This is a genomic window from Prauserella shujinwangii, assembly GCF_003001955.1.
Lineage (GTDB): Bacteria > Actinomycetota > Actinomycetes > Mycobacteriales > Pseudonocardiaceae > Qaidamihabitans > Qaidamihabitans shujinwangii.
Genome location: NZ_PVNH01000004.1, coordinates 1 through 113,128 on the forward strand (window position 1 = coordinate 1; position 113,128 = coordinate 113,128).

The 113,128-nt window shown below is 73.6% G+C and carries 103 protein-coding genes, 1 pseudogene and 1 riboswitch (1 of these 105 cut by a window edge); of the genes and pseudogenes, 52 read left to right on the top strand and 52 right to left on the bottom strand.

From position 1 onward, the window contains the following. A partial coding sequence (locus B0I33_RS09780; RefSeq protein WP_146147478.1) for a DUF222 domain-containing protein occupies positions 1-529 on the bottom strand: 529 nt, incomplete at its 3' end. A gap of 433 nt (positions 530-962) precedes the next feature. Here B0I33_RS09780 and B0I33_RS09785 point away from each other — a divergent pair. Genes B0I33_RS09785 through B0I33_RS09795 form a run of 3 tightly spaced genes read left to right on the top strand, consistent with a single transcriptional unit; the run spans position 963 to position 2,748 of the window. Continuing rightward, positions 963-1,142, top strand: a complete 180-nt coding sequence (locus B0I33_RS09785) for a hypothetical protein (RefSeq protein WP_106178304.1) — start codon at positions 963-965, stop codon at positions 1,140-1,142. A gap of 47 nt (positions 1,143-1,189) precedes the next feature. Next, positions 1,190-1,597 carry a YciI family protein gene (locus B0I33_RS09790; RefSeq protein WP_106178838.1) on the top strand — a complete coding sequence of 136 codons (408 nt, stop codon included), beginning with the start codon at positions 1,190-1,192 and terminating at the stop codon, positions 1,595-1,597. Further along, positions 1,594-2,748, top strand: coding sequence for an RNA polymerase sigma factor (locus B0I33_RS09795; RefSeq protein ID WP_181193239.1), 1,155 nt, complete (start codon positions 1,594-1,596; stop codon positions 2,746-2,748). Before B0I33_RS09790 ends, B0I33_RS09795 begins: the two co-directional genes overlap by 4 nt. 13 nt (positions 2,749-2,761) lie before the next feature. Here B0I33_RS09795 and B0I33_RS09800 read toward each other — a convergent pair whose 3' ends face one another. From B0I33_RS09800 to B0I33_RS09810, 3 genes are read right to left on the bottom strand one after another with little or no spacing between them, the layout of a single operon-like run. After that, a complete protein-coding gene (locus B0I33_RS09800) occupies positions 2,762-4,021 on the bottom strand; it encodes an SAM-dependent methyltransferase (RefSeq protein WP_106178305.1) in 1,260 nt (419 codons plus the stop codon). A 6-nt stretch (positions 4,022-4,027) separates the two neighbouring features. Then, positions 4,028-5,416 (bottom strand): FAD-binding oxidoreductase, encoded by a 1,389-nt coding sequence (locus tag B0I33_RS09805; protein ID WP_106178306.1) that lies wholly within the window; start codon positions 5,414-5,416, stop codon positions 4,028-4,030. Positions 5,417-5,458: 42 nt separating this feature from the next. Continuing rightward, on the bottom strand, positions 5,459-5,788 hold the full coding sequence (locus B0I33_RS09810) for a MerR family transcriptional regulator (RefSeq protein ID WP_106178307.1): 330 nt from the start codon (positions 5,786-5,788) through the stop codon (positions 5,459-5,461). A gap of 147 nt (positions 5,789-5,935) precedes the next feature. Between B0I33_RS09810 and B0I33_RS09815 the strand changes: the two genes are divergently transcribed. Beyond that, entirely contained in the window at positions 5,936-6,403 is a 468-nt protein-coding gene (locus tag B0I33_RS09815; RefSeq protein WP_146147479.1) for a hypothetical protein, read from the top strand. A gap of 8 nt (positions 6,404-6,411) precedes the next feature. Here the strand turns inward: B0I33_RS09815 and B0I33_RS09820 are convergent, their stop codons facing one another. From B0I33_RS09820 to B0I33_RS09835, 4 genes are all read right to left on the bottom strand, one after another. Further along, entirely contained in the window at positions 6,412-7,776 is a 1,365-nt protein-coding gene (locus B0I33_RS09820; RefSeq protein WP_106178309.1) for an FAD-binding protein, read from the bottom strand. Between the two features lie 68 nt (positions 7,777-7,844). Next, positions 7,845-8,666 (bottom strand): ATP-binding cassette domain-containing protein, encoded by an 822-nt coding sequence (locus tag B0I33_RS09825; RefSeq protein WP_106178841.1) that lies wholly within the window; start codon positions 8,664-8,666, stop codon positions 7,845-7,847. A gap of 5 nt (positions 8,667-8,671) precedes the next feature. Next, positions 8,672-9,730: an ABC transporter permease gene (locus B0I33_RS09830; RefSeq protein ID WP_106178310.1), complete on the bottom strand. Its 1,059-nt coding sequence runs from the start codon at positions 9,728-9,730 to the stop codon at positions 8,672-8,674. Between the two features lie 18 nt (positions 9,731-9,748). Next, the gene (locus B0I33_RS09835; RefSeq protein ID WP_106178311.1) at positions 9,749-10,750 is read right to left on the bottom strand and encodes a sugar ABC transporter substrate-binding protein; all 1,002 of its coding nucleotides are present in this window, start codon (positions 10,748-10,750) and stop codon (positions 9,749-9,751) included. Positions 10,751-10,896: 146 nt separating this feature from the next. On the opposite strand from B0I33_RS09835, the gene B0I33_RS09840 reads away from it, so the two are divergent. The 3 genes from B0I33_RS09840 (at position 10,897) to B0I33_RS29905 (ending at position 12,475) form a co-directional block, all read left to right on the top strand. Further along, a complete protein-coding gene (locus B0I33_RS09840; protein ID WP_245900567.1) occupies positions 10,897-11,943 on the top strand; it encodes a LacI family DNA-binding transcriptional regulator in 1,047 nt (348 codons plus the stop codon). Between the two features lie 112 nt (positions 11,944-12,055). After that, on the top strand, positions 12,056-12,217 hold the full coding sequence (locus B0I33_RS29900; protein WP_181193240.1) for a hypothetical protein: 162 nt from the start codon (positions 12,056-12,058) through the stop codon (positions 12,215-12,217). A 111-nt stretch (positions 12,218-12,328) separates the two neighbouring features. Then, positions 12,329-12,475 (top strand): hypothetical protein, encoded by a 147-nt coding sequence (locus B0I33_RS29905; protein WP_181193241.1) that lies wholly within the window; start codon positions 12,329-12,331, stop codon positions 12,473-12,475. 63 nt (positions 12,476-12,538) lie between these two features. Here the strand turns inward: B0I33_RS29905 and B0I33_RS09845 are convergent, their stop codons facing one another. Continuing rightward, positions 12,539-12,943: a hypothetical protein gene (locus B0I33_RS09845; protein WP_106178313.1), complete on the bottom strand. Its 405-nt coding sequence runs from the start codon at positions 12,941-12,943 to the stop codon at positions 12,539-12,541. Positions 12,944-13,076: 133 nt separating this feature from the next. On the opposite strand from B0I33_RS09845, the gene B0I33_RS09850 reads away from it, so the two are divergent. After that, a complete protein-coding gene (locus B0I33_RS09850; protein WP_106178314.1) occupies positions 13,077-13,322 on the top strand; it encodes a hypothetical protein in 246 nt (81 codons plus the stop codon). A gap of 102 nt (positions 13,323-13,424) precedes the next feature. Continuing rightward, a complete protein-coding gene (locus tag B0I33_RS09855) occupies positions 13,425-14,720 on the top strand; it encodes a 3-hydroxyacyl-CoA dehydrogenase (RefSeq protein ID WP_106178315.1) in 1,296 nt (431 codons plus the stop codon). Positions 14,721-14,753: 33 nt separating this feature from the next. On the opposite strand, the gene B0I33_RS09860 is transcribed toward B0I33_RS09855, so the two are convergent. Then, positions 14,754-14,939: a hypothetical protein gene (locus B0I33_RS09860; RefSeq protein ID WP_106178316.1), complete on the bottom strand. Its 186-nt coding sequence runs from the start codon at positions 14,937-14,939 to the stop codon at positions 14,754-14,756. Between the two features lie 170 nt (positions 14,940-15,109). Here B0I33_RS09860 and B0I33_RS09865 point away from each other — a divergent pair, with 170 nt between their 5' ends. Both B0I33_RS09865 and B0I33_RS09870 read left to right on the top strand, forming a co-directional pair. After that, a complete protein-coding gene (locus B0I33_RS09865; RefSeq protein WP_106178317.1) occupies positions 15,110-15,343 on the top strand; it encodes a DUF6480 family protein in 234 nt (77 codons plus the stop codon). Positions 15,344-15,368: 25 nt separating this feature from the next. Then, positions 15,369-16,661 (top strand): NAD(P)/FAD-dependent oxidoreductase, encoded by a 1,293-nt coding sequence (locus B0I33_RS09870; RefSeq protein ID WP_106178318.1) that lies wholly within the window; start codon positions 15,369-15,371, stop codon positions 16,659-16,661. Positions 16,662-16,720: 59 nt separating this feature from the next. On the opposite strand, the gene B0I33_RS09875 is transcribed toward B0I33_RS09870, so the two are convergent. Further along, positions 16,721-19,573: an AfsR/SARP family transcriptional regulator gene (locus B0I33_RS09875; RefSeq protein WP_106178843.1), complete on the bottom strand. Its 2,853-nt coding sequence runs from the start codon at positions 19,571-19,573 to the stop codon at positions 16,721-16,723. 137 nt (positions 19,574-19,710) lie between these two features. Between B0I33_RS09875 and boxC the strand changes: the two genes are divergently transcribed. From boxC to B0I33_RS09890, 3 genes are all read left to right on the top strand, one after another. Beyond that, complete coding sequence (boxC, locus tag B0I33_RS09880) at positions 19,711-21,408, top strand: 2,3-epoxybenzoyl-CoA dihydrolase (protein WP_106178319.1); 1,698 nt, start codon at positions 19,711-19,713, stop codon at positions 21,406-21,408. Positions 21,409-21,411: 3 nt separating this feature from the next. Beyond that, the gene (boxB, locus tag B0I33_RS09885) at positions 21,412-22,833 is read left to right on the top strand and encodes a benzoyl-CoA 2,3-epoxidase subunit BoxB (RefSeq protein ID WP_106178320.1); all 1,422 of its coding nucleotides are present in this window, start codon (positions 21,412-21,414) and stop codon (positions 22,831-22,833) included. An 89-nt stretch (positions 22,834-22,922) separates the two neighbouring features. Beyond that, the gene (locus tag B0I33_RS09890) at positions 22,923-24,452 is read left to right on the top strand and encodes a benzoate-CoA ligase family protein (RefSeq protein WP_106178321.1); all 1,530 of its coding nucleotides are present in this window, start codon (positions 22,923-22,925) and stop codon (positions 24,450-24,452) included. A 137-nt stretch (positions 24,453-24,589) separates the two neighbouring features. On the opposite strand, the gene B0I33_RS09895 is transcribed toward B0I33_RS09890, so the two are convergent. The 5 genes from B0I33_RS09895 to B0I33_RS09915 all read right to left on the bottom strand — a co-directional run bounded on the left by B0I33_RS09895 (position 24,590) and on the right by B0I33_RS09915 (position 28,702). After that, positions 24,590-25,453, bottom strand: coding sequence for a PaaX family transcriptional regulator (locus tag B0I33_RS09895; protein ID WP_106178322.1), 864 nt, complete (start codon positions 25,451-25,453; stop codon positions 24,590-24,592). A gap of 64 nt (positions 25,454-25,517) precedes the next feature. Further along, the gene (locus B0I33_RS09900) at positions 25,518-25,898 is read right to left on the bottom strand and encodes a VOC family protein (protein ID WP_106178323.1); all 381 of its coding nucleotides are present in this window, start codon (positions 25,896-25,898) and stop codon (positions 25,518-25,520) included. Positions 25,899-25,920: 22 nt separating this feature from the next. After that, positions 25,921-26,592: a mycofactocin biosynthesis peptidyl-dipeptidase MftE gene (gene mftE / locus B0I33_RS09905; protein WP_106178324.1), complete on the bottom strand. Its 672-nt coding sequence runs from the start codon at positions 26,590-26,592 to the stop codon at positions 25,921-25,923. Further along, a complete protein-coding gene (gene mftF / locus B0I33_RS09910) occupies positions 26,589-27,914 on the bottom strand; it encodes a mycofactocin biosynthesis glycosyltransferase MftF (RefSeq protein ID WP_106178325.1) in 1,326 nt (441 codons plus the stop codon). Before mftF ends, mftE begins: the two co-directional genes overlap by 4 nt. Next, positions 27,911-28,702 (bottom strand): mycofactocin-coupled SDR family oxidoreductase, encoded by a 792-nt coding sequence (locus B0I33_RS09915; RefSeq protein WP_106178326.1) that lies wholly within the window; start codon positions 28,700-28,702, stop codon positions 27,911-27,913. The genes mftF and B0I33_RS09915 overlap by 4 nt, the downstream gene beginning before the upstream one ends. Positions 28,703-28,820: 118 nt before the next feature. Here B0I33_RS09915 and mftR point away from each other — a divergent pair, with 118 nt between their 5' ends. Beyond that, the gene (gene mftR, locus B0I33_RS09920; RefSeq protein ID WP_106178327.1) at positions 28,821-29,423 is read left to right on the top strand and encodes a mycofactocin system transcriptional regulator; all 603 of its coding nucleotides are present in this window, start codon (positions 28,821-28,823) and stop codon (positions 29,421-29,423) included. A 156-nt stretch (positions 29,424-29,579) separates the two neighbouring features. On the opposite strand, the gene B0I33_RS09925 is transcribed toward mftR, so the two are convergent. Next, positions 29,580-30,044, bottom strand: coding sequence for a GreA/GreB family elongation factor (locus B0I33_RS09925; protein WP_106178328.1), 465 nt, complete (start codon positions 30,042-30,044; stop codon positions 29,580-29,582). 54 nt (positions 30,045-30,098) lie between these two features. Then, positions 30,099-32,486, bottom strand: coding sequence for a Tex family protein (locus B0I33_RS09930; RefSeq protein WP_106178329.1), 2,388 nt, complete (start codon positions 32,484-32,486; stop codon positions 30,099-30,101). Positions 32,487-32,676: 190 nt separating this feature from the next. Here B0I33_RS09930 and ilvD (B0I33_RS09935) point away from each other — a divergent pair, with 190 nt between their 5' ends. Both ilvD (B0I33_RS09935) and B0I33_RS09940 read left to right on the top strand, forming a co-directional pair. Then, complete coding sequence (ilvD, locus tag B0I33_RS09935; protein WP_106178330.1) at positions 32,677-34,350, top strand: dihydroxy-acid dehydratase; 1,674 nt, start codon at positions 32,677-32,679, stop codon at positions 34,348-34,350. After that, on the top strand, positions 34,347-35,039 hold the full coding sequence (locus tag B0I33_RS09940) for an SDR family NAD(P)-dependent oxidoreductase (RefSeq protein ID WP_106178331.1): 693 nt from the start codon (positions 34,347-34,349) through the stop codon (positions 35,037-35,039). The genes ilvD (B0I33_RS09935) and B0I33_RS09940 overlap by 4 nt, the downstream gene beginning before the upstream one ends. On the opposite strand, the gene B0I33_RS09945 is transcribed toward B0I33_RS09940, so the two are convergent. Then, a complete protein-coding gene (locus B0I33_RS09945; protein WP_245900569.1) occupies positions 35,024-35,602 on the bottom strand; it encodes a pyridoxamine 5'-phosphate oxidase family protein in 579 nt (192 codons plus the stop codon). The two genes, B0I33_RS09940 and B0I33_RS09945, sit on opposite strands and share 16 nt — an antisense overlap. Positions 35,603-35,607: 5 nt before the next feature. Continuing rightward, a complete protein-coding gene (gene cobN / locus B0I33_RS09950) occupies positions 35,608-39,249 on the bottom strand; it encodes a cobaltochelatase subunit CobN (RefSeq protein WP_106178332.1) in 3,642 nt (1,213 codons plus the stop codon). Positions 39,250-39,373: 124 nt separating this feature from the next. On the opposite strand from cobN, the gene cobG reads away from it, so the two are divergent. The 3 genes from cobG to B0I33_RS09965 are packed head-to-tail and all read left to right on the top strand — an operon-like array spanning position 39,374 to position 42,653. Continuing rightward, on the top strand, positions 39,374-40,510 hold the full coding sequence (gene cobG, locus B0I33_RS09955) for a precorrin-3B synthase (RefSeq protein ID WP_146147480.1): 1,137 nt from the start codon (positions 39,374-39,376) through the stop codon (positions 40,508-40,510). Continuing rightward, complete coding sequence (locus tag B0I33_RS09960) at positions 40,507-41,136, top strand: precorrin-8X methylmutase (RefSeq protein ID WP_106178334.1); 630 nt, start codon at positions 40,507-40,509, stop codon at positions 41,134-41,136. The genes cobG and B0I33_RS09960 overlap by 4 nt, the downstream gene beginning before the upstream one ends. 50 nt (positions 41,137-41,186) lie before the next feature. Next, complete coding sequence (locus tag B0I33_RS09965; protein WP_245900627.1) at positions 41,187-42,653, top strand: precorrin-2 C(20)-methyltransferase; 1,467 nt, start codon at positions 41,187-41,189, stop codon at positions 42,651-42,653. Between the two features lie 77 nt (positions 42,654-42,730). Here B0I33_RS09965 and B0I33_RS09970 read toward each other — a convergent pair whose 3' ends face one another. After that, the gene (locus tag B0I33_RS09970) at positions 42,731-45,898 is read right to left on the bottom strand and encodes an arabinosyltransferase domain-containing protein (RefSeq protein WP_106178336.1); all 3,168 of its coding nucleotides are present in this window, start codon (positions 45,896-45,898) and stop codon (positions 42,731-42,733) included. 42 nt (positions 45,899-45,940) lie between these two features. Further along, positions 45,941-46,711, bottom strand: a complete 771-nt coding sequence (locus B0I33_RS09975; RefSeq protein WP_181193242.1) for a cobalt-precorrin-6A reductase — start codon at positions 46,709-46,711, stop codon at positions 45,941-45,943. A 66-nt stretch (positions 46,712-46,777) separates the two neighbouring features. Between B0I33_RS09975 and B0I33_RS09980 the strand changes: the two genes are divergently transcribed. The 3 genes from B0I33_RS09980 to B0I33_RS09990 are packed head-to-tail and all read left to right on the top strand — an operon-like array spanning position 46,778 to position 48,442. Continuing rightward, positions 46,778-47,017 carry a YlcI/YnfO family protein gene (locus tag B0I33_RS09980; RefSeq protein ID WP_106178337.1) on the top strand — a complete coding sequence of 80 codons (240 nt, stop codon included), beginning with the start codon at positions 46,778-46,780 and terminating at the stop codon, positions 47,015-47,017. Then, entirely contained in the window at positions 47,017-47,325 is a 309-nt protein-coding gene (locus tag B0I33_RS09985; protein WP_106178338.1) for a type II toxin-antitoxin system PemK/MazF family toxin, read from the top strand. Before B0I33_RS09980 ends, B0I33_RS09985 begins: the two co-directional genes overlap by 1 nt. Positions 47,326-47,341: 16 nt before the next feature. After that, positions 47,342-48,442 carry a cobalt-precorrin-5B (C(1))-methyltransferase gene (locus tag B0I33_RS09990; RefSeq protein ID WP_106178339.1) on the top strand — a complete coding sequence of 367 codons (1,101 nt, stop codon included), beginning with the start codon at positions 47,342-47,344 and terminating at the stop codon, positions 48,440-48,442. Positions 48,443-48,466: 24 nt separating this feature from the next. On the opposite strand, the gene cobM is transcribed toward B0I33_RS09990, so the two are convergent. Beyond that, the gene (cobM, locus tag B0I33_RS09995; RefSeq protein ID WP_106178849.1) at positions 48,467-49,219 is read right to left on the bottom strand and encodes a precorrin-4 C(11)-methyltransferase; all 753 of its coding nucleotides are present in this window, start codon (positions 49,217-49,219) and stop codon (positions 48,467-48,469) included. Then, entirely contained in the window at positions 49,216-50,457 is a 1,242-nt protein-coding gene (gene cbiE, locus B0I33_RS10000) for a precorrin-6y C5,15-methyltransferase (decarboxylating) subunit CbiE (RefSeq protein ID WP_106178340.1), read from the bottom strand. Before cbiE ends, cobM begins: the two co-directional genes overlap by 4 nt. Before the next feature lie 42 nt (positions 50,458-50,499). Next, a riboswitch (adenosylcobalamin (AdoCbl) riboswitch) is annotated at positions 50,500-50,591 on the top strand. Between the two features lie 64 nt (positions 50,592-50,655). Between cbiE and B0I33_RS10005 the strand changes: the two genes are divergently transcribed. From B0I33_RS10005 to cobC, 4 genes are all read left to right on the top strand, one after another. Further along, positions 50,656-52,701, top strand: coding sequence for a putative cobaltochelatase (locus B0I33_RS10005; protein ID WP_106178850.1), 2,046 nt, complete (start codon positions 50,656-50,658; stop codon positions 52,699-52,701). Positions 52,702-52,850: 149 nt separating this feature from the next. Further along, positions 52,851-53,465: a cob(I)yrinic acid a,c-diamide adenosyltransferase gene (cobO, locus tag B0I33_RS10010; RefSeq protein ID WP_106178341.1), complete on the top strand. Its 615-nt coding sequence runs from the start codon at positions 52,851-52,853 to the stop codon at positions 53,463-53,465. Between the two features lie 4 nt (positions 53,466-53,469). Next, positions 53,470-54,825, top strand: coding sequence for a cobyrinic acid a,c-diamide synthase CobB (locus B0I33_RS10015; protein ID WP_106178342.1), 1,356 nt, complete (start codon positions 53,470-53,472; stop codon positions 54,823-54,825). Positions 54,826-54,827: 2 nt separating this feature from the next. Next, complete coding sequence (gene cobC, locus B0I33_RS10020) at positions 54,828-55,853, top strand: Rv2231c family histidinol phosphate aminotransferase CobC (protein WP_106178343.1); 1,026 nt, start codon at positions 54,828-54,830, stop codon at positions 55,851-55,853. Between the two features lie 12 nt (positions 55,854-55,865). Here cobC and B0I33_RS10025 read toward each other — a convergent pair whose 3' ends face one another. Further along, positions 55,866-56,507 (bottom strand): helix-turn-helix domain-containing protein, encoded by a 642-nt coding sequence (locus B0I33_RS10025; protein ID WP_106178344.1) that lies wholly within the window; start codon positions 56,505-56,507, stop codon positions 55,866-55,868. A 50-nt stretch (positions 56,508-56,557) separates the two neighbouring features. Here B0I33_RS10025 and B0I33_RS30875 point away from each other — a divergent pair, with 50 nt between their 5' ends. Both B0I33_RS30875 and B0I33_RS30190 read left to right on the top strand, forming a co-directional pair. Further along, on the top strand, positions 56,558-56,851 hold the full coding sequence (locus B0I33_RS30875) for a VOC family protein (protein ID WP_219927173.1): 294 nt from the start codon (positions 56,558-56,560) through the stop codon (positions 56,849-56,851). Beyond that, a complete protein-coding gene (locus tag B0I33_RS30190) occupies positions 56,809-57,060 on the top strand; it encodes a hypothetical protein (protein WP_219927174.1) in 252 nt (83 codons plus the stop codon). Before B0I33_RS30875 ends, B0I33_RS30190 begins: the two co-directional genes overlap by 43 nt. Here the strand turns inward: B0I33_RS30190 and B0I33_RS10035 are convergent. Genes B0I33_RS10035 through B0I33_RS10045 form a run of 3 tightly spaced genes read right to left on the bottom strand, consistent with a single transcriptional unit; the run spans position 57,057 to position 59,479 of the window. Then, a complete protein-coding gene (locus B0I33_RS10035; protein ID WP_106178852.1) occupies positions 57,057-57,788 on the bottom strand; it encodes an adenosylcobinamide-GDP ribazoletransferase in 732 nt (243 codons plus the stop codon). The genes B0I33_RS30190 and B0I33_RS10035 overlap by 4 nt on opposite strands. A 28-nt stretch (positions 57,789-57,816) precedes the next feature. Further along, positions 57,817-58,842, bottom strand: a complete 1,026-nt coding sequence (gene cobT / locus B0I33_RS10040; RefSeq protein WP_106178345.1) for a nicotinate-nucleotide--dimethylbenzimidazole phosphoribosyltransferase — start codon at positions 58,840-58,842, stop codon at positions 57,817-57,819. A gap of 10 nt (positions 58,843-58,852) precedes the next feature. After that, positions 58,853-59,479, bottom strand: coding sequence for a bifunctional adenosylcobinamide kinase/adenosylcobinamide-phosphate guanylyltransferase (locus B0I33_RS10045; RefSeq protein WP_106178346.1), 627 nt, complete (start codon positions 59,477-59,479; stop codon positions 58,853-58,855). A 36-nt stretch (positions 59,480-59,515) separates the two neighbouring features. Between B0I33_RS10045 and B0I33_RS10050 the strand changes: the two genes are divergently transcribed. Continuing rightward, complete coding sequence (locus B0I33_RS10050; protein WP_245900573.1) at positions 59,516-60,454, top strand: cobalamin biosynthesis protein; 939 nt, start codon at positions 59,516-59,518, stop codon at positions 60,452-60,454. On the opposite strand, the gene B0I33_RS10055 is transcribed toward B0I33_RS10050, so the two are convergent. The 5 genes from B0I33_RS10055 to gltB all read right to left on the bottom strand — a co-directional run bounded on the left by B0I33_RS10055 (position 60,445) and on the right by gltB (position 69,752). Then, positions 60,445-61,230, bottom strand: coding sequence for a CbtA family protein (locus B0I33_RS10055; RefSeq protein ID WP_106178348.1), 786 nt, complete (start codon positions 61,228-61,230; stop codon positions 60,445-60,447). The two genes, B0I33_RS10050 and B0I33_RS10055, sit on opposite strands and share 10 nt — an antisense overlap. 12 nt (positions 61,231-61,242) lie before the next feature. Continuing rightward, a complete protein-coding gene (locus tag B0I33_RS10060; protein WP_106178349.1) occupies positions 61,243-61,458 on the bottom strand; it encodes a CbtB domain-containing protein in 216 nt (71 codons plus the stop codon). A 256-nt stretch (positions 61,459-61,714) separates the two neighbouring features. After that, the gene (locus B0I33_RS10065; RefSeq protein ID WP_106178350.1) at positions 61,715-63,583 is read right to left on the bottom strand and encodes a LamG-like jellyroll fold domain-containing protein; all 1,869 of its coding nucleotides are present in this window, start codon (positions 63,581-63,583) and stop codon (positions 61,715-61,717) included. Between the two features lie 186 nt (positions 63,584-63,769). Continuing rightward, positions 63,770-65,221, bottom strand: a complete 1,452-nt coding sequence (locus tag B0I33_RS10070) for a glutamate synthase subunit beta (protein ID WP_106178351.1) — start codon at positions 65,219-65,221, stop codon at positions 63,770-63,772. After that, a complete protein-coding gene (gltB, locus tag B0I33_RS10075; protein WP_106178352.1) occupies positions 65,214-69,752 on the bottom strand; it encodes a glutamate synthase large subunit in 4,539 nt (1,512 codons plus the stop codon). Before gltB ends, B0I33_RS10070 begins: the two co-directional genes overlap by 8 nt. Before the next feature lie 514 nt (positions 69,753-70,266). Here gltB and B0I33_RS10080 point away from each other — a divergent pair. Then, on the top strand, positions 70,267-71,445 hold the full coding sequence (locus B0I33_RS10080) for an acyl-CoA dehydrogenase family protein (protein WP_106178353.1): 1,179 nt from the start codon (positions 70,267-70,269) through the stop codon (positions 71,443-71,445). Positions 71,446-71,515: 70 nt separating this feature from the next. Here the strand turns inward: B0I33_RS10080 and B0I33_RS10085 are convergent, their stop codons facing one another. The 5 genes from B0I33_RS10085 to B0I33_RS10105 form a co-directional block, all read right to left on the bottom strand. Then, positions 71,516-71,782: a hypothetical protein gene (locus B0I33_RS10085; RefSeq protein WP_181193266.1), complete on the bottom strand. Its 267-nt coding sequence runs from the start codon at positions 71,780-71,782 to the stop codon at positions 71,516-71,518. Positions 71,783-71,915: 133 nt separating this feature from the next. Then, on the bottom strand, positions 71,916-72,704 hold the full coding sequence (locus B0I33_RS10090) for a 2-keto-4-pentenoate hydratase (protein WP_106178355.1): 789 nt from the start codon (positions 72,702-72,704) through the stop codon (positions 71,916-71,918). A 49-nt stretch (positions 72,705-72,753) separates the two neighbouring features. Further along, positions 72,754-75,573 carry an FAD-binding and (Fe-S)-binding domain-containing protein gene (locus B0I33_RS10095; RefSeq protein ID WP_106178356.1) on the bottom strand — a complete coding sequence of 940 codons (2,820 nt, stop codon included), beginning with the start codon at positions 75,571-75,573 and terminating at the stop codon, positions 72,754-72,756. 9 nt (positions 75,574-75,582) lie between these two features. Continuing rightward, the gene (locus B0I33_RS10100; RefSeq protein ID WP_106178357.1) at positions 75,583-76,854 is read right to left on the bottom strand and encodes a hydroxyacid-oxoacid transhydrogenase; all 1,272 of its coding nucleotides are present in this window, start codon (positions 76,852-76,854) and stop codon (positions 75,583-75,585) included. A 70-nt stretch (positions 76,855-76,924) separates the two neighbouring features. Then, positions 76,925-77,632 (bottom strand): GntR family transcriptional regulator, encoded by a 708-nt coding sequence (locus tag B0I33_RS10105; RefSeq protein ID WP_106178358.1) that lies wholly within the window; start codon positions 77,630-77,632, stop codon positions 76,925-76,927. 71 nt (positions 77,633-77,703) lie between these two features. Here B0I33_RS10105 and B0I33_RS10110 point away from each other — a divergent pair, with 71 nt between their 5' ends. Both B0I33_RS10110 and B0I33_RS10115 read left to right on the top strand, forming a co-directional pair. Further along, the gene (locus tag B0I33_RS10110; protein WP_181193243.1) at positions 77,704-79,347 is read left to right on the top strand and encodes a beta-propeller domain-containing protein; all 1,644 of its coding nucleotides are present in this window, start codon (positions 77,704-77,706) and stop codon (positions 79,345-79,347) included. A 56-nt stretch (positions 79,348-79,403) separates the two neighbouring features. Then, a complete protein-coding gene (locus tag B0I33_RS10115; RefSeq protein ID WP_146147481.1) occupies positions 79,404-80,282 on the top strand; it encodes an isocitrate lyase/phosphoenolpyruvate mutase family protein in 879 nt (292 codons plus the stop codon). Here the strand turns inward: B0I33_RS10115 and B0I33_RS30880 are convergent. Together B0I33_RS30880 and B0I33_RS30885 are read right to left on the bottom strand one after the other, a co-directional pair. After that, a complete protein-coding gene (locus tag B0I33_RS30880; RefSeq protein WP_425440468.1) occupies positions 80,165-80,932 on the bottom strand; it encodes an MFS transporter in 768 nt (255 codons plus the stop codon). The two genes, B0I33_RS10115 and B0I33_RS30880, sit on opposite strands and share 118 nt — an antisense overlap. After that, a pseudogene (locus B0I33_RS30885) lies at positions 80,933-81,562 on the bottom strand (MFS transporter); the annotation flags it as partial. It lies immediately after the preceding gene. A gap of 140 nt (positions 81,563-81,702) precedes the next feature. Between B0I33_RS30885 and B0I33_RS10125 the strand changes: the two are divergent. Continuing rightward, positions 81,703-82,065, top strand: coding sequence for a YciI family protein (locus B0I33_RS10125; protein WP_106178361.1), 363 nt, complete (start codon positions 81,703-81,705; stop codon positions 82,063-82,065). Next, the gene (locus B0I33_RS10130; protein ID WP_106178362.1) at positions 82,062-83,345 is read left to right on the top strand and encodes an RNA polymerase sigma factor; all 1,284 of its coding nucleotides are present in this window, start codon (positions 82,062-82,064) and stop codon (positions 83,343-83,345) included. Before B0I33_RS10125 ends, B0I33_RS10130 begins: the two co-directional genes overlap by 4 nt. Here B0I33_RS10130 and B0I33_RS10135 read toward each other — a convergent pair. Both B0I33_RS10135 and mtnA read right to left on the bottom strand, forming a co-directional pair. Then, the gene (locus tag B0I33_RS10135) at positions 83,270-84,148 is read right to left on the bottom strand and encodes a phosphotransferase family protein (protein ID WP_106178363.1); all 879 of its coding nucleotides are present in this window, start codon (positions 84,146-84,148) and stop codon (positions 83,270-83,272) included. The genes B0I33_RS10130 and B0I33_RS10135 overlap by 76 nt on opposite strands. Further along, on the bottom strand, positions 84,145-85,128 hold the full coding sequence (gene mtnA, locus B0I33_RS10140) for an S-methyl-5-thioribose-1-phosphate isomerase (protein WP_106178364.1): 984 nt from the start codon (positions 85,126-85,128) through the stop codon (positions 84,145-84,147). The genes B0I33_RS10135 and mtnA overlap by 4 nt, the downstream gene beginning before the upstream one ends. A 129-nt stretch (positions 85,129-85,257) precedes the next feature. Here mtnA and B0I33_RS10145 point away from each other — a divergent pair, with 129 nt between their 5' ends. The 4 genes from B0I33_RS10145 to mnmA all read left to right on the top strand — a co-directional run bounded on the left by B0I33_RS10145 (position 85,258) and on the right by mnmA (position 90,489). Beyond that, the gene (locus B0I33_RS10145; protein ID WP_106178365.1) at positions 85,258-86,616 is read left to right on the top strand and encodes a TrpB-like pyridoxal phosphate-dependent enzyme; all 1,359 of its coding nucleotides are present in this window, start codon (positions 85,258-85,260) and stop codon (positions 86,614-86,616) included. A 151-nt stretch (positions 86,617-86,767) separates the two neighbouring features. Beyond that, positions 86,768-88,129 (top strand): MFS transporter, encoded by a 1,362-nt coding sequence (locus tag B0I33_RS10150; RefSeq protein WP_106178366.1) that lies wholly within the window; start codon positions 86,768-86,770, stop codon positions 88,127-88,129. Positions 88,130-88,177: 48 nt separating this feature from the next. Further along, positions 88,178-89,398, top strand: a complete 1,221-nt coding sequence (locus B0I33_RS10155) for a cysteine desulfurase family protein (RefSeq protein ID WP_106178367.1) — start codon at positions 88,178-88,180, stop codon at positions 89,396-89,398. A 2-nt stretch (positions 89,399-89,400) separates the two neighbouring features. Further along, entirely contained in the window at positions 89,401-90,489 is a 1,089-nt protein-coding gene (gene mnmA / locus B0I33_RS10160; protein ID WP_106178368.1) for a tRNA 2-thiouridine(34) synthase MnmA, read from the top strand. Positions 90,490-90,579: 90 nt separating this feature from the next. On the opposite strand, the gene B0I33_RS10165 is transcribed toward mnmA, so the two are convergent. Further along, positions 90,580-91,086 (bottom strand): hypothetical protein, encoded by a 507-nt coding sequence (locus B0I33_RS10165; protein WP_106178369.1) that lies wholly within the window; start codon positions 91,084-91,086, stop codon positions 90,580-90,582. A 171-nt stretch (positions 91,087-91,257) separates the two neighbouring features. Here B0I33_RS10165 and B0I33_RS10170 point away from each other — a divergent pair, with 171 nt between their 5' ends. After that, positions 91,258-92,766, top strand: coding sequence for an acyl-CoA synthetase (locus B0I33_RS10170; RefSeq protein WP_106178370.1), 1,509 nt, complete (start codon positions 91,258-91,260; stop codon positions 92,764-92,766). Here B0I33_RS10170 and B0I33_RS10175 read toward each other — a convergent pair. From B0I33_RS10175 to B0I33_RS10190, 4 genes are all read right to left on the bottom strand, one after another. Continuing rightward, on the bottom strand, positions 92,763-93,200 hold the full coding sequence (locus tag B0I33_RS10175) for a TA system VapC family ribonuclease toxin (protein WP_106178371.1): 438 nt from the start codon (positions 93,198-93,200) through the stop codon (positions 92,763-92,765). The genes B0I33_RS10170 and B0I33_RS10175 overlap by 4 nt on opposite strands. After that, complete coding sequence (locus tag B0I33_RS10180; protein WP_106178372.1) at positions 93,200-93,457, bottom strand: hypothetical protein; 258 nt, start codon at positions 93,455-93,457, stop codon at positions 93,200-93,202. The genes B0I33_RS10175 and B0I33_RS10180 overlap by 1 nt, the downstream gene beginning before the upstream one ends. Before the next feature lie 87 nt (positions 93,458-93,544). Continuing rightward, positions 93,545-94,591, bottom strand: coding sequence for an MBL fold metallo-hydrolase (locus B0I33_RS10185; RefSeq protein ID WP_106178373.1), 1,047 nt, complete (start codon positions 94,589-94,591; stop codon positions 93,545-93,547). Positions 94,592-94,718: 127 nt separating this feature from the next. Then, positions 94,719-95,552, bottom strand: coding sequence for a nitrilase-related carbon-nitrogen hydrolase (locus tag B0I33_RS10190; protein WP_106178374.1), 834 nt, complete (start codon positions 95,550-95,552; stop codon positions 94,719-94,721). Between the two features lie 136 nt (positions 95,553-95,688). On the opposite strand from B0I33_RS10190, the gene B0I33_RS10195 reads away from it, so the two are divergent. Genes B0I33_RS10195 through B0I33_RS10210 form a run of 4 tightly spaced genes read left to right on the top strand, consistent with a single transcriptional unit; the run spans position 95,689 to position 100,106 of the window. Then, complete coding sequence (locus tag B0I33_RS10195; protein ID WP_106178375.1) at positions 95,689-96,726, top strand: methionine synthase; 1,038 nt, start codon at positions 95,689-95,691, stop codon at positions 96,724-96,726. A gap of 8 nt (positions 96,727-96,734) precedes the next feature. Then, the gene (locus B0I33_RS10200) at positions 96,735-97,445 is read left to right on the top strand and encodes a hypothetical protein (RefSeq protein ID WP_245900628.1); all 711 of its coding nucleotides are present in this window, start codon (positions 96,735-96,737) and stop codon (positions 97,443-97,445) included. 11 nt (positions 97,446-97,456) lie between these two features. Beyond that, the gene (ligA, locus tag B0I33_RS10205; RefSeq protein ID WP_106178376.1) at positions 97,457-99,607 is read left to right on the top strand and encodes an NAD-dependent DNA ligase LigA; all 2,151 of its coding nucleotides are present in this window, start codon (positions 97,457-97,459) and stop codon (positions 99,605-99,607) included. Continuing rightward, positions 99,600-100,106 carry a GNAT family N-acetyltransferase gene (locus tag B0I33_RS10210; RefSeq protein WP_106178377.1) on the top strand — a complete coding sequence of 169 codons (507 nt, stop codon included), beginning with the start codon at positions 99,600-99,602 and terminating at the stop codon, positions 100,104-100,106. The genes ligA and B0I33_RS10210 overlap by 8 nt, the downstream gene beginning before the upstream one ends. On the opposite strand, the gene B0I33_RS10215 is transcribed toward B0I33_RS10210, so the two are convergent. Further along, complete coding sequence (locus B0I33_RS10215; RefSeq protein ID WP_106178378.1) at positions 100,088-100,681, bottom strand: hypothetical protein; 594 nt, start codon at positions 100,679-100,681, stop codon at positions 100,088-100,090. The genes B0I33_RS10210 and B0I33_RS10215 overlap by 19 nt on opposite strands. A gap of 57 nt (positions 100,682-100,738) precedes the next feature. Next, positions 100,739-101,392: an ACT domain-containing protein gene (locus tag B0I33_RS10220; RefSeq protein WP_181193245.1), complete on the bottom strand. Its 654-nt coding sequence runs from the start codon at positions 101,390-101,392 to the stop codon at positions 100,739-100,741. A 256-nt stretch (positions 101,393-101,648) separates the two neighbouring features. Between B0I33_RS10220 and gatC the strand changes: the two genes are divergently transcribed. Genes gatC through B0I33_RS10240 form a run of 4 tightly spaced genes read left to right on the top strand, consistent with a single transcriptional unit; the run spans position 101,649 to position 105,480 of the window. After that, complete coding sequence (gene gatC, locus B0I33_RS10225) at positions 101,649-101,948, top strand: Asp-tRNA(Asn)/Glu-tRNA(Gln) amidotransferase subunit GatC (protein ID WP_106178380.1); 300 nt, start codon at positions 101,649-101,651, stop codon at positions 101,946-101,948. Next, complete coding sequence (gene gatA, locus B0I33_RS10230; protein WP_106178381.1) at positions 101,945-103,450, top strand: Asp-tRNA(Asn)/Glu-tRNA(Gln) amidotransferase subunit GatA; 1,506 nt, start codon at positions 101,945-101,947, stop codon at positions 103,448-103,450. The genes gatC and gatA overlap by 4 nt, the downstream gene beginning before the upstream one ends. After that, positions 103,447-104,952 (top strand): Asp-tRNA(Asn)/Glu-tRNA(Gln) amidotransferase subunit GatB, encoded by a 1,506-nt coding sequence (gatB, locus tag B0I33_RS10235; protein WP_106178382.1) that lies wholly within the window; start codon positions 103,447-103,449, stop codon positions 104,950-104,952. The genes gatA and gatB overlap by 4 nt, the downstream gene beginning before the upstream one ends. Before the next feature lie 21 nt (positions 104,953-104,973). After that, entirely contained in the window at positions 104,974-105,480 is a 507-nt protein-coding gene (locus tag B0I33_RS10240; RefSeq protein WP_106178856.1) for a hypothetical protein, read from the top strand. Positions 105,481-105,566: 86 nt separating this feature from the next. Here the strand turns inward: B0I33_RS10240 and B0I33_RS10245 are convergent, their stop codons facing one another. Then, entirely contained in the window at positions 105,567-106,763 is a 1,197-nt protein-coding gene (locus tag B0I33_RS10245; protein ID WP_106178383.1) for a PQQ-dependent sugar dehydrogenase, read from the bottom strand. 93 nt (positions 106,764-106,856) lie between these two features. On the opposite strand from B0I33_RS10245, the gene B0I33_RS10250 reads away from it, so the two are divergent. Together B0I33_RS10250 and B0I33_RS10255 are read left to right on the top strand one after the other, a co-directional pair. Continuing rightward, positions 106,857-107,771: a 2-hydroxyacid dehydrogenase gene (locus tag B0I33_RS10250; protein WP_106178857.1), complete on the top strand. Its 915-nt coding sequence runs from the start codon at positions 106,857-106,859 to the stop codon at positions 107,769-107,771. A gap of 56 nt (positions 107,772-107,827) precedes the next feature. After that, positions 107,828-108,418 (top strand): DoxX family protein, encoded by a 591-nt coding sequence (locus B0I33_RS10255; protein ID WP_106178384.1) that lies wholly within the window; start codon positions 107,828-107,830, stop codon positions 108,416-108,418. A gap of 111 nt (positions 108,419-108,529) precedes the next feature. Here the strand turns inward: B0I33_RS10255 and ilvD (B0I33_RS10260) are convergent, their stop codons facing one another. Together ilvD (B0I33_RS10260) and B0I33_RS10265 are read right to left on the bottom strand one after the other, a co-directional pair. Further along, the gene (ilvD, locus tag B0I33_RS10260) at positions 108,530-110,374 is read right to left on the bottom strand and encodes a dihydroxy-acid dehydratase (RefSeq protein ID WP_106178385.1); all 1,845 of its coding nucleotides are present in this window, start codon (positions 110,372-110,374) and stop codon (positions 108,530-108,532) included. A gap of 23 nt (positions 110,375-110,397) precedes the next feature. Next, on the bottom strand, positions 110,398-110,937 hold the full coding sequence (locus tag B0I33_RS10265; RefSeq protein ID WP_106178386.1) for a PH domain-containing protein: 540 nt from the start codon (positions 110,935-110,937) through the stop codon (positions 110,398-110,400). Positions 110,938-111,244: 307 nt separating this feature from the next. Here B0I33_RS10265 and B0I33_RS10270 point away from each other — a divergent pair, with 307 nt between their 5' ends. After that, the gene (locus B0I33_RS10270) at positions 111,245-113,098 is read left to right on the top strand and encodes an acetolactate synthase large subunit (protein WP_106178387.1); all 1,854 of its coding nucleotides are present in this window, start codon (positions 111,245-111,247) and stop codon (positions 113,096-113,098) included. Then, a protein-coding gene (gene ilvN / locus B0I33_RS10275) for an acetolactate synthase small subunit (protein WP_106178388.1) crosses the window boundary here: on the top strand, positions 113,095-113,128 show its 5' end (the start). 473 nt of this gene lie beyond the right edge of the window; only the first 34 of its 507 coding nucleotides appear in the window; the start codon lies at positions 113,095-113,097; the stop codon falls past the right edge of the window. Before B0I33_RS10270 ends, ilvN begins: the two co-directional genes overlap by 4 nt.

Genomic DNA, 113,128 nt, shown 5'->3' on the forward strand with positions numbered 1-113,128 from the left:
GCAGATCCGCCACCAGCGTCGCCATCCCGTCCTCACCGTGCACCAGCTCCACCCGCCGCTCAGCCCGCCGACGCCGGGCCCGCACCGCAGCACCCTCGGGATCGACCCGGTGCACCTGCCGCTGCACGGCGGCGCGCAGGTTCGGCGGGTTCTTGCCCACCAGCCTGGCAGCCATCCGGGCATCCACCTCCCTCGCTTGTTCGTCGGTCAGGCAGGCGGTGGGCTCGTGCACCTTCGACGCCTTGTATGCGTCGATCTCGCCCCGGGCCAGAGCAGCGAAGGTCTGCGGCAGGCGGGTCACCAGCGCGTCGGCGAGGTCGAGCTGCCGGGCGGCGGCCCGCTCGGTCACCGCCAGCACCAGCGCCACCTCCTGCGGCACATCCCGCGCCCGGCCCCGCAACCGGTGATACTCCGCCAGCGTCTCCAGCAACAAAGCCTGATAGCGCGCCACCCGTGCGGCGAACTCCTCAGCCCGGCGCAGCAAAGTCTGGCCCTGTTCGGCGACACCGGGAACCAACGTCTCGATCATGTGACCCCCCTCGGCTCACCCACGACACTACCCAGGTAGCGCGCTAGTTTCATCGCTCAACCGGGTGGAAGCGGGGGTCACACACAGTGCATGATCCTCCACTGAGGACAGTGAAAGCTCCTTTCGCGTCAAAGAAGCGCACTCTTCTCTCGGGAGGGTCCAGGGTTGCGGGCCGCGATCGCCGGGACCGGCGCGCGGTGTTCGCGCGGGCGGTTACCGGCCCGTGGCGCGGTGGGGTGGCGGCGAACGGGTGCCTGTGGTCACCGTGCGCCTCGTCCGGATCCCACCCGCGACGACAAGGCAGCACTGTGTCGTATGTCACATTCAATGATGTCGAAGTGCCCCGCCCGGCTCCGTCCCCGCGATGTCCGCCACGGAACGCCGCCCCACGGGGCAGCTGGGCCGCGCGGCCGGATCGGGAAAGGAGAGCGACATGGACGACGACACCGACCAGGCGGTGCCCTCGCCCGGAGACGGACGGTCCGGCGGAGGGATCACGTCGGCCTCGTCGTCGAGGACCTCGCGGCCGCCGTGGCTTCGTCGCCGAGCCCGGCTCGCGCGGGAAGGCGAGACCACGGACGGCGGAGCCGATCGCGTGAACGCCCCGCGGTGACCGCGATCAGAGACCAGAATGACCACACCAGCACCGAGGAGAAAACGATGGCCAAGTACCTGCTGCTCAAGCACTATCGCGGCGCTCCGTCCGCGGTCAACGACGTCCCCATGGACCAGTGGACGCCGGAGGAGATCTCGGCGCACGTGCAGTACATGCGCGACTTCGCGGCCAGGCTCGAGGAGACCGGCGAGTTCGTCGACAGCCAGGCGCTCGCGCCCGAGGGGACGTTCGTCCGATATGACGGTGAGGGGCGCCCTCCGGTCACCGACGGCCCGTTCGCCGAGACCAAGGACGTCATCGCCGGCTGGATGGTGATCGACGTCGACAGCTACGAACGCGCCGTCGAGCTGGCCGGCGAGCTGTCGGCAGCTCCCGGTGCGGGCGGCAAACCGATCCACGAGTGGCTCGAGCTGCGCCCCTTCCTGACCTCGCCGCCCACCATCACGGAATGACCGCCCAGCTGGACGAGGCCCTGCTCCGGAGCCTCACGCCGGGCGTGCTCGGGATCCTCGTCCGCCGCGGAGCCGACTTCGCGGCGGCCGAGGACGCCGTGCAGGACGCGCTGATCGAGGCGATCCGCGTCTGGCCTGCCGACCCGCCCCGGGACCCGAAGGGCTGGCTGGTCACCGTGGCCTGGCGCAAGTTCCTCGACGCGACCCGGGCGGAGGCCGCCCGCCGCAGGCGGGAGGACGTCCTCGACGAGGAACCGGAGCCGGGGCAGGCGGCTGCGGTGGACGACACGCTCCAGCTCTATTTCCTGTGCGCCCACCCGTCGCTGTCGTCGTCGTCCGCGGTCGCGCTCACGCTGCGCGCCGTCGGCGGGCTGACCACTCGCCAGATCGCCCAGGCCTACCTGGTGCCCGAGGCGACGATGGCGCAGCGCATCAGCCGCGCCAAGCGGACCGTCTCCGGCGTGCGGTTCGACCAGCCCGGCGACGTCGCCACCGTGCTGCGCGTGCTCTACCTGGTGTTCAACGAGGGCTACTCCGGAGACGTCGACCTCGCCGCCGAGGCGATCCGGCTCACCCGGCAGCTCGCGGCGGCGATCGACCACCCCGAGGTCGCGGGGCTGCTCGCCCTCATGCTCCTGCACCACGCCCGGCGCGCCACCCGGACCGCGCCCGACGGCGGGCTGGTGCCGCTCGCCGAGCAGGACCGCGGCCGGTGGGACACCGCGCTGATCGCCGAGGGTGTCGAGATCCTGCAGGCGGCGCTGGCCCGCGACCGGCTGGGCGAGTACCAGGCACAGGCCGCCATCGCGGCGCTCCACGCGGACGCGCCCACCGCCGGGGAGACCGACTGGGTGCAGATCGTCGCGTGGTACGACGAGCTGGTGCGCCTGACCGGCAGCCCCATCGTCCGGCTCAACCGCGCGGTGGCGGTCGGCGAGGCCGACGGACCGCGCGCCGGGCTGGCGGCGCTCGCGGAGCTGGACGACTCGCTGCCCCGCCACACCGCGGTGGCGGCCTACCTGCACGAGCGCGACGGCGACCTGGCGACGGCGGCCCGGCTCTACGCCGAGGCGGCCCACCAGGCGCCCCACCTGGCCGAACGCGACTACCTGACCCGCCAGGCCGCCCGGCTCAACACCCGTCGGCACTGACCGGAAGGGGCCGTCACACGCCCCAGTCCGGTCGCAGGGGCATCCCGGACGCGCCGGACGGGCTGGTCTTGACGCCGAGCACCTGGTGCAGTTCGATGCCCCGCCGCTCGAACGCGAGCCGGGACGCGGTCATGTAGAGCGCCCACACGCGGGCCCTCCGCTCGCCGGCCTCACGGGCGGCTTCGGCCCAGTGGGCGTCGAGGTTGGCGCACCACGCCGCGAGCGTACGGCCGTAGTGCTCCCGCAGGTTCTCCTCGTGCCGCACCTCGAAGCCGTTGTCGTGCATGGCGGACACGATCGTCCCCACGCCCTCCAGCTCGCCGTCGGGGAAGACGTACCGGTCGATGAACGGGCCGACCCGGTGCGGTTCGCGATCGTTCGGGCGGGTGATGGAGTGGTTCAGCAGCCGCCCGCCCTCCCGCAGCCGCGCGGCGAGGAACCGGAAGTACCCCGGCAGGTTACGTGCGCCGACGTGCTCGGTGAGGCCGATCGACGACACCGCGTCGAACCCGTCCTCGGTCACGTCGCGGTAGTCGAGGTGCCGGATCTCCGCCCGGTCGGCGAGGCCGCGCGCGACGATGTCCTTCTGCCCCCACTGCGCCTGCTGCCGCGACAGTGTGACGCCCAGCGCGTGCACGCCGTAGTGCTCCGTCGCGTGCGCCACCATGCCGCCCCAGCCGCAGCCGACGTCGAGCAGGCGCATGCCCGGCCGCAGCCCGAGCTTGCGGCAGACGAGGTCGAACTTGTGTGCCTGCGCCTCCTCCAGCGTCGCGTCCCCGGCCGGGTAGCACGCGCACGTGTACGCCATCGACGGACCGAGCACGAGCTCGTAGAAGCGGTTGGACACGTCGTAGTGCTGTGAGATCGCGCTGCTGTCGCGGCCGCGCGAGTGCCGCAGCCCGCGCAACCCGCGGCGCAGCAGCCCTGGAGCCTCCTCGGGAGGCGGCGCCACCCGGCGCAGGTATCGGGGACCGAGCGTGCGCAGCAGCGCGGTGTGGTCCCGGAAGCCGAGTGCGTCGACCCGCTCGGTGAGCGCGCGCAGGGCGAGGTAGAGCTCGCCGTGCACCCGCAGCTCCCCGGTGACGTACGCGCGGGCGAGCCCCAGCTCGCCGGGGGAGGAGAGGATGTAGCTCAGCGCCAGCGGTGAGCGCAGCTCCATCGTCACCGGTGCGTCACCGCTGCCCGCCACGCTGCCGTCGAACACCTCGATCCGCAGCGGCGCCTCCGGTCCCAGCAGCCGCTCCAGAGCGCCCGCGAGTCCCCGTGCCGTCATCACACCTCACCTCGCTTCGACACACTTGGCGTACAGGTCCAGTAGCCGGTCGCCGGGGTCGTACCGCCGCTTGAGCCCGCGGTAGGCGCTCCCGTTGTAGAGCCGCCAGAACTCCGCCTCGTCGTAGAAGCTCTCGGAGTACAGCGACTTGCGACCGCCGAGTTCGGTGACGGTGCGTTCGACGAGCCGGTTGAGTGTGCCCGGCGGATCGCCCTCCGGCACGGGAACGGTGCCCCAGAACCCGAAGTTGACGTAGAGCGTCTCCGGGTCCAGCTGGTACAGCGGCCAGCGGGTGCCCGCGTGGCGCTGCCGGACCGGGCAGATCCAGACCGGGCTGATGCCGACGTCCCGCTGCAGCACGTCGAGGAACTCGGCGGCCCGGTCGACGGGGATCTCGACGTCCTGCACGACGGGTTCGGCCGGCGGCCTGCCGAACCCGCGCTCGAGCCGGGACACGATCCGGTGCCGCCGCTCGAACGCGACCACCTTCCAGTACACGTCGGACCGCAGCAGGCGCCGTCCCAGCAGCAGGCGGACGGGCTTGTGCTGCACGCCGAGCGCGCGGGAGCACCAGAACCAGTCCGTGTCCCAGCGCCACAGGTAGTCGCGCACGGTGAGGTGGTCCTCGGCGCGGTCGCGGATCGAGCGGTAGTAGATGTTCAGCCAGGTGTAGTCGCTGGTCGCCGGGGCGTGGTCGGTGAACGTGCCGAGGGTGAGGTACAGCTCGTCGGGGCCGAACACGGTGCCGTCCACGAAGTCGGCCGCGCCGTCCCGGCAGGCGGCCGCCAGCGCCGCGAAGTACTCGTCGGGGTCCCGGTGGCGGACGTGCCGCAGCCGCACGTACGGCCGCACCGGCTCCAGCTCGATGCGCAGCCGCAGCGCGTAGCCGAGGGTGCCGTAGGAGTTGGGGAACCCGTGGAACAGCGCGGCGTGCTCGCCCTCGGGTCGTGCGACGACGATCTCCCCCGAGCCGGTCAGGATCTCCATCTCCCGCACCGACTCGTGCGGCATGCCGTTGCGGAACGACGACGACTCGATGCCGAGCCCCGTCACGGCGCCGCCGAGGGTGATCGTCTTCAGCTGGGGCACCACGAGCGGCATGAGTCCGTGCGGGAGCGTCGCGTCCACCAGCCGCTCGTAGGTGACCATGCCCTCGACTTCGGCGGTGCGGCTGGCGGGGTCCACGTCGAGCACGTGGGTGAACCCGGAGACGTCGAGGGCGCCGAGGCCGTCGCCCGCGGTGCGGGGCCGGAAGAGGTTGGAGGTGCGCTTGGCCAGCCGCACGGGCGCACCGGGCGGCAGGGTGCCCAGCTGCTGTCGCAACCGGGCGACCCGCGCGTCGTGCTCCGCGAGGGACGAGCGGTGGTTCACGGCATTCCGGCTGCTCCGCGCCATCTCCCTATGATCGCCGCGGACGGCCGAGCGGGCCAGTACCGATCACTCGGGCGGCGGGCCGCCGTTGCGGCGGGCGAGCTCGGCCCGCAGCCGCTCGACCTCCTCGCGTGCCTCGCTGAGCTGGTTCTCCAGGTCGAGGATGCGGTGCGCGGAGGCGAGCGTGTGCCCCTCGTCGAACAGCGCCCGCAGGCGTCCGGCCACCCCGAGCTGGTGCCGGGAGTACCGGCGGTGCCCGCCGCTGGAGCGCTCAGGCGACACCACACCCGCGTTGTCGAGACTGCGCAGGAACGGCTGTTCCACACCGAGCAGCTCGGCGGCCTGCCCGGTGGTGTACGCCGGGTAGTGCTCGTCGTCGAGGTTGCGCAGGTTCATGGCGACATGCTCTCCACCGACCGGAACGGCCATTGCGAAACCCAGCCTATCTCTACTGGTTGGTTGACACAATTTGTAGTGCGCGATATAAGAATTACGTCTTGATCACGAGAACATCGTGCCGAAGCCGAAGAGGTGAACCCCGCCGTGCACGACCACTCGCCCGACCAGCGTCCCCACCCCGTCGCCGATGCCGTGGCCGAAGCCGAACGCGCCCTCGCCCGCCTGCAGCGCGAGCTGGACTCGCAGGACGGCGACGTGGCCGCTCTCAGGGAGGGCATCGGCGGCACCGTCCGGCTGACGCGGGCCCTCGCCGCCACGGTGGACCGGCTCGCGCTCTACGCGCCCACCACGATGGCGGACGCCGAGGTGGTCCCCGACGTGGTCGCCGACCTGCGTTCGCTGCGCGGATGCCTGACCACCGGTGCCGCCCTCGTCGACCCGGCGCTCGAGGACGTGAACGTGCTCAGCGAGCGGCCGCAGGCCCGCCCCGAACAGCCGGCGCGCGCCGCGCATCTCGACCGCCGGACCCCGCTGGACCCCGCCGAGGACTTCGCGGCGCGGTGGGAGGAGTGGGCCGCGCTGCCCGCGCCGCGCGACCCCGGCCCGGTGTAGGTGGGCACTCAGGGGAACACGCGCTGCCCCGGCGTGAGGATGCCGCGCGGGTCGAAGCGGCGCTTGGCCGCCGCCAGCTCCGGCCACGCGGCACCGAAATGGGTCTCCCAGTCCTTCGCCGACATCGGCAGCATGTTGACCGGGTAGACGGTGCCTCCTCGGTCCCGTACGCGCTCGAAGATCTCGCGGTTGCGCGCGACCATCCTGGCGCAGCCCTCGACGTCGTACGGGTCACCGGTGCGCAGCAGCGCGAACAGCCAGGCGAGCTCGCCGAAGGGGGTGCGCAGCAGTGGCGTGCCGAGCCGGCCGGTGCGCACCGGGTACAGCATCACGAGCCCGGTGTCCCCGAGGTCGGCGCCGTCCGTCGCGGCGAGCGTCTCCGGCACCAGCTCGGTCACCGCGTCGTCGGGTACGAGGACGTTCAGCCACGGGTGCGGGTGGTACCAGCTGCCCTCGGCGCGCAGGATCGTCTCGCCCTCGGCCATGCGATCCAGAAACGCCAGGTACGTGGTGTCGTCCCGCTCCACCGACTCCGCATCGAACGCCAGGTCCCCGAGCAGCGCGGCCTCGTCCGGCTCGTCCGGAAGGGAGTAGAAGACGGCGGCCTCCAGCAGGTACCGCCACGACCCCGTCTCGTCGTCGAGCTGCGCCTGCCCCTCGAGGTAGCCGAACCGGCCGTCCCGCACGGCGGTGCGCTGGTCGGCGACGAACGCCGCCGCGGAGTCGTAGTACAGCCGCCACCGGCGCGCTCGCTGCCGGGCCGGGCGCAGCCGGATCGCGGCCCTGGTCACCACCCCGCACTGGCCGAGCCCGGCCCGCACCGCGTCGAACAGGTCGGGGTCCTCGTCGGCGGAGCAGTGCCGCAGCTCGCCGGTCCCGGTGACGACCTGCAGCCCGGCGACGGTGTCGGTCTGCGCGCCGTGGTGGTGGCTCGCCCCGCCGAGCCCGCCGACCGCCAGCGTGCCGCCGACGGTGAGGTCCAGGTAGTCGGTCAGCACCGGGGGTGTGAGCCCGCGGGGCAGCGACGCGGCGAGCACCTCCCGCCAGGTCGCACCGGCGTCGACGAGCAGCGCCTCGCCGGTGCCCGCGTGCACCCGGGACAGGCTCCGCATGTCCAGCACGATGCCGCCCTCCGCCTGGCCCTGCCCGAACGGCGAGTGCCCCGCCCCGCGCGCCGCGACGGGCACGCCGCGCTCGGCGGCGAACCGGACGACGGCGGCCACGTCCTCGGGGCGGCCGGGCCGCACCACGGCCGCCGGTCTGGCCTGCACGACACGGCCCCAGTCCTGCGCCGCGGCGGCGAGGCTCGCGTCGTCCGCATGCGCCCGGCCGGTCAGCGCGGGCAGGTCGGCGAGGGTGAACGGGTCCGGCACGGGGCGACTCTAGCGACCCGGCGAGCCGCCGTGCCGACCGCTCGGCGCGGCCGGCACGGCGGGCCGCGTCAGGTACCGCTGAGCTGCGGCTGCGGCCCCGGCCCTCCGGCCCGGTCGAGCTCGTGCCGGAGGGTGTCGAGCTCGGCACCTCCCGCCATGTGGTGGGTGAGGTCGTCGAGGGTGAGGTCCGCGCGGGCCGCGTCGAGCTCGATGCGGCCGTGCTGCAGCACGGTGAAGTGGTCACCGACGAGGAAGGCGTGGTGCGGGTTGTGGGTGATGAAGATGACCGCCAGCCCCGCGTCGCGCGCGGCGGCGATGTACTTGAGCACCACACCGGACTGCTTGACGCCGAGCGCTGCCGTGGGTTCGTCCAGGATCAGCACCCGGGCGCCGAAGTGGATGGCGCGGGCGATGGCCACGCACTGCCGTTGCCCACCGGAGAGGGTCCCGATGGGCTGCTCGACGTCGGGCAGGTCGATGCCCATCTTCTTCAGCTCGGTGTCGGTGGTGGCGCGCATGGTCCCGACGTCGAGCCTGCGCAGCGGCCACGTTCCCGTGGTGATCTCGGAGCCGAGGAAGAAGTTGCGCCACACCGGCATCAGCGGGACCACGGCCAGGTCCTGGTACACGGTGGCGATGCCGCGGTCGAGCGCGTCCCGGGGCGAGGTGAACCGCACCGGGACGCCGTCGACCCGGTAGCTGCCCTCGTCGTAGCCGTGCAGTCCGGACACGATCTTGATGAGGGTGGACTTGCCCGCGCCGTTGTCGCCGAGGATGCAGGTCACCTGGTTCTCGTGCACGGCGAGGGAGACCTGGTCCAGTGCGCGGATGTTGCCGTAGCTCTTGCCCACGCCGTCCAGCTCGACCACGGGGGTGTGGTTGTCGGTCATGGTCGTCACCTCCGTGCCGCCCGGTTGCGCACCCACAGGTTGAGCAGGGTCGCCACCAGCAGGGTGATCCCGACGAAGAACATGTACCAGTCGGGGTTCCAGTTCGCGAACACGATGCCCTGGCCGGTCATGCCGAAGATGAACGCGCCGATCGCGGCACCGATCGCCGAGCCGTAGCCGCCGGTGAGCAGGCAACCGCCCACCACCGCGGCCGCGATGAAGATGAGCTCCTGGCCGACGCCTTCACCGGACTGCACGGTGTTGAACGCGAACAGCTTGTGCATGCCCGCGAACCAGGCCGTGAACCCGACCGTCATGAACAGGCCGATCTTGGTCCGGTTGACCGGCACGCCGACCGCGCGGGCGGAGTCGGCCTTGCCGCCCACGGCGAAGATCCAGTTGCCCACCTTGGTACGCAGCAGGACCCACGTCGCGACGGCCACGAACAGCAGCCACCAGAACACGGTGATCTTCACCGAGACCGATCCGATCTGCACGGACGAGGCGAAGATCGCCTTGGCGGAGTCGAAACCGTCCATGTCGGAGATCGAGTTGGTCGCGACGTTGCCGGTGACCAGTTTGGTCATCGCGAGGTTGAGGCCCTGCAACATCAGGAACGTCGCCAGGGTCACCAGGAAGCTGGGCAACTTCGTGCGGGTGAGCACGAACCCGTTGAACAAGCCGATCCCCAGCGAGACCAGCAGGGCGAAGACCACCCCGACCCAGACGTTCAGACTGAGCTGGAAGGCGAACATGCTGGCCGCGAGGGCCGAGGTGGTCACGCCGACGCCGGCGGAGAGGTCGAACTCGCCGCCTATCATGAGCAGGCACACCCCGACCGTGACGATCCCGATCGTCGACGACGCGTACAGCACAGTGGACTGTGCTCCAGGGGTGCGGAACGGGTCGGCGATCGCGTAGAACATCACGAAGATCGCCACCGCTCCCATCAGCGACCCGACCTCGGGCCTGCCGAAGAACCGCTTGCTCCACGACTTGCGGCTCACCTGGGTGTGTTCCCGCCTGGGTGTCGGCGGCGCTGGCGCGGGATGTACCTGAGTCATCTGCTTCCGCCTCCCCGGCTACCGGGTGCCGTTCGCGGCGAACTCGGCGATCTGGTCGATGTTGTCCTTGGTGATGAACGCGGGACCGGTCAGTACGGGCTCTTCCCGGCCGCCCATGTAGTTGCCGTTGTGCTGGTAGAGCCAGATGGCGTCGACCGCGAGGTAGCCCTGCAGGTACGGCTGCTGGTCGACCGCGAACTGCACGTCGCCGTCCTTGATGGCCTGCACGAGATCCTTGTTGGTGTCGAAGGTCGCGATCTTGGCCGCACTGCCCGCGTCGGACGCCGACTGCACGGCCGCCAGCGCGAACGGCGCGCCCAGCGTGGCGATGTAGTCGATGCCGGCGTCCTGCTGCAGCTTCGCCTGGATGGTCGACTGCACCGAGGGCATGTCGGCGCCGTTGACGTAGAGGATCTCCGCCTTGCCCTGGAAGGCCTTCTTCACCCCCGCGCACCGGGCCTCCAGGGCCACGTGTCCCTGCTCCTGGATGACGCAGAGCACGTGCTTGGCGCCCTCCTCGTTGAGGCGGCGGCCGAAGGCCTCGCCCGCGACGGTCTCGTCCTGGCCGAAGTACCCGAGCAGGCCGGCTTCCTTCCACTCGTTGAGTCCCGAGTTGAACCCCACCACGGGAATCCCCGCGTCCTGTGCCTTCCGCACGACGTCGGTGAGCGCGTCCGGCTTGGCCAGGGTGACCGCGATGCCGTCCACGTTCTGGTCGATCGCGTTCTGGACGAGGTTCGCCTGCTTGCCCGCGTCCGGGTTGGCGGAGTAGACGAGTTCGATGTTGTCCTTTGCCGCGGCGGCCTGCGCGCCCTTGCGCAGGATGTCCCAGAACGTGTCGCCGGGCACGGCGTGGGTGATCATCGCGACCTTCAGCCGCGGCGTGTCGGCGGTACCCGCGCCGGCCCCGGCGGCGTCCTCCTCGGCCTGCTTGCCGCCGCTGCTGCTGCAGCCGGCCAGCGCGAGCAGCCCGGCCATGACCAGGGCCAGCGGGCCCAGTAGACGGTTCCTTGTCTTCATTCTCGTGGCACCTCTTCGTGCATCCGGTGGGGAGCTAGTGCGCTCTACTAGCGCGCTCTAGTAGTCGCGTACTATGCTTCGGGTCACACTCGGATGTCAATACTTGGGGCTGAACGGTTACCGGGGGAGGGGGCAGGATCGGCGGCATGAGCGAGGACGGATCTCGAGCGGGCGAACGGCGTCCGCGGCGCGCGCGACCGACCATGGCGGACGTCGCGGCGAAGGTCGGGGTGTCCCGCGCGCTGGTGTCGCTGGTGTTCCGCAACGAGCCGGGCGCGAGCAAGGAGACCAGGGACCGGGTGTTCCAGGCCGCGGAGGAGCTCGGGTACCGCCCGGACAGCGCGGCGCAGATGCTCGCGCGCAGCCGCAGCAAGGTGCTCGGCGTGATGCTGACCGTCCGCAACCCGTTCCACGCCGACCTGGTCGAGGGCATCTACCCGGTGGCGGAAGAGCTCGGCTACGACATCCTGCTCTCGGCCGCCGCCCCGACCAGGGACGAGCGCAAGGCGGTCGAGGCGCTGCTGAGCCACCGTTGTGAGGCGCTGATGCTGCTCGGCCCGAAGCTGGAGTCCCGCGACCTCGCGCAGCTCGCCGAGCGCATCCCCGTGGTCGTGCTGGGCAGGCGGTTTCCCGGGGTTGAGGTGGACTCCGTGCACACCGCGGAGGCGAAGGGCGTCCGGCAGGTCATCGACCACCTCGTCGAGCTCGGGCACGCCGACATCCTGCACATCGACGGCGGACGGGGCGCGGGCTCGGTCGAGCGCCGCAGGGCCTACCGCGCCGCCATGCGCAGGCACGGGCTCGCCGACCGGATCCGGGTGCTGCCCGGCGACCACACGGAGGAGTCCGGTGCGCAGGCGGCCGCGACGCTGCTCGCCGACCGGGAGAACCTGCCGACCGCCGTGTTCGCGAGCAACGACCGGTGCGCGCTCGGCTTCCTCGACTTCGTCTGGCGCGCCGGGCTCCAGGTCCCGGACGACCTGTCCGTGGTGGGCTTCGACGACAGCCACCTCGCCCACCTCTCGCACATCGACCTGACGACGGTGCGGCAGGACCCCGACCGGCAGGCGGAGCTCGCGGTGCGGGTCGTCGTGGAGCGGCTGTCCGGCGAGCGGTCCGAGGCGCGGGAGCTGGTGCTGGACCCCAAGTTCGTCGCGCGCGGCACCACCGGGCCGCCGCCCGGGCGCGGCTGACACCGGCGAATCCCACCCTGCCGCGCGACCCGGCCGGGGTTTTTCCGGTGTGTGCCCGGGTATGTCCGCGACATCACGGATTCACCGGAGTCGCTGGAGGAAGGAGCCAGCCATGCCACCGCACGTCGAGACCGACTCGGCCCCAGCCGACCCGCCGCCGGTGATCGAGCCGGGGCGGCACGGCGCGGGGGGTGACTCGGCGGGTAACCAGCGGGTGCCCGCTCCGCGTGAGGAGGAGGACCTGGAGCCGACGATCGTCCTCGGCCGCGAGTGAGCCCGGCCGGTGGCCGCTGTGTGGGCGGCCTGGGTGGTTGGCCTGTGTGGGCGGCCTGGGTGGACGGCCCGGTGGGTCACCGGTTCGTGTGGGGCTCCCGGGTTCTGGTTGTTGTCGGTGTTGGTTGCGGCGGGCCCGCGGCCGGTGATCGAGCCGGGGCGGCACGGCGCGGGGGGTGACTCGGCGGGTAACCAGCGGGTGCCCGCTCCGCGTGAGGAGGAGGACCTGGAGCCGACGATCGTCCTCGGCCGCGAGTGAGCCCGGCCGGTGGCCGCTGTGTGGGCGGCCTGGGTGGTTGGCTTGTGTGGACGGCCCGGTGGGTCACCAGTCCTTGCAGGCGACCCCCAGGTTCTGGTTGTTGTCGGTGCGGTAGATCGAGCCGCAGCTGCGGATGCCGATCCCGCCCGCGTAGGTCGCGTTGATGTCGAAGTCCTGGTAGCAGCTGCCGCCGGTGCCCGAACCGCCGCAGATCTTCGACGCCGCCTTGGTCGGCCCCGTCGTGGCGTAGTAGGTGAACCGGTACTCGGCGGGACCCTGTGGCTCGGTGATGGTGTGGATCGCCACCCAGTCGACGTGGTAGCCGCTGCCGAAAACGACCATCTGCACCATCCCGTCGTTCACCGCGAAGTCCATGGTGTGCAGTTCCTGGCTCATCGCGGGTGTGGTGAGCGCCGCCGCGAGGGCGACACCCGCGGCGGCGGCGACGAGCCGCCTGAGCTTCAGCATTGATCCCCCAGTTGCACAGCGTGGTTGGAATTTTTCGCACGGTAAGTCCGGCCGGGAAAAGTTGTCAATGGATCTGTCCGTGCGACCGCGGCACTGTGCGCCCTGCCGCGGTGTAGCGTGCTACATTGGTCGCATGATTCGCAGGGACCGGGAACTGCTCGCCCGCCTGTCGGCGCTGAACACCTACCTCGGTGAGGTCGTGGTGGAGCTGCTGCACCGGCAGGACGGCGGCGAGCTGCCCGCGGACGGTCTCCGGCGGCTCGGCGGGCATCTCCAGCAGCTCACCGCGGACGTGCTCGCCCGCGCCGACGAGCTCGACGCCGTGGTCATCGACGTGCCCGTCGCCGACCGGCCCGCGCGGCTCACCACTCGTGAGTGAGAAACGTCGTTCTAACAACGTTCCTCACTCACGAGTGGTGAGCGGGTCCGGCACCGGTACGGTCCTCGGTGGCTGTCGCACGCCGGATGCGAAGGAGACCCGATGCCCGCCGAACCGTCCCCCCGCGCCGCCGAACCGGACCGGGAAGCCGCCCGCGCGCACCTCGCGGCCGCCGAGACCGCGGCGGCACAGGGCCCCGCCGCCGCGCCGCGCACGGTGGAGCGGGTCGGCGTGGTCGGTGCGGGCACGATGGGCTCGGGTATCGCCACCGCGTTCCTGCAGGCCGGCTTTCCGGTCACGGTCGTGGAACAGGCACAGGAGGCCCTCGACCGCGGCGTCGCCCGCATCCGCGACATCCAGGACAAGGCCGTCGCCAAGGGCAAGGCCGAACGCGCGGAGGCCGATCGCAGGCTCGCCGCGCTGACCGCCACCACCGACCGCGCCGGGCTGGCAGGTTGCGACCTCGTGGTCGAAGCCGTGTTCGAGGACATGGCGGTCAAACGGGACCTGCTCGCCGAGCTCGGCGGCCTGGTCAAGGCGGGTGCGATCCTCGCCTCCAACACGTCCTACCTCGACCTCGACCAGCTCGCCGCGGCCACCGGGCGGCCGGGCGACGTCGTGGGCCTGCACTTCTTCAGCCCCGCGCACATCATGCGCCTGCTGGAGGTGGTGCGGGGCGAGCACACCGCCGACGACACGCTGGCCACCGCGCTCGACCTCGGCCGCGGGCTCGGGAAGCTGCCGGTGGTGGCGCGGGTGTGCGACGGGTTCATCGGCAACCGGATCTACAACGCCTACCGGACCCAGTGTGAGTTCATGCTGGAGGAGGGTGCGCTGCCCGAGCAGGTCGACGCGGCACTGGAGGAGTTCGGCTTCGCGATGGGCCCGTTCGCCGTCGGTGACCTGTCCGGTTTGGACATCGCGTGGGCGAACCGCAAGCGGCTCGCCGCGACCCGCGACCCGCGCGAGCGGGTGCCGGGAGTGCTCGACCGGCTGTGCGAGCGGGGGAGATTCGGCCGCAAGTCGGGTGCTGGCTACTACCGCTACCCCGACGGTTCCCGGCGCGGTGAGGTCGACGAGACCGTGCACGAGATCATCCGCGAGGTCTCGGCCGAGCGGGGCTTTTCGCGGCGGGAGTTCGCGGCCGAGGAGATCCGGCGGCGCGCGCTCGGTGCGATCGTGAACGAGGCGGGTCTCGTACTGGCGGACGGGATCGCGGAGCGGCCCTCGGACATCGACGTGGTGCTCGTCCACGGCTACGGCTTCCCCGCCGACCGGGGTGGCCCGCTGTACTGGGCGGCCCGGCACCGCGCCGACGTCGAGGCCGGTATCGCCGCCGCCGAGCGGGCCACCGGCTTCGGCTTCCGCCGCGCCGACCTCGCCCGGTTGCTGAGCTAGAAGTCCCCCAAGGTGGCCTTGGGGGACTTCACGTCAGCCCTTCTCGGATTCGTCCTGGTGCTCGTCGATCGGCGGGACCGCCGGGTCGTCGTCGGCGGGCGGCTCCGGATCGCGCCACTCCTCGGCCCGGCTGGGGCGGTTGCCCTTCAGCATGCCCTGCAGTTCCGACTTGAGCTCGTCGTCCTCGCGGGGGCTGTGCCGGTCGCTCTCGCGGTGCATGTGAGCCTCCTTTCCCGTGGCCAGCGGCCTACCCGAGCGCCGACGGGGCGAAACGCGGCCGGGTTTGCGCGCGCCGCGGTGGGTACCCGTGGGACAGGACCGTGACCGAGGCGGTGCCGGACGAGCCGGGACGAGCCAGGTCGAGGCAGCACTGGAACGGGAGGCAGGCCATGACCGCCCCACCGCCCGATCCGGACCCGCGCGAGACGCCGGGGCTGGAGGAGGGCGGCGGCGTCGCCCCCGGCGACACGCCGCCCGACTCCGCGCAGACGTCGGGGCTGTCGCACCGCGAGCCCCGGCAGTCGAAGGGCATGTCGCTGGCGTGGGTGCTCACCATCGCGATCGTGGTCGTCCTCGTCGCCGGTTTCTTCATCGCCTACCTGGTCACCGTGCTCGCCGAGTAGCGAGAAACCCCGAGGAGGTCGTCGAGTGTCCCAACGGATCGTGATCGCCGGTGGCGGCTATGTGGGCCTGTACACCGCGCTGAAACTGCAGCACCGGCTGCGGCGTGGCGAGGCCGAGGTCACCGTGGTCAACCCGGAGAACTTCATGGTCTACCGGCCACTGCTGCCGGAGGTCGCCTCCGGGACCCTCGAACCACGGCACGCGGTCGTCCCGCTGAGGGCGGTCCTGAAGGGCACCCGGTTCGTGGCGGGCAGGCTCACCGGGGTGGACGCCGAGCGGAACGTGGCCACGGTCGCCCCCTACGCGGGGCCGGAGCTGAACCTGGAGTACGACGAGCTGGTGCTCGGCCTCGGCGCGATGGCGAAACTCATGCCCGTGCCCGGGCTCGCCGAGTGCGGTATCGGCTTCAACTCGCTGGCCGAGGCCGTGTACCTGCGGGACCACGTGTTGCGCAGGCTGGAGATCGCCTCGGCCACCGCCGACCCCGAGCTGCGCCGCCGCGCGCTCACCTTCGTCTTCGTCGGCGGCGGCTACACGGGCGTCGAGGCGCTCGCGGAGCTGCAGGACATGGCCGTCGACGTGCTGGCCGGCTACCCGGAGATCGACCCGGCCGAGATGCGCTGGGTGCTGGTCGAGGCGCTCGACCGCATCCTCACCACGGTGAGCGAGGACCTCGCCGAGCGGGCCATGACCGAGCTCGGCGGCCGCGGCATCGACATCCGGCTCGGCACGCAGCTGGAGTCCGCGGAGGGCGGTGAGCTGCACCTGTCCGACGGCACCAAGTTCCAGGCCGACACGCTCGTCTGGGTCGCGGGCACCCGCCCGCAGGCGCTCATCGGCGAACTGGGCCTGCCCACCGACGAGCGCGGCAGGCTGGCCGTCGATCCGACCATGCGCGTGCACGGCACCCGCAACATCTGGGCCGCGGGCGACTGCGCGGCCGTCCCCGACGAGGGCGGCGGGGTCAGCCCGCCCACCGCGCAGCACGCCGTGCGCCAGGCCGAGCAGCTCGGCGAGAACCTGGTCGCCGACCTCCGGGGGCGGCAGGCACTGCCGTTCCGGTACCGCGGCCGGGGCGAGTTCGTCACGCTCGGCAAGAACAAGGCGGTCGGCGAGGTGTTCGGCCGCAAGCTGGACGGCTCGCTGGCCTGGGCCGCCCGCCGGGCCTACTACGCCACGCAGATCCCGACGTGGAACCGGACGATCCGGGTGCTGGGCGACTGGCTGGTCGGCATGCCGTACGGGCACGACGTGGTCGACCTCGGCTCCCGGGAGCAGCCACGTGGCGCCTTCGAGGAGGCCGCGGGCCACCGCTGACCCGAGGCGGCCGGCAGTGAAGGCCACCCTGAGTGCGGTCGACGCACTCAGGGTGGCCTTCACTGCACGGCGGGGGCGGACAGCTCGTGCCAGAGCTCCCCGGCGCGGGCGGCGAACCGGTGCGCGCGGCCGGGCTGGCCCAGCCGGTGGTGCAGCTGCCCGAGCAGCTCCGCCACCTCGGCTTCCGAGCGCCGGTCCCCGGTCCGCCGGTGCACGGTCAGCGAGTTCGACAGCAGCAGCCGCGCGTGGGCGAGGTCGCCGCTGCGCAGGCACAGCTCGCCGAGGTGCTGGTTGGCGTAGCCGATGCAGTGGTGGTCGCCGAGCTCGGTGAAGATGCCGATCGCGCGGTCGACGTGCTCGCGGGCGGCGGCGAGGTTGCCGCGCCGCTGGTGCAGCAGCCCGAGCCGGTTCAGGGCGTGGGCCTCCCGGTGCCGGTCACCGATGGCGGCGGCCAGCGCGCGGGCGTCGGTGAACCAGCGCTCCGCCTCCGCGGTCCGGCCCAGGCCGAGCCAGGCCGCGCCGATCGCGATCAGCGCCACCGCCTCGCCGTGCCGGGCCCCGGCCCGGCGGAACAGCTCCAGCGCCTCCTCGCACGTCTCCAGCGCGCGTCGCGGTTGGCCGAGGATCCGCAGCACCGTGCCGATGCCCGCGAGCGCGGTCGCGATGCCGCGCTCGTCGGCCACCTCGGTGAACAGGGTCCGGGACTCGGTGAAACCGGCCAGCGCGTCGGAGTAGCGGTCCTGGTAGAGCAGGTTCTGCGCGAGGTCACGCAGGACGATGGCCTGCGCCCTGCGGTCCCCGGTGCGGCGCGCCGCCGCCAGCGCGACGCCGTGGGTGTGCTGCCAGTCCTCCAGGTGCGCCCGCAGGTCGAAGTACGGGGTGAGCGCCGCGGCCAGGCGCCACGCCAGGTCATCGAACCCGTGCCGGACAGCGAGGTCGACGGCCGCCACCGCCGTGCGGTGCTCGGCCTCGAACCACGCCGCCGGATCGGCGAGCAGCCGGTCGGCCCCGGCGGGCAGCGGGGGCGGCTCCCCGGCGGGCACGCCGAAGAAGTCGATCGGCATCCGCTCACCCGCCCCGGTGGCCAGCGCGACGTACCGCTCCAGCACCCGGCGCACGCCGGCCCGCGGGTCCTCGGGCCCCGCCCGCTCGGCGGCGTAGCAGCGCAGCAGGTCGTGCAGGCGGTACCGGGGCAGGCCGGTGGTGTCGGTGCCGACGAGGCCCACGAGGTTCGCGTCGACCAGCGTGTCGAGCACGTCGTCGGCCTCGGGCCGGTCCAGCAGCGCCGCGACCACCCAGCCGGGGAACCGCACCGGCCCGAGCCGGCCGAGCCCGCGGAACGCGCGCGCCGCGGTGGGGGACAGCTGCGCGTAGCTCAGCGACACGCTCGCGCGGACCTCGGTCTCCCCGGCGCGCAGCTCGTCCAGCCTGCGGTGCTCGTCGGCCAGCCGCTCGGCCAGCGTTCCGAGTGTCCAACCAGGACGGTGGGCCAGCCGCGCTCCCGCGACGCGGATGGCGAGCGGCAGGTGGCCGCAGGAACGCAGGATGGCCGCCGCCGCGCCGGGTTCCGCGCCCGCCCTGCGCTCGCCGACGATCGCCGCCAGCAGCCGCGCCGCGTCGTCCTCGGGCAGCACGTCCAGTGCCACCGCGTGCGCGCCGGGCACGTCGGGGATCCGGGTGCGGGTCGTGACGAGAACGGCCGACGTGCCGGTGCCGGGCAGCAGGGGCCGCACCTGGGCCGCGTCCCGCGCGTCCTCCAGCACCACGCACAGCCGCCTGCGCGCGAGGCGGGACCGCAGCAGCGCGGCGCGTTCGGGCACCGTGTGCGGGAGGGCGGCGTCGGCGACCCCGAGCGCCCTGAGCAGCTCGCCGAGCACGTCCCTCGGCTCGCGCGGGCGGTCCGCCGTGCCTGCCAGGTCGACGTGCAGCTGGCCGTCGGGGAACAGCGCGCGCACCGCGTGGGCCACGTGTACGGCCACCGCGGACTTGCCGACCCCCGGCGCGCCGGAGAGCACCGCCACCGCGGGGACCCCCTGGGCGTGCCGCTCGCGCAGCAGCGTCACCAGCTCGGCGACGATCCGGCCCCGGCCGGTGAAGTCGGGCAGGTCGAGCGGCAGCTGGCACACCGGCAACGCCCGCTCACCGGGTTCGGGCGCGCCGTCGTCGCCGGTGAGCGCCGAGTGCAGCCTGCGCAGCCGGGGCCCCGGGGCGGCGTCGAGCTCGGCGCGCAGCACCTGCTCCGCCTCGGCGAAGGCACGCAGCGCCTCGGCCCGGCGGCCACCGGCGTCCAGGGCGAGCATGAGCCGTTCCCACAGTTCCTCGCACAGCGGGTGGTCGGCGAGCAACCCGCGCAGCTCGATCACCGCCTCGTCGCAGTGGCCGAGGGCGATCCTGGTCTCCAGCCTCCGTTGCCGGGCGGACAGGCGCAGCTCGCCGAGCCGGGCGACGGTGGCGCTCCAGCGATGGCTGTGCGGCAGGTCCTGCAGCACCTCGCCCCGCCACAGCTCCTCGGCGGCGTCCAGCAGCGCGAGCCCCCGCTCGGCGTTCTCCTCGGCGAGGGTGCGCTGGGCCCGCACGGTCAGCTCCTCGAACCGGCTCGCGTCCAGCTCGCCCGGCTCGGTGTGCACGAGATAGCCCGCCGTCCGGCTGCCGAGCCGGTCGCCGAGGCCGGGGGCGGCCGCGTCGAGCCGCCGCCGCAGGTTGTGCACGTACGTGCGGAGGTTGGCGTGCGCCGAGCGGGGCGGGGTCTCCGGCCACAGCACGTCGACGAGGGTCTCGGCGGACACGGCGGTGTCCGGGCGCAGGAGCAGGGTGGCCAGCAGCAGCCGGGGTTTCGTGCCGCCGAGAGGTACGGCGCGACCGGCGACCTCGACGTCGAGGGGCCCCAGGATCCGGAACGAAATCGCGTTCACGTTCACCGCCCACCGGGGGAGGACACGTCCACCGCGGATCGTAGGGACGCCCGCGGGTCGTGGCTAGGTACTTCGGTAGGAACGGATCTTCTACAGAACCTTGACGTGACCTTAAGCACACGTAGAAACTGAGTGGTATGACCGCCACCGAAGCCGGGCCGCTCACCGATTCTCCCGCGGTGTCGTTCGACCGGCATCCGGAGAACTACCGGCACTGGAGGTTGCGGGTCGAGGGCCCGGTGGCCTGGCTCGAACTCGACGTCGACGCGCACGGCGGGCTCGTGCCCGGCTACGAGCTCAAGCTCAACTCCTACGACCTCGGCGTGGACATCGAGCTGTACGACGCCACCCAGCGGCTGCGGTTCGAGCACCCCGGCGTGCGGACGGTCGTGGTGACCAGCGCGAAGGACGGGGTGTTCTGCGCGGGCGCCAACATCCGCATGCTGGCCGGCTCGCCGCACGAGTGGAAGGTCAACTTCTGCAAGTTCACCAACGAGACCCGCAACGGGATGGAGGACGCCACCGCCCACTCGGGACAGACGTATCTGGCCGCGGTGAACGGCGCCTGCGCGGGCGGCGGCTACGAGCTCGCACTGGCGTGCGAGCACATCGTGCTGGTGGACGACAACTCCTCGACCGTCGCGTTGCCCGAGGTGCCACTGCTCGGCGTGCTCCCCGGCACCGGTGGGCTGACCCGGCTGGTGGACAAGCGGCGTGTGCGCAGGGACCGGGCCGACGTCTTCGCCACCCGCAGCGACGGCCTGCGCGGCCGCACCGCCGTGGACTGGGGCCTGGTGGACGAGCTCGCCCCGCGCCGCGAGTTCGCCGAGACCGTCGCGCGCCGCGCCGCCGAGCTCGCCCGCCGCAGCGACCGGCCCGCGGGCGCCGAGGGAGTCGCGCTGACCCCCCTGCGCCGTGCCGAGACCCCCGACGGGCTCACCTACCCGCACCTGACGGCCCGCTACGACCGCGCGGCGGGCACCGTCGAGCTCACCGTGCACGGACCGGACACCGACCCGCCGCCGGACGCCGCCGCGTTGCGCGCCCAGGGCGCGGAGTCCTGGCTGCTCGCGGTGACCCGCGAACTGGACGACGCGATCCTGCGGCTGCGCACCAACGAGACCGAGCTCGGCACCTGGGTGCTGCGCACCTCCGGTGACCCGCGACGGGTGCTCGCGCACGAGCGCACCGTCCTGGCGGGTGCCGCGGACGACTGGCTGTGCAACGAGATCCTGCACTACTACAAGCGCACGCTGAAGCGGCTCGACGTCACCAGCCGCAGCCTCGTCGCGCTCGTCGAACCGGGCGGCTGCTTCGCCGGGGCGCTGGCCGAGCTCGCCCTCGCCTGCGACCGGCAGTACATGCTGGACGGCCCGCCGCTCGACGACGAGGACAGCGACGAGCGCGCCACGTTCACGTTGAGCGAGGCCAACTTCGGCGCCTTCCCGATGGGCAACGGGCTGTCCCGGCTGGAGTCCCGCTTCTACGGCGCCGAGGAGCACCTCGGCTGGCTGCGCCGGGAATCGGGCAGGCCGCTGCCGCCCGCCGAGGCGCTGGAGCTGGGCCTGGTCACCGACGCTCCCGACGACATCGACTGGCCCGACGAGATCCGGCTGGTGCTCGAGGGGCGCGCCGCGCTGTCGCCGGACGCGCTGACCGGCATGGAGGCCAACCACCGGTTCGTCGGCCCCGAGACGATCGAGACGAAGATCTTCGGCCGGCTGTCCGCGTGGCAGAACTGGGTCTTCCACCGGCCGAACGCGTCGGGGCCGGAGGGGGCGCTGCGCCGCTACGGCACCGGACTGAAGGCCGTGTTCGACAGGAAGCGAGTCTGAGCCATGCCGGAGACGATCGACTACGACGCCAGGATCCCGAACAACGTCGACCTGTCGGCCAACCGGCGCCTGCAGCGCGCCCTGGAGGGCTGGCAGCCCAAGTTCATGAACTGGTGGGGCGAGATGGGTCCCACGCTGGAGACCCAGGGCGTGTACCTGCGCACGGCCGTCAGCGTCGGCCGCGAGGGGTGGGCGCATTTCGACCACGTCGTCCCCGAGGAGTACCGCTGGGGCATCTTTCTCGCCGAGCGCGAACCGGACCGGCGCATCGCGTTCGGCGAGCACCGGGGCGAGCCGGTGTGGCAGCAGGTGCCCGGCGAGTACCGCGCCGAGCTGCAGCGGCTGATCGTGATCCAGGGCGACACCGAACCGGCCTCGGTGGAGCAGCAGCGGCTGCTCGGGCTCACCGCGCCGTCGCTGTACGACCTGCGCAACCTCTTCCAGGTCAACGTGGAGGAGGGCAGGCACCTGTGGGCGATGGTGTACCTGCTGCACGCCTACTTCGGCCGCGAGGGCAGGGAGGAGGCCGAGGCCCTGCTGTACCGCAACTCCGGCAGCCCCGACACCCCGCGCATCCTGGGCGCGTTCAACGAGGAGACCGCCGACTGGCTGGCCTTCTACATGTTCACCTACTTCACCGACCGCGACGGCAAGTACCAGCTCGGCACGCTCAAGGAGAGCGCGTTCGACCCGCTGTCGCGCACCTGCGAGTTCATGCTCAAGGAAGAGGCGCACCACATGTTCGTCGGCACCACCGGCGTCGACCGCGTGGTGACCCGCAGCGCCGAGCTGATCCGCGAGCACGACACGGACGACATCGCCTCGCACGGCGGCATCCCGCTCGGCATCATCCAGAAGTACATCAACTTCCACTACAGCGTCTCGCTCGACCTGTTCGGCAGCGAGACCTCCACCAACGCCGCGAACTACTACACGGCCGGGCTGAAGGGTCGCTGGCTGGAGACCCGCCGCAAGGACGACCACAAGCTCACCGACGACAGCGGCTTCCTGGACCGCCCCGGCGACGACGGCACGTGGGTCCAGGAGGAGGTCCAGAAGATCCTGCTGCTCAACCTCGACCTGCGCACGGAGTACATCGCCGACTGCCAGAGCGGCGTCAAGCGCTGGAACAGGATCCTCGAGAACAACGGCATCGACTTCCGGTTCCGGCTCCCGCACCCCGGCTTCAACCGCGACGTCGGGATCAACGCCGGCCACCACGTGACCCCCGACGGCACGATCGTCGACGAGCCCACCTGGCAGCGGGGCCGGAAGCACTGGCTGCCCACCGATGAGGACCTCACGTTCGTCCGCTCGCTGATGATCCCCGTCCACGAGCGGGGCAAGATCGCCGGCTGGGTCGCACCCCCGGCGGGCGGCATCAACGGCAAGCCGTTCGACTACGAGTACGTGTACTTGACTTGAGGCGGCGCCCCCTCGACGCTGAGCAGCAGCCGCGAGGTGGGTGTGGCAACGGGCGCGACGGGGCGCCGGAGCGCGGGAGATGAGGCCAGATGATCCAGTCAGTGCCCGCTTTCAACGCGGCGGAGTACCTGGTCGACCGCAACGTCGCCGAGGGCGGTGGCGCGCGCACCGCCGTGGTCACCCCCGACCGGACGCTGAGCTACGCCGAACTGGCCGACGAGGTGCGGCGCGTCGCGGGCGGCCTCCGGGCACTGGGCGTCCGGCCCGAGGAGCGCGTGCTGCTGTGCATGGCCGACGACGTCGAGCTGTTCACCGGCATCCTCGCGACCCTGTACCTGGGCGCGGTGGCCGTGCCGTGCTCCACCATGCTCACCGGCGGGGAGCTCGGCACGCTGGTCGCCGACTCGCGGGCCCGCATCGTGCTCGGCTCCACCGCGTTCGCCGGCACCGTGCGGGCCGCCGTGGAGCGGGCCCCGGACGTCGAACGGGTGCTGTTCACCGACGAGTGGGACCGGTTGCGCGAGGCCGGTTCCGTCACCGCCCCCTACCCGGCCTGGCCGGACTCGCCCGCGCTGTGGCTGTACACCTCCGGCACCACCGGGCTGCCGAAGGCCGCGATGCACCGGCACGCCGACATCCGGTTCGTCGCGGAGAACTACGGGCAGGGGGTGCTCGGCATCACCGCGGCCGACCGCTTCCTGTCCGTCGCCAAGCTGTTCTTCGCCTACGGCATCGGGAACTCGATGTTCTTCCCGCTGTCGGTCGGCGGCACGGCACTGCTGGAGCCCGCGCGGCCCGCACCGGGGCTGATCGCGGACCGTGCCGCCGAGCACGGCGCCACGCTGCTGTTCGGCACGCCGAGCTTCTGGGGGCCGCTGCTCGCGGCGGACGTGCCGAGGGAGTGCTTCGGCAGCGTCCGGCTCGCGGTGTCGGCGGGGGAGGCGCTGCCCGCGCGGCTGTACCACGGCATGCGGGAACGCTTCGGCATCGAGGTGCTGGACGGCATCGGCTCCACCGAGATGCTGCACATCTTCCTGTCCAACCGGCCGGGCCGGGTGCGGCCCGCGTCGTCCGGCACGCCGGTGCCCGGCTACGAGGTGGAGATCCGGGACGAGTCCGGCGCCGTGATCGACGTGCCGGACGTGCCGGGCGAGCTGTACGTGCGGGGCGACAGCGCCGCCACGGGGTACTGGTGCCGGGCGGAGGTGTCGCGGCGGGTGTTCCTCGGCGAGTGGACCCGCACCGGCGACAGCTACGTCCGCAACACCGACGGCACCTACACGTGCCTCGGGCGGTTCAACGACATGCTCAAGGCGGGCGGCATCTGGGTGACGCCGAGCGAGGTGGAGGAGCGGCTGCTGGAGCATCCGGACGTCGCCGAGGCCGTGGTGGTGGGCGTGCCCGACTCCGACGAGCTGGACAAGCCGGTCGCGTGCGTGGTGCCGATGCCCGGCAGGCACGTCGACGCGGCGGAGCTGATCGCGTGGTGCAGGCAGACGCTGGCCGGGTTCAAACGGCCCAGGGCCGTGGTGGAGCTGGCCGAGCTGCCGAAGACGGCCACCGGCAAGATCCGCCGCAACGTGCTGCGCGAGCTGGTCGCCGCCGCCCCCACCCCCTGACCCCGTGTCCGCCGTCTATGCACGCGTGTCCGCGGTCTGTGTACGCGTGTCCGCGGTCTGTGCCGGGCCGGTGTCCCTGGATGGCAGACGCGTGTGCACAACTGGCGGACACGTGTCCCTGGATGGCGGACACGGCGTCAGGCGGCTTCCTCCTCGGTGAGCAGCTCGTCCCAGCGGCGCTGGGCGGCGGGGCGCCACTCGACGTGCCGGGCGTGGAACAGCTCCGCGGCCCTGGCGCCGCTCCACTGCTCCGGCAGCAGGGACGGCGGCAGCTGCGGGTCCAGGAACGGGAACCGCCGCCACTCGTGCACCAGGCGGGTCTGCGCGTGCAGTACCGCGTCGCCGTCGGCGGGGGCCAGCCCGGCGAACTCGTCGACGAAGTCCTCGTACCGGGTCTTCAGCGTGCTGAGGTCCCACGCGCGCGCCACCATGTCGCCCTCCTCGCCGACGGCGCCGTACGTCCCGACGAACGAGGTCGCGTCCGCCAGTTCCAGCTTCCGCAGGATGTCGAGCGCCTCCGCCTCGCGGGAGACGTGCGGGCTGATCCACACGCCCGGCTCGGGCGAGCCGAACCCCGCCCAGGTCAGCTTGGTGCGCAACTGGTGCCGCAGCTCGCGTTTCGGCTCCGGCACCGAGACGAGCAGGATGACCCACCGGCCGTCCCACTCCCACCCGGTGCTGCCGAAGTCGTAGATCCGCCGCGCGCCCTCCGTGAGCAGCGCGCGCCCCGGCGGCGTCAGCGACCAGCGCACCCGCCTGCCGACCCGCTCCGACTCCAGCCAGCCCTCGGCCGCGGTGCGGGCCAGTGCCTGCCGCGCCGACTTCTCCTCCACGTCGAAGGTGGCGAGCGCGTCGACGAGTACCGACGTCCACACCGGACTGTCCCGCGGCAGCACGAACTCCCCGAGCAGCGTCATGAGCAGCGATCGGGCGCTCGTGTGGCTGACCTCGCGGCGCCTGCTGACCACCGGCCGGGCGCCTTTGCCTGCGGCGGATGCCATCTCGTCACCTTCTCGTCGCTGACCGGTTCGACAGACGAGGGTAGCGAGCGCCGCCGGGAGCCGGTCAGCCGCCGCTGCCGTACGGCCGGGTCAGGATCTCCAGGTTGTGCCCGTCCGGGTCGGTGAAGTACACGCCGCGGCCGCCGTCGTTGGTGTTGATCTCGCCGGGCCGCCGGTGCAGCGGGTCGGCCCAGTACGGCACGCCGCGCTCGGTGATCCGGCCGAAGATCTCGTCGAACTCCGCCTCGCTGACGAGGAACGCCAGGTGCAGCGAGGGCACCTCCGCCGCGTCCAGGTAGTCGAGGGTCACGTCGTTGCTGGTGCGCACACCGAGGAACGGCCCGAACGGCTCGGGCTCGGGCAGCCCCAGGATGCCGGCCAGGAACGTCGCGCCTGCCTTCTTATCCCTGCTCGGAACGATGGTGTGGTTGAGCTGGATCGTCATGTCACGAACCTAAGACTTCGAGTTAGGTCGAGGTCAACCACGCGTCGACCGCCGTGGCCAGCGCGTCCGTCCAGCGCACCAGCACGGCCTCGCCCTCCGCCGCCGTGGCCCCCACCGGATCGCCGAGCACCCCGTTGGGGCTCACGGCGCGCACGCCCTCGCGCACCAGCCGGCCGAGCAGTTCGGGCAGCGGTTCCGTGCGCCCCCGCTCGGCCCGCTCCACCCGGACGTCCGCGGGCCGCAGCCGGAGCAGCACCGACGTCTCGGCCCGCCCGGCGTGCGTGTCGTCGGCGCGGCCACCGGGGAACCACGCCAGCACGTGCCTGCCCTCGCCGCGCAGCAGCCGCACCGCCCGCCGCACCGGTTCCAGGTTCCCGCCGTGCCCGCTCACCAGCACCACCCCGGCGAACCGGTCCGCCGAGCGCACCAGCTCCACGAGCACCAGCTCCAGCGCCCGCCCGCCGATCGACAGCGTGCCCGGGAAGTCGGCGTGCTCGCCGCTGGAGCCGTACGGCAGCGCCGGGGCCACCAGCACGTCCGGCCGCCGCGCGGCCAGCCTGCGGCACAGTTCGGTGGCGACCGCCGTGTCGGTGTCCAGCGGCAGGTGCGGTCCGTGCTGTTCGGTGGCGCCGAGCGGGACGGCCAGCACCCCCGCGCCGACCTCGGGCCAGCGCAGCCCGGCCAGCCTCGTCACGGCCGGGGCCTGCCGACCTCGGTGAACGACGGCAGCAGCGGCACGGCCGTCCGGTGCCGCAGGCAGCCCGCCCACACGCCCGTGCCGTAGGCGAGGTCGTCGGCGATCCGCAGCGCCGCCCACACCGGGCCGTGCCGCACCGACTCGGCCAGGCACGGCAGCAGGCTCGCTAGCAGCACCCGCCTGCCCCGCGGGCTCGGCAGCGCGAGCGGCCACCACGCCCGGCGGACGGCGTCCGCGAGCAGCCGTCCCGCGCCGAGGTGGCCGGACGCGGCCAGCCGGACCGCCTCGGCCCCGGGCACCCCGCTGGGCCGCAGCTTGCGCGGCAGCAGCGCGGTGGTGACCGCCGCGACCGCCAGCGCGGCACCCGGCCGTCCCGCCGCGAGCAGTCCCCACGCCGCCGCGCTCCACCCCGACAGCCGCGCGCAGCTCAGGTCGCGGCCGTGCCTGCGGGCCAGCGGGGCCGCCGACGTGCCGTAGTCGAACCGCTGCCGCAGCCACCCCCGCAGCCGTGGCCGCGGATCGTGCCGGACCACCGCGGCGGGCTGGTAGCGGACGTAGCCGGACTCCAGCAGCCGCCACACCAGGTCGACGTCCTCGCCGAACCGCAGGCCGGGATCGAAGCCGTCCACAGCGGACAGTGCCGACCGGCGCACCAGCAGCGCGGCGCTCGGCACGTAGCTCACCCTGCTCAGCGGGCGCACCGGCGCCGGCGCGGGACCGAGGTCCAGGCTCGACCGGACCGCCTCGTAGCGGGCCAGCGCGCCGGGGCCGGGCGCGCTGCGGACGCGGGGCGCCACCGCGAGCACGCGCGGGTCGGTGAACTGGGGCAGCGCCGAGGCCAGCCAGCCCGGCTCCGGCACCGCGTCGGAGTCGAGGAACGCGACGACCTCGGTGCGCGCCAGCCGCCAGCCCGCGTTGCGCGCGGCCGCGGGGCCCTCCGGGCGCGCGTGCCGGACCCGCGCCCCCGGCAGCGGCGCGGCGGAGCCGTCGTCGACCACGATCCGGTCGGCCACCTCACCGGTCGCGGCCAGCACCCGGGCGACCCCCTCGGGGTTGTCCTTCACGGGCACCACCACCGTGACGTCGGCGGGGGTGAGCTCCGGCGGCGGCTCGGGGTGCAGCAGGCCCGCGTCCACCAGCCGCCGGGCGAGGGCCTGCTCGCGCGAGTCGGAGCCGAGCGGAGTCCCCGCGAGCCACCCGTCGAGCAGCCGCGCGCCCCCGGCCCGCAGCCGGATCAGCCGCAGCGGCGAGCCGCCGACGAGCAGTCCGCCCCGGCGGCGCGCCGAACCGTCCAGCAGGAGCCGGGTGCCGGGTCTCATGCCGTGAACCCGCCGTCGGCGTGCACCACCGTGCCGGTGACGGCCGACGCCTCGGGCGAGCACAGGAAGCACACGGCGGCCGCCACCTCGTCCGGGTCGAGCAATCGCTCGACGAGCTGGTGCTCCGCGAACTCCTCCGGGCCTGCCAGGCCGTACAGCGCCGCGGTCGCGGCGAGCAGGTCGGTGCGCGTGGAGCCGGGGGAGACGGCGGCGGCGCACACCCCGGTGCCGCGCAGGTCGGTCGCCAGCCCCCGGATCAGGCCGACCACCGCGTGCTTCGCGGCGTTGTACCCGGTCAGGTGCCGCAGCCCGCGGTGGGCGGCGGCGGAGGCCAGCGCCACGAAACGCCCCGTGCGCGGTGCGGGCCTGCGCAGCAGCGCGGGCACGGCGGCCCGGGCGAGGTTGGCCACCCCGCGTACGCCGACGTCGAACTGCGCGTCCCACTGGGTGGCCCACTCCGCGTCGCCGCCCTCCCACAGCGGCCGCCCGCCCGCCAGCAGCGCCGCACCCGCGACGGCGGCGTCGAGCCCGCCGAAGCGTTCCTCCGCCGTGGCCACCGCGTCCCGCAGCGCGGGCAGCTCCTGCACGTCCGCCACGACGTCGACCACCGAGCCGGGGTGCTCGGCGGCGAGCGCGGCGAGCTGTTCCCTGGTGGCGAGGGGATAGGGGACGCGCGGATCGTCGGCGCAGCGGTCGACGGCCACCACCTGCCAGCCGGACCGGGCCAGCCGGCGTACGACCGCCGCCCCGATGCCCCGCCCGGCGCCCGTGACGAGCGCGGTGCTCATCGGCCCCGGTCAGGCGCGGCCGCGTGCATGGGATCCTGACTCCTCGTCGAGTGTCACGGTGTGCGACGGTGATCGTGCACCCGACGGTAATGACACCGGGTGCCAGAGGGAAGGGCTCATGGCCAACCAGACTCCGGAACTACCCGTTCGGCCGGGCCGGCGCCGCTCGACCAGCCAGCACGAGCTGGAGCGGGTGGCCTTCGAGCTGTTCGCCAGGCAGGGGTTCGACGCCACCACCGTGGACGAGATCGCCCGCGGCGCCGGCATCGGCAGGCGCACGTTCTTCCGGTACTTCGACTCGAAGAACGACGTCGTGTGGGGCAGCTTCGGCGAACACCTGGAGCGGATGCGCGAGCACTTCCGCCGGTGCCCGCCGGGGCAGCCGCTCCTGGACGCCCTGCGCACCGTGGTGGTCGAGTTCAACCGGGTCGACCCCGAGGACGTGCCGTGGCACCGCAGGCGGATGGAGCTGATCCTGCGCGTGCCCGCGCTGCAGGCGCACTCGACGTTGCGGTACGCCGACTGGCGCGCCGTCGTGGCCGAGTTCGCCGCCGGGCGGCTCGGCGTGCCGCCGGACGCGCTGAAGCCGCAGGCGCTGGCGTACGCGGCGCTCGGGGTCGCGCTGGCGGCCTACGAGCACTGGCTGGCCGACCCGGGTTCGGACCTGTGCGCCGTCCTCGACGCCGCGATGACCGACCTGGCGCGCGGCTTCGGCTCCTGACGTGTCCGCAGGTTGTGCACGCGTGTCCGCGGGTTGTGTACGCGTGTCCGCGTTCCCCGCGCCCGGTGGCGTCGCCGTCCGCGGACACGTGTCCCCAGACGGCGGACACGTGTCCCTGGACGGCGGACACGGGTGCGCCGATGGCGGACACGGTGCTCAGGAGGGCGGGGTGAGCTTCACGATCTCCGCGGTGGCCTCGCCCTGCGGGGTGCGGTAGGTGATCGTGTCCCCCTCCTCGTGCTCGGCGATGGCACGGCCGAGCGGGCTGTCCGCCGTCAGGGTGGAGATGTCCTCGTCCTCGGCCTCCTCGGCGATGCCGATGACGAGCATCTCCTCGACGTCGCCCTCGCCGAACTTGAGCGTCACCCGCGTCCCCGGCCGCAGCGCCGACGGCGACTCCGTGGCGGGGCCGCCGGTCAGCAGGTCCTGGATCTCGGCGATCCTGCGGTCCAGCCAGGAGGTGTTCTCCGCGCGTTCGAGCAGGTCGGCCTGGTCCGCGCTGTCACCCAACGGGTCTTCACCGAGCCGTGGCGCGAGCGCGGCCCGCTGCTCGCGTAACTGTTCGAGCTCACGCTCCAGCCGCGCGCGGGCGGCCGGGCTCAGGCCTGGTGTCGACGTCATCGTTCCATTGTCAGCGCTGATGCCCGGCCTCGCCACGTTTCCGGAGTGGATCACTCAGCGGCTGTAACCCGCCTTGCGCAGCGCCTCGGCCATCGCACCGCCGGCGGGGGCGCCCCGGTCGGACCGCTGCCCGCCCCGGCGCTGCCCGCCGCCCTGCCGACGTCCGGCACGGCCACCCCGTTCGCCCCGGCCCGGGGCCCGCTCGCCGCCGGATCCCGCGGCCGTACCGCCCTTTCCGGGCTCGTCGTCGAGCCGCAGGGTCAGCGAGATGCGCTTGCGGGCCTCGTCGACGTCGAGCACCTTCACGTGCACCACGTCACCCGGCTTGACCACCTCGCGCGGGTCCTTGACGTAGTGGTGCGACATCGCCGACACGTGCACCAGGCCGTCCTGGTGCACGCCGATGTCCACGAAGGCGCCGAACGCGGCGACGTTGGTGACCACGCCCTCCAGCCGCATCCCCGGCTTGAGGTCGGCGATCTTCTCGACGCCCTCGGCGAACGTCGCCGTCCGGAACTCGGGCCGGGGGTCGCGGCCCGGCTTCTCCAGCTCGGCCAGGATGTCGGTGACCGTGGGCAGCCCGAACGTGTCGTCGACGAACCGCTCCGGCTTCAGCGTGCGCAGGGTGCGGCTGTCCCCGATGAGCTCCCGCAGGCCGGTACCGGTCGCGTCGAGGATGCGCCGCACCACCGGGTAGGCCTCGGGGTGCACGCTGGAGGAGTCCAGCGGGTCGTCGCCGTCGCGGATGCGCAGGAAGCCCGCGCACTGCTCGAACGCCTTCGGGCCCAGCCGCGCGACCTCCTTCAGCGCGGTCCGCGTGCGGAACGGGCCGTGCTGGTCGCGGTGCTGCACGATGTTCTCCGCGAGCCCGGACCCGATGCCCGACACGCGCGTCAGCAGCGGCGCCGAGGCGGTGTTGACGTCCACGCCGACCGCGTTCACGCAGTCCTCCACCACCGCGTCCAGCGACCGGGACAGCTTCGACTCGGCCAGATCGTGCTGGTACTGGCCGACGCCGATCGACTTGGGGTCGATCTTGACCAGCTCGGCGAGCGGGTCCTGCAGCCTGCGCGCGATCGAGACGGCGCCCCGCAGCGACACGTCGAGGCCGGGCAGCTCCTGCCCGGCGTATGCGGACGCCGAGTACACCGAGGCGCCCGCCTCCGACACCACGACCTTCGTCAGCTTCAGCTCCGGGCGCAGCTTCACCAGCTCGCCGGCCAGCTTGTCGGTCTCCCGCGAGGCGGTGCCGTTGCCGATGGCGATGAGCTCGACGGAGTGCTCGCGTGCCAGCTTCTCCAGCGTGACCAGCGCCTCGTTCCACCGCGCCTGCGGCTTGTGCGGGTAGATCGTGTCGGTGGCGACCACCTTGCCGGTGCCGTCCACGACGGCGACCTTGACGCCGGTGCGGTAGCCGGGGTCGAGGCCCATCGTCGCGCGGGTGCCCGCGGGCGCGGCCAGCAGCAGGTCGCGGAGGTTGGCGGCGAACACGCGCACCGCCTCGTCCTCGGCGGCCTGGCGCAGCCGCATCCGCAGGTCGATGCCGAGGTGCAGCAGGATCTTCGTGCGCCACGCCCAGCGGACGGTGTCGGTGAGCCACTTGTCGGCGGGCCTGCCCTCGTCGGCGATGCCGAAGCGCTCGGCGATGCGCAGCTCGTAGTCGCTCGGCCCGGTGCGCGGCTCGGCGTCGGGGGCGGCGGGTTCGGCCGGTTCGGTGGTGAGGTCGAGCACCTCCTCCTTCTCACCGCGGAACATCGCGAGGATCCGGTGGGAGGGCAGCTTGGTGAACGGTTCGGCGAAGTCGAAGTAGTCGGAGAACTTGGCGCCCTCGGTCTCCTTGCCAGGCCGGACTTTCGCCGACAGCCACCCCTGCGACCACATGCGCTCGCGCAGCTCGCCGATCAGGTCGGCGTCCTCCGCGAACCGCTCCACGAGGATGGCCCTGGCGCCGTCGAGCGCGGCCGCCGCGTCGGCGACGCCCTTGTCCGGGTCCACGAACAGCGCGGCCGCCGCCCGCGGGTCCTTGGCCGGGTCGCCGAGCAGGCCGTCGGCCAGCGGCTCCAGCCCCGCCTCCCGCGCGATCTGCGCCTTGGTACGCCGCTTGGGCTTGTACGGCAGGTAGATGTCCTCCAGCCGGGCCTTCGTCTCGGCCGCCCGGATGCGGGCCTCCAGCGCGTCGTCGAGCTTGCCCTGCTCGCGGATCGAGTCGAGGATCGCAGTGCGCCGTTCCTCCAGCTCCCGCAGGTAGCGCAGGCGCTCCTCGAGGGTGCGCAGCTGGGCGTCGTCGAGCGCGCCCGTCACCTCCTTGCGGTACCGCGCGATGAACGGCACGGTCGAGCCGCTGTCGAGCAACTCGACCGCGGCCCGCACCTGGCGCTGCTGGACGCCGAGCTCGTCGGCGATCTTCTGGTCAATGGACACCGTCTCAGCCACGACGGGCATTGTGCCTGTTCCGCTCCGCGCCGTCGCCGCGGATCCGGGTTCGCGCCGGTGCCGTGCGCGGTCACCTCTCGTGAGTGTTTTCCGTGGTTCTCACCACGTTTCTCACTCACGAGTGGTGAGCTGCGCAAACGGCACGCCGGGCACCCGCCACGGTGTTCGCCGGGCACCCGGTGAGGCATGATCTGGGGTCATGGCCGAACACGATCTGAAACCCCGCAGCAGGGAAGTGACCGACGGGATCGAGCGGGCCGCGGCGCGGGGCATGCTGCGCGCGGTGGGCATGGGCGACGACGACTTCGCCAAACCGCAGATCGGGATCGCCTCGTCGTGGAACGAGATCACGCCGTGCAACCTGTCGCTGCAGCGGCTGGCCGACGCCAGCAAGCAGGGCGTGCACGCCGCCAGCGGGTTCCCGATGGAGTTCGGCACGATCTCGGTGTCCGACGGCATCTCGATGGGGCACGAGGGCATGCACTTCTCCCTCGTGTCGCGCGAGGTGATCGCGGACTCGGTGGAGACCGTGATGGAGGCCGAGCGGCTCGACGGTGCGGTGCTGCTCGCCGGCTGCGACAAGAGCCTGCCCGGCATGCTGATGGCGGCGGCCCGGCTGGACGTCGCGGCCGTGTTCCTCTACGCGGGCTCGATCCTTCCGGGCACCGTCGACGGCCGCGAGGTGACGATCATCGACGCGTTCGAGGCCGTGGGGGCGTGCGCGCGCGGGCTCATCTCCCGCGAGGAGGTCGACCGGATCGAGCGTGCCATCTGCCCGGGTGAGGGCGCCTGCGGCGGGATGTACACGGCCAACACGATGGCGTGCGCCGCCGAAGCGCTCGGCATGTCGCTGCCCGGTTCGGCGAGCCCGCCCTCGGTGGACCGGCGGCGGGACCGGTTCGCCCGCGCCAGCGGCGAGGCCGTGGTCGGCATGCTGGCGCGCGGGATCACCGCCCGCGACATCCTCACCAAGGAGGCGTTCGAGAACGCCATCGCGGTGGTCATGGCGCTCGGCGGCTCCACGAACGCCGTGCTGCACCTGCTCGCGATCGCGCACGAGGCCGAGGTGGAGCTCACCCTCGACGACTTCTCCCGGATCGGCGCGCGGGTGCCGCACCTGGCCGACGTCAAGCCGTTCGGCAAGCACGTGATGACCGCCGTGGACCGGGTCGGCGGCGTGCCCGTGGTGATGAAGGCGCTGCTCGACGCGGGGCTGCTGCACGGCGACTGCCGCACGGTCACCGGGCGGACGCTCGCCGAGAACCTCGCCGAGCTGGCGCCGCCGGAGCTGGACGGGGACGTGATCCACAAGCTCACCGAGCCCCTTCACCCCACCGGCGGGCTGACCATCCTGCACGGCACCCTGGCACCCGAGGGTGCCGTGGTGAAGAGCGCGGGCTTCGACACCGCCCGGTTCGAGGGCACGGCCCGGGTGTTCGACGGCGAGCAGGCCGCGATGGACGCGCTCGGCGAGCTCAAGGCGGGTGACGTCGTGGTGATCCGCTACGAGGGGCCGCGCGGCGGTCCCGGCATGCGGGAGATGCTGGCCGTCACCGGTGCGATCAAGGGCGCGGGCCTCGGCAAGGACGTGCTGCTGCTCACCGACGGCCGGTTCTCCGGCGGCACCACGGGGCTGTGCATCGGGCACGTCGCGCCGGAGGCGGCGCACGGCGGGCCGATCGCGTTCGTCCGCGACGGCGACCCGATCGTGCTGGACATGGAGAAGCAGACGCTGGACCTGCTCGTCGACCCCGGCGAGCTGGCCAGGCGGAAGGAGGGCTGGCAGTTGCCGGAGGTACCGCGGCGCACCGGGGTCCTGGCCAAGTATGCGAAGCTCGTCGGCTCGGCGGCGAAGGGGGCGGTCTGCTCGTGAAGGGCACGGCACTGGTCACCGGAGGCACCGGAGGGCTCGGCGCCGCCGTGACCCGCAGGCTGCTCGACGAGGGCTGGCGGGTCGTCGTGCCGTGGATCGACGAGGACGAGCGCGAGCGGCTCGCGCCCCTGGAAGGCCTGGAACTCGTGCGGGCCGACCTGTTCGACCCCGCGGAGGTGGCCCACTGCGCCGAGCGCGCCGCGGCCGACGAGGCCGCGCCGCTGCGGGCGGTGGTCAACCTCGTCGGCGGGTTCGGGATGGGGCCGAGAGTGCACGAGGCCCCGGTCGACGAGTTCGAGCGCCAGCTGCGGCTGAACCTGCGGCCCACCTACCTCACGTCGCAGGCCGCGATCCCGCACCTGATCGCCGCGGGCGGCGGGGCGATCGTGTGCATGTCCAGCCGGGCCGCGGTGTACCCGTTCCCCGGGGCGTCCGGGTACGTCACGTCGAAGTCGGCGGTGCTGGGGTTCGTCGGCGCGCTCGCGGCCGAGTACAAGGCGGACGGGATCCGCGTGAACGCCGTGCTGCCGAGCATCATCGACACGCCGGGCAACCGCGCCAGCATGCCGGACTCCGACCGCAAGGGCTGGGTGTCGCCGGAGGAGATCGCCAAGGTCATCGCCTATCTCTGCGGCGAAGACTCGGGCGTGATCAGCGGCGCCCACGTGCCGGTCTACGGCGTCGGCTGAGCCGGCCCCTGAGCCGGGGGCAGTGCGGGCAGGTCGTCGATGCTGGCGGCGTTCTTCTTCGCGCGGTAGGCGCGCAGTTGCTCGTCGCTCTTGCGCTCGGTCCAGCGGTCCAGCAGGTCCCGGTCGCCCGCGTACTCCAGCAGTGGGACGGCGAAGCCGCACGAGTCGCTGACCCGCTCCACCGCGATGTCGACGATCGCCCGCACGCCCCGGCCCGGCTCGGCGGGAAAGTACGCCGCGAGCTCGGCGAACGTCGGTTCGCCCGGCAGCACCGGCGTGCCGCGCCCGTGCAGCCGCACGATGTTCGGCGGGCCGGTGAACGCGCAGAACATCAGCACGATCCGGCCGTTCTCCCGCAGGTGCGCGATGGTCTCCGCACCGCTGCCGGTGTGGTCGAAGTAGGCCACGCGGTGCTCGCCGAGCACCGCGAACGTGCCCCGCAGGCCCTTCGGTGAGACGTTCACGTGCCCTTCCGCCGACAGCGGGGCGGTGCCCACGAAGAACATCGGCGCGTCGAGCAGGAAGGCGCGCATCCGCGCGTCGATACCCTCGTGCAGCTTCACCGGTTTCAGTCTCCTTCGAGATCACCCTCGACGCGCAGGTACACCTCGCGCATCCGCTCCAGCAGCTCGGGATCCGGCTCGGCCCACAGCCCGCGGTCGGCGGCCTCGTCGAGCCGTTCGATGATGCCGCGCAGTGCCCACGGGTTGGCGTCGGCGAGGAAGTCCTGGTTCTCCTTGTCCAGCACGTAGGACTGCGCCAGCTTCTCGTACATCCAGTCCGCCACCACCCCGGCCGTGGCGTCGAAGCCGAACAGGTAGTCCACGGTCGCCGCGAGCTCGAACGCGCCCTTGTAGCCGTGCCTGCGCATCGCGGCCAGCCAGCGCGGGTTCACCACGCGGGCCCGGAACACCCTGGCGGTCTCCTCGTGCAGCGAGCGCGTGCGCACGGCGTCCGGGGTGGTGCTGTCGCCCACGTACGAGGCGGGCGCGCTGCCGGTGAGCGCGCGCACCGTGGCGATCATGCCGCCGTGGTACTGGAAGTAGTCGTCGGAGTCGGCGATGTCGTGCTCACGGGTGTCGGTGTTCTTCGCCGCCACCACGATCCGCCGGTAGGAGCTCTCCATGTCCTCCCGCGCGGGCGCGCCGTCCAGGTCGCGGCCGTAGGCGTAGCCGCCCCACACCGCGTACACCTCGGCGAGGTCGGAGTCGTCCCGCCAGTTGCCGGAGTCCATCAGCGGCAGCAGGCCCGCGCCGTAGGTGCCCGGCTTGGAGCCGAAGATGCGCGTGGTGGCCCTCCGCTCGTCGCCGTGCCGCCGCAGGTCGGCCCGGGCGTGCGCGCGGACGAAGTTCTCCGACTCGGGCTCGTCGAGGTTCGCGACCAGCCGCACCGCGTCGTCCATCAGGTCGATCACGTGCGGGAACGCGTCGCGGAAGAAGCCGCTGATCCGCACGGTCACGTCGATGCGCGGCCTGCCCAGCTCGGCGAGCGGGATCGCCTCGATCCCGGTGACGCGGCGGGACGCCTCGTCCCACACCGGCTGCACGCCCAGCAGGGCGAGCACCTCGGCGGCGTCGTCGCCGGAGGTGCGCATCGCGGACGTGCCCCACACCGAGAGGCCGACGGAACGGGGCCAGTCGCCCGTGTCCTCGCGGTAGCGGCGCAGCAGGGAGTCGGCCAGCGCCTGCCCGGTCTCCCAGGCGAGCCTGCTCGGGATGGCCTTCGGGTCGACGGTGTAGAAGTTGCGGCCGGTGGGCAGCACGTTCACCAGCCCGCGCAGCGGCGACCCGCTCGGCCCCGCGGGCACGTAGCCGCCGTCGAGCGCGTGCAGCACCGCGTCGATCTCCGCCTCGGTGCCCGCCAGCCGCGGCACCACCTCCGTGGCCGCGAACCGCAGCACCTCCGCGGCGCGGCAGTGAAGGCCACCTTCACTGCGTTCAACGCACGCAGGGTGGCCTTCACTGCCCGCGGCACCCACGAGCAGGTCGGCGCAGACCTCGTCGGCGGCTTCCGGGGCCCAGCCGCGGGCCTCCATGGCCTCCACCAGCCCGCGTGCCTGGGCCTCGATGCGGTCCACTTCGGACTTCGGCGCGTCCTCGGTGAGCCCGAGCGCGCTGCGCAGGCCGGGCACCGCACCCGCCGTGCCGCCCCACATCTGCTGCGCGCGCAGGATCGCGAGCACGAGGTTCACCCGCGCCTCGCCCGCCGGTGCCTCGCCGAGCACGTGCAGGCCGTCGCGGATCTGCGCGTCCTTCACCTCGCACAGCCAGCCGTCGACGTGCAGCAGGAAGTCGTCGAACTCCGCGTCGTGCGGCCGCTCGGCGATGCCGAGGTCGTGGTCGAGCCGCGCGGCCTGGATCAGTGTCCAGATCTGCTGCCGGATCGCGGGCAGCTTCGCCGGATCCATCGCGGCGATGTTGGCGTGCTCGTCGAGCAGCTGCTCCAGCTTGGCGATGTCGCCGTAGCTCTCCGCGCGGGCCATCGGCGGGATGAGGTGGTCGACGATCGTCGCGTGCGCGCGCCGCTTCGCCTGCGCCCCCTCGCCGGGGTCGTTGATGAGGAACGGGTAGATCAGCGGCAGGTTGCCGAGCACCGCGTCCGGGGCGCACCCGGGCGAGAGCCCCGCGTTCTTGCCGGGCAGCCACTCCAGCGAGCCGTGCTTGCCCAGGTGCACCACGGCGTGCGCGCCGAACTCCTCCTCCAGCCAGCGGTAGGCGGCCAGGTAGTGGTGGCTCGGCGGCAGGTCCGGGTTGTGGTAGATGGCCACCGGGTTCTCGCCGAACCCGCGCGGCGGCTGGATCATCAGCAGCACGTTGCCCGCCCGCAGCGACGCGAGCACGATCTCGTCCCCGTCGACGAACAGCTCGCCTGGCGGCTCGCCCCAGTGCTCGACCATGTCGGCCCGCAGCCGCTCGGGCAGCGCGCCGAACCACTCCCGGGAGCGGGCGGCGGGGATGCGGATGGGGTTGCCCGCGAGCTGCTCCTCGGTCAGCCACTCCGGGTCCTGCCCGCCCGCGGCGATCAGGGCGTGGATGAGGGCGTCGCCGTCCGGCTGGTCGGTGCCGGTGGACTCGACGCCGGGGAACGGTTCGGGGCCCAGGTCGTAGCCCTGCTCGCGCATGCGGCGCAGCAGCCGGACGGCCGAGGCGGGGGTGTCGAGGCCGACGGCGTTGCCGACGCGGGAGTGCTTCGTCGGGTACGCCGAGAGGACCAGCGCGATCCGGCGTTCCTCCGGCGGGGTGTGCCGCAGCCGGGCGTGCGCGAGGGCGATCCGCGCGACCCGCGCCGCGCGCTCGGCGTCCGGCACGTACCGCGGCAGCCCGTCCGCGTCGGTTTCCTTGAACGAGAACGGCACCGTGATGAGCCTGCCGTCGAACTCGGGCACCGCCATCTGGTTGCCCGCGTCGAGCGGCGAGAGCCCCTCGTCGTTGGCCAGCCACGCCTCCCGGTCGCTGGTCAGGCACAGTGCCTGCAGCATCGGCACGTCCAGCGCGGCCAGCTCGGCCACGTCCCACGCCTCGTCGTCGCCGCCCGCACCGGCCTCCGACGGCCGTGTCCCGCCCGCGGCGAGCACGGTGACCAGCAACGCGTCGGCCTTGCGCAGCTCTGCCAGCAGATCCGGCTCCCGGTTGCGCAGGGACGCGCAGTAGACCGGCAGCGCGCGGCCGCCCGCGGCCTCCACCTGCCCGGCGAGCGTCTCGACGAACGCGGTGTTCCCGGCCAGGTGGTGGGCCCGGTAGTAGAGGATCGCGACGACCGGGCCGTCCGGGCAGGCCGCGGTGCTCTCCCGCTCCAGCACGCCCCACGAGGGCAGTTCGACGGGCGGGGCGAAGCCGTCGCCGGTGAGCAGCAGCGTGTCGGAGAGGAACCGGTGCAGCTCGGTGAGGTTGGCGGGCCCGCCCTGGGCCAGGTAGGCGTGCGCCTCGGTGGCGATCCCGGCCGGCACCGTGGACAGCGCCATCAGCTCGGCGTCCGGCGTCTGCTCCCCGCCGAGGACGACGACGTGCCTGCCGCTCTCGCGCACCTGGCGCAGGCCCTCGGGCCAGGTACGTTCGGTGCCGAGGATGCGCACGACGACGATCTCGGCGCCCTCCAGCAGGCCGGGCAGTTCGGCCAGGTCGAGCCGGGCGGGGTTGGCGAGCCGGTAGTCGGCTCCGGACGCCCTGGCACTGAGCAGATCGGTGTCCGACGTGGACAGCAGCAAGATCACGGATAGTCCTCCCTCGGGACCTCACTCTCGTGGCCGGGCCACGACCGCGTCAAGGTGATCTCCGCCCGGGTGCCTGGTGAGGCGGGCACCGGGAGTGCGGCGGGTGGGGCCTTACCCTGTCGGGGTGCCTGTGCCGCCCCGGACCCGCGTCGACGCCTGCCCCGGCGTCATGGCGACGCACGACGCCGCCGACGGGCCACTGGCCAGGATCCGGCTGCCCGGCGGCGTCCTGACCCGGGCGCAGGCGCTGGCCGTGGCGAGCTGCGCCGAGGAGCTCGGGGACGGTGCGATCCATCTCACGTCGCGGGCCAACCTGCAGCTGCGCGCCGTGCGCGACGAGGCCGCGCTGGTCCGTGCGCTGTCCTCGGCCGGGTTGCTGCCCGCTCCGGAACACGAGCGCGTCCGCAACATCCTCGGCTCACCGCTGTCCGGCCTGCACGGCGGGCTCGCCGACGTCCGGCCGCTGGTCGGCGCCCTCGACCGGGCCGTGTGCGCCCGGCCCGAGCTCGCGCGGCTGCCCGGCAGGTTCCTGTTCGCGCTCGACGACGGGCGCGGCGACGTGGCCGGGGAGCGGCCCGACGTGTGCTGGCGTGCGGTGACGCCCGGCACCGGCGCGCTGCTGCTGGACGGCCGCGACACGGGGCTGCGCGTGGCAGCCGGGCGCGCCGTCGCCGCGCTCGTCGAGGCGGCCGTCGCGTTCGAACACGTCCGGGACGGCGCCTGGCGGGTCCGCGAGATCGACCCCGCACCCCTGGCCGCCGCCGTGCGACCGCTGGCGGCGCGCGGGACACCCGCCGACCTGCCGTCGTCCGGTCCCCCGCCGGTCGGCCCGCACGGCGCGGCCGTGGTGGCCGCGCCGCCGTTCGGGCACGTCCCCGCGGCGGTGCTGCGGACGCTGGCCGGGCTCTGCCCGGCGCTGGTCGTCACGCCGTGGCGCACGCTCGTGCTGCCCGGGACCGCGGTGCCGACTCTCGCCGGAACCGGGCTGGTCACCGACCCGGCGCACCCCGCGGCGGCCGTGAGCGCGTGCGCGGGGCGGCCGGGCTGCGCCAGGTCGCACGCCGACGTGCGCGGCGACGCCCACGCCGTGCTCGGCGCCCTGCCGCGCGCGGTGCCCGCGCATTTCTCCGGCTGCGAGCGGCGGTGCGGGCGGCCCCGCGGCCCGCACGCCGACATCGTCGCCGAGCGCGACGGCTACCGGGTCGACGGCGTGTGGACGCCGACGGCGGAACTGGCCGAACAACTGAAGGGAAGGCAGTGATCGACTACATCCGGGACGGAGCGGAGATCTACCGCCACTCGTTCGCCACGATCCGGGAGGAGGCCGACCTGGCGATCCTGCCCGACGACATCGCCGGGGTGGCGGTGCGGATGATCCACGCCTGCGGGATGGTCGATCTCGTCGACGATCTGGCGTACACGCTGGAGGTCGTGGAGGCCGGGCGGGCGGCGCTGGAGTCCGGCGCGCCGGTGCTGTGCGACGCGCGGATGATCGCCAGCGGGGTCACGCGCAGGCGGCTGCCCGCGGGTAACGACGTGGTGTGCACGCTGTCCGACGACCGTGTGCCCGGGCTGGCCGAGCGGATGGGCACCACCCGCTCGGCCGCCGCCCTGGAACTGTGGCGCGACCGGCTGCCCGGCTCGGTGGTGGCGATCGGCAACGCACCGACGGCGCTGTTCCGGCTGCTCGAACTGCTGGACGAGGGTGTCGGCGCCCCGGCAGCGATCATCGGCGTCCCGGTCGGTTTCGTCGGCGCGGTGGAGTCGAAGGACGAGCTGATCGCGCGGGCACCGGCGCCGTACCTCGCGGTGCGCGGCAGGCGCGGGGGCAGCGCCATGGCGGTGGCCGCGGTGAACGCGATCGCGTCGAAGGAGGAGGTGTCGTGAGCACCGGCACGCTGTACGGCGTCGGCCTGGGTCCCGGTGACCCCGAGCTGATGACCGTCAAGGCGGCCCGGCTGATCGGCGCGGCCGACGTGATCGCCTACCACTGCGCGCGGCACGGGCGCAGCATCGCGCGCTCGGTGGCCGAGCCGTACCTGCGTGCGGGCCAGCTGGAAGAGCGGCTGATGTACCCGGTCACCACGGAGACCACCGACCATCCCGGCGGGTACGAGGGCGCGATCACCGAGTTCTACGAGCTGTCGGCCAAGCGGCTCGCCGAGCACCTCGACGCGGGCCGGGACGTGGTGCTGCTGTGCGAGGGCGACCCGTTCTTCTACGGCTCCTACATGTACATGCACGAGCGGCTCGCCGACCGGTACGAGGCGCACGTGGTGCCCGGCGTGACGTCGGTGAGCGCGGCGTCTGCCGTGCTCGGCAGGCCGCTCGTGCAGCGGGACGAGGTGCTGACCGTGCTGCCGGGCACGCTGCCCGCCCCCGAGCTGGCCCGCAGGCTGGCGGACACGGAGGCGGCGGCGGTGCTGAAGCTGGGCCGCACGTTCGGCTCCGTCCGCGACGCCCTCGCCGAGTCCGGCAGGCTCGAGGAGGCGTTCTACGTCGAGCGGGCGACGTGGCGGGCGCAGCGGGTGCAGCCGTTCGACGAGGTGGATCCGGAGAGCGTGCCGTACTTCTCGCTGGCGGTGGTGCCGAGCCCGGCCTACGCCGCGCGCACGGCGGACGAGCCGGGACCGGGGCAGGCGGGCGGGGAGCCCGCCGGGGGCGGCGAGGTCGTGGTGGTGGGTCTCGGGCCCGCGGGGCCGGAGTGGCTGACGCCGGAGGCCGAGTCCGCGCTCGCCGGAGCGGACCACCTCGTCGGCTACGGCCCCTACCTGGCCAGGGTGCCGCAGCGCGCGGGCCAGCGGCGGCACGCGTCGGGCAACCGGGTGGAGGCCGAGCGGGCCGTCGAGGCGCTGGACCTGGCGCGCGGCGGGGCCAGGGTCGCCGTCGTGTCGTCGGGCGACCCGGGGGTCTTCGCGATGGGCTCGGCGGTGCTGGAGCAGGCCGAGCGGCCCGAGTACGCGGACGTCTCGGTGCGGGTGCTGCCCGGGGTGACGGCCGCGCAGGCCGCCGCGGCGCGGGTGGGCGCGCCGCTGGGGCACGACTACTGCGTGGTCTCCCTGTCCGACCGGCTCAAGCCGTGGGAGGTCATCGAGCGCAGGCTCACGGCGGCGGGCGAGGCGGACCTCGTCGTGGCCGTCTACAACCCCGCCTCCCGCAGCCGCACCACGCAGCTCGCGTCGGCGCGGGACGTGCTGCTGCGGCACCGCCCGGCCACGACGCCGGTGGTGATCGCGCGGGACGTCGGCGGGCCCGACGAGTCGGTGCGCGTGGAGGCCCTCGGCGAGTTCGACCCGGCCACCGTGGACATGCGCTGCCTGCTCATCGTCGGCTCGTCACGCACCCGGGTCCGGGAGCAGCCGGACGGCACCCGCGTCGTCTGGACCCCCCGCCGCTACGACTGACCGTGACCGGCAGTGAAGGCCACCTTCACTGCGTTGAACGCACTGAAGGTGGCCTTCACTGCTCCGGTGGGCCGGGGTCAGGTGTTGCCGGGTTGGCTGGGGATGGGGGCGGGGGAGCGCCAGCCGGGGAGTACCTGCTGGCCGCGCACGACGCGGGGCGGGCTGCCTTCGGCGTACGGCTGGACCGCCAGCAGCGTGCCCCACGGGCGGCCGGGGGCGCCGGCCAGGAAGCTCGGCACCTCCGGCTGGTCGGCCAGCTCCTCCAGGTAGCCGAGCGGCCCGCCGCCGCGCTCGCTCGCCCAGTTCGCCTCCGGGGCGAGCGGTCCCGCGGTGAGCCGGAACGCGGGCACCTCGGCGATGCCGTCCCGGATCTTCATCGGGTCCAGGCACGGGTACACGAACGAGGTCGGCCAGTCCATGTAGACGGGCCGGTCACCGACCTTCTCGCTGAGCGTGGTGAACGTCGGCACGCGCGGGGCGGTGGCGGCGACCCACCCGTCCTCGGTGAGGTCGTCGTCGGTGGCCACGACCCGCACCGCGGTGGCCGCCTCGGGAACGCCGTCCAGCCGCAGCCGCACGTCCTGCCAGCCGCCGGAGCCCGAGCCCTGGGCGAGCGCCGGGGCGCTGTCCGTGATCCGGAACCCGCCGGGTGTGGGCTCGCCGTACTGCACCTCGACGCTGGTGGCCTTGGCCGCGGGCGCGGCCACCGCGACGACCAGCTGCGCACCGCCGCTTCGCCGGCCGAGACCGAACCATTCGGTGCGCAGCCTGCCCGTGGGGTTGCCCGTCTCGTCGTAGCTGCTCCACATCGGCACCGTGCCGGGCGTGAACCCGTGCGGCGGTTCCGCGAGCGGGTCGCCGGTGAGCGACGCGCCGGTGTGGAAGCCGGCCCGGATCCGGCCGTTGCCCCGTTCCGCCGACGGCAGCGCCTGCTCGGTCTCCCGCCGCTCGGGCACCGTCCGCTGCCGCCCCGCGGGCAGCGGGGTGAGCACGCTGGCGATCGGGTCCCGTTCCACCATCACGTGGTCGCCCAGCCCGCAGCCGCCGCCGAACACCTGCTCGACGTTCGCCGCGCCGAGGCTGTAGGTGCCCGACTGCTCCGCGATCGCCTTGGCCATGCTGGTGAACTCGAACGCCGCGACGAGGCCGCACACGACCACGATCGCCACCGAGCCGCGCCACAGCGCGAGCCCGCGGCGCTCCGGCAGCGGCGGCGGCGCACCGGGCCGCTGCGCGCGGACGTTCTCGACGAACGCGATGACCGCGGCCAGCGCCGCGGCCGCGAGCAGGAGCGTGGACAGCGCGACGCCCCCGAGCTGGGGCGGTATGTCGTACCAGGGCACCCCCATCTTGGAGACGAACCAGTACGCGTTCGGGCCGGTCGTCGCGAGCGCGGCCACCACGAGCAGCCCGGACACGAACGCGGCGCGGTTGCGTTTCGACCGGAGCACCGAGGAGCTGGTGGCCAGCGCCGTGAGGGCGGCCATCGCGGCGCCGACGGCGGCGAACGCGCCGAAGTGGTGGGTCCATTTCGTGGGCGTCAGCGCGAGCAGCAGGAAGAACAGCGCCACCGTGGCGATGAGCCTGCGGCTGGGGCCGAGGGCCGCGCCCGGGATGCGGCCCCGGCGCAGCAACACCACCAGACAGGTGCCCGTGCACAGGATCAGCAGCAGCACGGGGAACCGGCGGGTCGCCGAACCGTCCGGGCTGGGGCTGAACAGCAGCTCGTACCGCTTGAGTTCCTCGAACCAGGACAGGCTCGGGCCCACCTGGTTGCGCAGCCGCGTGGCGTCGCTGACGGTCGCGAACGTCTGGTCGGCGAACACCACGAACAGCACCAGCAGGCCGGACGCCACGATCGGCGCCAGCACCGGGACCCAGCCGCCCGGCCGTGCGCGCTGCCGCAGCAGCTGGAACAGCGGTCGCGCCGCCACCAGGAACGGCGCCACCGCGATGAGCCCGGTCGGCGTGGCGGCGAGCGTGAACGCGGCGGCCAGCAGCCCCAGGCACAGCGGCAGCAGCCTGCGCGTCACGAGGGCCCGTTCCACGGCGCACAGCGCGAGCAGGGAACCCACCGCGGCCACCGGCTCGGGGCGCACACCGTTGTTGAACGGCATCCACCAGACGAGGAAGACGGTCGCGGCGGCCCAGCCCGCCGCGCGGCTCGTGCGGACCTCCTTGCCGAGCCGGGGCAGCACCTCCCGGCTGATCAGCAGCCAGCTGAGCACCCCGAGCAGGAACGAGGGCAGCCGGATCCACGGCGGCGCCACGCTGACGTGCGTCATCAGCTGGTAGACGTGGTAGAACCAGCCGAAGGGCGCCTCCGCGACCCCGAACCAGCGGTGGTAGTTGGTGAGGTAGCCGGCCTCCTCGGCCACCCGGGACATCGTGAGGATGTAACCGTCGTCCGAGGTCACCGGCCCGATGAACACCCACGCGCCCAGCGCGGCGAACACCGTGAGGTCGCGGCCGGTCAGCCGCCACCAGCCGATCGGCGCCCAGCGGGGCGCCCGCCGGGCCACCCCCGCGTCGAGCCGGTTGACCGCGAACAGGCACCCGGCCAGCGCGAGCGCGCCGAGCACGCTCACGGCGACCTTGAGCACCGTGGGCGAGGACTGGTAGCGGGTGTCGGGCGTGATCGACACCGACAGCCCGGCGGTGGGATCCTTCCCGCCTTCGATCCCGGAGTAGATGCCGATCACCCGGGGCCGCACGTCGTCACCGGCGTCGAACACGGGGATGCCGCCGACCGCGAGCGTGGTGCGGGTGGCGGTCGAGTGGAACGCGACGTCGCACCCGGTGGCGGGCAGCGGTTGCCTGGCGATCTGCTCGCCGCGGTTGGAGGCGAGCAACAGCCCGTCGTCCACCTGCAGCTGCAGGCCCGCGCCGTCCTCGGCCCTCGGTGCGGGAACCGTGGAGAACAGCAGCGCGGGGCCCGGCGTGCGCGCGTCGGCCGAGCGGACCGTCGCACACGGCAGGTCGGCGCGCAGGTCCTGGGCCCAGTACCCGGCGAGCGGGGCGTTCACCTGCCCGGTGTCGCCGCCGACCGGCCAGGTGATGCGGGCGGTGTCCTGCACCACCGGAAGGAACGGGAACGCGAGCGCGCAGGCCGCCGCGAGCAGTCCCAGCACGACGGTGAGCCGTCTGGCCAGCCGGTGCCGCTCCGTGCGCCCGCCCGTCGCCGCGACGGCGGAGGGGGAGGCCGGTTCGGGGACCGCTGAACGAGTTGACGTGCCGAGCCGCATCGCCGTCAACCTAGCGGCACGCGGAGAGTAGGTCTCAATGGGCTAACGATTAAGCCATTCGAGTGTCACGATGAGCGCCTCGTCGACACTCGTCACCGTGTGCCCCGCGGGACGCACGGGCCTGCGGACGACCACCACCGGCAGCCCGAGCTCCCGCGCCGCCACGAGCTTCGCCTCGGTCATCGCGCCGCCGCTGTCCTTGGTCACCAGCACGTCGATGTGGTGCCGGAGCATCAGCTCCCGCTCCCCGGCGACCTCGTAGGGGCCCCGGCTGAGCAGGATCTCCAGGCGTGGCGGCAGCGGCGGCTCCGGCGGGTCCACGCAGCGCGCCAGGAACCACAGCCGGGACAGCCCGGCGAAGGCGGACAGGCCCTGCCTGCCACTGGTGAGGAAGACGCGTTCACCCAGTCCGGGGAGCAGATCGGCGGCCTCGGGGAGGGAGCGGGCCCAGTGCCAGTCGTCGCCCGGTCCCTGCGACCAGCCGGGCCGTTCCAGGCGGAGCAGCGGCACCCCGCTGTCCCTGCTGGCCACGGCCGCGGAGTCGCTGATGCGCTCGGCGAACGGGTGGGTGGCGTCCACCACGGCGGCGGCTCCGTGCTCGGTGAGCCACCGGGCCAGCCCGGCCGGACCGCCGAACCCGCCGACCCGCACCTCGCCCTCGGGCAGCCGGGGCGCCGCGACGCGCCCCGCGAGCGAGGACACCACGCGGACTCCCCGGCTGACCAGCGCGGACGCCAGCGCCCGCGCCTCGGAGGTGCCGCCGAGCACGAGCACGCAGCGGTTCGCGCTCACGGCGGGCAGGGGTCGCGCCATGGGAGTGATGGTAGGCCGCACGCACAGCGGTCCCGATCCGCATCCCGCCGCGGGTACCATGGTGGTATGACCAGGCAGATCGCGGTGCGCCTTCCCGACGAGCTGGTGTCGTTCGTCGACGAGGTCGTCGGCGAGGGCAGGGCCGCCAGCAGGGCCGACCTCGTGGCGCGCGCCCTGGAGCACGAGCGCAGGCGTATCCTCGCCGAACGTGACATCGAGCTGCTGAGCCGCACCGCCACGGAGCCGGACGAGCTGGCCGGTCTCGCCGAGCACGCCGCCCGGACCCCGCTGGACGACCTCGACTGATGCGGCCGATCCACACGGCGCGGCTGGACAAGGTCCGGCCGGTTCTCGTCCTGACCCGGGAACTGGTCCGGCCGCACCTGACCAGGGTGACCGTCGCGCCGATCACGACCACGATCCGGGGCCTCTCCACGGAGGTGCCGGTCGGGAAGGCCAACGGGCTGGCCCACGACAGTGTCGTCAGCTGCGACAACATCCAGACCATCCCGAAGCGCGACCTCGGCGGGCAGATCGGGTTCCTGCTCACCAGCCAGGAAGCCGATCTGGCCAGGGCCATCGAGCTCGCCTTCGATCTCGAACCCCGCTCCTGACGTCTTCCGAGGACCCGTGACCGAGCTCCGATACGGCTGGACCACCGGCGCGTGTGCCACCGCGGCCACCACGGCCGCGTACACGGCGCTGCTCACCGGCGAGTTCCCCGACCCGGTCGAGGTCCGGTTGCCGAAGGGCAGGCGCCCGTCGTTCGCGCTCGCCACCGAGCGGCTGGAACCGGGTTCCGCCAGCGCGGGGGTGATCAAGGACGCGGGCGACGACCCGGACGTGACCCACGGCGCGCTGATCGTGTCCACCGTGACGGCGGGGCCGCCGGGCAGCGGGGTCACCTTCCGCGCCGGGACCGGCGTGGGCACCGTCACCCGGCCGGGGCTCCCGCTCGCGGTGGGAGAGCCCGCCATCAACCCGGTGCCCCGGCGGCTGATGGCCGAGGCCGTGGAGCGGGTCGCGGCCGAGCACGGCTCCGGTGGCTCCGGTGGCGCTGTGGACGTCGTGGTGGAGATCTCCATCCCCGACGGCGAGGAGCTGGCGCGGCACACCTGGAACCCGAGGCTCGGCATCGTCGGCGGGCTCTCCGTGCTGGGCACGACCGGGGTGGTGGTGCCGTACTCGTGCTCGGCGTGGATCGACTCCATCCGCCGCGGGGTCGACGTGGCGCGGGCGATGGGGCTGCGGCACGTCGCGGGCGCGGTGGGCAGCACGTCGGAGCGTGTCGTGGCCGAGCTGTACGGGCTGCCGGAGAGCGCGCTGCTCGACATGGGCGACTTCGCGGGCGCGGTGCTCAAGTACCTGCGCCGTCACCCGGTGCCCCGGCTGACCCTCGCGGGCGGGTTCGCGAAGCTGTCGAAGCTCGCGGCCGGTCACCTCGACCTGCACTCGAAGCGGTCCCAGGTGGATCTGCGGCTGCTGGCCGGCCTGGCCGCGGAGGCAGGGCACGAGCGGCTGGCCGGGGCGATCGGGGAGGCCAACACGGCACTGCACGCGCTGGAGCTGGCGACGGCGGACGGGGTGCCGCTGGGCGACCTCGTCGCGGAGCGGGCCCGGCACACCGCGCTCGACGTGCTCGGCGGCGCGCCGGTGGACGTGGACATCGTGGTGGTCGACCGCGCGGGCACCATCGTGGGCCGGGCACCGACCGCGTGGCCTCGTGAGTGAGGAACGTGGTTAGAACCACGTTCCTCACTCACGAGGCGTACGCGGTCGGTCCGCCGAGTACAGGAAGCTGTCCGGGTAGTTCTCGGCGGCCAGCACCCGGCCCACGAAGATCAGCGCCGCCCTGCGGACGCCCTCCGCGCGCACCCGCGCCGCGATGTCGCCGAGCGTGCCGCGCAGCACCCGCTCGCCCGGCTGGCTCGCCTCCGCCACCACCGCGGCCGGGCAGTCCTCGCCGTAGTGCGGCAGCAGTTCCGCCACCACCTGCTCGACGCGGTTCACGGCCAGGTGCAGCGCCAGGGTCGCGCCGGTCGCGCCGAACGCGGCCAGCGTCTCGCCCTCCGGCATCGACGTCGAGCGTGCCTGCGCCCGCGTGAGCACGAGGCTCTGCCCCACGGTCGGCACGGTCAGCTCCCGCTTCAGCACCGCCGCGGCCGCCGCGAACGCGGGCACCCCCGGCGTCACGTCGTACGGCACCCCGGCCGCGTCCAGCCTCCGCATCTGCTCGGCCACCGCGCTGTAGACGGCCGGGTCGCCCGAGCACAGGCGGGCGACGTCGTGCCCCGCCTCGTGCGCGGCCACCAGCTCGGCCACGATCTCGTCGAGCGTGCGGTCGGCGGTGTCCACCAGCCGCGCCCCCGGCGGGCAGTGCGCCAGCAGGTCGACCGGGGTCAGGCTGCCCGGGTACAGGCACACCTGGCAGCGGGCGAGCAACCGCTGCCCGCGCACGGTGATGAGGTCGGCGGCGCCCGGTCCGGCGCCGATGAAATGCACGGTCATCTGCTCCTGCTCCACTGCGTCACGGTGCGGGCGGGGGTCCAGCCGGTGTAGCCGCCCAGCGGGGCGGCGTGCTCGACGGCGAGCCGGATCAGCTCGCCGCCGTGCTCGGCGTAGGCGGCGGCGAGGGCGCGCTCGCCCTCCAGGGTCACGGCGTTGGCGACGAGCCTGCCGCCGGGCCCGAGCGCGGCCCAGCAGCGCTCCAGCAGTCCCGGCCCGCCGACCCCGCCGCCGACGAACACGGCATCCGGCGCGGGCAGGTCCGCCAGCGCCTCCGGCGCGGTGCCGGTGACCACGCGCAGGTCGGGCACGCCGAGCCGGGCGGCGTTGCGCTGGATCCGCGCCGCCCGCTCGGGGCGCGACTCGATCGCCACGGCGCGGTTGGCCGGATGCGCCCGGCACCATTCGATCGCCACGCTGCCCGCCCCGGCGCCGACGTCCCACAGCAGCTCCCCCGGTGCGGGGGCCAGGCGGGCGAGGCTGCCGGCGCGCACGTCCCGCTTCGTCAGCTGGCCGTCGTGCTCGAACGCCTCGTCCGGCAGGCCCGGCAGCAGGGGGAGCGTCCGCGGGCCCGCGCAGTCGATCGCGAGCACGTTGAGGCCGGCACACCGGGGATGCGGCCAGTCCCGGGCAACCCCGGTGCGGACACGCTCGTCCGGCCCGCCGAGCTCCTCCAGCACCGTGAGCCCGCTCGCGCCGAACCCGGCGCCGGTCAGCAACGCGGCCACCTCGGCGGGTGTGGTGGCGCCCGCGCTGAGCACGAGCACGTGCCTGCCCGGGGCGACCGCCCGCAGCACCCGGTGGACGTCCCGGCCGACGAGGCTCACCACCTCGGTGTCCTCCGCGGGCCAGCCCAGCCGGGCCCTGGCCAGGGTCACCGACGACAGCGCGGGCACGATCCGCACCCGGTCGGCGCCGAGCCGCCGGACGAGCGTCGTGCCGATGCCCGACAGCAGCGGGTCCCCGCTGGCCAGCACGCAGATCCGGCGGCCGGCGTGCTCGGCGAGCAGGCCGTCGAGCGCGGGCAGCAGCGGGCTCGGCCAGGGCACCTTCGCGGCACCGGTCGCGGGCACCAGGTCCAGCTGCCTGCGCCCGCCGAAGAGCACCTCGGCGGCCTCGATCTCCGCCCGTGCCGGCGGCGGGAGGCCGTCCCAGCCGTCGGCGCCGATTCCGACCACGGCGATAGTCACAGCAGCGCACGGTAGCCAGCGGCACGGCCCGTGCGTACCGGGTGTGCGCATTGTCGCCCCCGGGGGCCGCCCGGCGTGTGCGATGATCTGCCGGACGGCCGCCGTGGAACCCGGTGTGAATCCGGGACGGTCCCGCCACTGTGACCGGTCGCGCACGACCGGGAGTCAGAGCTTCGGCGCCCGTCGTGGACATGCTGTCGAGGAGTGGGCGCGGACACCCACCCGAGCAGAGGAGTTGAACGCATGGCGTTGCGGCCGTACCCGTTCTCGGCGGTCGTCGGAATGCCGGACCTCCGGCTCGCGCTCGTGCTCTCCGCCATCTCGCCCGCCGTGGGCGGCGTGCTGGTGCGGGGCGAGAAGGGCACCGCGAAATCCACGATGGTCCGGGCGCTCGCCGGGTTGCTGCCCGGCGTGGACGTGGTCGATGGCTGCCGGTTCTCCTGCGACCCCGCCGACCCCGACCCGGCGTGCCCGGACGGGCCGCACCCCGACGGCGCGCCCGGCCACCGGCGCCCCGCCCGGCTGGTCGAGCTGCCGGTGGGCGCCGCCGAGGATCGCGTGGTGGGCTCGCTGGACCTGGAGCGGGCGCTGGGCGACGGGGTGACCGACTTCCAGCCCGGCCTGCTCGCCGGTGCGCACCGCGGGCTGCTGTACGTCGACGAGGTCAACCTCCTGCACGACCACCTCGTGGACACGCTGCTGGACGCGGCGGCGATGGGCCGCGCCACGATCGAGCGGGAGGGGGTCTCCGTCTCCCACGCCGCCCGGTTCGTGCTGATCGGCACGATGAACCCCGAGGAGGGCGAGCTGCGGCCGCAGCTGCTCGACCGGTTCGGGCTCACCGTGGAGGTGTCGTCCAGCCGCGAACCCGCCGAGCGGATGGAGATCGTGCGGCGCAGGCTCGCCTACGAGGCGGACCCGGAGGGGTTCGCCGGCGGCTACGCCGACGACGAGCGGCGCCTCGCTGCCGACATCGACGCCGCGCGGCGCAGGCTGCCCTCGGTGCGGCTCACCGACGACGCGCTGCGCCAGATCGCCGAGGTGTGCGCGGCGTTCGAGGTGGACGGGATGCGCGCCGACATCGTGACCGCCCGCACCGCCGTCGCGCACGCCGCGTGGGCCGGGCGGGACAGCGTGACCACCGACGACGTCCGGGTCGCCGCCCGGCTGGCGCTGCCGCACCGCCGCCGCCGCAACCCGTTCGACGCGCCCGGCATCGACTCCGAGGAGCTGGAGCAGGCCCTGCGGGACGCCGAGCCGCCGGATCCGGTGCCGCCGGACGACGGGCCCGACGGTCCGGACGGCCCCGGTTCCGGGGGTCCGGCGCCCGGCGAGGGGGAGGACCCCGGTACCGGTGACGCGGATCGCGGACACGGTGACGCGGATCGCGGACACGGTGACGCGGACGGCGGACACGGTGACGCGGACGGCGGACACGGTGACGCGGACGGCGGACACGGCGGTGCGGGTGAGCGGCGCCAGGTGGGCGCGGGCAGGCCGTACCGCGCCCGGCTGTTCACGGTCGGCGGCACCGGCATGGGCGCGCGCGGCCGCCGGTCCCGTGCGGAGACCGACAGCGGGCGCACGGTGGGGGTCCGGCCGCACGGCGACCGCGGCTCCGGCGCGCCGCACCTGCCCGCGACCGTGCGCGCGGCGGCGCCACACCAGCGGGCGCGGGGCCGCCGGGGACCCGGCCTGGTGTTGCGGCCGGGTGACCTGCGCTACGCCCGTCGCGAGGGCAAGGAGGGCAACCTCGTGCTCTTCTGCGTGGACGCGTCCGGCTCGATGGGCGCGCGGGCGCGGATGCGTGAGGTGAAGTCGGCCGTGCTGTCGCTGCTGCTCGACGCCTACCAGCGCCGGGACAAGGTGGGTCTGGTGACGTTCCGTGGCCGCGAGGCCGAGGTGGCCCTGCCGCCCACGATCAGCGTCGACGCGGCGGCCGCGCGGCTGGAGTCGCTGCCGACCGGCGGGCGGACGCCGCTGGCGGAAGGGCTGCTGCGGGCGGCGGAGGTGCTGCGCGTGGAGGCCCTGCGCGACCCGAGGCGGCGGCCGCTGCTGGTGGTCGTCACCGACGGCAGGGCCACCAGCGGAAACGACGCGGTCGCCCGCTCGCACGCGGCGGCCGACCTGCTCGCCGCGACCGGCGTGACCAGCGTGGTGATGGACTGCGAGAGCGGCCGGATGCGCCTCGGCCTCGCCGCCACGCTGGCGCGGCGGCTCGGCGGCGAGCACGTCCCGCTCGGTGAGGTGGCGGCCGACGCGCTCGCCCACGAAGTGAAACGGAGGGCCGCCTGAATGACGACAGCGACCACAGCCGCCACGAGCACCCGGCAAGGCTCCCCAATGCCACTTTGGTTGCGTTCGGCGCACCGGATGCCGCATTGGTTGCGTCCAACGCCACCAATGCCACATTGGGGAGCGCCGCGCGCGGGGAGGGCCGCCTGATGCCGAAGGGGAAGCCGGAGGTCGTGCCCGACGACGGCCTGACCACCCGCCAGCGGCGCAACCGCCCGGTGCTCGCCGTCCACACCGGACCGATGAAGGGCAAGTCCACGGCGGCGTTCGGGATGGCGCTGCGGGCGTGGAACCAGGGCTGGTCGATCGGGGTCTTCCAGTTCGTGAAGTCGGCCAAGTGGCGTGTTGGCGAGGAGGCCGCGTTCCGCGCGCTCGGCGAGCTGCACGAGTGCACCGGCCAGGGCGGGCCCGTCGAGTGGCACAAGATGGGCGAGGGCTGGAGCTGGTCCCGCAAACGCGGCACCGAGGACGACCACGCCGCCAACGCCCGCGAGGGCTGGGCCGAGATCCGCCGCAGGCTCGCCGCCGAGCGGCACGACTTCTACGTGCTCGACGAGTTCACCTACCCGCTGCACTGGGGCTGGCTGGACACGGACGAGGTCGTGACGGCGCTGCGGGAACGGCCGGGCAGGCAGCACGTCGTGATCACCGGCCGCAACGCGCCGGACGCCCTGATCGAGGCCGCCGACCTGGTCGCGGAGAGCACCAAGGTCAAGCACCCGATGGACGCCGGGCAGAAGGGCCAGCGGGGTATCGAATGGTGACGGCGTGGTAGCCCGGCTGGTCATCGCCGCACCCGGCTCCGGGCACGGGAAGACGACGGTCGCGACCGGGCTGATGGCCGCGCTGCGGGCCCGCGGGACGCGGGTCTCCGGGCACAAGGTCGGCCCGGACTTCATCGACCCCAGCTACCACGCGCTGGCCACCGGTCTGCCCGCCCGCAACCTCGACCCGTTCCTGCAGGGCGAGGACCGGGTGGTGCCGCTGCTGCGGCACGGCGCCCGCACCGCCGAGCTCGCGGTGATCGAGGGTGTGATGGGACTGTTCGACGGCGCGCTCGGCACCGAGGGCTACGCGTCCACCGCGCACGTCGCGCGGCTCGTGGACGCCCCGGTGGTGCTCGTGGTGGACGCGGGCGCGGCCAGCCGCAGCGTGGCCGCGGTGGTGTACGGGTTCGCGCACTACGACCCGCGCGTCAACCTGGCCGGAGTCATCCTCAACAAGCTCGGTTCGCAGCGGCACGAGGACGAGATCCGTGCCGCGCTGGCGCCGACCGGCATTCCCGTGCTCGGCGCGCTGCGCCGCACCCCCGACATCCACGCGCCGAGCAGGCACCTCGGGCTGGTCCCGGCGGGGGAGCGGCTCGCCGAGTCGCGGGCCGTGCTGCCCCGCCTTGCCGAGTGGGTGGCCGGGGGCGTCGACCTCGCGGCCGTCGAGCGGGTCGCCCGCACGGCGCCGCCGCTGACCGGGCCCGGGTGGAACCCGCGCGACCACGTGCGGCCCGCCGCCCGGCGCGCCGTGGTGGCCGCCGCGGGCGGGCAGGCGTTCACCTTCCGCTACACCGAGACGGCCGAGCTGCTCGACGCCGCCGGGGTCGACGTCGTGGACCTCGACCCGATGGGCGACCGCGTGCTGCCGCGGGGGTGCGCCGGCCTGTACTTCGGCGGCGGCTTCCCCGAGGTGCACGCCCAGGCCATCTCGGCGAACGTGGTGCTGCGCGAGGAGGTCGCGGCCGCGATCGGGCGGGGCATGCCGGTCAGCGCCGAGTGCGCCGGGCTGCTGTACCTGTGCCGGGAGCTGGACGGGCTGCCGATGGTCGGTGCGCTCGACGCCACCGCCCGGATGACCGAGCGGGGCGCGCTCGGCTACCGGACGGCCACCGCGCCGTCGGCCAACGTGCTGGCCGGTGCGGGCACCCGGGTGACCGGGCACGAGTTCCACCGCACGATCGTGGAGCCGCGGCACGGCCCGGCCCCGGCGTGGACGTGGGACGGGGAGGGCGAGGGCTTCGCCACGCCGACCCTGCACGCGTCGTACCTGCACGTGCACTGGGCCGGGCACCCGGAGCTGGCGAACCGGTTCGCGGCGGCCGTGCACCGGCACGAACTCGTGCCGGGTGGCTGACCGTGCCCGCGTACGACCTGGACCACCACGGCGACCGCGAGGTCGGGGACGGGCTGGTCGACCTGGCGGTGAACGTGCGCCTCGCCGCGCCACCGGACTGGCTGCGCGCCGAGCTCGCCGGCTGCCTCGCCGACCTCGCGGCCTACCCCGACGCGCGGGCGGCGGCGGAGGCGATCGCGCGGCGGCACGGCCGCGCTCCCGCCGACGTCCTGCCCACCGCCGGTGCCGCGGAGGCGTTCACGCTGCTGGCGACCGCGTTCCGCCCGCGCCACGCGGTGGTGGTGCACCCGCAGTTCACCGAACCGGAGGCGGCGCTGCGCGGGGCGGGGCACCCGGTGCACCGGGTGCTGCTGCCCGCCTCCGCCGGGTTCGTCCTCGACGCCGGCCTGGTGCCCGCCGAGGCGGACCTGGTGTTCGTCGGCAACCCGACGAACCCGACCTCCGTGCTGCACCCGGCGCCGGTCCTGCGCGGGCTGCTGCGGCCGGGCCGGGTCGTGGTGGTGGACGAGGCGTTCCTCGACGCGGTGCCCGGCGAGCCGGAGAGCCTGGCCGGTGAGCGGCTGCCGGGTGCGGTCGTGGTGCGCAGCCTGACGAAGACGTGGGGGATCGCCGGGTTGCGGGCCGGATACGTGCTGGCCGAGCCGGAGGTCGTGGCGCGGCTGCGGGCGGTGCAGCCGCCGTGGTCGGTGTCGACGCCCGCGGCGGTGGCGATGGCGGCGTGCAGCGGCCGGGACGCGGTGGCCCAGGCCGAGGGCCTGGCCCGGACCGCCGAGCGGGACCGGGCGGTGCTGGTCGCCGGGCTGCGCGAGCTGGGCGTCGAGGTGGCGGGGGAGCCGAGGGCGCCGTTCGTGCTGGTGCGGCTGCCCGGGGCGGCGCGGGTACGGCTCGCGCTGCGGGAGGCAGGGTACGCGGTGCGCCGGGGGGACACCTTCCCCGGGCTGGGCCCGGACTGGCTGCGCCTCGCCGTCCGCGACCCCGCCACGACCCGAGCCTTCCTGGCCGCGCTGGCCCCGCTCGTGGGCGGGTAGCCGCGGCGCGGCTCACGCGGGGACGGCGGCCAGGTTGCGCAGGGTCGTCTCCAGCCAGGCCTGGTAGGTGCCGAGGTCCCAGCCGTACATGCGGGTGACCAGCAGGTAGGTGTCGGCGCCGCACAGCACGGCGGCGGTGTCGGTCAGCCAGTCCAGGTCCGCGCCGGGCGGGAGCAGGCGGTCGGCCCGCAGCCGCGTCCAGAACTCCCGCTGGGCGGCGCGGGTCTGCTCGCGTCCCCTGGCGAACAGCGCGGCGACCTCCGGGGCCGCCGGTTCGGCCTCCCTGGCGGCCGCGAACAGCGGGCCGGTGCGCTCCATGATCCCGCGGTTCACCGCCGCGGCCGCCGCGATCCGCTCGGCCGCCGTCGGAGCGGTGCGCACCGGGACGGCGACGTCGCGGTCGAGGAGGGCGACCGGCGCGGTGTCGCCCACGATGGCCGTCTCGACCACCCGGTTGAACAGCGCGGCTTTCGTGCCGAAACGGACGTAGACGGTCCTGGCCCCGACTCCCGCCGCGCGGGCGACCTCGGTGAGCGAGGTCGCCGTGTAGCCGTGGGCGGCGAACAGGGGTGTGGCGGCCGCGATGATCCGCCGCTCGGTCTCCGCGACCTGGGCGTCGCGCAGCGTGGTTCGTCCGTTGACTTTCCCGGGCATCGGTTGCAGTATAACTGCATCTGTTGCAGTTCGACTGCAAGGAGGTCGTCATGACCGGTCCGGCCGACGTCCCGGCGCTCGCCGGGGTCCACCATCTGAAGCTGCCGGTCTCCGACCTCGCGCGGTCGCTGGAGTGGTACCGGTCCCGGCTCGGTTACCGCCTCCAGGTCGAGTTCACCGAGGACGGGATACGCAAGGGTGTCGGCCTGCGCCACCCCCCGGGGGCGGTCCGGACCTCGGCCTGCGGCTCGACCCGGAGCGCGCCGCCGCCGCGGCCGGTTTCGACTACTTCGCGATCGGCGTGCCGGACCGGGCCGCCCTCGAGGCGCTGGCCGCGCGGCTGACGGAGCTCGGCGAGGACCATGCCGGGGTGCACTTCGCGACGATCGGCTGGATCCTGCCGCTGCTGCACGATCCCGACGGGCACGAGGTGCGCTTCTACACGGTCGAGCACCACACCGAACCCGGGTCCGGCGAGGTGCTGCGGGTCGACGACCCGAGGGCGGCCGCCGAGCGCCGTGCCGCCGAGCTCGCCGCGGGTGATTCCGGCTAGCCCGCGATGACCAGCCAGGCCGCGGCGGTGGCCACCTCGACGCAGGCGCCGAGCACGTCGCCGGTGCCGCCGCCGAGCCTGCGCGCACAGCGCGCCAGCAGCAGGCCCGCGACGGCACAGCCCGCCAGCACGGCGAGCGGGCCGCGCCACCACGGCAGCCCCGGCGTCAGCGCGGCCAGCGCCGCCACCGCGGCAGGCACCCCCAGCGCCAGCGGCAGGGGGACGGCCCCCGCGACCGCCGCGCCCAGCCCCTCCGGCCGGGCGGGTGGGATCCCGCGCGCGCAGCACAGCGGCAGCACCGAGCGTCCGGCGACCACCCCGAGAACGGCCGCGGCGACCCCGTGCCCCGCCACCACCGCGCCGGCCAGCGCCGCGCACTGCACGAGCAGCACGAGGACCAGCGCGGCCACGCCCGCGGGCCCGGCGTCGCCGCGCCGCATGATCTCCAGCGCCCGCTCGCGGTCGTAGGAGGCGGACAGCCCGTCGGCCGTGTCGGCGAGCCCGTCCAGGTGCAGGCCCCGGCTGCCCAGCGCGACCGCACCCACCGCGAGCCCGGCCGTGGCCAGCGCGGGCAGCCCGGCCGCGGTGCCGCCCAGCACGACCAGCCCGGCGAGCGCGGCCAGCGGCGCGGCCGCCACCGGACCCAGCACCATCGCGCCACCCGCCACGCGGCGGTCGACCGTGCGCGGCGGCGGCACGGGCAGCGCGGTCAGCGTGCCCAGCGCCATCCGCAGGGCGTCGAGCCTCACCCGATGCTCACAGGTCGGCCAGCGAACCCATCCCGGCGAGCACGGCACGCGCGTTGCGCAGCACCGGCACCGCCTGCACGGCCCCGCTGCCCTCGCCGAGCCGCAGCCCGAGGTCCAGGATCGGCTCCAGCCCGAGCGCCTTGAGCGCGTAGGCCTGCGACGGCTCGGTGGAGCGGTGCCCGGCCAGCCACCACCGCTGCGCACCCGGCGCGATCTCCCGCGCGACGAGCGCCGCCGCCCCGGAGAACACGCCGTCGAGCAGCACCGGCACCCCGCGCTCCGCCGACCGCACCAGGAACCCGGCCGTCGCCGCCGCGCACGCGCTGCCCAGCGCGGTGAGCAGGTCGAACGGGTCGCTCACCCGCGCACCGGCGCGCGCGAGCGCCGCCGCCACCACCGTGACCTTGCGGGCCCGGCCCGCCTCGTCCACGCCGGTGCCGGTGCCCACCACGTCGTCGGCGGGCAGCCCCAGCGCACCGGCCACGAGCGCCGCGGCCACCGTCGTGTTCCCGATGCCCATGTCACCGGGGATCAGCAGGTCGGCGCCGGAGTCGAGCTCCTCGTCGGCGATCGCGCGGCCCGTGTCGAACGCCCGGCGCGCCTCATCCGGCCCCAGCGCGTCGCTCCGGTCGATCGCGCCCGACCCCGCGCGGACCCGGTGGGCCCTGACCTCGGCGGGCACATCGGACAGGTCGCCGTCCACCGCGATGTCCAGCACCCGCACCCGTGCCCCGACCTGCTCGGCGAGCACGTTGACACCGCTGGTCCCGGCGAGGAACACGCGGACCATCGCCGCCGTGATCTCCCGGGGGTACGCCGAGACACCGGACGCGGCGACGCCGTGGTCGCCCGCGAACACCACCACCCGCACGTCGTCGAGCGGGCGCGGCGGCACGGCGCCGTGCGCCGCGCACAGCCACGCCGCCAGCTCCTCCAGCCTGCCGAGGGAGCCGAGCGGTTTCACCAGCCCGTCGAGCCGCTCCCGCGCGGCGGACCGCGCCCGCTCGTCCGGCTCCGGTATCTCGAACGTCACCTGTCCTCCTCTAGATGTGGATGACGCGCCCGGCCACCACCAGCCGCACGCTGTGCGACTCGGCGGCCACCGCCGTGTTCAGCGACCCGAGCACGTCGCGGAAGATGCGCCCCGCCGGGGTCGGCGGCACCACGCCGCTGCCCACCTCGTTGCTCACCGCCACCACGGGCACGGTCGTGGCGCGCCACGTGTCGACGAACGCCTGCAGCCGCTCGTCGACCCGCTCCTGCCAGCCGTCCTCCTGCTGCCAGGCGCCGACCTCGTCGAGCACGCGGCTCACCCACGTGCCCAGGCAGTCGATGAGCACCGGGGTGGTCAGCTCGCGGAGCGTCCCCGTCAGGTCGTCCGTCTCGACCGTCCGCCAGTGCGGCGGCCTGCGGGCGCGGTGCGCCGCCACCCGCGCGGCCCATTCGGGATCGTCCGCGCTGGGTGGCAGCCCGGCGGCGACGTACACGACGTGGTTGTGGCGGGACATCAGCTGTTCGGCGTGCCGGGACTTGCCCGAGCGGACCCCGCCCAGGACCAGCACGCGGCCATGGCCCTCGCCGCGGCGCCCGTACCGGCGCAGCAGGGCGGCCGCCGTCTCCAGCCTGCCCGCCGCGAGATCGGCCAGCCGCCGCCTCCGATCGTTCATCATGCGGGGCATTCTTGCCCACCGATTAGGGTTCGCGCTGTGCCTGATCGCAAAGACCTCACGGCCGCCGGGATCATCGCAGGTTATGCCGCCGATCTGATCGTCGGCGATCCCCGCAGGGCCCATCCGGTCGCGTGGTTCGGCCGGGCGGCCGGTGCGGTCGAGCGCGGGTTGTGGGCCGACTCGCGCGCCCGCGGCGCGGTCCACGCCGGGGTCTGTGCGGGCGCGGCCGCCGGTGCGGGGATCGCGCTGCAGGCGGCGACGCGGGACCGGCCGCTCGCCCGGTTCGCGGTCACCGCGCTCGCGACGTGGACCGTGCTCGGTGGCCGGGGCCTCGCCGCCGAGGGCGCGGAGATGGCCCGGCTGCTCGACGCGGGCGACGTGCCCGCCGCCCGGGCGCGGCTGTCCCACCTGTGCGGGCGCGACGCCACCTCGCTCGGCCCGGACGGGCTGGCCCGCGCCGCCACCGAGTCGATCGCGGAGAACACCTCCGACGCGGTCGTCGCCCCGCTCGTGTGGGGCGGCCTCGCCGGGATCCCCGGGCTGCTCGGCTACCGCGCGCTCAACACACTGGACGCGATGGTCGGGCACCGCACGCCCCGGCACGAGCGGTTCGGCTGGGCCGCCGCGCGCGCCGACGACGTGGTCAACGTGGTGCCCGCCCGGTTCAGCGCCGCGGCGGCGGTGCTGGCCGCGCCGCTGGTCGGCGGCCGCCCGGCGCTGGCCTGGCGGGCGTGGCGCCGTGACGCGGGCAGGCACCCGAGCCCGAACGCCGGCCCGGTCGAGGCCGCGTTCGCCGGGGCGCTGGGCGTCCGGCTCGGGGGCACGAACAGCTACGCGGGCCGGGCCGAGGACCGCGGCACCCTCGGTGACGGCCCAGCGCCGGGCACGGCCGACCTGCGCCGGTCGGTCCGGCTGTCGCGGGTGGTGGGGCTCGCCGCGCTGGCCGCGGCCGCGGCGCTGGCCCGCTATCGCTGACCCGCCGGTTCGGGCGCGGTGGCGGGCGGCCGCTCCCGCAGCACCCGCTCGGCGAGCGTGCCGAAGGCGAGACCCAGCGTCGCCCACAGCACCACCTGGGTGCCCAGGGACGCGGTGCGGAACGTCCACAGCGTGGTGGCGGGGAAGTCGCCCACCTCGTCGACGACGGGCAGCAGCGCGGCGGACACCGCGACCGCCACCAGGTAGCCGCCGCAGGCCAGCAGCCCGCCCGGCCACGCGCCGAGCCGGTCGGCGAGCATCCGCCCGGCGATCACGGCGACGATGGCGCACAGCACCGACAGCGCGAGGAACGCGAAGTACAGCGCCGTGCGGTCGCCGATCGTGCCGGACGAGCCGACGGCGGGCGGGTTGGCCGGGTACTTCAGGAACGGCACCAGCACCACGACCACGAACGCGCCCGCGGCGAGCAGCGCCGAGGTCAGCCGGGGCCGCAACGTGCCGACGCGGCCCTGGACGAGTGCGAACGCGATCGCGAACAGGCCGCCCACCGCCAGGCCGTATGCGGCGACGCCGGTGAACAGGCCGACCGTGCTCTGCAGGTCGCGGCTGACCACCGCCTCCTCGCCGTGCCCGTGAGCGTGCCCCTCCGCGTGCCCGGCGTGCCCTTCGTGGCCCTCGTGTGCGGCGGGCGCCGACTCCTCGAGTCCGATCGCGACATTGACCGAAGGCTCACCGAAGAAGTACGCGAACACGGTCGCGAGCACACCGGCGAGCAGGCCCGCGAGCATTCCGCGGACCAACAGGGTCCTCATCATCGCGCCCCGCCGTCAGTGGCAGGGGAAGGCGAGCAGGTGCCGCCCGTCGTGCAGGAACTCGTGCACCAGGCCGCCCGTGGACAGCAGCTCCACCGCACCGGCCTCGGTCGTGACGAAGAACAGCACGACGAGGGACAGGATGCCGGCGAAGATCGCCCACGGCACGATCTCGCGGAGGGGAATACGGATCTGGACGGGATGCGGCGCGGCGATCGTCGGCTGCGACATCGGGAACCTCCTCGGGTAGTGCGCGACCCAGCTGGAACGGTGGCGACGACGGCGGGTCTGACTCCCGAGCGGGCTCGGTTACAGTGGCGCGACCGTGCGGCTTCTCACCGGCTTCCGGCCGTCGTCGCGTAGCCGGTCGAGCATAAGTTCGCCGCGCAACCCGAGTCAATGTGACCAGAGCGTCACCTGCCGCGGCCGCAAGCAGTGAAGGCCACCTTCACTGCGTTGGACGCAGTGAAGGTGGCCTTCACTGCCGTCAGCGGGTGCGGGTGGCGGGGAGGAACTGGGCGGGGTCCAGGGGGCGGGCGGTGATCCTGGTGTCCCCGAGCCAGCCGTAGAAGCCCTGCCCGAACTTCCCGGCGAACTGGGTGCCGCCGAGTGCGAACGGCTTGCCCAGCGTCGTGATGCCGCGTGAGCGCTCGGCCGCGTTGCGGGCGATCCGGGAACCGTCCACGTACACCACGGTGTGCCTGCCGTCGTTCACCACGGCCACGTGTGTCCACCTGCCCACCGGAAGGGCGTGGCTCCACGACGTGGGGTCGGCGTCCACATCGGTGGGGTAGACGACGAACTGCAGGAACCGCTCCCCGGACAGGTTGAGGCTGCAGGTCGGCTCCTCCGGCGACCAGCCGCTGGTCTTGCCCGCGTCGCCGGCGCGGCCCTCCCAGCTGAGGATGCCCATCCACGCGTGGTCGCCCTCGAACGGCTCGGGCAGCTTGAGGAACGTCTCGATCGTGTAGCCGCGCTCGAACGTCATCGAGTTCAGCGGCGCGTCCGGCCCCGTCCGCAGCACCGCGCCCCGGTCGGGGTTCTTGCCGCCGTCGAAGCGCAGGCTGGCGTGCGCGGGCTGGGTCTCGTGGTGCTCGGCGGAGAACGTGAGCACACCCGGGCCGCTGGAGTGCAGCCGCTGGACGGTGAGGTCGTTGCCGTGGCCGGACAGGTCGCGCGCCACCGCGCCGGAGGGCACCGGGGAGCCGTCCGCGCCACCGGCCAGGCCGGAGCCGTCGAAGCGCCAGTACGCGACGGTTCCGGGCACGAGCACCGCCTCGGCGGGCCGGGCGGGCGGCACCACCGGCGGTGCGAAGCCGGCGAACCGGGCCTCGAAGTCGATCTCCACGGTGAACCGGTCGACGTCCCCGGTCAGCTCCACCGTCTCGGCCTCCAGCGGCGTGCGCCGCTCGGCCTGCTTGGCCAGCAGCCACGGCGAGATCGTCTCCACGTCGACGCACCCGCGCGCGAGGTCGAAGGAGTACAGCCGCAGCATCCCGGCGCCGCCGTAGTAGCGGTCCTGGTAGTTGGTGATGTGGGCGTGGACGGGGTTGCCGTGGTCGTTGGTGAGCGTCGTGCGGCCCGGCGGCCAGTAGTGGCCGCTCAGCGTGAGAAAGATCTGGTCGTTGCGGCGGACCAGGCCGTCCCACAGGTGCCTGCCGTGGCCGGACAGGTGCGCGCCGCCCTCGTCGTCGCCCCACACGAAGTCGTGCGTGGTGAGGATCGTCGGCAACGTGGAATGCCGGTCGAGCGTCCGCTGCGCCCAGGCGATGCCGTGCTCGGTGACCCGCCAGTCGAGGGCGAGCAGCAGCCACTCCCGGCCGCCGCCGCGCAGCACGTGCGCGCTGTGGTAGCCGTCGGGGGAGGAGCCGCGGTAGGTCGGCATCCCGGCGAACCGGCGGGGCCCGAACGTGCGCAGATACGGCGTGTCCCCGCGCTGGTCGTCGCCGGAGACATCGTGGTTGCCCGCGAGCACGCTGTAGGGCAGCCTGCGGTGGATCGACCGGAACACGTGCTCGGCGGTGCGCATCTCCGTCTCGGTGCCGTGCTCGGTGACGTCGCCGAGGTGCGCCAGGAAGACGATGTTGCGCTCGTCGCGCGAGCGCACGGCATAGCGCAGGGCCTCGCGGACCGGCTCGGGGTCGGAGCCGCCCTCGTCGATGAGGTACTGCGTGTCCGGCAGCACGGCGAGGGTGAACCGCGGGACGTCCGGGTCACGGCGCCCGCCCGCCGCCTCGGCGGTCCCCGCGCCGAGCGCGGCGGAGGTCACGGAGGCGGCGGCCGCGACGGCCGGCGCGCCGACGGCGGCCTGCAACAGGGTGCGACGGGTGACGTCGCTGGGTGCTGAGTTGTCCACTGTGTTCTCCCAGGCTTGGAATGTCCGTTCCACCCTGGGTCGCGAACTTGACCACCGGTTGACGCCCAGCGAAACCCGCTCCCACCAACGGGTGATAACCACGGGAGTGGGCCGTGCTCCCGGCAGCAGTGAAGGCCACCTTCAGTGCGTTCAACGCACTGAAGGTGGCCTTCACTGCTGGCTCGGCTACGCGATGGGGCGGTCCGTGGGGGCGATCGGCGCGGGCAGCACGTCCCGGCCGGTGAGGTAGGCGTCCACACCCGCCGCGGCCGAGCGGCCCTCCGCGATGGCCCACACGATGAGCGACTGGCCACGGCCCATGTCGCCCGCGACGAACACCTTGTCCAGACTCGTCCGGAACGCCTTGTCCCGCGTCACGTTACCGCGCTGGTCCAGCTCGACGCCGAGCTGCTCGAGCAGGCCCTCCCGCTGCGGGCCGACGAAGCCCATCGCGAGCAGTGCCAGCTGCGCGGGCAGCTCCCGCTCGCTGCCCTCGACCGGCACGAACTTCCCGCCCTCGTTGCGGACCTCCACCAGCTTCAGCGCCCGCAGGTTGCCCTCGTCATCGGCGAGGAACTCCTCGGTGTTCACCGAGTACAGCCGCTCGCCGCCCTCCTCGTGGGCCGAGGAGACGCGGTAGATCATCGGGTACATCGGCCACGGCTGGGCGTCCGGCCGCGACGACGGCGGCTTCGGCATGATCTCCAGCTGCGTCACCGACCGGGCGCCCTGCCGGTGCGCGGTGCCGACGCAGTCCGCGCCGGTGTCCCCGCCGCCGATCACCACGACGTCCTTGCCGTGCGCGTCGATCGGCGGGCTCTCCAGCTCCCCGCTGGCCACGCGGTTGGCCCAGGGCAGGTACTCCATCGCCTGGTACACGCCGGGCAGGTCGCGGCCCGGCACCGGCAGGTCCCGCCACGCCGTCGCACCACCCGCGAGCACCACCGCGTCGTACTCCGCCAGCAGCTGCTCGGCGGTGACGTCCACCCCCACGTCGACACCGGCGCGGAACTCCGTGCCCTCGGCCCGCATCTGGTCCAGCCTGCGGTCCAGCCGGTGCTTCTCCATCTTGAACTCGGGAATGCCGTAGCGCAGCAGCCCGCCGATCGCGTCCGCCCGCTCGAAGACCACCACGTCGTGGCCCGCGCGCGTCAGCTGCTGCGCCGCCGCCAGCCCCGAGGGCCCGGAACCCACCACCGCGACCTTCTTGCCGGTCTTCGTGACCGGAGGCTGCGGCTTGACCCAGCCCTCGGCGAAGGCGCGGTCGATGATGGAGATCTCGACGCGCTTGATCGTCACCGGGTCGTCGTTGATGCCGAGCACGCACGCGGTCTCGCACGGCGCCGGGCACAGCGTGCCGGTGAACTCGGGGAAGTTGTTCGTCGCGTGCAGCCGCTCGATGGCGTCCTGCCAGTCCTCCCGCCACACCAGCGTGTTCCACTCCGGGATGAGGTTCCCGAGTGGACAGCCCTGGTGACAGAACGGGATGCCGCAGTCCATGCAGCGGCCCGCCTGCTTCTCCAGCTTCGAGCGCTCGAAATCCTCGTAGACCTCACGCCAGTCGGAGATCCGGATGTCCACGGGACGCGACTTCGGCGTCTCCCGGGGAGTGGTCAGGAAACCCTTCGGGTCAGCCATGTGCGGCCTCCATGATCGCCTCGTTCACGTCCCTGCCGTCGCGCTCGGCAGCGGCCTGCGCCCGCAGGACGCGCTTGAAGTCCTTCGGCATCACCTTCGCGAACCGCGACAGCGCCGCCTCCCAGTCGGTGAGCAGCGCCCGCGCCACGGCCGAGTCCGTCTCGGCGTAGTGCCGCTCGACGGCGTCGCGCAGGAACTCGACGTCGGCGTCGTCCAGCTCGTCGAGGTCCACCATCTCCCGGTTGACCCGGCCCAGCGTCAGGTCCAGCACGTAGGCGATACCGCCCGACATGCCCGCCGCGAAGTTCCGGCCGGTCGGGCCCAGCACGACCACCCGGCCGCCGGTCATGTACTCGCAGCCGTGGTCACCGACGCCCTCGACGACGGCCAGCGCGCCCGAGTTGCGCACGCAGAACCGCTCGCCGACCTTGCCCCGCAGGAAGATCTCACCGCTCGTGGCGCCGTAGCAGATCACGTTGCCCGCGATGATGTGCTCCTCGGCGGCGAACCGGGCTTCCTTCGCCGGCCGCACGACGATCCGCCCGCCGGAAAGGCCCTTGCCGACGTAGTCGTTGGCGTCGCCGAACAGCCGCAGCGTGATGCCCCTCGGCACGAACGCGCCGAACGACTGCCCCGCGGTACCGGTGAACGTGATGTCGATGGTGTCGTCGGGCAGGCCCTCGCCGCCCCAGCGCTTCGTCAGCTCGGAGCCGAGCATCGTGCCGACCGTCCGGTTGACGTTGCGCACCGGCAGTTCCAGCCGCACCTTGTCCCCGGAGGACAGCGCACCCTCGGCGAGCTGGATGAGCGTGTTGTCCAGCGCCTTCTCCAGCCCGTGGTCCTGCGCCACCACCTGGTGCCGCGCGGCCCTCGGCTCCAGCTCGGGCACGTGGAAGATCGGCGAGAGGTCGAGCCCGCCGGCCTTCCAGTGGTCCACCGCCGCCCGCGTGTCGAGCATCTCGGCGTGCCCGACCGCCTCGGCGATCGACCGGAAACCGAGCCGCGCCAGGTACTCGCGCACCTCCTGCGCGACGAACTCGAAGAAGTTCACCACGTACTCGGCCTTGCCGGAGAACTTCTCGCGCAGCTTCGGGTTCTGCGTCGCCACGCCCACCGGGCAGGTGTCCAGGTGGCACACCCGCATCATGATGCAGCCGGACACCACCAGCGGCGCGGTGGCGAAGCCGAACTCCTCGGCGCCGAGCAGCGCGGCGATCACCACGTCCCGGCCCGTCTTGAGCTGGCCGTCGGTCTGCACCACGATCCGGTCGCGCAGCCGGTTCTCCAGCAGCGTCTGCTGGGTCTCGGCCAGGCCGAGCTCCCACGGGCCGCCCGCGTGCTTGATCGACGACAGCGGCGAGGCGCCGGTCCCGCCGTCGTGCCCGGAGATGAGCACCACGTCGGCGTGCGCCTTGGACACCCCGGCCGCGACCGTGCCGACGCCGACCTCGGACACCAGCTTGACGTGGATCCGCGCCGCCGGGTTGGCGTTCTTCAGGTCGTGGATCAGCTGTGCCAGGTCCTCGATCGAGTAGATGTCGTGGTGTGGCGGCGGCGAGATCAGGCCCACGCCCGGCGTCGAGAACCGCGTCTTCGCGATCCACGGGTACACCTTGCTGCCGGGCAGCTGGCCGCCCTCGCCCGGCTTGGCACCCTGCGCCATCTTGATCTGGATGTCGTCGGCGTTCACCAGGTACTCGCTGGTCACCCCGAACCGTCCACTCGCGACCTGCTTGACCGCCGACCGCAGCTCGGGGTCGTACAGCCGCTCGGGGTCCTCGCCGCCCTCGCCCGTGTTGGACTTGCCGCCCAGCCGGTTCATCGCGATCGCCAGCGTCTGGTGCATCTCCTGGGAGATCGAGCCGTAGGAGATGGCGCCGGTGGCGAACCGCTTGACGATCTCGGAGACCGGCTCGACCTCCTCGATCGGCACCGGCGGGCGCGTGCCCTCCTTGAAGGCGAACAGCCCCCGCAACGTCATCAGCCGCTCGGCCTGCTCGTCGACGGCCTTCGTGTACTCCTTGAAGATCTCGTACTTCCCGGAGCGCGTGGAGTGCTGCAGCTTGAACACCGTCTGCGGGTTGAACAGGTGCGGCTCACCCTCGCGGCGCCACTGGTAGTCGCCGCCGGTCTCCAGCTCGCGGTGGTGGGCGTGGAAACCGTCGGCGGGGTAGGCCCTGCGGTGCCGCTCCGCGACCTCGCGGGCGAGGGTGTCGAAGCCGACGCCGCCGAGCCGCGACGTGGTGCCTGCGAAGCAGGCCTCGATGACCTCCTCGCCGAGGCCGATCGCCTCGAAGATCTGCGCGCCGGTGTAGGACGCGACCGTCGAGACGCCCATTTTGGACATCGTCTTGCGCACGCCCTTGCCCAGCGCCTTGATGAGGTTGCGCGTGGCCTCCTTGGCGGACACGCCGGGAATCAGGCCCTGCTCGGCCATCTCCTCGACGGTGGCCATCGCCAGGTACGGGTTCACCGCGGCCGCGCCGTATCCGATGAGCAGTGCGATGTGGTGCACCTCGCGCGCGTCGCCGGACTCCACGACGAGGCCGACCTGGGTGCGGCTCTTCTCCCGCACCAGGTGGTGGTGCACCGCGCCGGTCAGCAGCAGCGAGGGGATCGCCGCGTGCTCGGCGTCGATGCCCCGGTCGGACAGCACGATCAGCCGTGCGCCGCCCGCGATCGCCTCGGACACCTCGCGGCGGATCTCGTCGAGCCTGCGCAGCAGCGCCGCGCCGCCGCCGGCGACCTCGTACGTGCCGTGCACGGTGTGCGCCTGGAACTCCGGCAGCGTGCCGTCGTCGTTGACGTGCACCAGCTTGGCGAGCTCGTCGTTGTCCAGCACCGGGAACGGCAGCACGATCTTGCGGCAGTGCTCCGGTCCCGCGGACAGCAGGTTGGGCTCCGAACCGAGCTGCGTGCCGAGCGCCGTCACCAGCTCCTCGCGGATGGCGTCCAGCGGCGGGTTGGTCACCTGCGCGAACAGCTGCGTGAAGTAGTCGAAGATCTGCCGCGGCCTGCTGGACAGTGGCGCCAGCGGTGAGTCGTTGCCCATCGAGCCGATCGGCTCCGCACCGCCGCGGGCCATCGGCTCCAGCAGGACCGACAGCTCCTCCTCGGTGTAGCCGAACGCCTGCTGGCGGCGGACCAGCGACGAGTGCGTGGGCACCTCGCGCTCCCGTTCGGGCAGCTCCTCCAGCCGCAGCATGCCCGCGTCGAGCCACTCGTCGTACGGGTGCTCGGAGGCCAGCGCGCCCTTGATCTCCTCGTCGTCGACGATGCGGCCCTCGGCCGTGTCGACGAGGAACATGCGGCCCGGCTCCAGCCTGCCCTTGCGCACGATGGTGGACTGGTCCAGCTCCAGCACGCCGACCTCACTGGCCAGCACCACGAGGCCGTCCTCGGTCACCCAGTACCGCGCCGGGCGCAGGCCGTTGCGGTCGAGCACGGCGCCGATCTGCGTGCCGTCGGTGAACGAGACCAGCGCGGGGCCGTCCCACGGCTCCATGAGCGTGGAGTGGAACTCGTAGAAGGCCCGCCGGGCGGGGTCCATCTCCTCGTGGTTCTCCCACGCCTCGGGGATCATCATGAGCACCGCGTGCGGCAGCGGCCGCCCGCCCAGGTGCAGCAGCTCCAGCACCTCGTCGAACGACGCGGAGTCGCTCGCGCCGCGCGTGATGATCGGGTAGATCCGCTGCAGCTCGCCGGGGATCAGGTCGGTGGACAGCTGCGACTCGCGCGCGTCCATCCAGTTCCGGTTGCCCTTGAGCGTGTTGATCTCACCGTTGTGCGCGACGTAGCGGTACGGGTGCGCCAGCGGCCACGAGGGGAACGTGTTGGTGGAGAAGCGTGAGTGCACCAGGCCGATGGCGCTGGTCACGCGCTCGTCGGTGAGGTCGGGGAAGAACCGCTCGACCTGCGGCTCGGTGAGCATTCCCTTGTAGACGATCGTGCGCGAGGACAGGCTCGGGAAGTAGACGCCCGAGCTCTCCAGCGCGTGCTCGGCGCGCTTGCGCACGACGAACGCGACGCGCTCCAGCGCCAGACCGGTGACCTCGTCGCGCTGCGGGGCGAGGAACACCTGCGTGAAATGCGGCATCGTCGTGCGCGCGGTGGGACCGACGTGCTCGGCGTCCACCGGCAGTTCCCGCCAGCCGAGGACGCGCATGCCCTCCTCGGCCGCGATCCGCTCGATGGTGGACATGGCCTTGCCGCGCGCGGTCTCGTCCACGGGCAGGAACGCGGTGCCGACGGCGTACGCGCCCGGATCGGGCAGTTCGAAGTCGACGATCTCGCGGTAGAAGGCGTCCGGAATCTGCAGCAGGATGCCCGCGCCGTCCCCGGTCTCGGGTTCGGCGCCGCGGGCACCGCGGTGCTCCAGGTTGCGCAGGGCGACGAGTGCCTTGCGCACGATCCCGTGGTCGCGCCGCCCGGACAGGTCGGCGACGAAGGCTACGCCGCAGGCGTCGTGCTCGTACTGCTCGTCGTACAAGCCCTGCTTGCCGCGGGGCTCGTGCGGTACGTGGCGGGTCACGGCTGGCCGCCCTCCTATGGCTTTCGGCGCGACCGGGCCGGGCGGTTGGTCAGGCGGGGATTGTCTCCACCTGGCTAACGGTCCGGCCCGGTCTGGCGATGGTCAGTTGAGGGAAGTCGACGGTCGTCTCGACGACCTGCGCAGGCTGCGTGAGCCTGGGCGGGCGCGGGCACCGTCGATTGGCCACACCACGTCGTGCGGCCGCGGAGCACGTCACTGTGCGTCACGGCGAGGACACGCCTCGCCGGGTCCGGTGTCACACACCGGGCGCGGCCGTGAACAGTCCACGGGGTGGGTGGCCGTTCCGGCGCGCGCTGAATGCTCCCGGGTTCGCCGGTCTTATGACAGTAGTGTGAAATCGCGGTTATCGGGATAGGTCAACGGTTGCACGTGGGAAACAACACGTCCGGATTGACTTGCCCGCCACCGGGCTGCTTCGTCGATCTTGCCCGGACCGAACCTCGTTGACCTGCTGAAACGTGATCTTCTGGCCTCGGCCGCTAGGGTTGTCGGCATGGCCAGCAGCGCAGCAGGAGACCCCAGGGATTTTCTCGGCGTCGACGCCGGACTCGCCGACGAGGAACGCGACATCCGGGATGCCGTCCGCGAGCACGCCGGATCGAACCTGGCTCCCCACGTCGCCGAATGGTTCGAGACCGGAATGTTACCGGCCCGCGAACTGGCGAAGGAATTCGGCCGTCTGGGCGTACTGGGCATGCACCTGGAGGGTTACGGCTGTGCGGGCACGTCCGCCGTCGCGTACGGCGTGGCCTGCCGCGAGCTCGAGGCCGTCGACTCCGGGCTGCGCAGCTTCGTCTCGGTCCAGGGCTCGCTCGCGATGTTCGCGATCCACCGGTGGGGCAGCGAGGAGCAGCGGCAGCGCTGGCTGCCCGGGATGGCCGCGGGCGAACTGCTCGGCTGCTTCGGGCTCACCGAGCCGGACGCGGGCAGCGACCCCGGCGCGATGCGCACCCGCGCGCGGCGCGACGGTTCCGACTGGGTGCTGGACGGCACCAAGATGTGGATCACCAACGGCACCGTCGCCGACGTCGCGGTGGTGTGGGCCCAGACCGACGACGGCGTGCGCGGGTTCCTGGTGCCCACGGACACGCCGGGCTTCACCGCACGCGAGATCAAGCACAAGCTGTCGCTGCGCGCGTCACTGACCGCGGAGCTCGTGGTCGACGGCGTGCGGCTGCCAGCCGACGCCGCGTTCCCCGAGGTGCGCGGGCTGCGCGGCCCGCTGTCCTGCCTCAACGAGGCGCGGTTCGGGATCCTGTTCGGCGTCGTCGGCGCCGCGCGCACGTGTTACGAGGCCGCGCTGGAGTACACGCTGGCGCGCGAGCAGTTCGGCAAGCCGCTGGCCGCCCACCAGCTCACCCAGCGCAAGCTCGCCGACCTCGTGGTGGAGGTGAACCGGGCGGCGCTCGTCGCGCTGCACCTCGGCCGGCTCAAGGACGCCGGCACGCTGCATCACCACCAGGTGAGCTTCGGCAAGCTGGCCAACGTGCGCGCCGCGCTGGAGGTCGCCCGCACGGCGCGGACGCTGCTCGGCGCCAACGGCATCTCGCTGGAGTACCCGGTGATCCGGCACCTGGCCAACCTGGAGACCGTGCTGACCTACGAGGGCACTGAGGAGATGCACGCGCTGTCGCTGGGGCAGGCGGTGACGGGCATCCCGGCCTTCCGGTAGCGGCCCCGCCCTCGTGAGTGCGCAACGTGGTAAGAACCACGTTCCGCACTCACGAGGCCGGGCTCGCTGGTCAGGCCGCGGTGACGAGGCCGAGCGCGGCGCGGCCCGCTTCGGTGAGGACAGCGGGTACGCGCTGGCCGGGCTTGCCCGCGACGGCAGGCGCGACGAGGCCCGCGCGCGCGAGGCGGTGCGCGGTCGCCTGGTCGCAGCAGGCGAGGCCGTCGAGGAAGAGGTCCGGTTCGCAGCTGCAGCTGATCTCCGCGCCACCCTGGGCCACGGCGAGCAGGGTGGCGCGTTCGCGGTGGTTCAGTTCGGTATCGGTCTCGGTGTCATCCATGCTGTGAGGCACGATGCCTCCTCGGTCGTGCGCCCGGTTCCTTTACCGGGTGTTTCCCCCAGATTCAACCGCATCACACCGACAATTTCCGGCACTCTGTGCGATATCTCTCACACCGTGTCGAGTGAGGCGCTCACTCGTTCGCGAACACCGCCGTCACGCTGCCGAGCCCGCCGACCTCCGCCACCACCGAGTCGCCCGGCTCGACCGGGATCGCCCGCGTCATCGAGCCGGGCAGCACCACGTGCCCCGGCTCCAGCGTGCTGCCGAGCGGGCCGACCGTGTTGGCCAGCCAGACCAGTGCGTTCAGCGGTGAGCCGAGCACCGCGCCGCCCGCGCCGGTCGCGACCAGGCGCCCGCATGAGTGCAGCGTGCACCCGGCGAGCCGCAGGTCCACCGCCGGCAGCGGCGTCGGCCTGCTGCCCAGCACCACCCCGCCCGAGGACGCGTTGTCGGCCACGGTGTCGACGATCGAGATCTTCCAGTCCTGGATGCGCGAGTCCACGATCTCCAGCGCGGGCAGCACGAACTCCACGGCCCGCGCCGCGTCGGCCACCGTCACCCCCGGTCCCGCGAGCGGTCTGCCCAGCACGAACGCGATCTCCGGCTCGATCCGTGGCTGCAGGAACCCCGCCGTGGCGATCGGCTGCTGCTCCAGGTGGAACATGCCGGACAGCAGGTGCCCGTAGTCGGGCTGGTCGACGCCCATCTGCTCCTGCATGGCCGCCGACGACAGGCCCACCTTGTGCCCCTTGATCACCTCGCCGCCCGCCAGCCAGTGCCGCACCTGCTCCTGCTGGATGCGGTAGGCGTCGGCCAGCGTCGCCTCCGGGTGGTCGTCGATCACCGGCGCGATCGGCTTGCCGGTCTCGTACGCGTGCAGCAGGCGGGCGGCGGCATCGGCGACGGCGTGGGCGTCCATGGCAGCACACTCGCCCCGCCACGCGCGCCGGGCAAGGCCGCCGTTCCGGTCAGCGGGACGCGGCCAGGGCACGGTCGAGCACCTGCGCCAGGTGCAGGCTGCCCCGCCCGGTGAGCTCGCCGATCTGCGTGCGGCAGCTGAACCCGTCGGCGAGCACCAGGGTGTCCGCCTCCGCCGCGGTCACCTCGGGTACCAGCCGCCGGTTCGCCGCCGCCACCGACACGTCGTAGTGCCCGCGTTCGACGCCGAAGTTGCCGGCCAGGCCGCAGCAGCCGGAATCGAGCGTGCGGTTGTCGACGCCGATCCGGCGCAGCAGCCGGTCGTCGGCCGCCCGCCCGAGCACCGCGTGCTGGTGGCAGTGCTGCTGCGTGATCGCGCGCGCGTCCAGCGCGGGCCACTCCACGTCCGGCGCGTGCCGGTCGAGGAACTCCGCGAGCGTGAGCGCGTGCTCGTCCACGCCGTCCAGCTCGGCGGGGCCGAGCAGGTCGTGCGCGTCGTGCCGCAGCGCCGCCAGGCAGCTGGGCTCCAGGCCGACCACCGGGGTGCCCTCGGCGAGGTCGGGGGCGAGCGCACGCAGCGACCGCCGCAGCACCCCGCGCGCGACGTCGAGCTGGCCGGTGGAGATCCAGGTGAGCCCGCAGCACACCGGTCCGCGCGGCAGCCGGACCCGGAACCCGGCGTGCTCGAGCACGCGCACGGCCGCCACGCCGACCTCCGGGGCGAAGAAGTTGGTGAACGTGTCCGGCCACAGCACCACTGAGGGCCGGTCCCCGCCCGGCGCCCGGTGCCTGCGGAACGCCCGGCGGAACGTCGCGGGCGCGAACCGCGGCACCTCGCGTTCCGCCGCGATGCCGCCGAGCCGCTTGACCAGCGGGGCCAGCCGCGAGCCGAGCACGGCGTTGGTCAGCCGGGGGCCCGCGGACGCCAGCCGCGCCCACAGCGGCAGGTAGCCGAGCGAGTAGTGGCTCACCGGCCGCACCCGGCCCCGGTAGTGCTGGTGCAGGAACTCGGCCTTGTACGCGGCCATGTCCACGTTGACCGGGCAGTCCGAGAGGCACCCCTTGCACGCCAGGCACAGGTCCAGCGCCTCGTGCACCTCCGCGGACCGCCAGCCGTCGGTGATCACCTCGCCGCGCATCATCTCGAACAGCAGCCGGGCGCGGCCGCGGGTCGAGTGCTGCTCCTCCCCGGTGGCCATGTAGCTCGGGCACATGACACCGGTCGAGGCGTCGATGCACTTGCCGACGCCCACGCAGCGCCGGGTGGCGGTGGCGAGGCTCCCGCCGTCCTGCGGGTAGCGCAGGGTCACCGGCAGTTCCCGGCGCGGCCCGGCGAAGCGCAGGTCGGCGTCGAGCGCCCTGGGCCGCACGAGGTTGCCCGGGTTGAGCAGGTCCTGCGGGTCCCAGATGGCCTTGAACGCCTCGAACAGCGCGATGATCTCCGGCGGGTACATGCGGGGCAGCAGCTCCGCCCTGGCCTGCCCGTCGCCGTGCTCGCCGGACAGCGACCCGCCGTGGCGCACCACGAGGTCCGCCGCGTCGCGCAGGAAGTCGCGGAACCGCGCGACGCCCTCGGGCCGGGTGAGCGCGAAGTCGATGCGCACGTGCACGCAGCCCTCGCCGAAGTGGCCGTAGGGGAAGCCGCGCAACCCGTACCTGGCCAGCAGGTCCCGGAACCCGCGCAGGTACGAGCCGAGCCGCTCGGGCGGCACGGCCGCGTCCTCCCAGCCCGGCCAGGCCTCCGAGCCGTCCGGCATCCGGGTGGCGATCCCGGCCGCCGCCTCGCGCACCGACCACAGCTGCTTCTGCTCGGCGGGATCGGTGGCGATCATGATCGAGGCGCCGGTGTGCTCGCGCAGGTCGGCGGCCAGCTTCTCGGCGCTGCCCAGCGCGCCCGCCGGATCGCTGCCGCCCACCTCCACGAACAGCCACCCGTCGCCCTCGGGCAGCCGGTCCAGCGCGGCCGGCCGCCTGCCCGTGGCGGTCAGGGTCTCCAGCAGGTCGGCGCCCATGCCCTCGACGGTCAGCGGGCCCAGCGGGAGCACGTGCGGCACCGCGTCGGCCGCGGCGACGTCGTCGGCGTACCCGGCGACCACGAGCACCCGGGCGGCCGGCGCGGGCACGAGCCGCACGGTGGCCTCGGTGAGCAGCACGCAGGTGCCCTCGGTGCCGACGAGCGCGCGGGCCACGTTGCCCCCGTTCTCGGGCAGCAGCGCGTCGAGTGCGTAGCCGGACACGCGGCGCGGCAGCGCGGGGAATCCCTGCCGCAGCAGTGCGAGGTTGCCGTCCACCAGCTCCCGTAGCCGGGCCGCGAGTTCGCTGCCGCGCCCGCCGTCGTCGGGCAGCGCGGGGTCGATCGTGAGCGGGGTGCCGTCGGCGGTGAGCACGTCCAGCGCCAGCACGTTGTCCGCGGTGCGCCCCCACGCCACCGAGTGCGAGCCGCACGCGTCGTTGCCGATCATGCCGCCGATCGTGCAGCGGCTGTGGGTCGAGGGGTCGGGACCGAACGTGAGCCCGTGCCCGGCGGCCGCCTCCCGGAGCCGGTCGAGCACGACGCCCGGCTGGACCCGCGCGATCCGCCGCTCCGGGTCGATCTCCAGGATCCGGTTCAGGTGCCTGCTGCAGTCGACGACCACGCCCTGGCCGAGCGCCTGGCCCGCGATGCTCGTGCCCGCCCCGCGCATCGTGATCGGCACGCCGTGCCGGTGGCACAGCCGGACCGTCGTCCGCAGATCGTCGGCGTGGCGCGGAAACACCACCGCGAGCGGCACGTGCCGGTAGTTGGAGGCGTCCTGGGCGTACATCGCGCGGGCGGCGGAGCCGTCCTCCACCTCACCCGCGAGGGCGCTGCGCAGTTCGGTGACGAGCATCCGTCCAGTTCACCAGTTCTCGATCGACTCGGCGAACAGGGCGGCCAGATCCTCGCCGCGCACCGGGCGCGGGGCGATCGACAGCAACCGCTGCTGCTGCAGCGTTCCCTCGACCAGGTCGGGGATGTCGTCCTCGGTGTAGCCGACCGCGCCGATCCCGCGGGGGACGCCGATGTCGCGCATGAGGGCGGCGAGTGCCGATGGCAGGCGCTCGGCGGGCTCGCCGTGCCCGGCCGGGTCGAGGATCTCGGCGGCGTGCAGGTGCTTGCCCGGGTCGGTGGGGAAGGTGAAGCGGAACGCGGCGGGCGCGGTGAGCGCCACGGACTCGCCGTGCGGCACCAGCGCCTCGTCCTGCGGGTAGTTGCGGGGCCGGTAGTCGCGGACGCGGCCGGCGATCGGGTAGGCGCACGCGTGCGGGATGTGCACGCCCGCGTTGCCGAAGCCCATGCCCGCGAACGTCGCCGCGAGCATCATGTCGGTGCGGGCCTCCAGGTCGCCGCCGTTCAGCACGGCCCTGCGGAACGAGCGGGCCAGCAGCCGCAGCGCGCGTTCGGTCCAGGCGTCGGAGATCGGGTTGGCGCCGCAGTAGGCGACCCGCGTCTGGGGGGTGTGCCGGGGAAACGAGTGGAACGGCTTGGCGGTGAACGACTCCAGCGCGTGGCAGAGCACGTCCATGCCGCTCGCCGCGGTCACCTCGGGTGGCATGGACAGGGTGAGCAGCGGGTCGATCACCGCCATCGACGGCCGCAACCGGGGGTGGCTGATGCCCGACTTCACCTTGAGGGACAGGAAGTCCATGATGCAGACGGGCGTGGTCTCCGAACCGGTGCCCGCGGTGGTGGGCACGGCGACGAGCGGCTTGAGCGGGCCCGGCGGCGCCTTGCCCTCGCCGATCGGCTTGTTGACGTAGTCGAACAGGTCGGCCGGGTGCGTGGTGAGCAGGTTGACCGCCTTCGCGGTGTCGATCGCCGACCCGCCGCCGACCGCGATGAACGCGTCCCACTCCGCCTGCGCGGCGAACCCGACGGCGGCGCGGACGCTCTCGTCGGTGGGTTCGACGTGCACCTGGTCGTAGATCCCGACGGTCAGCCCGGCGGCCTTCGCGGCGTCGGCGACCCGCTGGGGGAGCCCGCTGGCGGCGACGCCGGGGTCGGTGAGCACCAGCACCCGGTCGGCGCCCAGCTGGCCGAGGTCCCAGCCGATCTCGTCGCTGGCGCCCGCCCCGAACTTCAACGGTGTGGCGCCCCAGGTGAAGACGGTCTCGTGCAGGTACTCGGTCACTGCTCGCTCCTTCGCGCGTCGCCGGTGCGCCAGAGTGGCATGTGGCATGCCACTCGTCAATCCGGGCAGGTCAGCCGGGGTAGCGGGTCCAGTCGAAGGACACGTCCGGCACGGGGTCGCCCGCCTCGCCCGCCTCCTGCCCGAGCAGCAGCTGGGCGGTGTGCACCAGGTGCGCCCGCATGGCCTCGGCGGCGTCGGCGGCCTTGCCCGCCTCGACGAACGCGAAGATCTCCTCGTGCTCGGCGAGGATGTCGGCCAGCCCGCGCGAGCGGTCGACCGTGGACGTGCCGCGCAGCAGCACCATGTCGCGCAGCGAGTCGATGTAGCGGGCGAGCCGCAGGTTGCCCGACGCCTCGTTGATCGCCAGGTGGAACCGGCGGTCGGCGGCCATGAACGCGGTCTCGTCGTGCTCGCCCGCCGCGGCGCGCATGGCGCCGAGGTGCCCGGCAAGGTCGGCGACCCACCCGGGCGCGCCGTGCCCGGTGGCGCGGAACGTCGCGGGCACCTCCAGCAGCAGCCGGATCGCGAAGACCTCCTCCAGGTCGTGCATCGAGGTCCGCAGGATCCGGATGCCCCGGTTGCGCTCGAAACGCACCATGCCGCGCTCGGCCAGCTGGATCAGCGCCTCGCGGACGGGGGTGCGGGAGACGCCGAGGCGGGCGGCCAGGTCGTGCACCGAGTAGAGCGCGCCCGGCACCAGTTCGCCGTTCACGATCGCGACCCGCAGCTCCTCGAGGATCCGCTGCGCGAAGTTCCCGCCGGTGTCGATCTGCCGCATCCGGTCATCCTGACACGCGCGCGTGTCCGCCGTCTGTGCACGCGTGTCCGCGCCGCACGGCGCGGACACGCGTGCACAGACCGCGGACACGGCGCGAGCGTGAGCTGCGGGAGGCGGCGAAGGCGCATGTCGGCCCGTTCGGCTTCGGCGGAGCGAACCGCGACGTGGGGGTCGCCAAGGGCGCCGCCGAGTCCGCGCCCGCCACCGCGGACAAGCCCGGCACGGGAGCCCATTCGGCCACCAACAACCAGGCGGAGGGTGTCGGGGAGCCCGACGTGGTGCAGACCGACGGGCGCCGGGTGGTCACGGTCGCGGACGGCGGCCTGCGGGTCGCCGACGTCGCCACCCGCCAGGTCACGTCCACTCTGGACATCCCGGGTGGGGCCACGGAGCTGCTGCTGCACGGCGACCGGGCGCTGGTGTTCGGCCCGCCGGCCCGGGTGACGCTGGTCGACCTCGCCGGTCCGGCCAGGATCCTCGGCACCCTCGACGTGACCGGCAGCCACGTCGACGCTCGCGCCGTCGGCGGTACGGTCCGCGTGGTGGTCAGCTCGGCGCCCCGGCTGCCCTTCGTCCAGCCGGACGCCGGCCTGTCCGCCGCCGCGGCCGAGCGCGGCAACCACGCGGTGCTGGAGCGGGCCACCGTGGACGACTGGCTGCCGTGTTACACGCTGACCACCCCCGACGGCGGCACGACCTCCGGCAGGCTGGTCGAGTGCTCGCGGATCAGCCACCCGCGGAACTACCGGGCGGCCTCGCTGCTCACCGTGCTGACCTTCGACCTCGCCGGTGAGCTGGGCACCGGCGACCCGGTCGCGGTCGTCGCCGACGGGCAGACCGTGTACGGCACGGCGAGCGCCCTCTACGTCGCGCACCAGCGGTGGCAGGCCGGATCCGGGGCCGCCCGCACGGAGCTGTACCAGTTCGACCTGGACACCGGGGGACCGCCGGAGCACGTCGCCTCCGGCGCGGTCGAGGGCGCGCTGCTCAACCAGTACGCACTGTCCGAACACGACGGTCACCTCCGGGTCGCCACCACGACCGGATCCGGCACGCCCGACGGGCCCGGTGGTTCGGAGAGCAGGGTGACCGTGCTCGAACGGCGCGGCAGCAGGCTGGCCGAGACCGGTCTGCTCACCGGGCTGGGGCCCGGCGAGCGCATCTACGCCGTCCGGTTCGCCGGCCCGGTCGGCTACGTCGTGACGTTCCGCCAGACCGACCCGCTGTACACACTCGACCTCTCCGACCCGGCGCGGCCCCGTGCCGTGGGCGAGCTGAAGATCACCGGCTACTCGGCCTACCTGCACCCGGTGGGACAGGGACGGCTGATCGGCGTGGGGCAGGAGGCCGACCGGCGGGGCGTCGTCCAGGGGCTGCAGGTGTCGCTGTTCGACGTGACCGATCCCGCCGCACCGCGCCGGGTCACGCAGTACCGGCTCGACGGTGGCTGGGCCCAGGTGGAGGCCGACCCGCGCGCGTTCCTGTACTGGGAGCCGTCCGGCCTGCTGGTGCTGCCGACGCACGCGGAGGCGCTCGTGCTCCGCGTGGCCGGGGACCGGATCACCGAGCTCGGCCGGAGCGCGCATCCCACGCGGGCGCAGCCGGTACGGCGTGCCGTCGTGCTCGGTGCCGAACTGTGGACCGTGTCCGGCGCCGGGATCCTCGTGCACGACGCGACCACGATGACGCCGAGGCAGTGGCTGCCGTTCCGCTGACCGTCCCGGCGGAAAGCCGCCGGAACCCGCGCCCCGGGCCTGCTGGACTGGCCGTCATGGACACCCTCCGCGAGCGCTGCGCGCACTTCCACGCCCTGCACCGGTCCCGCACCCCGCTTGTCCTGCCCAACGCGTGGGACGCCGCGAGCGCCCGCGCCGTGGCCGACGCCGGTGCCGCCGCCGTCGCCACCTCGAGCGCGGCCGTCGCCCGCGCCCTCGGCACCGCGGACGGGGAGCGGCTCGCCGCGGACCTCGCCTTCGCCGCCGTGGCGCGCATCGTGGCCGCCGTGGACCTGCCCGTCACCGCCGACATCGAGGGTGGCTACGCGGTGGACCCCGAGGGCGTCGGCGCGACGGTGGACCGGGTGCTCGCCGCGGGCGCGGTGGGCGTGAACCTCGAGGACACCGACCACGCGGCCGCCGCGCTCCGGCCGGAGGCGGAGCAGTGCCACCGCATCGCCGCCGCCCGCTGCGCGGCGGGCCGTGCCGGGGTGCCGCTGTTCGTCAACGCGCGGGTCGACACGTTCCTCCTCGGTGTCGCCGACCCGGTCCCGGCGACGCTGGACCGGGCGGCGGCCTATGTCGCCGCCGGTGCCGACGGCGTGTTCGTGCCCGGCGTGACCGATGTGGACACCGTCGCGCTCCTGGCCGACCGGACGGCAGCGCCGCTCAACGTGCTCGCCACGCCGGGCGGGCCGGGTGCCGGGGCCGGAGCCGCCCGCATCAGCGTGGGCTCCGCGCTCGCCGACGCGGCGTACGCGTTCACCCGGAGGGCGGCCCGCGACCTCCTCGGCACCGGGTCGCTCGCGGCGCTCGGCTACCCGGCCGATGCCCGCTCCGTCGCCGGTGCGGCCCGCCGGTCGCGCGGCACCACCAGCGCGGCCGCGATCCCGAGCAACCCGAACACCGCCGCCGCGGCGAATCCGGCGCGGTAGCCCGGTTCTCCCCCGGGTGCCGCGGCGGTGGCCACGCTCGTGCAGACCGCGATGCCCAGCGCCGTTCCGAGCGCGAACGACGTGTCCACCAGCCCGGCGGCGAACCCGGAGTCCTCCTCGCGCACTCCGGTCACGGCGGCGATCTGCGCGCACACGAACGCCAGCCCCAGGCCCGCGCCGAGCAGGAACAACCCGCACAGCAGCAGCGGCAGCGAACCCCGCCCGGGCAGCCACGCCAGCATCGCGCAGGCGAGGCCGGCCAGTGCGGCACCCGCCGCGGCCACCGGGCGGGCGCCGTACGCCGTCGCCAGCCGCTGGCCGGTGAGGGTCCCGGCCACCGAGGTCACCGTCATCACGGCGGTCGCCAGCCCGAAACCCAGTGGCGACCAGCCGAGCATCCCCTGCACGTACCCGGTCAGCGTGATCAGCATCCCGTCCACGGCCATCCCGGCGCACAGGATGACGACGTTGCCGCCGCGTACCGTGCGGGACCGCACCACCCGCGCCGGGACCAGCGGGGCGGCCGAACGCCGCTCGAGCCGCCGGAACAGCACGCCCAGCACGACCGCCGCCACGAGCGGGCCGGCCGTGTGCCAGCTCAGCCAGCCCGCCCTCGGCAGCTCCACGATGGCGTAGACGAGCGCCACCATCGCCGCCGTCAGGGTCACCGCTCCGGCAGCGCCGAACGTCCGCGGCCGGGCCGAGCCCCTGCTCTCGGGGAGGAGGAGCGGGGCGGCCACGAGCACGAGCGCGCCGACCGGCACGTTGACCAGGAACACCGACTCCCAGCCGAACGCCTTCGTCAGCGCCCCGCCCGCCAGCAGGCCGGTGGTCGCGCCGATGCCGCCGAGCCCGCCCCAGACGCCGAGCGCCCGGTTGCGCTCGGGACCCTCGGCGAAGACGGCGAGCAGGAGGGACAGCGCGGCGGGCGCGATGATCGCGGCGGCGACACCCTGGAACGCCCGCGCGGCGACGAGCGCCTCCGCGGTCGGCGACATCGCGCACAGCAGCGACGACCCGGCGAGCAGCGCGTTGCCCGTGCGGAACATCCGGCGCCTGCCCAGGATGTCGGCGACGCGGCCACAGCACAGCAGCAGCCCGCTGAACGCGAGTGCGTACGCGGTGACCGTCCAGTGCGCGGGAATCCGGCCGGGACCCAGGTCCGCCTCGATCGCGGGCAGCGCGGTCAGCACGCTCGTGCCGTCCAGGATGGTCATGAGGAACGGCAGCCCGAGCACGGCCAGTGCGTGCCGCGGGCGCCGGACGGTGCGGTCGGTCATCGGGACTCCCCGGTGGGCGGACGGTGTTTCCCGGCGAGGTCGTTGCCGCCGTGCGAATCCGGACACCGGGGCGGTGTCCGGATCGGTGAACCGGATCCGACCCCCTTGCGGAAGCACCCGCCGGGGAAGGAAGGTGAACCGTGAAGTACCTGTTGTTGATCTACAGCTCGCCCGCCACCTGGAACGCGCTGTCCCAGCAGGAGCGGGACCGGGTGGCCCGCGAGCACGCCGAACTGGACGCGGAGCTCATCGCCACCGGAGAGCTGCTGGCCAGCGAGGCCCTCGCCGACCCGTCCCGCTCCTCGGCCGTGCGGGTCCGCGACGGGGTCGCCGTGCACACCGACGGCCCGTACGCCGAGGTCAAGGAGCACCTGGCGGGTTTCTACCTCGTCGACTGCGACACGCCGGAGCGGGCGCGGGAGATCGCCGCGCGGATCCCCGACGCGCGGATCTGCGGGGCCGAGGTGCGCCCCGTCATGGAGTGCGCAGGCATGGAGATGTGACCGCCGCGTCGATCGAGGGGCTGCTGCGCGAGCTCGCTCCACGAGTGCTCGGCACGCTCCTGCGCAGGCACGGCGACCTGCCCGCCACGGAGGACGCCGTGCAGGAGGCCCTGCTCGCCGCCGCGCTCGGCTGGCCGGACGGCGGCGTGCCCCGGGATCCGAAGGCCTGGCTGGTCACCGCGGCCACCCGCAGGTTGTACGACCAGTGGCGCAGCGACGCCGCGCGCAGGCGCCGGGAGCAGGCGGCGGCCGAGCGCGTGGCCGCTCCCGCGGAGCCGGTCCCTTCCCGGGACGACACTCTCGACCTGCTGTTCCTCTGCTGCCACCCGGCCCTGACCGAGCAGTCGCGGATCGCGCTGACCCTGCGCGCGGTCGGCGGGCTCAGCACCGCGCAGATCGCCCGCGCCTTCCTCGTGCCCGAGGACACGATGACGCGGCGCATCAGCAGGGCGAAGCAGCGGATCGCGGCCGAGGGCGCCACGTTCGGAGCGCTGTCCGGCGGGGAGCGGACCGCGCGGCTCGCCGCGGTCCTGCACGTGCTCTACCTGATCTTCAACGAGGGCTACACGGCGACGGCGGGCACCGAGCTGCACCGGGCCGAGCTGACCGCGGAGGCGATCCGGCTCGCCCGCGAGGTGCACCGGCTGCTGCCCGGCGACGGCGAGGCCGCGGGGCTGCTCGCCCTCATGCTGCTCACCGATGCCCGCACCCCGGCGCGGACGACGCCCGCCGGTGACCTGGTGCCGCTGGCGGAGCAGGACCGCACCCGGTGGCGGGGCGCCGAGCTGCGCGAGGGGCTCGACCTCATCGCCAGGACGCTGCCCCACTCGCTCGTGGGGGCGTACCAGGTGCAGGCGGCGATCGCGGCGGTGCACGCGGAGGCCGCGCGCGCGGACGACACCGACTGGGCGCAGATCGCGGAGCTGTACCGGCTGCTCGGACAGCTGGATCCGGGGCCGATGGTGACGCTGAACCGCGCGGTGGCCGTCGCGATGGTGGACGGCCCGGCGGCCGGACTCGATCTGCTGTCCACTGTGGATATCGAAGGCGGGCTCGCCGGCCACCACCGTGTGGCCGCCGTGCGCGCGCACCTGCTGGAGCTCTCCGGCGACCACGCGGAGGCCGGGCGGTGGTACGCGGAGGCGGCGCGCCGCACGACCAGTGCGCCGGAGCAGCGCTACCTGCGCGCCAGAGCGGATCGCTGTCAGGAGGCGCCGAACCAGGTGACCGACAGCGCCTCCAGCGTCGGGCGGGGCGGCGCGGGCAGCCGCTCGAGGTAGCCGCGCAGGTTGCCGTAGCGGTGCAGAAGCGTGTACGCGAGCAGGCGGTGCGCCAGTGCCTCGCCGAGGTCGCCGGAGGAGTAGCCGTAGGACAGCAGCAGCCGCCGCAGGAACGCGCGGTCGCCCCCGGCGAGGTGGATTCCCACGGCGACGAACTCGTACTCGGCGGCGCCGCGCATCGCGGGTTCGAAGTCGAGCAGCCCGGTCACCGTCCAGCGCGTGCCATCGTGGGTCAGCAGGAGGTGCTCGCGGAGGAACTCGGTGTGCAGGAGCACGCGCGGAGGCGTGCCGAGGTCGACCCGGGCGAGGAAACCGGGGATGCGCGCGAGCCAGTCCTCGCCGAGACCCAGCTCGCGCTGCCGGTCGGCCGCCGACGCGCGCTGGGCCGCGACGAACGTGGACCAGTCGCGCGGTCCGAGCGTGGCGATCGCGGGGTCGGTCACCGCGTGCAGCTCCGCGAGGACGGCACCGAGCCGCCCGGCCAGCTCCAGGCGTTCAGTGGCGGACAGCCGGGGCCACACGTCGTCGAGGTGTTCCCCGGACAACCGTCGCATGAGGACGTACCGCCAGCCCTCGTGCGCACCGGTGTCCACGATGGCCGGGGTGGGCACCGACAACCGCCTTTCCAGCACGCGCAGGACGGTGGTCTCGGTGTCGGCCTCGGCGGCGTCCTCGGGTGGGTACAGCTTGAGCGCGAGGTGCTCGCCCGCGGCGTAGACGGGCAGCGAGCCGTCCGGGAACCGCTCGAGCGGGCCGAGGCGCAGCCGTGCGCGCAGGGCGTCGAGTGCGGGGACGTCGGTCACCGGGCCTCCGCGAAGACGCCGTGCTCGGTCACCACGGCGGTGATCAGCTCGACGGGGGTGACGTCGAACGCCGGGTTGAACACCGCGGCGCCGTCCGGGGCGACCCGCCGGTCCCCGATGTGCGTGAGCTCGTCCGCGCCGCGTTCCTCGATGACGATCGCCTCCCCGGTGGCCAGCTCCTTGTCCACCGTGGACTCCGGTGCCACGACGACGAACGGGATGCCGTGCCGGGCGGCGGCCAGGGCGAGACCGTAGGTGCCGACCTTGTTCGCGACGTCACCGTTCGCGGCCACGCGATCGGCGCCCACGAGGACGACGTCCACGAGCCCGCGCGCGATCGCCGACGCCGCGGCGGAGTCGGGCAGCAGCCGGTAGGGCACCCCGGCCTCGGCGAGTTCCCACGCGGTGAGCCGCGCGCCCTGCAGCAGGGGGCGGGTCTCGTCGGCGAGCACGTACTCGACGTGCCCGTCCGCGTGCAGGTGCCACACGGTGCCGAGCGCGGTGCCCCAGCCCACGGCGGCGAGCCGCCCGGTGTTGCAGTGGGTGAGCACGCGCAGCGGGCGGCGCGGGCATCGGTGCAGGACCAGCCCGGCCGCGTGCTGCGAGGCCGCCCGGTTGACCCGCTCGTCCTCGGCGAGCATCGACCGCGCCTCGGCGAGCACCGCGTCCGCGCCGCCGTCGAGCCGGGCCAGTGCCCGGCGCACGCCCCAGCGCAGGTTCACGGCGGTCGGCCGGGCCGCGGCGAGACGTTCGGCGTCCGCGCGCACGGCGGCGTGGTCGCCGCCGTGCCGGAACGCCGCCAGCGCCACCCCGAGCGCCCCGGCGGCACCGAGCGCGGGAGCGCCCCGGACGGCGAGCCGCCGGATCGCGTCGATCAGCTCGTCCACACCGGTCAGCCGCAGCGTGCGGTAGGTGGCGGGCAGGGCGCACTGGTCCACGATCACCACGGCCCCGGCGTCCCAGTCGATGGTCCTTCGCACCCCTCCATCCTGCCAGCGCCGACTTTCACCCACTTGCGTCCCTGCCGTCACACTGGTGCGAAGCAAGGGAGCTTTACTACCGTCAGACGGCAGTAAAGCTCCCTTGCTCGACTCCCTCGGAGGCGCGACGTGTCCGGCCGAACCAAGTACCTCCTCGACGAGGACTCCATGCCCACCCAGTGGTACAACATCGTGCCCGACCTGCCGGAGCCACCGCCTCCGCCGCTGCACCCGGCGACGGGCCAGCCGGTCGGTCCCGACGACCTGGCGCCGCTGTTCCCGCAGGCCCTCATCGGCCAGGAGGTGACGACAGATCGCTTTGTCGACATTCCCGGTGAGGTGATCGACGTCTACCGGCTGTGGCGGCCGTCGCCGCTGTTCCGCGCCCGCAGGCTGGAGAAGGCGCTCGGCACCCCGGCCAAGATCTACTACAAGTACGAGGGCGTCAGCCCGGTCGGCTCGCACAAGCCGAACACCGCCGTGCCGCAGGCCTTCTACAACGCCGCCGAGGGGATCACGCGGCTCACCACCGAGACCGGCGCCGGGCAGTGGGGCAGCGCGCTGGCGTTCTCGTGCGCGCAGTACGGCATCGACTGCGAGGTCTGGCAGGTCCGCGCCTCCTACGACCAGAAGCCGTACCGCAAGCTGATGATGGAGACCTACGGGGCCACCGTGCACCCGAGCCCGTCCGACCTCACCGAGTCGGGCCGCAAGGTCCTCGCCGAGCACCCGGACTCCACCGGCAGTCTCGGCATCGCCATCAGCGAGGCCGTCGAGAAGGCCGCCTCCGACGAGGGCACCCGCTACGCGCTGGGCAGCGTGCTCAACCACGTGCTGCTGCACCAGACCGTCATCGGCGAGGAGGCCCTCAAGCAGCTCGAACTGGCCGGGGACACGCCCGACGTGCTGGTCGGCTGCACGGGTGGCGGCTCCAACTTCGGCGGGCTGGCGTTCCCGTTCCTGCGGGAGAAGCTGGCCGGCCGCATGTCGCCGACCATCCGCGCGGTCGAGCCCGCCGCGTGCCCCTCGCTCACCCGCGGCCGGTACGCCTACGACTTCGGCGACACCGCCGGGCTCACGCCGCTGCTCAAGATGCACACCCTCGGGCACGACTTCATCCCGGACCCGATCCACGCGGGCGGCCTGCGCTACCACGGTATGTCGCCGCTGCTGTCGCACATCTACGAGCTGGGGCTCATCGAGGCGGTCGCCGTGCCGCAGCAGGAGTGCTTCTCCGCGGGCGTGCGGTTCGCCCGCGCCGAGGGCATCATCCCCGCGCCCGAGCCCACGCACGCGCTCGCCGCGTGCGTGCGGGAGGCGCTGCGCTGCAAGGAGAGCGGCGAGGAGAAGGTCATCCTCACCGCGCTGTGCGGGCACGCGCACCTCGACCTGCCCGCCTACGGCGCGTACCTGGCCGGCGACATGATCGACCACGAGCTGCCGCAGGAGACGCTGGAGGCCTCCCTGGCCGCGCTCCCGGCCACCTGACCCCGATCGGCACCGAGCTCCCCAATGCCACATTGGGTGCGTTGGACGCACCCAATGTGGCGTTCGGTGCGTTGAACGCAACCAACGCCACATTGGGGAGCTTGCGGCGGGACTGGACCTCCAGCGCGGTCGAGCTTGCACGCTGAGGCGCATGACGACGCGTGAGCAGCCCCGCCGAGGGGTGCTGTGGACTCCGGAACACCGCACCACCACGGCGGGGCTGCTGCTCGTGGTCACCCTGGTCGCGTTCGAGAACCTCGGCGTCGCCACCGCGATGCCGACGATGGTCACCGAGCTCGGCGGCGGCGCGCTCTACTCGTGGCCGTTCACGGCGTTCCTCGTCGCCAGCGTGGCGGCGACCGTGCTGGCCGGCCGGTTCTGCGACCGGCGCGGCCCGGCCGGGCCGCTGCTGGCCGGACCGCTGACGTTCCTCGCGGGCCTGCTCGTCGCCGGCGGCGCGCCGGGCATGCCGGTGCTGCTGCTCGGCCGGTTCCTGCAGGGCCTCGGCACAGGCACGGTGCTGGTCGCCACCGCCCTGCTGATCGCCCTCGTCTACACCGACCGCGAGCGGCCGGTGATCTACGCCGCCAACGCCGCCGCCTGGGTGCTGCCCGCCGTGGTCGGTCCGCCGCTGGCCGGGCTGGTCACCGAGCGGGTGGGCTGGCGGTGGGTGTTCCTCGGGCTCGTCCCCCTGGTGCTGGTCGCGCTCGCCCTGCTCACGCGGGTGGCCCGCGGCCTGGAGCGGCACGTGCCCCGGCCGGGCGGGCGGCGCGCGGGCGTCCCGGCCGCCATGTTCGTGGCGGCCGGGGTCACCGCGCTGACCTGGGCGGTCCAGCACCCGTCCGCGCTCGCCGCGGGCTACGGCCTCGCCGGGCTGGTGGCGCTCGCCGTGTCCCTGCGCAGGCTGTTGCCCGAGGGCACGCTCACCGGCAGGCCGGGCCTGCCGGCGGTCGTCGCCTCCCGTGCCCTGGTCGCGGGCACCTTCGCGGGGATGGAGGCCTACCTCCCGCTCACGATGACCGGCGTACACGGCTACGGCCCCGCGCTCGCGGGACTGCCGCTCACCGTGGTGGCGCTCGGCTGGTGCGCGACCGAGGTGCTGCAGGCCCGTCACCTCGACTGGCCGAGGGAGTCCCTGGTGCGGGCCGGGTTCGGCCTGGTCGCCGCGGGGCTGGTGCTGCTGGCCGTGGTCACCCGGCCGTGGTGCCCCGGCTGGGTCGCGTTCGCCGCGGCGCTGCTCGGGGGCGCCGGGATGGGGCTGGCGATGCCGTCGCTGTCGGTGCTGCTGCTGCGGCACTCGCCCGAGCACGAGCGCGGCTTCAACACCTCCGCACTGCAGGTGGGGGACTGGGTGGCCGCGGCGCTGGCGATCGGCTGTGGCGGGGTGCTGCTGGGAGTGCTGGCCTCCGCCGCGCGGCCGGGACCGGCGATCCTGGTGCTCGCCTGCGTGCTCGCGGCGGTGGCGGCCCTGGGCTCGCTGCTCACCCGGCCCCGGGCCGCGGCCGGGAAGTGAGCGGCACCGCAACGGCCGGTGGCGGGACAGGACTACCCTCGATAGGCGATGACCTACCTAGACCATGCGGCGACCACCCCCATGTTGCCGGAAGCCGTCGCGGCGATGAGTGAGGCGCTGTCCACCGTGGGCAACGCCTCGTCGCTGCATTCCTCGGGCAGGCGGGCCCGGCGCGTGGTGGAGGAAGCCAGGGAGGTCATCGCCGACGCGCTCGGCGCGCGGCCGTCCGAGGTGATCTTCACGGCCGGGGGCACCGAGAGCGACAACCTCGCGGTCAAGGGCATCTACTGGGCCCGCGCGAAGGCCGAGCCCGCGCGCCGCCGGGTGCTGGCGAGCGCCGTCGAGCACCACGCGGTGCTGGACACGGTCGAGTGGCTCGCCGAGCACGGCGCCGATGTCACCTGGCTGGCCGTCGACGCCTACGGCCGGGTGCGTCCCGAGACGCTGCGCGCGGCGATCGAGGAGAACCCGGACGACGTGGCGCTGGCCACCGTGATGTGGGCGAACAACGAGGTCGGCACCGTCAACCCGCTGCCGGAGCTCGCGGCGGTCTGCGCCGAGTACGCCGTCCCGCTGCACACGGACGCCGTGCAGGCGGTCGGCGCGGTCGACGTCGACTTCGGCGCCAGCGGCGCGAGCGCGCTGACGCTGACCGGCCACAAGCTGGGCGGGCCCTACGGGATCGGCGCGCTGCTGCTGGACCGGGACACCCCGTGCGTGCCGCTGCTGCACGGCGGCGGCCAGGAGCGCGACATCCGCTCCGGAACGCTCGACGTGCCCGCCATCCACGCCCTCGCCACGGCCGTGCGGGAGAGCGTCCGGCACCGTGCCACCCGGTCCGGCGAGCTGGCCAAGCTGCGCGACGACCTGGTCGCCGCCGTCCGGCGCGAGGTCCCGGACGCGGTGCTCAACGGCGGGCCCGTCGACGGCTCGGTGGACCGGCTGCCCGGGATCGCCCACTTCACGTTCCCCGGCTGTGCCGGGGACAGCCTGCTGATGCTGCTCGACGCCAAGGGCATCGAGTGCTCCACCGGATCGGCCTGTACGGCGGGGGTCGCCGAGCCCAGCCACGTGCTGCTCGCGATGGGCGCCGACGCCGCCTCCGCGCGGAGCTCGCTGCGGTTCTCCCTCGGCCACACGTCGACCCGCGACGACATCGAGGCGCTCGCGGCCGAGATCGGTGGCGTGGTCACCAGGGCCAGGCAGGCGGGACTCTCCGGGATGCGCAAGCAGCGCACCGAGCCACAGCCGACAGAGCAGGAGGTGTGAGCGTGCGGGTACTGGCCGCGATGAGCGGGGGAGTGGACTCGGCGGTCGCCGCCGCGCGAGCCGTCGACGCCGGGCACGACGTGGTCGGCGTGCACCTCGCCCTGTCCGCGAAACCGGGCACCCTGCGCACCGGCTCGCGGGGTTGCTGCACGATCGAGGACTCGCACGACGCGCGGCGGGCCGCCGACATCCTCGGCATCCCGTTCTACGTGTGGGACTTCGCCGAGCGGTTCACCGAGGAGGTCGTGGAGACCTTCGTCGGCGAGTACGCCGCGGGCCGCACGCCGAACCCCTGCGTCACGTGCAACGAGAAGATCAAGTTCGAGGCGCTGCTGGAGAAGGCGCTGGCGCTCGGCTTCGACGCCGTGTGCACGGGACACTACGCCCGTCTATCCGTTGTGGACGGTGTGCCGGAGTTGCGCCGCAGCGCCGACGCGCACAAGGACCAGTCCTACGTGCTCGCGTCGCTGACACCCGAGCAGCTGCGGCACTCGCTGTTCCCGCTCGGCGACTCGGTCAAGTCCGACGTGCGCGCCGAGGCGGCCGAGCGCGGGCTGGCCGTGGCGAGGAAGCCGGACAGCCACGACATCTGCTTCATCCCCGACGGCGACACCAGGTCGTTCCTGGAGAAGCGGCTCGGCGAGCGGCCCGGCGAGCTGGTGGACGCCGAGACCGGCGCCGTACTGGGCAGGCACACCGGCGTGCACGGCTTCACCGTGGGACAGCGCAAGGGACTCGGCATCGACGCTCCCGCCCCGGACGGCAGGCCGAGGTACGTGCTGTCGCTGGAGCCCAAGTCCGGCACGGTGAAGGTGGGCTCCGCGGACCACCTCACGGTGCGCCGGATCGACGCCGACCGCCCGATCTGGCCCACCGGCCGCCCGCTGGCCGGTCCCACCGAGTGCCACGTGCAGGTGCGCGCGCACGGCGGCATCGCGCCCGCGGTGGCCGAGGCGGTGGACGGTGGCGTGTCGCTCGAGCTGCGGGAGCCGCTGACCGGCGTGGCGCCGGGGCAGGTCGCCGTGCTCTACCGCGAGGATCCCGCCGGGGACGTCGTGCTCGGCAGCGCCAAGATCGCCGCCACGGCCTGATCCGCGAGTCCCCCGTTCAGGCTCGCGAGTGCGGCGTCCGCGAGGGAGCGCACCGCCGCCGTGCCCAGGGCAGCGGTGCGTCTCCGCGGGTCAGTTCACCCGGCCAGGTGCCGATGCGCGCGGTGCGGTGTCGCGATCGGCGATCGCGTCGGCGACCTCGCCGATCGCGCGCCGGATGAGGTCGCCGTACGAGTCGTCCGGCAGTGCGGGCGAACGCTCGCGCGCGGCTTCGATGTGCTCGCGGGCCGCGGCGAAGGAGCCCAGCCTGCGGTAGTCGTCGGCCAGGTTGAGATGGAGCGAGGGAGCGAAGCCCGCGACGCGCAGGTTCGCGCCGGCTTCCTGGACGCGCCGGTCGGTGAGGGCGGTGGCCGCGTCGAGAGCCCGCACGTCCCAGGCCAGCGCCTCGGCCGCGTCGTCGTGGAGATCGGCGAGGTGGTGCGCGAGCGTGCAGCGGTGCAGCGGGTCGCCCTCGACGCCGATCATCTCCCAGAGGCTCAGGAGCCGGGTTCTGGCAGCGGCGGTGTTCCCGGCCCGGCCCTCGGCCATGGCCGCTCCGATCGCCGCCATGATCGGGTCGGCGCTGGTCGGTGTGGTCATCGTCGTCCTTCCTGAGACATGACGCAGTGGTGGGATCGCCCGGCCCGCCTGGGGCCGGGATGCCATGGTCGGCCTTCAACCAACCGGAAGGTCAACGGCGACGGTGTGGCTCGCGAGGTGATAAACGTGGGAACGCACGAGTGGTTCGCACGCCAGCGCGGGAGGTCATCGATGAGCACGCTCCGGTCCAGCACGGTCCCCGACGTCCTGCGGCGCACCGCCGCCCGCGTGCCGGGGCGCACGGCACTGCGGTTCGGTGACCGGGCATGGACCTACGCCGAGCTGGACGCCGCGGTGAGCCGGGCCGCCCGGCGCCTGCTCGACCTGGGCCTGCGGCACGGCGACCGCGTGGCGGCGTACGGGAGGAACTCCGACGCGTACCTGATCGGCTTCCTGGCCTGCGCGCGGGCCGGGCTGGTGCACGTGCCGGTGAACTACAACCTGGTCGGCGGCGAGCTGGCGTACCTGGTGGAGCAGTCCGGCAGCAGGGTCGCGCTGGTCGATCCCGCGCTGCGCGGCAACGTCGACGAGCTGGGGCTGGAGCTGGAGCACGTGCTGCCGTTGCGGGACGCGGACGGCTCGCTGCTGGACTCCGCGCGGGCGGGCGACGTGCCCGCGCTCGACGTCGAGGTCGCCGACACCGACCTGGCGCAACTGCTCTACACGTCGGGCACCACGTCGCGGCCCAAGGGCGCGATGATGACCCACCGCGCGCTCGTGCACGAGTACGTGTCGTGCATCGTCGGGCTGGACCTCACCGAGCACGACGACCCGCTGCACGTCATGCCGCTCTACCACTCCGCGCAGATGCACGTCTTCCTGCTGCCGTGGCTCGCGGTCGGGGCGACGAACACGCTGGTCGAGGCGCCCGACCCGGCCGACATCCTGCGCAGGCTCGCCGCCGACCGGCACGGTGCGTTCTTCGCCGCGCCCACGCTGTGGGTGGCGCTGGCCAACCATCCCGAGTTCGGCGAGCGTGATCTCTCGGCGCTGCGCAAGGCGTACTACGGGGCGTCGATCATGCCGGGGCCGGTGCTGGAGCGGCTCCAGGCGGCGATGCCGGACCTCGGCTTCTACAACTGCTTCGGGCAGTCGGAGATCGGTCCGCTCGCGACGATCCTGGGCCCGGCCGAGCACGCCACGCGGCCCGACTCGGCGGGCAGGGCGGTGCTGTTCGTGGAACTGCGGGTGGTGGACGCCGAGGGCCGCGACGTGGCGCCCGGCGAGCAGGGCGAGGTCGTCTACCGGTCGCCGCAGCTCGCCCTGGGCTACTGGGACAAGCCGGAGGAGACGGCGGAGGCGTTCCGCGACGGCTGGTTCCACTCCGGTGACCTCGTGCGTGTCGACGAGGAGGGCTACCTGTACGTCGTCGACCGGATCAAGGACGTCATCAACACCGGCGGCGTGCTCGTGGCGTCGCGGGAGATCGAGGACGCGCTCTACACGCACCCCGCGGTGGGCGAGGTCGCCGTGGTGGGGCTGCCGGACGAGAAGTGGATCGAGGCGGTGACCGCCGTCGTCGTGCCGAAGGAGCGGGTCGGCGAGGAGGAGCTGATCGAGCACGCGCGCGGCACGCTGTCGTCGTTCAAGGTGCCGAAGTCGGTGCGCTTCGTCGACGACCTGCCGCGCAACGCCTCCGGCAAGATCCTCAAGCGCGAGCTGCGGGACCGCCTCGCCTAGCCCGTCGGGTCGGCGCCGAGCAGGGTCTCGACCGACACCGACGGATACCGACGCGCGAACCCGGTGTCCAGCGTCACCAGCGTGAGGCTCGCGACCTGGGCGAACGCCGCCAGGTAGTCGTCCGTCCAGAGCTTGTGGCTGTTGTCGTCCCGTGCGGAGATCGCCCGCCACACCTGCTCCAGCTGCGCGGGTTCGCCCGACCAGCGCACCCGGTCGTCGTTCCGCAGAGCGTCGACGACCCGCCACGCGTCGGCGCGGGTGAGAGCGTCGTCCCGCAGCACCGCCGGGTTGGACAGCAACCGCAACAGGCTCATCTGTGTCACGCGACAGAGCCACAGGTCGCCCGATTGTTCGTCGAACCATCGCGCCACGCGCGGGTGGTGGACGTGACCGGCCCACACCGCCGCCAGCCACACACCGGCATCGAGCAGCATCAGTGGTTGCCGTGCTTCTCGGCGTCCTCGGCGGCGAGGATGGCTTCGATACCGGCGTTCGAGACGTCCACCGTGCCCGGGCGTGAGCTTCCCACCAGCGGCAGCCGGACCCGGCCGCGCGTGGCCGGGTGGGACGGGTCACCGAGTTCGTGCACCACCGCGCGCGTGAGGAACTCCTTCAGGGTCTCTCCGCGTGCGGCGGCCTCGGCTTTCGCGGCACGGAGCACCTCGGTGGGCAGGTGGACGGTGGTGCGCATAAAAGCATATTAGCACCGACCGCGCGGCGGGACGCGTTCGGTCGCCGCGCGACGCGGACACGCGTACACACGTGGCGGACACGCGGGTCAGGGGAGGGCGTAGTGGCGGACGTCTCCGGTCTCGGTGGCGGTGAGCCTGCCCTGGGTGACCAGCAGGTCGAGGTGGGCGGCGGTCTCCAGCACGGCGAGCATCCTGTTGAACACGTCCAGGTCGGCGAGCGTCCGCTCGCGCCGGGTCCACGTCAGCCGCAGCGCGGCCTCGTACGCCGTGGTGGCGCCACGGGCGATCGTCTCGCCCGTCTCGGCGAGCCTGCGGTCGTGATGCGCCAGCAGCTCGTCCACCCTGGCGTGCACGCTCGGCGACACCGCGCCGTGCGCGGGCAGCATCCGCCGGTCCGGCATGCTCCGCACCAGCCGCAGCGAGCCGAGGTACCGCTTCAGCGGCAGCTCGAAGGGCGCGGGCTGGAACCCGATCGACGGTGTGATGTGCGGCAGCACGTGGTCACCGGTGAACAGCAGCCCGGCCGCGGCGTCGTCGAACACCACGTGCCCCGCCGTGTGGCCGGGCGTGTGCACGACCTCCAGCTGCCTGCCGGGCAGCACCGTGCGCCTGCCCGGGGTCAGCCAGACGTCGGGCTCCTCCCACAGGTCCTCCTTCGTGCGCCGGCGCTCACCGCCGCCGAACGACTCGACGAGCTCGTTCACCAGCGGTTCGGCGCCTGCCCGGTGCAACGACCGCAGTTGCGCCCGCACCGGGGTGACTCCCGGCCCGCCCGCCAGCCGCAACGACTCGGCCTCGTGCTCGCCGAGCCCGATCGTGCCGCCGAACTCGCGCCGCAGCGCGACCGCCATGGTGTAGTGGTCGCGGTGGACGTGGGTGACGAGGAACTGCCCGACGTCGCCGAGCTCGGCGCCGAGGGCCTTCAACCCGGCGGCAAGCTGTTCGCGTGCCTCGGTGAGCGCCCAGCCGGAGTCGATCAGGGCGAGCGAGTCGCCCTCGACGATCGCGTAGACGTTGACCGCCCGCAGGGCGTCGTGCGGCAGCGGCAGCGGGATGCGGTACACCCCCGGCGCGACGGTGTAGACCCCCGGTTCGGCCCAGTGCCTGCTGCTGTCCTCGGCGAGCGGTTCCACGGCGACCTCACTGTCTCGCGTCCAACGACCTCTCCCGATCTGACCAGCTTCACGCCGGGGAAAGGAGGCGGCTGAGACACACGTCACTGAACGGGCGCTTACTCGGTTGCCCGCGCCGGGACCGCGGTCAGTCGTCGCCGCTCTCGGTGATCAGCCGCTCCAGCTCGCGGCGCAGCAGGCCCATCCGGGCGTCGGCGAGCAGCGGGATCTCCCGCCGGCGCCGCCGGACCGCGGCGAGGTCCAGGTCCACGAACGTCAGCGACTCGTCCCACGTCGGCGCGGTCGCCACGGCGGAGCCCCACGGGTCGATCACCCGCGAGCCGCCCCAGAACCGCACCCCCGCCTCGTCGCCGACGCGGTTGACGTACACCACCCAGCACTGCTGCATGCGCGCGGTGAAGGTGAGCAGGTCGTGCCAGTACTCGACCGGGTCGATCGAGCCCGCGGTGAGCTTGGCCGCGCTGTTGGCGGGCACGAGCAGGATCTCGGCCCCGTCCTGCGCGGCCAGCCACGGCAGCATGGGCTGCCACGCGTCGTTGCAGATCAGCGTGGCCATCCGGCCGAGCCGGGTGTCGAACGCCCGCATGTGCTGCCCGGGGCTCGCGTGCTTGCGCTCCTCCCAGATGAGGTAGTTGGGCAGGTACAGCTTGCGGTGGTTGTGCACCAGTGACCCGCCGGAGAAGTACAGCGCCGAGTTGTGCCTGCGGATCCGCCCGTCCTCCAGCAACCCGATGAGCACGTCGGGACCGTGCCGTCCGAGGTCGGCGAGACGCGGGTCGTCCGGCCACAGCGAGATGTCGTCCGCCAGCTGGCCGAGCGCGTACCCGGTGAGGCTCAGCTCGGGGAAGACCACCAGATCCGCGTCCTGGGCGGCCGCGTCCTTGATGATCCGCTCGGCATCGACGAGGTTCCCCTCCACGTCGCCGAGCCGGCAGTCGGTCTGGGCCAGTGCCACTCTCATGCGTCTCACCTCCTCGCGTGCGCAGCGGGTGCGAATACGTCGAAGGTACGGGATCGCCGGTGCACCCTGCGAGGACTCGGCGACACACCCGGGGGGAGCATCCGCGGCCCGGCGAGACCCAGCAGAATCTCCTACCGTGACAGAGCTTCCCTGGCCGCCCGCCGTGGCCACCGGCATCGGGTCGATGCCCGGCACGGACCCCGCCGAGGCCGCCGCGATCGTGCTCGGCGAGCTGCCCGAGTTCCCGCACCTGCCGGAGCTGCCCGCCCGTGGTGCCGGCGCCGACCTCATCGGGCGCACCGCGGCGCTGCTCGTGGACCTGGCCGTGGAGGTGGTCCCCAGCGGCTACCGGGTGAGCGCGCGACCCGGCCGCGACCACCGCCGCGCCACCGACCTGCTGCGCTGGGACGTCGACGCGTTCGAGGACGCCTTGACGCGGGCGGGCGCCGCGCCGCGCCTGGTCAAGACCCAGGTGGCGGGACCGTGGACGCTCGCGGCGGGCGTCGAGCTCGCCCGCGGGCACCGCGTGCTCACCGACCCCGGCGCCACGCGCGACTTCACCGAGTCCCTGCTGGAAGGCCTGGCCGCGCACATCCGCGAGCTGGCCGACCGCACGGGCGCCCACGTCGTCGTGCAGTTCGACGAGCCGACGCTGCCGTCGGTGCTGGCCGGTGCGCTGCCGACGGCGTCCGGCTACGGCACCGTCGACGCCGTGCCCGAACCGGAGGCGCGCGACCTGCTCGCCACGGTGGTGTCGGCGGCGCGCGCGATGACCGGCCAGCGCGTGATCGTGCACTGCTGCGGCCCCCGCCCGCCGGTGGCCCTGCTGCGCGGCACCGGCGCCGGCGCGCTGGCACTGGACGCCACCCAGCTCGCGGGCGCGCCCGGCTCGCTGCTCGACGAGATCGGCGAGGCGTGGGACTCCGGCACGGTCTTCCTGCTCGGCCTCGTTCCCGGCGAGACGCCGGAGACCTGGCCGAGCCTGTACGACGCGGCCTCGCCCGCACTGCGGCTGGCCGACCGGCTCGGTTTCGCCCGCTCGATGCTCGCCGAGCGTTCCGTGCCGACGCCCACGTGCGGGCTGGCCGGGGCGAGCGCGGAGTGGATGCGCCGCGCGCTCGCCCTGACCCGCGACCTGGGCCGGGCGTTCGCCGAGCCGCCCGAGGGGTGGTAGCCGTGCGCCTGCCCCGGTGGGCGCGACCGTCCCGGCTGTCCCGCGAACGCCGCGCGGCCGACCCGCCCGACCCCCGCACCCCGTGGCCGGAGCAGCCGGTGCCGCGCGACCCCGCCGTCGCCGCGCGGGTGTTCTGGCGGCGCTGGCGGGAGCTGCTGCCCGAGGTGAGTGCCGCCCTGGGCGACCGGGAGCCGCAGCGGGTGGAGCTCGCGCTGTGCGACGCCGTGGCGGGCGTCCATCCCCGGCTGCAGGTGTCGCTGGAACGCGGGCAGCGGGCCGTCTACGCGCTCGTGGTGAGCGGGCAGGAGGATCCCGAGCTGCGGCCGTACACCGACGCGTGGAAGGCCGCCGCGCCCGCCGAGGACGCGATCTGGGAGTACCACGACTCCGTGCCTCCGGTGCCCGACCCGGCCGAGGTCACCGTCAACGTCGGCGGGCAGCGGGTGGCGCTGGCCGAGGTCCGCGTGGTCGCGCAGGTGGACGAGACCGAGGGCGTGGTGGACGTCGCGGTGCACCATCCCCGGTTCGCCGACCTGGACGAGGCCACGCGCACGGCCCTGACCTTCCTCCCGCTCGACGCCGCGCTGGGGGAGCGGCTCGCCGCCGAGCGGTTGCGCCGCGTCGAGACGGCCGAGCTGGAGCCCGCCGGGTCGATCTCCCTGGTGGAGTTGCGTGACCTGGTGCGTGCGCTGCACGCGAATGTCGGAGGCGCTGACTAGGGTTACACCCTGTGAGCAGTGAAGACGTCGTCACCACCGAGCAGGCCCAGGACATCGGGGACGTCCCGCAGGACGTGCGCGACCGGCACGCCGAGCTGGCCGAGGAGGTCCGCGGCCACCAGTTCCGGTACTACGTCCTCGACTCTCCGACGATCTCGGACGCCGCGTTCGACCGGCTGTTCCGTGAGCTGGAGGACCTGGAGCGGGAGTACCCGGGCCTGGCCACGCCCGACTCGCCGACCCAGCAGGTCGGCGGCACGTTCTCCACGGAGTTCGCGGCGCACGACCATCTCGAGCGCATGCTCAGCCTGGACAACGTCTTCGACTACGACGAGCTGCGCACCTGGGTCGACCGCGTGGAACGGGAGGTCGGCGGCAGCACGCGGTACCTGTGCGAGCTGAAGGTCGACGGCCTCGCGCTGAACCTGCTCTACGAGAAGGGCAGGCTCACGCGCGCGCTCACCCGGGGCGACGGCAGGACGGGCGAGGACGTCACGCTCAACGTCCGCACGCTGGAGGACGTGCCGGAGCGGCTGCGGGAGAGCGAGCGGTTCGGCGTGCCCGACCTGCTCGAGATCCGGGGCGAGGTGTTCTTCCGCGTCGAGGAGTTCGCCGACCTCAACGCCCGGCTCGTGGAGGCGGGCAAGCCGCCGTTCGCCAACCCGCGCAACGCGGCCGCGGGCTCGCTGCGGCAGAAGGATCCCAAGGTCACGCGGACGCGGCCGTTGCGCTTCCTCTGCCACGGCCTCGGCAAGCGTGTCGGCTTCGAGCCGGAGCGGCAGTCCGAGTCGTACGAGGCGCTGGCGGAGTGGGGCATGCCGGTGTCCCCGTACAGCAAGGTGATCGAGACCGCCGACGGCCTGATCGAGCACATCGAGTACTGGGGCGAGCACCGGCACGACGCGCAGCACGAGATCGACGGCGTCGTCATCAAGGTCGACCAGGTGTCGCTGCAGCGCAGGCTCGGCTCCACGTCGCGGGCGCCGCGCTGGGCGGTGGCGTACAAGTACGCGCCCGAGGAGGCCAACACCACGCTGCTCGACATCAGGGTCAATGTCGGGCGCACCGGACGGGTCACGCCGTACGCGGTGATGGAGCCGGTGAAGGTGGCGGGCTCCACCGTCGCGATGGCCACGCTGCACAACGCCGAGGAGGTCAAGCGCAAGGGCGTGCTGATCGGCGACCGCGTCGTCATCCGCAAGGCGGGTGACGTGATCCCCGAGGTGCTCGGGCCGGTCGTCGACGTGCGCACGGGCGACGAGCGCGAGTTCGTGATGCCGACCCAGTGCCCCGAGTGCGGTACGTCGCTGGCGTACGAGAAGGAGGGCGACGTCGACATCCGTTGCCCCAACTCCCGGTTCTGCCCCGCTCAGCTGCGTGAGCGGCTGTTCTACCTCGCCGGCCGCTCGGCGCTGGACATCGAGATGCTCGGCTACGAGGCGGCCACGGCGCTGCTGCAGTCCGGCGTGATCGCCGACGAGGGCGACATCTTCGACCTCGACGCCGACCGCCTCAAGCAGGCGGACCTGTTCCGCACGAAGGCGGGCGAGCTGTCCGCCAACGGTCACAAGCTGCTCGCGAACCTCGACGCCGCCAAGGACCGTCCGCTCTGGAAGGTGCTCGTCGCGCTGTCGATCCGGCACGTCGGCCCCACCGCCGCGCAGGCGCTGGCCAGGGAGTTCGGCTCGATCGACCGGATCGACAACGCCACCGAGGAGGAGCTGGCCGACGTCGACGGCGTGGGCCCCACCATCGCGCGCGCGGTCCGCGAGTGGTTCGCCGTCGACTGGCACCGCGAGGTGGTCGAGAAGTGGCGGCGGGCAGGCGTGCGGATGGCCGAGGAGCGCGACGAGTCGATCCCCCGGCACCTGGAGGGGCTTTCCATCGTCGTCACCGGATCGCTCGAGACGCTCTCCCGCGACGAGGCCAAGGAGGCGATCATGGCGCGGGGCGGCAAGGCCGCCGGTTCGGTGTCGAAGAAGACCGCGTTCGTGGTGGTGGGCGACGCGCCGGGGTCGAAGTACGACAAGGCGGTCCAGCTGAAGGTCCCGGTGCTCGACGAGGACGGGTTCCGGGTGCTGCTGGACCGCGGACCCGAGGCGGCGCGGGAGGTCGCCGAGGTCGCCGGGGACACCGGGGACACCGGGGACACCGATGAGTGACGTGCGGATCCGCGCGGCGCGGCCAGGGGAGCTGGCCGAGGTGGGGGAGCTGACCGTGGCCGCCTACCGGGCGGACGGCCTGCTCACGCACGACGCGGGCGACTCCTACGCCGGCGAGCTGCGCGACGCGCGAGCCCGCGCCGAACAGGCCGAGCTGCTGGTCGCGGTCGACGGCACGGGCACGCTGCTCGGCACGGTCACCGTGACCCGGGCCGGCACGCCGTACGCCGAGCTGGCCAGGGACGACGAGCTGGAGTTCCGGATGCTCGCCGTCGCCGGGCACGCGCGGGGCCGCGGGGTGGGCGAGGCGCTGGTCACCGCGGTGCTCGACCGGGCGAGGGAGCTGGCCGCGCCCCGGGTGGTGCTGTGCAGCCTCGACGCGATGCGGACCGCGCACCGGCTGTACGAGCGGCTCGGGTTCCGGCGGGCGCCCGAACGCGACTGGTACCCGGTGCCCGGGCTGGCGCTGCGCGCGTTCGTTCACGACCGCCTGCGGTAGCGCACCACCACGGCCGTCCCCACGGCGAGCAGCAGCCCGGCCGCGAGCACGGGTGCCACCCCGACGTGGTCGAGCACCCAGTCGGTCACGTGGCGGCTCCGGGAGGTCGGGTCGGCGAGCACGATCGTGACGAACGCGGCCGCCAGCACGGTCGCGCCGCCGAGCAGCCACCGGCCCCGGTGATGCCGCCAGCCCAGCCTGCGCCGCAGGACGCGCCCGGCGCGGACGATCCGGCCCGCGCGCAGCACCCGCAGCGCGCCGATCGACAGCACCAGCCGCAGGATCTGCACGGGCCCGACCAGGAACACCACCGCGGGCACCGTCACGCCCGCGACCAGCAGGTGCCAGCGGTGGTCGCGGATCCAGGCGGCGACGTCCCGGCTGAGCACCAGCAGCAGCACCGACTCGCCGAGCAGGACGGCGAGGGAGGCCCAGTTGAGAACGGTGCCGATGACGGCGGTGGGGCCGCTCGCGGTGCTCAGGAACACCGCGGGGACGGAGACGAGCGCCGCCACGAGCACCGGCCCGGCGAGCCGCTGCTCGACTTCCTCCGCTCTGGCGTTCCTGCTGCTCATGGCTCGTGAGTGAGTGACGTTGTGCTAACCACGGTCTTCACTCACGAGCGTACGTACTCAGGTGTCCAGCACGACCGCGACGATGCCGGCCAGGTGCGCGAGGCGGGCGACCTCGGCCGCGCGGAACATCGGGCCGCCGGGCCGCCCCACCAGCAGCGCCCGGTCCGGCTTGCCCAGCGGCGTGGCCGCCAGCTCGGTGCCGAGCTCCCGCCACGTCTCCGGGATCCACGGCTCCTCGGCGTCCAGCACCGTGGCGCGCTCCAGCGGCAGCCACGGCATGTCGGTGATCGGTGCCTCCGGCGCCGCACCGGACGCGGCCAGCCTCCGCACTCCGTCGTCGGAGTGCTGCACGACCAGCGACCAGCCGGCACGGATGATCCGGGGCACGCCCTCGGCCAGCAGTTCGAGGCCGGACGCGGGCTGCCCGGCGATCTCCTCCACCAGTTCCAGCTCGCGGTGCGTGTCCAGCACCCCCGCGTACGGGCGCACGGCGTCGACCTCGACTCCTTCGACACTCTCGGCCGCCGTGATCAGCGCGTCCGGGAGCCGTCCCGAGGGCAGCTCCACCACGAGGTCGTCGACGGCGATGCCGTTTCCGCGCTCGACCACGTCCACGCTGAGGATGTCGGCCCCCGCGAGGCCGAGCGCGGTGGCCACGGCGCCGAGGGTGCCCGGAGTGTCCGGTAGCTGTACCCGGATCAGGAACGACACCAGTTCACCTCGTTCAAGCAGTTCAACGCAGCTTCCACACGGCTCGGCCGGGACCGCGCGCCCTCCTCACCGCGGAAGCGCGTGTTGCCGGCCGCTGATTGTGGCAGAACGCCCGGCGCATGGGGAGTCACCGTGCCCGTGTCCAGGTGTACACGGCCGCCGTAACCCCGTCGAGAGTGCCAGGTCGCACGCCATAGACTGCCTGGAGACAGTGCCCACACCATCCCGACCGGAGCAGACCCGGGGAGTCACCCGCGTGCCGAACATCTCTCGCGACGAGGTCGCGCACCTTGCCAAGCTGGCCAGGCTGGCCGTCACCGAGGAGGAGCTGGACGTCTTCGCAGGCCAGCTCGACCAGATCCTCGATGCCGTGGCCGCGGTCGGCGAGGTCGCGAAGGACGACATCCCGCCCACCTCGCACGCCGTGCCGCTGACGAACGTCTTCCGTGCCGACGAGGTCAGGCCGGGGCTGACGCAGCAGCAGGCGCTGGCCGGAGCGCCCGCGGCCGAGGAGGGAAGGTTCCGCGTGCCGCGCATCCTGGGGGAAGAGCAGTGACCGATCTGACGAGGCTCCCGGCCGCCGAGCTGGCGGCGAAGATCCACGCGCGCGAGGTGACGGCCGTGGAGGTCACCCAGGCGCACCTCGACCGCATCGCCGAGGTGGACGGGCTGGTGCACGCGTTCCTCCACGTCGACGCCGAGGGCGCGCTCGCCACCGCGCGCGCGGTGGACGCCGACCTCGCCGAGGGTCGCGAGCCCGCCTCGGCGCTCGCCGGGGTCCCGCTCGCGCTCAAGGACGTGCTGACCACGAAGGACATGCCCACCACGTGCGGCTCACGGACTCTGGAGAACTGGGTCCCGCCGTACGACGCGACGGTGACGCGCAGGCTCCGCCGGGCGGGCGTCGTCATCCTGGGCAAGACCAACATGGACGAGTTCGCGATGGGCTCGTCCACCGAGAACTCGGCGTTCGGGCCGACCCGCAACCCGTGGGATCCGGAGCGCATCCCCGGCGGTTCCGGCGGCGGCTCGTCGGCGTCGCTGGCGGCGTTCGAGGCGCCGCTGGCCATCGGCACCGACACGGGCGGGTCGATCCGCCAGCCCGGCGCCGTCACCGGCACGGTCGGCGTGAAGCCCACCTACGGCGGGGTGTCCCGCTACGGCCTCGTGGCGTTCTCGTCGTCGCTCGACCAGGCCGGGCCGTGCGCGCGCACCGTGCTCGATGCCGCCCTGCTGCACGAGGTCATCGCCGGGCACGATCCGCTCGACTCCACGTCGATCGACGCGCCCGTGCCGCCGGTGGTCGCCGCCGCGCGCGAGGGCGCGAGCGGGGATCTCTCCGGTGTCCGCGTCGGCTACGTCAGGGAGTTCGCGGGCGAGCACTACCAGCGCGGTGTGCTCGGCTCGTTCGAGCGGGCGCTGGGCCAGCTGCGGGAGCAGGGCGCCGAGGTCGTCGAGGTGTCCTGTCCGAACTTCGCCTACGCGCTGCCCGCCTACTACCTCATCGCGCCGAGCGAGTGCTCCTCCAACCTGGCCCGCTTCGACGCGATGCGGTACGGGCTGCGGGTGGCCGACGACGGCGAGCACAGCGCCGAGGAGGTGATGTCGGCCTCCCGCGAGGCCGGTTTCGGCCCCGAGGTCAAGCGGCGGATCATGCTGGGCACGTACGCCCTGTCGTCGGGCTACTACGACGCCTACTACGGCTCGGCGCAGAAGGTGCGCACGCTGATCAGCCGCGACTTCGCCGCCGCGTTCGAGCGGGTGGACGTGCTCGTCTCGCCGACGACGCCCACCACGGCGTTCCGGATCGGGGAGCGGGTGGACGACCCGCTCGCGATGTACTACGCGGACCTGTGCACGATCCCGGCCAACCTGGCGGGCAACGCCGCGATGAGTGTCCCGAGTGGACTGTCCGATGACGATGGTCTCCCGGTCGGCCTGCAGATCATGGCGCCCGCGCTGGCCGACGAGCGGCTCTACCGCGTCGGCGCCGCCTACGAGACGGTCCGCGGTCCGCTGCTGGACCGGGTGCCGGAGCTGAAGGGGGTGTCCGTGTGACCGCGGTCGCCGAGTTGATGGACTACGCCGAGGTCGTCGAGCGCTTCGACCCGGTGCTCGGGCTCGAGGTGCACGTCGAGCTGTCCACGAGGACCAAGATGTTCTGCGGCTGCGCCAACCTGTTCGGCGGCAAGCCGAACACCCACGTCTGCCCGACGTGCCTCGGGCTGCCGGGCGCCCTGCCCGTGATGAACGGCAGGGCGGTGGAGTCGGCGATCCGCATCGGCCTCGCGCTCAACTGCGAGATCGCGGAGTGGTGCCGCTTCGCGCGGAAGAACTACTTCTACCCGGACATGCCGAAGAACTTCCAGACCTCGCAGTACGACGAGCCGATCGCGTTCGACGGCCACCTCGACGTGGTGCTCGACGACGGCGAGGTGGTGCGGGTCGGCATCGAGCGCGCCCACATGGAGGAGGACACCGGCAAGTCGCTGCACGTCGGCGGCGCGACCGGCCGGATCCACGGCGCCGAGCACTCGCTGCTCGACTACAACCGGGCCGGGGTGCCGCTCATCGAGATCGTCACCAAGCCGATCACCGGCACCGGGGAGCGTGCGCCCGAGGTCGCCCGCGCGTACGTGACCGCTCTGCGCGACCTGCTGCGCGCCATGGACGTCTCCGACGTGCGGATGGACCAGGGCTCGCTGCGCTGCGACGCGAACGTGTCCCTCATGCGCAAGGGCGCGAGCGAGTTCGGCACCCGGACCGAGACGAAGAACGTCAACTCGCTGCGCAGCGTCGAGCGCGCCGTGCGGTACGAGATGACCCGGCAGGCCGCGGTGCTGGCCGGGGGCGGCACGGTCAAGCAGGAGACCCGGCACTTCCAGGAGGCGGACGGCACCACGTCGTCCGGCCGGACCAAGGAGACCGCCGAGGACTACCGGTACTTCCCCGAGCCGGACCTGGTGCCGGTCGCGCCGTCCCGCGAGTGGGTCGAGCAGCTGCGGGCCACCCTGCCGGAGCTGCCGTGGGAGCGGCGCAAGCGCATCCAGCAGGAGTGGAACCTCACCGACGAGGAGCTGCGCGACCTGATCAACACCGGCGCCGCCGACCTGGTCGCGGCCACTGTGGACGCGGGCGCCGAGCCGGGCGAGGCCCGCAGCTGGTGGGTCCAGTACCTCACCCAGCAGGCCAACGCCCGCGAGGTGGAGCTGGCCGACCTGCCGATCACGCCCGCCCAGGTGGCCCGCGTGATCGAGCTGGTGAAGTCCGGTGAGCTGACCAACAAGCTCGCGCGCGAGGTCGTGCAGGGCGTGCTGGCCGGGGAGGGCGGGCCGGACGAGGTCGTGGACCGGCGCGGGCTCAAGGTCGTGTCGGACGACTCCGCGCTGCTCGCGGCCGTCGACGAGGCGCTCGCCGCCCAGCCCGACGTGGCCGAGAAGATCCGCGGCGGCAAGGTCCAGGCCGCGGGCGCCATCGTGGGCGCGGTGATGAAGGCGACGAAGGGCCAGGCGGACGCCAAGCGGGTGCGCGAACTGATCCTGGAACGCGTCGGCGGCTGAGCGTCCGGCGTGCTCTCCCGCGTGTCGTGGCGCGAGTGGCTCGGCCTCGCGGCCGGGCTCCTCGCGCTCGCCTCGTTGTTCCTGCCGTGGACCCGGCTGCACGCCGACGACCCCGAGATGCGGGCCGTGCTGGCGGAGCTGCCCTCCGCCGACGTGGCGCGCTCGGCGTGGGACTCGACGTTCTTCGCGTGGTTCCCGCCGCTGCTGCTGCTCGCGACCGGGCTGGCGGTGCTCGCGGCCGGACGGTCGGCGACGGTGCGGGCGAGCGGGCTGCCGCAGCTGTGGCTGGTGGCGGCCGTCGTCGCGCTCGTCTGCCTGGTGCTCGGCTGGGTGCTGATCGCGTGGCAGTTCGGCGCGGACCAGCGGGCGGTGCTGGCGGCAGGCGGGGTCGCCGTGGACGCCGGCCCCGGGCGCTTCCTGGCTCTGGTGGCCGCGGTGGCCTCGCTCCTGGGCGCCGGGTTCGACGTGCGGGCGGCCAGGGCCGAGGCGCGCAGACCCCGTCCCGTGACCAGACGCCGGGGCTCGTGAGTGAAAAGCGTGGTGAGGCCCGCCCGTCGCCCGGCCACCACCCCTGGTGGAGGCGCTCCGCGCCGCTGCGGCTCCGCACTCACGAGTCAGTCCCGGCCCGCGCCCGATGACGGCGGGCGGACGATGAGCACCACGCGGTCGTCGCTGGACACCGGGTCGCCTCCGGCCTTGTTCACGGTGCTCGCCACGGCCAGCTCCGGGGTGACCGGGTCGAAGCCGTCCAGCCTGCCGTAGCTGGTGCCGTTGTTGCCGTCCATGGTCACCTGCGGCTTGCCGCCGACCGAGCCGTCTCCGGTGAGCGGCAGCGCCTGCACGTTGCCCTCGCCCGACGTGGCGACCGCGAGCATGTCCTTCCAGTCGGTGCAGCCCGCGACTCCGGGCCTGCCCGGCCAGGTCCACGCGGGCGCCGTGAGGTCCTCACCCGGTTCGATCCGGTACACCGCGTCCCGGTCGGGTGCCTGGTCGGTGACCCACAGCCGGGAGCCGTCCTCGGTCTTGCACAGGCCGCCGGGGGAGTGCAGGCCGGCGGCGATGACCGGGGAGGACGGGTCGGGGTTGTCCGGCGCCGGGCGGCCCGCCGCGTCGATGCGGAGCACCTTGCCCGCGAGGGAGCCGGGGTCGCGCGCCGCGGCCGGGTCGCCCGCGGCCCCGGTGGCGACGAGCAGCGCGCCCTTGCCGTCGGTGAGCAGCGCGCCCTGGTTGCCCTTCGCGCCCTTCGGGATGCCGGTGAGCACGGGCTTGGGCGGCTGCCCCTCGGCGAAGCGCACCACCCGGTTGTCGGTGGCGGTGGTGATGTAGGCGAAGACGAGCCGATCCTCGGCGTAGGTGGGGGACAGCGCGAGACCGGTGAGCCCGCCGTCCCCGGTCGCGACCACCGGGATCGTCGCGAACTCCGTCTGCTCGGCGTCGGTACCCACGAGGAGCACCCGGCCGCTGCGCCGCTCCCCGGCCAGCGCGGTGACCGAGGAGCCGTCCGTCGGCAGTGCCGCGACCGCCGCGACCGTGTCCAGGCAGGTCGCGATCACGGCCTCGTCGTAGTCGGTGCAGCCGTCCGGTGGCGGTACGGGCGTGGGCGAGCCGGGTGGCCTGCTGGGCACCGCGGGCGTGCCCGCCTCGGGCAGCTGCGGCTGCGGTCCCGCCTTCGCGGAGAGCTCCGGCGCGGGTTCCCAGTTCTGGCCCGCGGCGCTGTCGTCGAAGTCGGCACAGCCGGACAGCGCGAGCACGCCACTGGCGGCCAGCGCCAGCGGCCACGACCTCCTCGGCTGCCGGGTCCGCACGATCATCGAGCGTAGGCGGGGCGCCGTGAACGGCGGGTAAGCGGGTCGCCGGGGCACCCGGGTGCGCGCGGGCCGCCCGCGTGGGCGACGATGGCGATCATGACGGTCACCGTGCTGGTTCCCGACGACGACGGCGTGGTGGCGCTGTCGGAGGTCGCCGGAGTGCGTCCGGTCCGCTACACCGTGGGCGAGCCGCTGCCGGAGGAGGCCGCCGAGGCGGAGGTCCTGATCCCCGGGTTCGCGTGGTCGGAGGACACGCCCGGCCTGCTGGAGCGGCTGCCGCGGCTGAAGCTGATCCAGCTGCTCTCGGCGGGTGCCGAGGACTGGGTGGGCGAGTTGCCGCCCGGGGTGCTGCTGTCCACGTGCCGTGGCGCGCACGGCGGCAGCACCGCGGAATGGGTGATGGCTGTCCTGCTGTCGACGTTCCGCGAGCTGGGGCGGTTCGCCGGGGCGCAGCGGGCCGGCGAGTGGGCGCCGCGCAGCACGGACACGCTGCAGGGCAAGCGGGTGCTCATCGTCGGCGCGGGTGACCTCGGCAGGCAGCTCCGGCGCAAGCTGGAGGCGTTCGACACCTGGGTGACGATGGTCGGCCTCACCGCGCGGGACGGCGTGCACGGCGTCGACGAGCTGCCGGCGCTGCTGCCGGACAGCGAGGTGGTGGTGCTCATGGTGCCGTTGACCACCCGCACGCGGGGCATGGTGGACGCGGCGTTCCTGGCGGCGCTGCCGGACGGTGCCGTGCTGGTCAACGCCTCGCGGGGACCGGTGGTGGACACCGACGCGTTGCTGGCCGCGCTGCGCGCGGAACGGATCCGGGCGGCGCTGGACGTCACCGATCCCGAGCCGCTGCCGGCCGACCATCCGCTGTGGACGGCGCCCGGGTTGCTGCTCACGCCGCACGTGGCCGGGTCGGTGCGGGGAGCCAGGCGGCGCTCGTACGTCGTGGCGGTCGCGGAGATCGAGCGTTACGTGCAGGGGGAGCTGCCGGACAACCTCGTACACGGCGAGTACTAGATCGTGCACGGTGTCGTTCTCCCGCGATTCGCCCGGATGCTCTACTCTCCGCGCGCATGACCACACGTGACGACGGCCTGGGCGAGCAGGAGACGACGACCCTGCCGCGGTCCGACGACTTCGAATCCCGGCTGGCCGACGAGCCGGAGCGCTGGCACGGCGGCCTCGACCTGGGGCTGCTCGTGTTGCGGCTGGTGCTCGGCGGCACGATGACCGTGCACGGCCTGCAGAAGCTGTTCGGTGCGTTTGGCGGGCCGGGGATCGGCGGCTTCGCGGGCATGCTGGAACAGCTGGGCTACACCACGCAGACCACGCTGCTGTCCTGGGTGACGGCGCTGGCCGAGTTCGCCGGCGGCGTGCTGCTCGTGCTGGGCCTGTTCACCCCGCTGGGCGCCGCCGCGCTGCTCGGGGTGGCGGCGAACATCGTCTACGTGAAGTTCAGCGGCGGGTTCTTCCTGAGCGACGGCACCGGCTACGAGTACGAGCTGATGCTGGCCGCCGCGGCGTTCGCGCTGATGTTCACCGGCTCGGGCCGGATCGCGCTGGACAAGAACACGCCGTGGCGCCGCAACACGCTCCCGTTCGGCTTCGCCGGTCTTGTCCTGGCCGCGGGCGGCACGGTGGCGGTCCTGCTGCTGTGCCGCTGAACCCGTTCACCCACAGGCGCCCCTCCCGCCCCACTGATGCGAAGCAAGGGAGCTTTACTACCGTCTGGCGGTAGTAAAGCTCCCTTGCTCCTCCGGCTTGGCGGGTGGGGGTCAGCGGTGGGGGTCGCGGACGGCGCCCGTGTCGGCCGAGGTGGCCATCCTCGCGTAGGCGCGCAGGGCCCCGGTGATCGGCCGCTGCCGGTCCACCGGCTGCCACGGCCGCTCGCTGGCCTCCATCTTCGCGCGCCGCTCGGCGAGCACGTCGTCGTCGACCAGCAGCCGTAGCGTGCGCTCGCGCACGTCGATGAGGATCTGGTCGCCGTCCTGGACGAGCCCGATCGTGCCGCCCGCCGCGGCCTCGGGCGAGACGTGCCCCACCGAGATGCCCGATGACCCGCCGGAGAACCGGCCGTCGGTGATCAGGGCGCACTTCCTGCCCAGCCCGGCCCCCTTGAGGAACGCCGTCGGGTGCAGCATCTCCTGCATGCCGGGGCCGCCCGCGGGACCCTCGTAGCGCACCACCAGCACCTCCCCGGGCCGCACCAGCTTGCCGAGGATGGCCGACACGGCCTCCTCCTGGCTCTCCACGACCCGCGCCGGGCCCTGGAAGCGCCACAGTTCCTCGTCGATGCCCGCCGACTTGATCACCGCGCCGTTCTCGGCGAGGTTGCCCCGCAGCACCGCGAGCCCGCCGTCGGCGGTGTAGGCGTGCGCGACGTCCCGCACACAGCCCCGCTCGGCGTCGGTGTCCAGCGACGACCACCGGTTGGTGGTGGAGAACGCCTCCGTCGTGCGCACGCCGCCGGGGGCCGCGTGGAACAGCTCGACCGCCTCCGCCGAGGGCGACCCGGCCCGGATGTCCCACGTGGACAGCCACTCGTCCAGAGAGGACGCGTGCACCGCGTGCACGTCCGCGTTGAGCAGCCCCCCGCGGTGCAGCTCGCCGAGGATCGCGGGGATGCCGCCCGCACGGTGCACGTCCTCCATGTGGTAGTCGGAGTTCGGCGCCACCTTGGACAGGCACGGCACGCGGCGGCCGATCGCGTCGATGTCGTCGATCGTGAAGTCGATCTCGCCCTCCTGCGCGGCGGCGAGGATGTGCAGCACGGTGTTGGTGGAGCCGCCCATGGCCATGTCGAGGGCCATCGCGTTCTCGAACGCCTTCCGGTTCGCGATCGACCGGGGCAGCGCACGCTCGTCGTCCTGCTCGTACCATCGCCTGGCCAGCTCGACGACGGTGCGGCCGGCACCGGTGAACAGGGCCCGCCGCGCCGCGTGGGTGGCCAATGTGGACCCGTTGCCCGGCAGGGAGAGGCCGAGCGCCTCGGTGAGGCAGTTCATCGAGTTGGCGGTGAACATGCCCGAGCACGATCCGCACGTCGGGCACGCGGAACGCTCCACCACGGACAGTCCCTCGTCGTCCACCGCGGAGTTCGCCGACGCCGAGATGGCGGTGATGAGGTCGGTGGGCGCGTGCGCGACGCCGTCCACCACCACGGCCTTGCCTGCCTCCATCGGTCCACCGGAGACGAACACGGTGGGGAGGTTGAGCCGCATGGCCGCGTTGAGCATGCCCGGCGTGATCTTGTCGCAGTTGGAGATGCACACCAGCGCGTCCGCCTGGTGCGCGTTGACCATGTACTCGACGGAGTCGGCGATGATCTCCCGTGACGGCAGCGAGTAGAGCATGCCGCTGTGGCCCATCGCGATGCCGTCGTCCACCGCGATCGTGTGGAACTCGCGGGGCACACCGCCCGCCTCGCGCACCGCCTCGGCCACCACGTCGCCGAGATCCTTGAGGTGTACGTGGCCCGGCACGAACTGCGTGTACGAGTTGGCGATCGCCACGATCGGCTTGCCGAAGTCGCTGTCGGTCATGCCGGTGGCGCGCCACAGGGAACGGGCGCCGGCCGCGTTGCGGCCGTGGGTGGTGATGCGGGAGCGCAGTGCAGGCATGGCGTCAGATTACGCCGCCCTGGTCAGCGCTCCTCGGGCCGCTCGTCCTGCCGCGGCTCGCCCGCGGTCGCACCGGGCTCCTCGGACCGGCCCGGGTCGCCCGCGCCGCTGTCCGTCCCGTCGTCGGCCAGAACGCCGGACGGGTCGGGCAGCCTGCCCTCGCTGACGAGGGAGAGCACGGGAAGGTGCCGGGTCCGCACCGCGGGCAGCCGCACCTCGCCGCCGTCGGCCAGTACCGCGCGCACCTTCGACCGCTTGGTGATGGCCAGGCCGCGCAGCGCCGCCCACGGCAGCTCCTTCCGGCCGAACACGGTCCGCACGGTGAGACCATCCCTGGTCGCGACCGTGCGCGTGCGGATCACCCACACGGTTACTCCCAGCGGGAGCAGGTACAGCACCTGCAGCCCGGGCAGCGCGAACGCCGCCGGAGTCACGCAGAACAGGAGGATGACCACCGACAGCAGGGCGATGCCCGGGATGCGGAACACGGCCCGCCTGCCGCCGGGGGGCGGCGGGGGCAGCTCCGACCGCGCTGGTTCCGGGGACTCGGCCTGCTCGTTCACGCCTCGATACTGCACGGCACGGATTCGCGCGCGGAAAGCGGGGGAGCCCGACAGTCGGAGTGTCCAGTATCCGGAATCACCATCCCGCCAAGTTGACACCTGTGACGGCGGGCGATTAACGTCGTGCCCGTGACACCGCAGATCGGCCTCGTACTTCCCCAGCGCGTCGACGCTTAGGGAAGAGCCTCTGCATCGACGCGCGACCCTCGTGCGACCTCTCCGGTCGGCGAGGGTTTTTTGATGCCTGGATCGCCACGACACAACTGAAGAGCCCACCGCAGCACCGACACTCCACGAGGCAGAACCGATGACAAGCGCCACCTCGCGATCGGAATCGAACGCTGGGTCCACTCCCTCGCCCAGCCAACTGGGAGCCCGCCCGAAGCCGGGGCCGCCCGCCGGGACACCTGTCCGGGTGACCGGTGCGCAGTCGCTGGTGCGCTCGCTCGAGGCGGTCGGCGTCGAAGTGGTGTTCGGCATCCCGGGCGGCACGATCCTGCCCGCCTACGACCCGCTGCTCGACTCGACGAAGGTCCGGCACGTGCTGGTGCGGCACGAGCAGGGCGCGGGGCACGCGGCCACCGGGTACGCGCAGGCCACCGGCAAGGTCGGCGTCTGCATGGCGACCTCGGGCCCCGGCGCGACCAACCTGGTCACCCCGCTGGCGGACGCGAACATGGACTCGGTGCCGGTCGTGGCGATCACCGGGCAGCAGACGCGGGCGCTCATCGGCACCGACGCGTTCCAGGAAGCCGACATCTGCGGCATCACGATGCCGATCACCAAGCACAACTTCCTCGTCACCGACCCCGCCGACATCCCGAAGGTCATCTCCGAGGCGTTCCACCTGGCCAGCACGGGACGGCCGGGCCCGGTGCTGGTGGACATCCCGAAGGACGTCCTGCAGGAGATGACCGCGTTCGCGTGGCCCCCGGAGACGCACCTGCCGGGCTACCGGCCGACCCTGCGCCCGCACGGCAAGCAGGTCCGCGAGGCCGCGCGGCTGATCGCGGGTTCGCGGCGCCCGGTCCTCTACGTGGGCGGTGGCGTCCTCAAGGCGCAGGCCTCCGAGGAGCTGCGCCAGCTGGCCGAGCTGACCGGCATCCCCGTCGTCACCACGCTGATGGCGCGCGGCGCCTTCCCCGACTCGCACTCCCAGCACCTGGGCATGCCCGGTATGCACGGCTCGGTCGCGGCGGTCGCGGCGATGCAGCGCGCCGACCTGCTCCTCGCGCTGGGCGCCCGGTTCGACGACCGGGTGACGGGCAAGCTCTCGTCGTTCGCGCCGGACGCCACCGTGGTGCACGCCGACATCGACCCGGCCGAGATCTCCAAGAACCGCAAGGCGGACGTGCCGATCGTCGGCGACTGCCGCGAGATCATCACCGAGCTCATCGCCGCGGTGAAGGCGGAGAACGAGCGGTCCGGCCCGCCGGACCTGGACGCGTGGTGGACCCAGGTGAACTCGTGGCGGGACACGTTCCCCGCGGGCTACGAGTGGCCTGCCGACGGTTCGCTGTCGCCGCAGTTCGTGATCGAGCGCATCGGCAAGCTCGTCGGGCCGGACGCGATCTACACCGCGGGCGTCGGCCAGCACCAGATGTGGGCGGCGCAGTTCATCGCCTACGAGAAGCCGGGCACGTGGATCAACTCCGGCGGGCTCGGGACGATGGGCTTCGCCGTGCCCGCGGCGATGGGCGCGCAGTTCGGCCACCCAGACAAGCAGGTGTGGGCCATCGACGGCGACGGCTGCTTCCAGATGACCAACCAGGAACTGGCCACCTGTGCCATCGAGGGCGCGCCGATCAAGGTCGCCGTGATCAACAACGGCAACCTCGGCATGGTGCGCCAGTGGCAGAACCTCTTCTACGCGGAGCGGTACTCCAACACCGACCTCGGCACGCACAAGCACCGCATCCCGGACTTCACGCTGCTGGCCGAGTCACTCGGCTGCGCGGGCCTGCGCTGCGAGACCAAGGAGGAGGTCGACGAGGTCATCCACCGCGCGATGGCCATCAACGACCGGCCCGTGGTGATCGACTTCGTCGTCGGCAAGGATGCCCAGGTGTGGCCCATGGTGGCCGCCGGAACCAGCAACGACGAGATCATGGCCGCCCGCGGCATCCGCCCGCTGTTCGACGACGACGAGGTGACCGCATGACCAACCACACGCTGAGCGTCCTGGTCGAGA

Excerpts from the sequence above, each read along its gene's own strand:
- B0I33_RS09785 (WP_106178304.1), top strand. The coding sequence starts at position 963 with ATGGACGACGACACCGACCAGGCGGTGCCCTCGCCCGGAGACGGACGG.
- B0I33_RS09790 (WP_106178838.1), top strand. The coding sequence starts at position 1,190 with ATGGCCAAGTACCTGCTGCTCAAGCACTATCGCGGCGCTCCGTCCGCG.
- B0I33_RS09795 (WP_181193239.1), top strand. The coding sequence starts at position 1,594 with ATGACCGCCCAGCTGGACGAGGCCCTGCTCCGGAGCCTCACGCCGGGC.
- B0I33_RS09800 (WP_106178305.1), bottom strand. The coding sequence starts at position 4,021 with ATGACGGCACGGGGACTCGCGGGCGCTCTGGAGCGGCTGCTGGGACCG.
- B0I33_RS09805 (WP_106178306.1), bottom strand. The coding sequence starts at position 5,416 with ATGGCGCGGAGCAGCCGGAATGCCGTGAACCACCGCTCGTCCCTCGCG.
- B0I33_RS09810 (WP_106178307.1), bottom strand. The coding sequence starts at position 5,788 with ATGAACCTGCGCAACCTCGACGACGAGCACTACCCGGCGTACACCACC.
- B0I33_RS09825 (WP_106178841.1), bottom strand. The coding sequence starts at position 8,666 with ATGACCGACAACCACACCCCCGTGGTCGAGCTGGACGGCGTGGGCAAG.
- B0I33_RS09830 (WP_106178310.1), bottom strand. The coding sequence starts at position 9,730 with ATGACTCAGGTACATCCCGCGCCAGCGCCGCCGACACCCAGGCGGGAA.
- B0I33_RS09835 (WP_106178311.1), bottom strand. The coding sequence starts at position 10,750 with ATGAAGACAAGGAACCGTCTACTGGGCCCGCTGGCCCTGGTCATGGCC.
- B0I33_RS09840 (WP_245900567.1), top strand. The coding sequence starts at position 10,897 with ATGAGCGAGGACGGATCTCGAGCGGGCGAACGGCGTCCGCGGCGCGCG.
- B0I33_RS29900 (WP_181193240.1), top strand. The coding sequence starts at position 12,056 with ATGCCACCGCACGTCGAGACCGACTCGGCCCCAGCCGACCCGCCGCCG.
- B0I33_RS09845 (WP_106178313.1), bottom strand. The coding sequence starts at position 12,943 with ATGCTGAAGCTCAGGCGGCTCGTCGCCGCCGCCGCGGGTGTCGCCCTC.
- B0I33_RS09850 (WP_106178314.1), top strand. The coding sequence starts at position 13,077 with ATGATTCGCAGGGACCGGGAACTGCTCGCCCGCCTGTCGGCGCTGAAC.
- B0I33_RS09855 (WP_106178315.1), top strand. The coding sequence starts at position 13,425 with ATGCCCGCCGAACCGTCCCCCCGCGCCGCCGAACCGGACCGGGAAGCC.
- B0I33_RS09860 (WP_106178316.1), bottom strand. The coding sequence starts at position 14,939 with ATGCACCGCGAGAGCGACCGGCACAGCCCCCGCGAGGACGACGAGCTC.
- B0I33_RS09865 (WP_106178317.1), top strand. The coding sequence starts at position 15,110 with ATGACCGCCCCACCGCCCGATCCGGACCCGCGCGAGACGCCGGGGCTG.
- boxC (WP_106178319.1), top strand. The coding sequence starts at position 19,711 with ATGACCGCCACCGAAGCCGGGCCGCTCACCGATTCTCCCGCGGTGTCG.
- boxB (WP_106178320.1), top strand. The coding sequence starts at position 21,412 with ATGCCGGAGACGATCGACTACGACGCCAGGATCCCGAACAACGTCGAC.
- B0I33_RS09890 (WP_106178321.1), top strand. The coding sequence starts at position 22,923 with ATGATCCAGTCAGTGCCCGCTTTCAACGCGGCGGAGTACCTGGTCGAC.
- B0I33_RS09895 (WP_106178322.1), bottom strand. The coding sequence starts at position 25,453 with ATGGCATCCGCCGCAGGCAAAGGCGCCCGGCCGGTGGTCAGCAGGCGC.
- B0I33_RS09900 (WP_106178323.1), bottom strand. The coding sequence starts at position 25,898 with ATGACGATCCAGCTCAACCACACCATCGTTCCGAGCAGGGATAAGAAG.
- mftF (WP_106178325.1), bottom strand. The coding sequence starts at position 27,914 with ATGAGACCCGGCACCCGGCTCCTGCTGGACGGTTCGGCGCGCCGCCGG.
- B0I33_RS09915 (WP_106178326.1), bottom strand. The coding sequence starts at position 28,702 with ATGAGCACCGCGCTCGTCACGGGCGCCGGGCGGGGCATCGGGGCGGCG.
- mftR (WP_106178327.1), top strand. The coding sequence starts at position 28,821 with ATGGCCAACCAGACTCCGGAACTACCCGTTCGGCCGGGCCGGCGCCGC.
- B0I33_RS09925 (WP_106178328.1), bottom strand. The coding sequence starts at position 30,044 with ATGACGTCGACACCAGGCCTGAGCCCGGCCGCCCGCGCGCGGCTGGAG.
- B0I33_RS09930 (WP_106178329.1), bottom strand. The coding sequence starts at position 32,486 with ATGCCCGTCGTGGCTGAGACGGTGTCCATTGACCAGAAGATCGCCGAC.
- ilvD (WP_106178330.1), top strand. The coding sequence starts at position 32,677 with ATGGCCGAACACGATCTGAAACCCCGCAGCAGGGAAGTGACCGACGGG.
- B0I33_RS09965 (WP_245900627.1), top strand. The coding sequence starts at position 41,187 with ATGACCGTCAAGGCGGCCCGGCTGATCGGCGCGGCCGACGTGATCGCC.
- B0I33_RS09970 (WP_106178336.1), bottom strand. The coding sequence starts at position 45,898 with ATGCGGCTCGGCACGTCAACTCGTTCAGCGGTCCCCGAACCGGCCTCC.
- B0I33_RS09975 (WP_181193242.1), bottom strand. The coding sequence starts at position 46,711 with ATGGCGCGACCCCTGCCCGCCGTGAGCGCGAACCGCTGCGTGCTCGTG.
- B0I33_RS09980 (WP_106178337.1), top strand. The coding sequence starts at position 46,778 with ATGACCAGGCAGATCGCGGTGCGCCTTCCCGACGAGCTGGTGTCGTTC.
- B0I33_RS09985 (WP_106178338.1), top strand. The coding sequence starts at position 47,017 with ATGCGGCCGATCCACACGGCGCGGCTGGACAAGGTCCGGCCGGTTCTC.
- cobM (WP_106178849.1), bottom strand. The coding sequence starts at position 49,219 with ATGACCGTGCATTTCATCGGCGCCGGACCGGGCGCCGCCGACCTCATC.
- cbiE (WP_106178340.1), bottom strand. The coding sequence starts at position 50,457 with ATGCGCACACCCGGTACGCACGGGCCGTGCCGCTGGCTACCGTGCGCT.
- cobO (WP_106178341.1), top strand. The coding sequence starts at position 52,851 with ATGCCGAAGGGGAAGCCGGAGGTCGTGCCCGACGACGGCCTGACCACC.
- B0I33_RS10025 (WP_106178344.1), bottom strand. The coding sequence starts at position 56,507 with ATGCCCGGGAAAGTCAACGGACGAACCACGCTGCGCGACGCCCAGGTC.
- B0I33_RS30875 (WP_219927173.1), top strand. The coding sequence starts at position 56,558 with ATGACCGGTCCGGCCGACGTCCCGGCGCTCGCCGGGGTCCACCATCTG.
- B0I33_RS10035 (WP_106178852.1), bottom strand. The coding sequence starts at position 57,788 with ATGGCGCTGGGCACGCTGACCGCGCTGCCCGTGCCGCCGCCGCGCACG.
- B0I33_RS10045 (WP_106178346.1), bottom strand. The coding sequence starts at position 59,479 with ATGATGAACGATCGGAGGCGGCGGCTGGCCGATCTCGCGGCGGGCAGG.
- B0I33_RS10055 (WP_106178348.1), bottom strand. The coding sequence starts at position 61,230 with ATGATGAGGACCCTGTTGGTCCGCGGAATGCTCGCGGGCCTGCTCGCC.
- B0I33_RS10060 (WP_106178349.1), bottom strand. The coding sequence starts at position 61,458 with ATGTCGCAGCCGACGATCGCCGCGCCGCATCCCGTCCAGATCCGTATT.
- B0I33_RS10070 (WP_106178351.1), bottom strand. The coding sequence starts at position 65,221 with ATGGCTGACCCGAAGGGTTTCCTGACCACTCCCCGGGAGACGCCGAAG.
- B0I33_RS10080 (WP_106178353.1), top strand. The coding sequence starts at position 70,267 with ATGGCCAGCAGCGCAGCAGGAGACCCCAGGGATTTTCTCGGCGTCGAC.
- B0I33_RS10085 (WP_181193266.1), bottom strand. The coding sequence starts at position 71,782 with ATGGATGACACCGAGACCGATACCGAACTGAACCACCGCGAACGCGCC.
- B0I33_RS10090 (WP_106178355.1), bottom strand. The coding sequence starts at position 72,704 with ATGGACGCCCACGCCGTCGCCGATGCCGCCGCCCGCCTGCTGCACGCG.
- B0I33_RS10095 (WP_106178356.1), bottom strand. The coding sequence starts at position 75,573 with ATGCTCGTCACCGAACTGCGCAGCGCCCTCGCGGGTGAGGTGGAGGAC.
- B0I33_RS10105 (WP_106178358.1), bottom strand. The coding sequence starts at position 77,632 with ATGCGGCAGATCGACACCGGCGGGAACTTCGCGCAGCGGATCCTCGAG.
- B0I33_RS10115 (WP_146147481.1), top strand. The coding sequence starts at position 79,404 with ATGGACACCCTCCGCGAGCGCTGCGCGCACTTCCACGCCCTGCACCGG.
- B0I33_RS30880 (WP_425440468.1), bottom strand. The coding sequence starts at position 80,932 with ATGGTGGCGCTCGTCTACGCCATCGTGGAGCTGCCGAGGGCGGGCTGG.
- B0I33_RS10150 (WP_106178366.1), top strand. The coding sequence starts at position 86,768 with ATGACGACGCGTGAGCAGCCCCGCCGAGGGGTGCTGTGGACTCCGGAA.
- B0I33_RS10155 (WP_106178367.1), top strand. The coding sequence starts at position 88,178 with ATGACCTACCTAGACCATGCGGCGACCACCCCCATGTTGCCGGAAGCC.
- B0I33_RS10165 (WP_106178369.1), bottom strand. The coding sequence starts at position 91,086 with ATGACCACACCGACCAGCGCCGACCCGATCATGGCGGCGATCGGAGCG.
- B0I33_RS10170 (WP_106178370.1), top strand. The coding sequence starts at position 91,258 with ATGAGCACGCTCCGGTCCAGCACGGTCCCCGACGTCCTGCGGCGCACC.
- B0I33_RS10175 (WP_106178371.1), bottom strand. The coding sequence starts at position 93,200 with ATGCTGCTCGATGCCGGTGTGTGGCTGGCGGCGGTGTGGGCCGGTCAC.
- B0I33_RS10180 (WP_106178372.1), bottom strand. The coding sequence starts at position 93,457 with ATGCGCACCACCGTCCACCTGCCCACCGAGGTGCTCCGTGCCGCGAAA.
- B0I33_RS10190 (WP_106178374.1), bottom strand. The coding sequence starts at position 95,552 with ATGAGAGTGGCACTGGCCCAGACCGACTGCCGGCTCGGCGACGTGGAG.
- B0I33_RS10210 (WP_106178377.1), top strand. The coding sequence starts at position 99,600 with ATGAGTGACGTGCGGATCCGCGCGGCGCGGCCAGGGGAGCTGGCCGAG.
- B0I33_RS10215 (WP_106178378.1), bottom strand. The coding sequence starts at position 100,681 with ATGAGCAGCAGGAACGCCAGAGCGGAGGAAGTCGAGCAGCGGCTCGCC.
- B0I33_RS10245 (WP_106178383.1), bottom strand. The coding sequence starts at position 106,763 with ATGATCGTGCGGACCCGGCAGCCGAGGAGGTCGTGGCCGCTGGCGCTG.
- B0I33_RS10250 (WP_106178857.1), top strand. The coding sequence starts at position 106,857 with ATGACGGTCACCGTGCTGGTTCCCGACGACGACGGCGTGGTGGCGCTG.
- B0I33_RS10255 (WP_106178384.1), top strand. The coding sequence starts at position 107,828 with ATGACCACACGTGACGACGGCCTGGGCGAGCAGGAGACGACGACCCTG.
- ilvD (WP_106178385.1), bottom strand. The coding sequence starts at position 110,374 with ATGCCTGCACTGCGCTCCCGCATCACCACCCACGGCCGCAACGCGGCC.
- B0I33_RS10270 (WP_106178387.1), top strand. The coding sequence starts at position 111,245 with ATGACAAGCGCCACCTCGCGATCGGAATCGAACGCTGGGTCCACTCCC.